The following is a 115343-nucleotide window of genomic DNA, read 5'->3' as shown; positions in this document are numbered from 1 at the left end:
GGATTTTTTGTTGAAGGGAGTTTATGAACTTGAGATTAGAAGAAAATTTAGCAGCAATCGATGACAAACTCTCACAACGGCACATCGACCTAGACCCAGCAGGTTATTTTATTATTTACCTTGACCGTGATGCTGGGCTAATTTGCGCTAAACATTACACAAACGTTATTGATGAACGTGGTTTAGCTGTAGACCCTGAAACCGGAAAGGTAATTCCCGCACGTGGCAAAGTCGAACGGACTCACACAGTTCTTTACACTGGCAGAACCGCTAAAGAACTTTGTGTCAAGCTTTTAGAAGAAACAAAACCTTGTCCGGTAACTATGTTCGACCATGCTGCATACCTCGGTCGCGAATTTGTACGCGCAGAAAGTGCTTTAATTACAGGCGCCGAGTATGTGCAAGACTAAAAGCAGTGGAAAGTGCTGAGTGCTGAGTTCTGAGTGACTAATTTTACTCAGAACTCAGCACTCAGCACTTTTAACTATCTGATGATGGTTGGTTGACTAAGTAGATGTAATACGTTGCCATCGGGATGACTGTGGCAGCTATTAATAGTCCAATTACCCATGCTGTTGAATTGCTTCTTTCTTTTTCGGTTTCTTCAGCATCTTTAAAAGTGCCTTCAACTTGGACATCCTCTACTATTGCTGGAGGTCCTGGGTCAGGTTGACCAGAAAGTACAGCAACTAAGCGGTTACTTGCGTCAAGGAATGCTTGATTGTATTTGTTTCCATCACGCAATGGCGCCAAGAAAGTCTCGAAGGCGACACTTTTGGCGGTATCATCTGACATTAATGGTTTAACTTTATCGCCAGTAATAATCGCGATACCGTTACTAACGGTGTCTATCATCATTATCGTTTGATTTGCTTGCGCTTCCTTATCGGGAAACCATTTATCCAAAAGTTCTTTAGCAAAAGTTTCTGGAGTTTCACCATAATCTAAACGGTGAACTGTAACAAATCTAACTTCGTTACCAGTTTGCTTGGCAAGGTCAGCAAACGCAGTACTAATTTTACCTTCACTAGTGCGGCTAATAACTTCACCTTCATCAACAACCCAAGTATCGGGTGTTAAGTTAGGTAGTTCAAACACACTTGTAGCGAAAGCAGGGGTAGCAAATAGGGAAACCGCAAAGAATAAAATAAGCGGCAGAATAATTGCGTGGACTTGCTTCCGTAAGTTTTTGACAACGTTTAGGAGCTTTTGCATCTGAGATAACCAAAACACAGACTTCAACCAAAAATACTACATAATTACGTGTTCTGTCTCTAAATAAGTAATATCATTTTCCTGAAAGTAACAGGAGCAGTGCGAAAACTAGTATGGCTATCAAAACTCCATTTTCAACAAAAGGGTCACAGATAATAGATGCCAACGGTAATGCTGTATGCTTGCGAGGAGTTAATTGGTTTGGGATGGAAACCGATGTGCATGTACCGCATGGTCTGTGGAAGCGAGACTATAAAGACATGCTACGTCAAATTAAAAGCTTAGGTTACAATATCATTCGTTTACCTTATTCTGTTCAAGCATTACGCTCTGATAATATTAGCTCTATAGACTTTAGTATCGGCGCCAATCGTGACTTACAGGGTAAAACACCATTACAGATAATGGATATCATTATCCAGGAAGCTGCGAATTCAGAGCTATTAATAATGCTTGACAGTCATAGACTCAATGATGTAACAATTCCTGAACTATGGTATGGTGACGGATTCACCGAAGCTGACTGGATAGATACTTGGAAGATGTTAGCTAACCGCTATAGAAATCAAGGAAATGTCGTTGCTGCGGATTTAAAAAACGAACCACATGGACGGGCAAGTTGGGGAACAGGAGATTTAACGACCGACTGGAGATTAGCAGCAGAACGTTGCGGTAATGCAATTTTAGCAATAAACCCTAATTGGTTAATTGTAGTCGAAGGTGTTGCAAAGAATGTACTAAATCAAGAGTTATCAGGACACTGGTGGGGAGGTAATTTAGAAGGTGTTGGGGATAACCCTATACGTTTAAATATTGCCAACAAAGTTGTTTATTCTCCCCATGAATATGGGCCAGGAGTCGCAGACCAACCCTGGTTTAGCGAAGCAACATTTCCTCAAAACCTTTATACTCGTTGGGAAAAAGGTTTTTACTATATAGCAGCAAAAGGAATTGCACCAATTTTAATCGGAGAATTTGGAGGCAAACAAATAGATACCACTTCCAAAGAAGGAATTTGGCAACGTCAACTAATTGATTATATTAAACAAAATAACCTATCCTTTACTTATTGGTGTTGGAATCCAAATAGTAGTGATACAGCAGGTATATTATTAGACGATTGGGTAAATATTAACACTGCAAAACAAGAACTTCTCGCAACCTTACTAACACCGCAACCTTCAACACCCACTCCTACACCCACTCCAACTCCTACACCTACTCCCATTCCAACCCCATCGGCGCCTATACTAGCAGTAGAAGTAGTAATACAAGCAGATTGGAATGCAGGATTTTGTATAAACTTCCGCGTTACTAACAAAGGCACAATTGCAACTAAAAATTGGAAGTTAAACTTTATAATTAATCAAGCCAAAATACTACAAACTTGGAATGCAAGCTACACAATCAAAGATTTAATATACGAAGCAACCCCTGTAGACTGGGCAAAAGTTATTCAACCAGGAAAAACGATAGAAATAGGATACTGTGCCGACAAATTAGGAGCAAACTATAAACCCTCACAAATTAGCGTATCTATACTCACGTGATGCACCACTATATAAAATTGATAATCTTTATCATATTTGTATAGAAAGATGTATAAATTAAAATGAGAGCTACATATAATTTAGACATCTCAAAATATAGTAATTACCTAGTATAAATACTAGGTTTTTTTGTGCAAAAAAGTAAAAATTACATCTTCCCTCACACACTTTAGAAATATAAGGATAATTAACTCAAATTAGAAGGATAAATATATGTGGAGTCAAAATAACAATAATCTATCAGAATATTTTACTCGTAGTATAATTACTACGTTATTTTTAACCTTGATATTACTAGTAAATTTAGTATTTGCCCAAAAACACACAGTAGTCGAAAGAGGAAGCGGAAGAATTTTAGCGTCGAAAACACAGCAAAATTACATTTTATAGAAAAGTGAGCGTTTATGCTCACTTTCCTATAAACCGGATTTTTATAATTTTATCAAATGCATAACTTCAAAATTGCTAGAAATAGATAAATACAGAATACTCAAGTTCATACAAAATCTATGAAAGGCGCCCAAAACATCCTCAAAACCTTAATATCTATTTCTGCTATTAGCATTTTAAGTTTATCATCTATATCTAGTAGTTCTATAGCTATACAATCAAATAAATCACTTTATAAACAAGTCGCTCAACAACAAAATGCCACACTCGTCGAATATTCAATTATTACTAATAATTCTCAAGAAACAGCATTATATATTTGGGTAATTAAACCTACGGGTAAAGTAATATTTCGTCAAGTAGACTTAAATGCTTGGCGCCAGAAAGAAAATTCTTCATTAACAGACTTAATTACTAAAGCTAGACATGAAACTGACTCAACACAAACGCTTAAAAAATTATATCAGATATTAATACAACCAATTGCAAATACTTTACCGCAAAAAGCAGAAGAACGAGTTATTATTGTCCCACAAGGCGCCTTATTCCGTCTACCATTTGCTGCATTGCCAGACAGTAACGGTAAATATTTAATCGAAAAGCATACAATCTCCACTACCCCTTCGATTGAAGCGTTAGATTTATTATACAAGCGTAAAACACGTAAACAAAAAACGAGTGAATCTCTAATCGTCGGAAATGCAACTTTACCGAAAACATCATTCAAATCTTGTAACCCAACTAACTTATCACCATTACCAGGCGCCGAGCAAGAAGCGGAACACATTGCAGTAATACTGAAAACTCAAGCTTTGACAAGAGACAAAGCTACCGAAACAGCAGTATTAGCAAGAATATCCAAAGCAGGAATTATTCACTTAGCAACTTCTAGCTGTAAAAATGATGACTCAAGTATAATTTCTTTAGCAACATCAAACCAAGACGATGGTTGGCTAACAGCAGAAGAAATTCAAAAATTACAAATCCAAGCAGACCTAGTTGTTCTCAATTCTTATGACACCGCACTCGAAAAAATGACTGCTGATGGTATTGTCGGACTATCGCGTGCATTTTTAACCGCAGGAGCTAACAGTGTCATTACCTCACTGTGGGATGTGGATGATGCAACTACAGCATCACTCATGATAAGCTTTTATGAGAATTATAGCAAAAGTCATCGTGGAGCAGGCGCCTTGCGTCAAGCAATGTTAAAAACGATGAAAAAATATCCTAACCCCAGATATTGGGCTGCTTTTACATTGATTGGCACATAACCTATTATGAAGATTATGTAAAGACACTAGTAGCTATATAGTTAGTTTAAATTTTTGTTAGCCAATCTTTAAGGTTGATGTGGGATTTGTAGAAAAGGTGATTCTGTAAACATTAATACTCGTGGTGAGTTATATGGCTTTTCAACTACAAATTCTTCATGCTTCTGACTTTGAAGGTGGTATTCCAGCGCTGAATGATGCGGTCGGATTTTCGACGGTTGTGAATGCGCTTAAAGATGATTACGCTAATACACTAATATTATCTTCTGGTGATAATTATATTCCGGGGCCTTTCTTTTCTGCTTCTTCTGACCCTAGTGTAGCGTCTGCAATCGGCGCCGCAGGTGTAGGGAGGGGGGATATTGCAATTTTAAACGGTATTGGTGTTCAAGCTTCAGTTTTTGGGAATCACGAATTTGATTTAGGAACTTCGACGATTCAATCTTTGATTGTTCCTAGTGGTAACTATCAAGGTGCCGAGTTTCCTTATTTAAGTGCTAACTTAGACTTTAGCGGTGATGCTAGCTTGGCAAGTCGTGTAGTTGCACCAGCACAAGACTTTACAAATGTTGGTAGTACTCAATCGGTAGTGCTTGCAAACGGTGCTACTGCAACCGATAATCGAGGCAGAATTTCTAGTAGTGCTGTAATTACTGTCAATGGTGAAAGAATAGGTATTGTAGGCGCCACTACACCAACTTTACCAAGTATCTCATCACCTGGCCCAGGTGTAACGGTAACTCCTGATTCTTTCAATACAGACCCAACCGCAGTTCAACTCGATGCTTTAGCGGCAATTATCCAACCACAGGTAGATGCGCTCACCGCAACTGGTATTAATAAAGTAATTTTGCTGTCACACATGCAGCAGTTTCCTATCGAGCAAGCTTTAGCTACACGTTTAAATAATGTAGATGTAGTAATAGCAGGTGGTTCACACCAATTATTTGCAGATAATACAGACACTCGTCGTCCCGAAGACCTGGGAAGTACGGTACCTAACTATCCTTCAGTCATTACTAACCCCACTACTGGGGAACAAGTTTTAGTACTTAATACAGCAGCTAATTACCGCTATGTCGGGCGCCTTGTTGCAGATTTCGATTTGGACGGTAAGATTATTCCAAATAGCATTGACCCAAACATCTCTGGCGCCTATGCTACAGATGCAGCGAATGTAGCAGCTTTAATTGCCACAAATACAGCTGCTGGTGGTGTGACTGCAACACCTAGCGCTGAAGTAGTAGCTGCTACAAATGCACTACAAAACGTAATTGTTAGTAAAGACGGTAATATATTTGGTAGCACAAGTGTATTTCTAAACGGCACTCGTGACGATGTGCGAACTCAAGAAACCAATTTGGGTAATTTAACAGCAGATGCAAATTTAACCATCGCACGTGATTATGACCCAACCGTAACAATTTCAATCAAAAACGGTGGTGGTATTCGTGACAATATAGGTTTTATTCCTTCTGTCAGTGGTTCACAACAAGTAGAAAAACTTCCTCCAGCAGCGAACCCACTAGCAAACAAAGACGCAGGTGATATATCTCAGCTTGATATTGAAAACTCGCTGCGTTTTAATAACGATTTGAGTTTAGTAACAATAACAGCAGCTCAACTCGAACAAATTATGGAACACGCAGTAGCAGGAACAGGAACTGGGAGAACACCCGGTCAGTTTCCTCAAGTTGGGGGTATTGCTTTCAGCTTTGACGCAACTCGTACTGCACGCACTGCTACTACTGAAGGTGATAGAATTCGCTCATTAGCTATCAAAGACGAAAATGGTAAAACTATAGATATTGTAGTTAATGATGGGCAATTAGTAGGAGACCCGAACCGCACCTTCCGAATGGTTACATTGGGCTTTTTAGCAAGTGGTGGTGATGGTTATCCATTCCAAGGGTTTACTAGCACAATTAACCGTCGTGATTTAGTAATAGCAGGCGCCGCTCGTACTGGTCAAGCGACATTTGCAGCAGACGGAACAGAACAAGATGCGTTTGCTGAATATTTAACTCGCATTGACACTTATAACCAAGCAGATACAGCACCTGCACAAGATACACGCATTCAAAACCTAGCTGCACGTACCGACACAGTATTAAGCGACGTAGTTACTGGTAGTGGTACCTTATTTGGTACTAACACAGACGATATCTTCTTAGCAAATGGTGATAATAACACCATTTATGCGAACGAAGGCAATAACCAAATAACTGCCACTGGTTCAAATAATCAAGTCTTTGCTGGTAACGGTAACGATACAATTACCACAGGCAATGGAAATGACATAATCTATGCTAACAACGGTAATAACCGTATATTCACAGGTGCAGGCAGTGACACAATATATACTGGTTCAGGTGATGACTTTATCAATGCAGGAACGGGTATTGATACTATTTGGTTAAATAGTGGAAAAGATACCGTTGTTCTAAATAGAGATGGCGCCGATATTATCAACGGTTTCCAACTTGGTCAAACAAGTTTAGCATTATCTGAGAACTTAAAGTTTACTGACTTAACAATAACTCAAGGTGATGGCGCCGCATTAATTAGTGTAGGTAACGAATTACTTGCATCATTATCATGGGTACAAGCAACATCGTTAAATAGTGACTCCTTTGTAATGGTGTAAATCGTATAATGTAGAGACGCTCCTGTTCAGGAGCATCTCTACACCATAATTAATTACATTTAGAGCAGGATTTTGGTTTTATCCAAGATACCCCTATCCACAACCAATGTATTTGTACACCACAACCTTTGTCAAAAGCATTTAAAATTGCGATAAAGAAAATAATCGCAGCTTTAATAGGCCCAGGAGCAGCAAGTGCGGCAATGTTACCACCTGCGGTTGCCCACTGTACAGCACAATGATTGAGTCTTATTCTCACTCCCCACCATTTAAATTTCCAGCAAACTCTGCCGTTACTACACGCTTGTTTTGTTTGTAATGGAAATTCTACAGTTTGTTCATCTTGTTTTAAGTCTAATTCAGTAAATTCTCCTGCTTTTAGTTTTTCTTGAAAAGCTGTCACAAGATTATTGGCTGCTTGTTTTTCTTGTGATGTTAAAGATTCTACAGCATTTACTTCTATTGTTGATGCAACTGCACTATCTGACGATGGTGCTTTAATACGAACGAGTTTATTTTCTAACGCATCGAGCGCTGCATCTATTTCATCAGCTGTGGCATTTAACTCTTGTGAACGTCTTCCTACCTCCTGAATATCAATTCGTCTTGTTGCTTCTGCTATTTGAGGAATTAATTTTGCTTGCAATCCTGATGTTTTAACTGGAATTTGAGCAAAGCTTTTTTTTGTAATGCTATTGAGTAATACAAAAAAGGCACCTGTTATTGAAGACAGCACAAATTGTCTACGTTTGAACTTTGACATAGTAAAATTAACTTGAAATCAACTAATTACATACACGCGACAATCTTTATGGTTATGCACTATAAAATTTAATTTTTTAAATTTAATTTTTACTAAGTTCTAGAGTCAGTAGTCACAATATAGGATAAAAAGAAAAAGATGCATTCACGAAATTACAACTCAGCTTGTTGTATATTGATATATGAACAAGACTAAGCTAACTATATTATTAACTTTTGCAACGCTCCTAACTATTGTTGGGCTACACGCAAAGTTTTCTAAGGAACCTAGTAATGCTGTTCCACTCCCTTCTGTTGAGGCGCCAAAAAAGACTAAACTACCTGTGTCACCTCTCAAACCAGAAGTTCTGCAAAAAATTCTTGATACGCAAAATGTCAACTCCGGTATTGAATATGTCGAAAAGTCATGGCAACAGCAATACCAAGACTACCTTCAAGCTAAGTTACCTTCTAATCAAATATTCGATGCTCAACAAATGAGTCGAATATTAGATAAACTTCATCAACAATCAGGTAAAAAAAGTGCTTTAATATACGCTATACCTACGGCAAAACACTTGGAATTAATGTTGGTAGCACCTGGTATAACTCCCATTCATAAACGAATTCCAGCAGGAAAGCGAGACGAGTTAATAAAACTTGTTAGTAAATTTCGCACAGCTATCGTAAATCCAAATTTACCACGCGATGAGTACTTAAGTTCTGGTAAGCAAATATATGAATTAGTTATAGCTCCTTTGGAAGAAACACTACAAAGGCAAAAAATCAATAATTTAATATTTTGTTTAGGTGGTGGTTTACGAACCGTTCCTTTAGCTGCGATTAATGATGGTAAAAGATTTTTAATCGAAAAATACAGCCTGGGCATTATCCCAGCTTTCAACTTACTCGATTTTAACAGAGGTAATATTGCCCAAACTCAAATTTTAGCAATGGGCGCCTCGCAATTTCAAACTCAAGAACCTTTACCCGCCGTACCCCTAGAATTATCGAGTATAGTTAATAACGAGTGGAAAGGCAAATCTTTATTAAATCAAGCTTTTACACCAGCAAACTTAAAGCTACAACGTGCTATCTATCCATTTGGTATTGTACATTTAGCTACTCATGCGGAATTATCACCCGATTCTGTAGAACATTCGTACATCCAATTTTGGGACAAAAAGGTTCGTTTAGATGAACTCAAAACCCTAAATTTAAATAAACCCCCCGTACAGCTATTAGTACTAAGTGCTTGTCGTACAGCTTTAGGCAACCCGCAAGCTGAATTAGGTTTTGCTGGGTTAGCAGTACAGTCAGGTGCGTCTTCGACAATAGCAAGTTTGTGGTCGGTTGATGATGCGGGTACTTTAGCTTTAATGTCTCAATTTTACCAACAACTGAAAGATACCTCAATCAAATCAGAAGCACTGCGACAAACCCAAATTGCTATGATTAAACAGCAAGTTAGCTTAAAAAATAATCCAGCTATTCGTGGTAGCAGTAATTTGCCCACAAATATTCCTAACTTGAACAGTCGAGAGTTATCACATCCTTATTATTGGGCAGGTTTTACCTTAATTGGTAATCCTTGGTAGATAAAAGTTAGGAGTTAGGAGTTAGGAGGAGCGGAAGTTTAATATTATGCGTGTACGTCAAAATATCACTGACATATTTTCTACTTTTTTGCTATTTTCCGATGACAGAGCTAGCGGTTGGGCAACTGATGCTAGACTACATCGCAGTATCAAAGCTTTTTTAGATAATTCCGATAAATATAAAGAAGACTTTTTAGCTGTATATTGGCACAAACAATCACAAACTTCAAAAAATCCTCAACTTGCACTAGGACATATGTCCGCTTACTTGCAAGAGTCTTGTTACTGGAGTGTACATAAATTACTCCCCAGGTTGCAAGAGTCTCAAGAAAAAATGTCAGACTTTTTCCAAATTGCAATTGCTGGAGTTCCAAAAATTCTCCACACTTGTAATCCTGATGTTAGTGGTAGTCTCAAAGCATACGCTAGTACGACTTTTGCAAATATTATCCGTAATTATTTACGTCAAAATCGAGAAGTTAATTTTTGTACTGATTGGGGTTTACTACTCAAAATCAGTCGCAAAATTTTGATAGAGTCATTACAAAATTCTGGTTATGACACCCCAACGATTGAACGTTATGTACTAGCTTGGAGTTGTTATACCCATATTTACCTACCCCAAAAATCCCCACAAATTAGACAACGAAAGGCGCCTGACCCTGAGATATGGCAACAAATCGCTGTATACTACAATCAAATGCGGCGCCAACTTTCTTCTAATAGTGCTGAATGTACTAAAGAAACTATAGAACGTTGGATAAGCGAATGCGGCGCCCAAGTTCGTAAATATTTGTATCCTTCAATAAAATCTCTCAACTCTCCGAAACCAGGATATGAAGAAGGAGAAATTCAAGATGACCTAGTAGATACATCTTCCTCTTTACTCACAGAACTTATTGAACAAGAAGAACAAACCACACGTCTTGACCAAAAAAATCAAATCAATACTCTTTTACAAGAAGCTGTTACAAAACTTGACGAATCCGCTCAACAACTACTCCAGCTATACTACCAACAAAATCTTACCCAACAACAAATAGCGAAACAATTAGCAGTACAACAGTACACAGTATCGCGTAAATTATCCAAAACCCGTGAGTCTTTACTACTAACTCTAACTCGTTGGAGTCAAGAGACGCTGCATATTACCGTAACCTCAGACGTGGTTAAATATATCAGCACAACCCTTGAAGAATGGTTACAGACATACTACACGCAAAAATTATGACTATCCTATTCGATAACCCCAACCAAATAGAATTAGAAATTTCCCCAGACTTAGTAGAACAATTATGGCGCCATAGCGGTACTTCTTGGAATATATTTCTCAACCAAGTTTGTTTACAGACCTTTTTACCAACTTTAGAAGAGGATGTAACGATAGATGAGGTCTCAGTTCCTAGCTTTTGGACACATGTTAACGGCGCCGCCTTTACTTGGAGAAATAAACGTATAATCTTAATACCAGAAATATCTATAGATACAACAGAATGCACAATACCCCAAGAATGGGTAGATATTCCTAAATTAGCAGGAGATTACTATTTAGCGGTTCAAATTAATCCAGATGAACTATCACTGCGAGTTTGGGGATATACCACGCACAAAGATATAAAATTATCAGCTACTTACAATTTTGATAGAACATACAGTCTAGATGCTCAATATTTTATTCCCGATTTAAACGTGTTATGGGTAGTTAGTCAATTAAACGCAAATGAACCTACTCGTGTTACGGTTCCTGCTTTATCTTCGGGAAGCGCAACCCAAGCGGAGAATTTACTATTAAGATTGGGAAATTCTAATATCATTCAACCTCGATTAGAAATACCTTTTTCGTTATGGGCAGGGTTAATAACTGATGATAACTGGCGCCAACGTTTATATCAACTGCGTCAAGGAATATCTACTAAAACTAACCTTGGTCTGTGGTTACAAAATACTTTTGCTGATGCTTGGCAATCGTTGGATACTATATTATCACCTAACTTAGGCGCCAGTTTTGGGTTGAGAACAACGGAAAATGACACATCTATCAAAAGGGTGAAATGTTTAAATTTGCCTGATGGTGAAGCTTTTTTGGTGTTGGGTTTGGAAACTGAGCCAGATGGTAGAATGGGTATTCGTATTCAATTGCGTTCTGGTAGTCAAGATGAGTATTTGGCATCTGGGACTTGTTTGAAGTTGGTTTCTGCTTCGGGTGATGTTATTCAGTCTGTTCAATCGCGTAATCTAGATAATATTATTCAGTTGAAGCGGTTTAAGAGTCCTGTGGGTGTTGAGTTTAGTGTTCAAGTTGAAGTTGGGGAGTTTGTGGTGATGGAAAATTTTGTGTTGTAATTTGAAGTGTTATTTATTTTACCACAAAGGACACAAAGGACACAAAGAAAGAAAGAAAGAAAAGATGTATCGACTTGTTGTTTTAAATTTAGGACAAGGTGATTTGTTACAAGGGTTTCCAACTGTGACTGTGCAATTTTGGGACTCGGAGAGAACTAGTATGCAGTTTACTGGGAGTTTACCTCCTATGCCAAATCTTGATACACTTTATCAGCGTTGGCAGTTGCTATATAAGTCGTTTTACGCGAATTTTCGCATTTCCCATGTAAATGCTTATAATCAAAATCAATCTTTGGATTTTGAGATTGATGACGATGATGAGGATATTGGGCAGATTTCTCACGCTGAGTTTCAAGAACTATGTCGAGATGTACAAGTTCAATTCAACCGCTGGTTATGTGCTGGTTCGTTTTTAAGTATCGAGCGCAAGTTACGAACTCACTTAACGCCTTTTGATGAAATTTGTTTCGTAATTGTGGCGCCATCGACTATTTTAACATTACCTTGGTCTTTGTGGGATTTTTTATCTGATTATCCGCTCGCTGAAATTGCCCTTAGTCCTCCTGAATATGCACGTCCCTTTAAAACTAATACACCAAATGGCGCCAAAAAAAAGGTAAAAATTCTCAGTATTTTGGGTGATAGTACTGGTATTAATGTGACTCAAGACCAAAAGATACTCGTAGAAAAACTTTCAGAAGCAGAAATTACCTTTTTGACAGAACCAACCTCACAAGAACTAAACGAACAGCTTTGGCAGTTGGAATGGGATATTTTATTTTTTGCTGGACATAGTTCGAGTCAAGCAAAAGGTAACACAGGATGTATTCAAATTAACTCAACGGAAACTCTCACAGTTGAGCAATTGAAGTATGGTTTGAGAAAAGCTATATCCAACGGTTTAAAATTAGCTATCTTTAACTCTTGTGATGGTTTGGGGTTAGCTGTTGATTTGGCAGATTTACATTTACCCCAAGTCATTGTAATGCGGGAACCTGTTCCTGATAAAGTTGCCCAGGAATTTTTGAAGCATTTTCTCACTGCTTTCAAACAAGGAAAGTCTCTTTATATTGCGGTTCGGGAAGCAAGGGAGAAGTTACAAGGACTAGAAGCGCAATTTCCATGTGCAACTTGGTTACCTGTAATTTGCCAAAATCCTGCGGAAGTACCTTTTACTTGGTCAGAATTGTGTGGAAAGCACCCATCCATTCAATTATTCCCATCACATCGTGCGTTACAGAAGATTTTGGCATCTAGTCTGGCAAGTACGCTATTAGTCACAGGAATCAGATTTTTTGGATTATTATCTGCTGTAGATTTGTGGGCATTTGATTTATTAATGCGGTCACGAACTCCTGAACCGCCTGATGATAGAATATTAGTTGTTACAGTTACACCCGAAGATATTCAAGCGCAACCGAAAGAGCCTCGTTATGGTTCTTTATCTGATAGTACACTAAATCGACTACTAACTTACTTAAATAAACATCAACCTACACTGATTGGTTTGGATATCTACCGAGATTATCCAAGCTTGAAACCAGAATTAGCATCCACATTAAAAAATTCAAACTTAATAGGTGTTTGTAAACGTCCTGATACTAAAGACAACCCTACAGGTACTTTACCATCACCGGAAATTTCTGCCTCACAGTTAGGATTTAGCAATTTTATCCAAGATAATGACGGTGCAATTAGGCGCCATTTATTATTCATGACACCAAATACAACTTCTCGTTGTACGGCAGCATATGCATTTAATACAAAGCTTGCAATTCAATATTTATACGCTCAACATAATATTAAAACAGAATTTACAGCCAATGGGAATTTAAAATTAGGCAAAAGTATATTTCCATCCATAAGCACACGTACAGGAGGATATCAAGGTATAAATTCGTCAGGAAGTCAGATATTATTAAACTATCGGGCAATGACTGACGCAAATATGATAGCACAAAGAGTCACACTTAAAGATATTTTCAGCGATAAAGTAAATCCGCAAGCTATCAAAAATCGTATCATTTTAATTGGTATAGTAGACCGCAGTGCAGGTGATTATTGGTCAACTCCCTATGGTGCGAGTTCAAATAAAATACCCGGTGTATTAGTTCATGCACATATGTTGAGTCAAATACTCAGCACCGTTTTAGATAACAGACCCTTACTATGGGTTTGGTCAATCTGGCAAGAAACTATTTGGATTGCTTGCTGGTCAACACTTGGTGGATTTATTGCTTGGAGATTTCGTAAAATATTATTTATGGGTATTGCTGTTTCTATCACAGTAATAATACTATTTACTACGTGTTGGATAATACTAAATTATAGTGGTTGGGTGCCTTTAGTGGCGCCGTTATTAAGTTTTATGATAACTAATGGCGCCGTTGTTTTTATATTATTAAAGAATCAAGACATTTAATGATGGCACCATTTAGTTAAAATTTTAGACTCTTCCCTTTCCCCCACAGCTTGCATATTGTTCTTTTTCTGACCGTGATAAGTAGACAAACGGGTTTGAAGGTGTAAGCATATGGCAAGAATAATAGAAATCAATCCGAAGCGGGTAATGTGGTTACAAGTCGGCGCCTTGGCTGGAATGCAATTTGCAATTACTTTGTGCTGGGTGGTTTATAATCTCTATATACCGCAGCTTTTGGTAACGATTGGTTTTGATAAGGACTTTGCTGTTGGACTGTTAATTGTTGAGAATTTACTGGCTGTGGTATTAGAACCTTTGATGGGTAGTCTTTCAGATAATGCCAAGCGCTGGTTTGTTAGTCGTTTTTATTTTGTTTCTGCTGGTGTAATTGTTTCATCCGCTTTATTTATTGTTATACCTGCTGTTATTGCGCTTTTACCTTTGTCTGATGCTACTCGCTGGATTTTTTTGTTTGTCATTGTCGGTTGGTCATTCACGATGGCTGTTTTTCGTAGTCCTGCAACTGCATTATTAGGAAAATATGCTTCAAAAAATGATTTGCCGTTGGCAGGAAGTTTGTTAACTTTAGCTTCTGGCATTATTACTGCTTTTAAACCTATTAGTACTAATTTTATTCTTAGTTTAGGCGCCGTTTTTAGTTTTGCGACTGGTTCGTTTGTTTTACTTGGTGCTGCTTTATTATTGCGATATGTTAATCCACCTGAAGAACCTGTTGCTGAACCTGTACAAAGTAGAATATCAGAACCATCATCAATACTATTTTTACTTTTGGGAACTGGTTTTGGAGTTGCTTGGGGTTCACGGTTATTAATGGATGTTTTGGGAAAACTACTCAAAATTGAGTTGGGTATAAAGAATGTTGATGGAATGATGTTTATTATTGCTCTGGCACTGGCGTTTGCATCTTTACCTGCTGGTGCGTTTGCAAGTAAAATTGGTAATCGTCAAGCAATGATTTGGGGGAGTCGTATTATTTCAGCGTTAATGTTGCTGATGCTGTTTTTCGGCGCCAATTTTGTTTTACTTTTACTGACTGTTGGTACATTTAGTCTAATTATAAATGGTGCGGTTCCTTTGGCACTATCGCTTTTTACACCGCAACGAGCAGGTTTAGCTGTAGGAACATATTTTGCTGGTGCTGCTTTAGGAGCAACTTTGCTGTCGATTATATTTCCTGAGTTAGGTAATGTTGGTATTATACCTGAAGCATTTATTGGTGCTGTAGCTTTTCTAGTGACAGGCGCCTGTGTTAAAGCAAATCGTCCAATTTCTGCATAATCGCTTTAACTAAACCGTATTAAGATATATAACGAAAATCTATAAATTATGACTACATTGAAATTTTACACCCAAACAGTGAAAATTCTTTTACTTACAGCAATATCTACAAGTTGCGGAAACTTTCCTAACGCTGAGTCAAAAGAACCACTAAATACTAAAAACCCCAATTTAATATTAGCATCGATAAAGTACGAACCACCCCCACCACCAACAACTAGCGGTGAACCAACAGGAACGGGAGGACAAGGAGGCGCCGGAAGGGGTTGTGAACCAACAGCTTTGGTACCTACAATGTTGGGTAAAAATAGTAATTATTTATGGGGACAAACGGTTTCTTCTAGACCTCAATTTTGGTTTGCATTACCTAGAAAATTAACTAAAAAAGATGCTGTAGAGTTTGTTTTGAAAGAGAATCAGGGTAAAGAAATTTATAAAACCACGTTAAAATCAGAAGTCCCACAGGGAATTGTCAGTTTTAGCGTTCCGAATACAATACCACCCTTACAAACGAATAAAATTTACAGATGGTCGTTGTCAGTTTACTGTGATGTTGAAACTGTAGAAGACAAACCAGGCAGTGTGGAGGGTAGTATTCAAAGGGTAAGTATATCAACAAAACTTAAAAATCAGCTTGCAGGCGCCAAAACTCCTATTGAACAAGCAGGTATATACGCTCAAAACGGTATATGGTTCGATGCGTTGACTAGTATAGCAGTAAATATGCGCGCCACTAAGTCACAAGATGCCTCGTTGGCTTGGAATGAGTTATTAACACAGGTAAAGTTAGAAAAAATCGCCAAGCTTCCTGTAACGAACTGTTGTACAAAGTAGAGACGTTACATGTAACGTCTCCACATTTCATCCTGATTCACCCTAAGTTAAGCTGGATAAAGTATTTTAGATGCACCCTGATTAAACCATTGACCCCGAACATTTGTTGTTTGGGGTTTTTTTGATTAACTTCAAAAAAAGTAGTTAATTACACGTATCAATTAAAACTACCTAATTCCGAATTGACTCTAAGCTTACGTTGAAGAAACTACCCTGTATTTTGATGTGTATACAATAATGCAAGAGTACTTCAATAATTCGTAAAATCTTCCGGATGCACCAATGGTTAGAATGGAACAATAAAATAGATGCACCCTAATTCATCGAACTCTCAGTCTTGAAGGCTGAGGGTTTTTCTCTTGCAAGATGGCATTCCATGATTATTTGAGCTAATTCAAATCTTGGCAGATGTAATGCACGTAGTAGAAGTACCTGCGTTTTAGTGCGCTTTGTTGGCGCCAGACTCCTATATAGCCTGAATTTCAATATAGAAGATTTGATGAAAATGTTGCTACTGCCAAAAGGAATATTTCTTAATTTACTCAATTCATATATTCTTTGTTGTTACTTAGGTACAAATACTTCGAGTGCTTTGGGAATAACGCGAAAACGTGCGGGTGTATAAGTAGTAATTTCACCATCAGTATTTATGGGACGTGGTTTACGAGTTATTACTTCTATTTCTTGTCCAGATATTGCCCGAACTTGGCGCCAGTTGACATGGTGTCCGCTACGCATTGCTGGTAATATTAAAATGATTTCCCACCAATGTTTAACTTCTAAGCTATACATATCAAGTTTTTGGTCGTCGATAGTAGCATCATGAGCGACTGCCATTCCACCACCGTAATAACGACCGTTACCAACTGCTATTTGAACAGTTTTGCCTTGATATGATTTGTTATTGACACGAATTTCAGCGGTGAATGGTCGAGATTTTAAAATTACTTTGATTGCTGCGACTGCATAAGCAAATACTCCCCAGCGACGCTTTGCTTGTTTTGTGAGATTTTGCGTGATTTTGACGCTTAACCCTAAAGAAGCAACATTGAAAAAGTATTTATCGTTAACCCACCCTAAATCTATCCGACGAGTATTACCTGCTGCTATGACTTTACACGCTTCGGGCAGCGAGGTGGGAATACCCAAAGTCCTAGCTAAATCATTTGCAGTACCCAGTGGTAAAATACCTAACCGTAACTGCGTCTCTACTAACCCATCTACAGCAGTATTAAGAGTCCCATCTCCTCCACCTACTATTACCAAATCTACTTTATGCTTATATTGGTGGATAACATCTACCATTTGATGCGGTCGTTCCCATGACTCTTTGATTAATTCAAAGCCCAATTTCTCTAGGTAACCTATAGCTTCTGGTAGACCCTGACTTCCTTGCCGTGAGTGATGATTTACTAACAGCAGCGCGCGCTGATTCATAACTTGCTTTGGTAGTAGTAGTTAATAATCATAAACTTAAATTAACCTCACGAGTTGCTTAATTTAACCAGAAATTATTCTTCACCCCTGCTTATAGAAATTATCTTAATTCACTTAATCAAAAAAAACCGGGTTGATAAGCAAAATCGTTATTTTTATTACAATATCTTAAGGTATAAATCCGGTTTCTATAAGTAATAAAATTTGGCACCGTAAATCTTTTATGTGTTAAATATTTTACCGTATACTTTTATTATTTAATAGTATTTTTGAACTATCAGAAACGAGGTACCGATGCTAGGAAGAATGAAAAATTGATTTAATCGATGGAACATATAAGAGTAATTTAGCGTCAGCCTATGGGATGATTGTGGAAAAATTGAATTATTGAGTTTTTTGGGGAATACGATAGTTTTTTTTTAAGCTTCAGGCTATTTTTATGAAAAATCTTCAACCAAAAATGGCTCTTCTGTGGCAATCTGAAAAGCAGAACGTTTAACATCTGATATTTTCGCTACAGATAATTACCGATTCATGTTATGCAAACACTGCCTACGCTGACTACAAACAACACGGTACCTACCCAACCGACTTTTGACACTACAATCAAAAGGCGCAAAACTCGTCCGGTGAAAGTGGGTAATATCACTATTGGTGGCGGATACCCCGTGGTGGTACAGTCGATGATTAATGAAGATACCCTTGATATTGAGGGTTCTGTTGCTGCTATTCGGCGCCTGCATGAAGTTGGTTGCGAAATAGTTCGCGTCACTGTGCCAAGTATGGCACATGCCAAAGCCTTGGCAGAAATCAAACAAAAACTCAAACAAACCTATAAAGATGTACCTATCGTAGCCGACGTTCATCATAACGGGATGAAAATCGCTTTGGAAGTAGCCAAGCATATCGAGAAGGTTAGAATTAATCCGGGTTTGTACGTATTTGAAAAGCCAAACGCAACCCGTACAGAGTATACACCACAAGAATTTAAAGAAATTGGTGAAAAAATTCGTGAAACTCTCGAACCGTTAGTTATATCACTTCGTGACCAAAATAAAGCGTTGCGTATTGGTGTAAATCATGGTTCGTTAGCAGAAAGAATGCTATTTACTTACGGTGATACACCCGAAGGAATGGTAGAATCCGCGCTGGAATTTATTCGTATTTGTGAATCGCTCGATTTTCATAACATCGTTATTTCAATGAAAGCTTCACGTGTTCCTGTAATGGTAGCTGCCTATCGTCTCATGGCAAAGCGCATGGATGATTTAGGAATGGACTATCCTTTACACTTGGGAGTTACTGAAGCTGGAGATGGAGAATACGGTCGTATAAAATCAACAGCGGGAATTGCGGCACTACTTACCGATGGTATTGGTGATACTATTCGTGTGAGCTTGACTGAGGCGCCGGAAAAAGAAATACCAGTATGCTACAGTATCCTGCAAGCATTGGGTTTACGTAAAACAATGGTGGAATACGTTGCATGTCCATCTTGTGGACGCACATTATTTAACCTTGAAGAAGTTTTACACAAAGTCAGGGAAGCAACAAAACACCTAACAGGACTCGACATCGCAGTAATGGGTTGTATTGTCAACGGGCCAGGAGAAATGGCAGATGCAGACTATGGATATGTAGGAAAAACACCCGGTTACATTTCCCTATATCGAGGTCGTGAAGAAATCAAAAAAGTCCCCGAAGACAAAGGAGTCGAAGAACTAATTAACCTAATCAAAACCGACGGTCGCTGGGTAGAACCAGAATAAATGTAGAGACGTGACATGTCACGTCTCCCAACCTGATTTGTAAAGTTTGTATTATCGACCACACAAATCACCGGATATAAGCGACAATTTTGAGAAATAGCAAGATATGCTCACTCAGTACAGCAGTAGCGTGTGTTAGATTGAGCATACCGACTTATAAAATCTCCCATTCCGCGCAACTGTGTATTATGGTAATTACTAAAAATGGACTTGTTTTGGGTGCTACGGCAGTAACGCTAACTACAATCGCATTTACTGGCCTAGGCATTCACTCACGAGGACAAGCACTGTTTAAAGAAAGTCCAAAAGAGTTAGTGGACGAAGTATGGCAAATTATTAATCGCCAGTACGTAGATGGTACATTCAACCAAGTAGACTGGCAAGCTACTCGTAAACAGTATTTAAACAAGTCCTACAGTAGCAAGCAGGAAGCTTATAAGTCAATTCGGGAAATGCTCAAAAAGCTCGATGACCCATACACCCGGTTTATGGATCCCGAAGAGTTTAAAAACATGCAAGTCGATACCTCTGGAGAACTCACGGGTATTGGTATTCAAATAGGTCTTGATGAAAAAACGAAAAAACTTACTGTAATCGCACCAATAGAAGACACACCAGCATTTAAAGCTGGTGTTTTAGCGAAGGATATTATAACAAATATCAACGGTAAAAGCACAGAAGGAATGGATACCAACCAAGCGGTATCATTAATTAGAGGTGAAGCTGGTACCAAAGTCAAATTAACCATTTTGCGAAACGGTCAGCGAAAAGATTTTGAAATTGCCCGTGCAAAAATCGAAATTCACCCAGTTAAATTCTCACAGCAAAAAACACCTATTGGTAATATCGGTTATATACGCCTCAACCAGTTTAGCGCCAATGCAGGAAAAGAAATGCAAGCCGCTATTAAAGCTTTAGAGCAAAAGCAAGTTCCTGGCTATATTCTTGACTTACGTGGCAACCCAGGTGGTTTACTCTTCTCAAGCGTTGAAATTGCTCGTATGTGGTTAAATAGTGGTACTATAGTATCAACAAAAGACCGTCAAGGAGAGCAAGAGCGCGAAGTTGCCAGTGGTAGAGCATTAACTAACAAACCTTTGGTAATATTAGTTAATAAAGGTTCTGCGAGTGCAAGTGAAATCCTTTCTGGCGCCTTGCAAGACAACAAGCGTGCAGTTTTAGTAGGTTCGCAAACCTTCGGTAAAGGGTTAGTACAGTCAGTGCGTCCGTTAGATGATGGTTCAGGTGTTGCAGTGACTATCGCGAAATACTTTACTCCTAACGGTAGAGATATTAATAAGCATGGTATTGACCCTGATATCAAAGTCGAGTTAACACAGAAACAAGAACAAGACTTGTGGTTACGCGAACGTGATAAACTTGGCACCCTCAAAGACCCACAATTTGCAAAAGCTGTAGAAGTCTTAGGTAACAAAATTGCAGGTAGAAGCATTACCAATACTGCCGCAGGAAAGTAAAAGCACTTAAGAGTGGAATGATGACACTTAAGAGTGGAATGGGCATCCTTGCCCGTTCCAAATAGTATTTATTTTTACCACAGAGACACAGAGAAGAGGCACGAAGCAAGGGCCCTACTCCCCAAAATTAGTGACAAAAAGCACTATTGCGGTTGACATTTTCCAGCACGAATTAATCCAATGCGACGAGCAATAGCGTCTCCCTGCGAATCAAACGGACCCCACTTCTCAATAACTTCGCTATTGCTTTCTACATTATCATTAACTATCTCACAGTGCCCAACTGGGCGCCTGACTATATACCACTTTTGTGAATTATCTGGTGTATCGCTCATGAATATCCACTCTTTGAGACGCTGGTGTTTAATATATTAATGTACATCTGAGACTTTGTACCACATGTTACGGCATAAGGTCTAGATTATATCAATCATTTACAAAAACAATACTTAGTATAATTTGTACCATTTGCAAAAATATATTTTATTATTAACTTAATAAATATTTACAATGTGGGTATACTTGCATTGGTAGGAACGTTGAGACGGCACCTTCGTCTTAAATGACAGCTCAATTAAGGGCACAGGTATAAGCATCTACTAAGAATAAAAGGCATAACTATAATATTTATAAAATGCTAGGTGGGCAATGATTAATAAGAATATTGTAACTTTACCTATGACCCCACAGCAGCGTGTGTGGTTACGAAGAAAAGCGTTTGCACCACTGATTGTATTCATTATTGGGGCAATTGGATTTAGTTTTCTGTTTGGATTTGTGCCAGTACATATTCTAGCAAAACCAAATGTCAGTTTTGAAACGCAAATGTTTGCTAGAACTTTGATTTTCTTGCTACTTGTATATACAGTATTATCGTTTGTTACTTGTTGGCGCCATATTCGTAACCATCTTGCTGATGCACAACAAGGTATTTTACACGTGGAAGCTGTACGTTTGAAGAGTAAACGTCGAAGATTTCGCTCTGGTGTACGTTATGATGGAGAGTTTGAAAAAGTTGGTTCACTAAGATTGATACGAGATATCCGTGAAACTTACGACCAACTTGCTGAGAAAGATTGGTATCGTGTTATTTATAGTCCGTATACGAAGTACGCCTGGGTGATTCAACATTGTCCAACCTGGTTAGAATCGATATACAGACGCATGTAATATCACGTCTCTAAGAAAATCTGTTACCCTAGGTTGGTGTTGTTCATCAACTCAAATCTAAAATATGGGAATTGGTAATATATTTGCTGCGGGTGGGGTTGTAATGTACCCCCTGCTAGGGTTTTCGATTTTGGCTGTGTCGCTAATTATTGAGCGTATGTTATTTTGGATGCAAATTAACGGGCGCCAAGAGCGTGTTGTCAAGGAAGTTTTAAGCCTTTATAAACATAATAATGTAGTTAGTACCCTCGATAAGCTAAAGCAAAATACTGATTTACCAATTGCTCGTATATTTTTGGCAGCACTTGAACTTGAAGAAAGTACCCCCGAAGAGTTTCGACTTGCGCTTGAAAGTTCTGCTTGCGCTGAAATTCCTATTTTAAAACGCTTTCAAACTGTTTTTGATACAATTATTTCCCTGGCGCCTTTACTCGGCCTCTTGGGAACCGTACTAGGATTAATTGCTTCCTTCGCTTCTTTAGGTAGTAATGGTATCGGTGGTGCCAGAACTCTTGGTGTGACTGGTGGCATAAGCGAAGCGCTTGTTTCAACGGCATCAGGTTTAGTTGTAGCAATTTTTACTTTATTATTTGCTAACATGTTTCGAGGTTTGCATCAACGTCAGATGGCTTTTATTCAAGAACATGGTGGACAATTAGAATTGCTTTATCGGCGCCGTTACGAAAGAGGAGAAAAATCTTATGCGTCTTCCCGATGACCAAGATATTCCAGCACAGATTAACATCGTGCCAATGATTGATGTAGTGTTTGCGATTTTGACATTTTTTATATTCTCTAGCTTATCATTAACAAGTACCGGAGGATTACCCGTTGATTTACCAAAAGCCGGAACCCAGCAAGAGCAAACTTTAGGTGAAGCAGATATTATTCTTACTATTGACTCGCAAGGACAAATTACTGTTAACGACAAACAAGTTGATATACAAAATTTAACCCAGGAAGTCCAAGGTATAGTTGGAAATAGCCAAGGTCAGTTAGTTGCTGTTAGCGCAGATCAAAACAGTAACTACGGTAATTTTGTCGCAGTTATGGATAGTCTACGTCAGATACCTGGTTTACGTATTGCGGTAGAAACCCAAAGACAATAATTTGTCATCAGCGGTTATATTTGGAACAGCAGGTCAACATCTAGCTAATATCCAATTCATAAACATGACTGACATGACAAGTAACCGTGATTACACACTAATTATCGACAAAAGCGGCAGTATGTCCACCCCCGACCAAGTGGGAGGTAAAAGTCGCTGGGATATCGCGCAGGAATCTACGCTTGCCTTGGCACGTAAATGTGAGCAATTTGACCCCGATGGAATTACTGTATACGTATTCTCAGGGAAGTTTAAACGTTATGATGATGTAACTTCACAGAAAGTCGCACAAATATTTATGGAAAATGACCCAGCAGGAACTACAAACTTAGCGGGTGTGTTACAAAATGCGACAGATAATTATTTCCAGCGTAAAGCTTCGGGTCAAACAAAACCAAATGGTGAGACTATAATAGTAGTAACAGACGGCGAGCCAGACGATAGAAAAGCCGTATTCGAGGTAATAATTAACGCATCTCGACAAATGGAGCGAGACGAAGAATTAGCAATTACTTTAATTCAAGTTGGTTCAGACCCCTCAGCTACAAAATTCCTGAAAGCGTTAGACGACCAGTTGACTGGAGTCGGCGCCAAGTTCGATATTTGTGATACTGTGACGTTAGATGACATGGAAGACATGAGTCTTGCAGAAATTTTAATGAACGCAATAAACGATTAATATTTACAAAGGAATGTGAATAATTAATATAGGAGAATATAACGATGTTAGAAAATCGTGATTACACATTAATCATTGATAAGAGTGGTAGTATGGCAACTCCTGACCAAAAAGGAGGCAAAAACCGCTGGTTCACAGCACAAGAATCTACTTTTGCATTAGCGAGTAAGTGTGAACAATTTGACCCAGATGGCATTACTGTTTACGTCTTTTCAGGTAAATTCAAACGCTACGAAAACGTAACTTCCAACAAAGTTTCCCAAATCTTTGTAGAAAATGACCCTTCGGGAACCACGGACTTAGCAGGTGTATTAAAACACGCCACAGATAATTACTTTGAACGTAAAAACGTCGGTCAAACCAAACCAAACGGAGAAACCATTTTAGTCATAACCGACGGAGAACCCGACGACCGTAAAGCTGTAATGCGAGTCATTATCGAAGCATCTCGACGTATGGAACGTGATGAGGAATTAGCACTTTCTTTTATTCAAGTTGGAACCGACCAGCAAGCAACACGCTTTTTAAAAGTATTAGATGACGAACTGCAAAGCGCAGGCGCCAAGTTTGATATTTGTGACACAATTACAATGGAAGATATGGAAGATATGAGCTTATCTGAAGTGTTGTTAAATGCAATCAACGATTAAATTCTATTATATAGGGATAGGCCATAATGCCTGTCCCACAAAAAAAATTTATGGGATACACAACTACATTTACTGGTAACTTTGAACTTGACCGTCCTTTATATGACTTTCAAGTACTTTACCTATTGGAATTTGCTCGTACCCGAAGAGTTAAGCGCAACGAAGCAATGCTGACTACAATTCCTGATTCGCTTCGCGACGCTGTTAGTTTACCATTAGGTAACGAAGGATGTTACTTTATTAACGAGTCTCACCCAGAAGCAGACGCATCAATTATTGACGATAACCGTCCTCCTAAAGGACAACCAGGACTATACTGTCAGTGGCAACCAATTTTTAATGGACGTGGCATAGAATGGAACGGTCATGAAAAATTTTATAAATATATTGAGTGGCTACAATACATAATAGTTAACTTTATCGCTCAATGGGATTACGAATTAAATGGCACTGTCACTTGGCAAGGTGAAACAGCATCAGATATTGGCAAAATTATAGTAGTAAAAAACCAAATTATAGAGCCATACGGCGCCGAAGCTAAATTAAAAACTATTACCAGTCCAGTTACAGTACCTGGAAATATTTGGCAAGGACTTTACGCTGTACATCTACATGATTCACATGTATTAGCAAGTTGGATAGCTGCTCTACACTCGTGTAACGAATTAGGGCATCCTGAAACTGCTAAATGGATAGAAGACAATCTAATTGGATTATACGGCGCCGGAATCAATAGAGGGTTTCAAAATCAAGAAACAGGAGAAGCATTTATTCCCAACTGTTATCCAATGGGTGCCAGTTAGTTGTAATATAAATAGTGCATCTACGCTTCGCCTCCATTATGGGAAATCCATTTGCATCAACAATCAAGGTTTACACAAAATAATTGAAGAATTAGATGAAGAGTTAGACTCTGATGATGAGAATGGAACAAAATTTGGAATATTAAAGTCTTATTTTCAAACATATTTTCCAGAGTGGGAAAATAATTTACTTTTATCAGAACTTGAATTTGCTGATGGTATTTATATCTTTAAGGTATCTCTTGGCAATATTTGGCGCCGTATTTCAGTACCAGCGAATTTACAACTATGCGATTTGGCTGATATAATACTTGATGCGTATAATTTTGATTATGAACATTTGTATGAGTTTACATATAAAGACCGTTATGGCAGCATTATAAAACTCGGTCATCCTTATATGAGACAACTTGAAAGTAGTGAAGACTATTTGATTGGTGAATTGTGTTTACAAACTGGCGTAAATATAACTTTTATTTATGATTTTGGCGATAGTTGGAAATTCAATATCATATTAGAAAAAATTAATCCAATGGATATAGCTCTCGCAGAACCAAAAATTTTAGAGAGTCACGGAGAGATGCCTGTACAGTATTATCAAGATGATGAAGATTGGGAAGAAGAATAATTAACACTATGGAATGATTAGATTCTACTACAATTTGCCCTTTGGGTAGAAGACTTTTATAGATAAATAAACTTAATATGCATCCAAGTAGGGAGTAGTTGAGTATAAAGTTGAGAAAACTATGCGTTGGCAACTGGGTCGTCGAAGTGATAATGTTGAAGATCGTCGTGGCGCCTCGATAAGTGGGCCTGTAGTGGGTGGTGGTATTGGGGCATTAGTATTATCGCTAATTGTGGCGCTGTTAGGTGGCGACCCTAGTGTAATATTACAGCAAGGAGGTTCAAGAACTAATAATCCTCCTGTAAATTCTCCTCGTTCCCCTCGTTCTGCATCAGAAGACCAAGCTGCTGAGTTTGTATCTGTGGTTTTAGCTGATACAGAAGATGTTTGGAATCAAGTATTCAGAGAAAATGGACGAAATTATGTTGAACCAAAGTTAGTTTTATTTTCAGGTAGAGTTGAATCTGCTTGTGGTTTGGCGAGTTCTGCGGTTGGGCCTTTTTATTGCCCTGCTGATGAAAAAGTTTATATTGACTTGAGTTTTTACCGAGATTTGAAAAATAAATTTCAGGCGCCTGGAGATTTTGCTCAAGCGTATGTTATAGCTCATGAAGTGGGACATCACGTCCAAAACCAACTTGGTATTTCTGATAAAGTTCGCAGTTTACAAAGTCGAGCTAGTAAAACCCAAGCAAATCAGCTTTCGGTACGATTAGAATTACAAGCTGACTGTTTTGCAGGAGTTTGGGCAAATCGCGCACAAAGGTCACGCCAAATTTTAGAACAAGGTGATATCGAAGAAGCAATTAATGCTGCTAGCAGTATTGGAGACGACCGTTTACAAGAACGTTCACAGGGTTATGTAGTACCCGACTCGTTTACTCACGGTAGTTCTGCACAGCGAGTAACTTGGTTTAAACGTGGTATTCAATCGGGTAATATTGACCAGTGCGATACTTTTCAACAAAATATTTAATCAAAAATTTAACTAAAATGGGATAAAAGTAGATTCATCTTTATCCCAGTCACGACCTTGGCAAAATTCATCAATCCAATTTGCTAACTTACGACGGTTGACGGTTGATAGTTGATTTACTTTTTCGCGTATTTCTGGCGCCAGCTTATAATTACTAGTTATTGGTGGTGCAATTGCTACTGCTGATACTGGTATATCACGTATAGAACTTTGAGTTACAAGCGTTACTGATTGTAATGATTTAATTTCATTTCGACACGAAGTCCCGACTGCTACCATCTGATGTTGTAATGAATTATTCGGTGTAATATGGATAATTTGTACTGGGTTATTTTCAGGATGTTTATAGCTACTTTCTTCTGGTGCTTGTGTACGTTTATTTAGATTATCATTATCATTATTAAGTTTTTTAAGTTCGTTTTCAGGATTAAAATTAAGACCTAATGCTGCTATCATATCGTCTGGATTTGTATTTAAATCTACAAGCAGTGGTAAAATGTCAACTAAGTTTGGTTCTAATACCGTAACTGTAGCTAATATAAAACTAGATAATGGGCGCCGTTCTCCATCAAACACTGCCCAAATTTGCATTTTTTCTAACCAGTGGCAATTTTCTTGGTAATAGTATAGCCACTTTTGTTTTAACGATTGACGCAACTCCTGGATATTCATTGATTTAAAGTCTTAATTATTTTCACCCTTTGGATGGAAGCGAGCATAAAGCATTTTTTCGACTCTTTGATTTTTTTGTAAATGCTGCTCAACAACCAACGGTACTTCCTCTACTCGTACACCACAGTACCATACCATATCAGGTACAACTAATACCATCGGGCCATTACCGCATTGTCCTAAACAACTACTTGCTGTAATATTGACATTATCAACAGGATGTGATTGAAAAGCTTCTAACACAGATTTGGCGCCAGCTTTACGACAAGCACGGTTTTGACAGACTCGTACACACCGAGAATACTCAGACTCTGGTGTAGGCAAAGAATTGGAAGAAGATACTGCGCTCATTTTTAATTTTAGAATAAATGAACAGGCTTTTGATGCCTGTTCCACTTTAATTATCTGGTGAAAGTCCTTTTGATTTCAGCCACTCAGGGTTGAAAATTCTAGACTGATAACGGGCGCCGCTATCACAAAGTATAGTTACAATGGTAGACCCAGGTGGCAATTGTTTCGCCAAAGCTACGGCGCCTGCTACATTAATACCTGTGGAACCACCCATTAATAAACCTTCTTTGCGTAATAATTGGTAAACAACCTTAATCGCGTCTTCGTCGTGAACTTGAATCGCATCGTCAGCTTTCAAATCCTGCATATTTGCCGTAACGCGACTATTACCAATACCCTCAGTAATAGAACTACCCTCCATATGTAACTCACCAGTCTTAACATAACTATATAGGGCACTGCCCATTGGGTCAGCGAGTACACATTTAATGTCAGGATTTTTTTCTTTTAAAAACATCGAAACCCCAGCAAACGTTCCACCCGTACCAGTCGCACAAATCCATCCATCAACCTTGCCATCCGTTTGTTCCCAAATTTCTCGTGCTGTAGTCTCATAATGTGCGCGACGGTTTGCTAAATTATCAAATTGGTTTGCCCAAATAGCGTTTTCCATCTCCGACGCAACTCTACCCGAAAGTCGAACATAATTATTTGGGTCTTTATATGGTACCGCTGGAACTGGTCGCACTTCCGCACCTAACGCGCGTAATGCATCCATTTTTTCCTGCGATTGTGTATCGGGAATAATAATCAAACACTTATAACCCTTGGCGTTACATATATGAGCTAATCCAATACCAGTATTACCCGCAGTACCTTCAACTACAGTTCCACCAGGTTTAAGCAAACCTTTCTCTTCGGCATCTTTAATAATATACAGCGCAGCACGGTCTTTAACAGAACCTCCAGGATTCAGAAATTCTGCCTTCGCTAAAATATTACACCCCGTTTCCTCACTAAAACTCTTGAGTCGAATTAGGGGTGTATTGCCAACTGTACCAACAAATCCGTCTTTAATATCCATTTTACTTACCTTGTATCTTCACATATAAAAATTTTCACTCATTCAGGTAAGTTTCTGGCATTATTCAAAGGCGCCGATATTGCGTCTTCCGATTTACGGGAATCCATATCCAACCATACAAAGGGATAAAAATCAACATCAAACTGCTAAAAACAATCGCTGTAGCAATTTTACTTTGTTTACTACCCAATTTATTCGATTCATTTAAAACAATTTTTCTTTGTTGAGTAGCTCTTTTCAACTTGTCTAACAACTCTTCCTGCTCAACAGTCAGGTTTTGAGGAATTTCGACTTTAGATAAACTATCGGGTGGTGGGTCTTGATATCCAACCACATACTTAGCAAAACCCCAAATACCTCTTGACTTTTTAGCAGGAAAGCTCTTTAACGCTTCTGAATACACCTGATTATATGTAGTATTCACTTGCCCCAACTGTTGCTCAATTATTGAGCGCTGTTTACTAACTCCGATATTATCGTAAATATTAAAACCCATCCATGCTGTACATACTACAGATAAGGCGCCTAACCCTATACGTATACGACGTATCTTTTTATCATGCTGGGCAATTCGTGCCAACATAATATTAACCTTGGCTTTTAACACTTCTGGCGTTAACTCATAATGATGAGCAGTAGTTTCAACCCATTGCTCAACCAGCTTTACATATGGTTCGTACAATTCACCCGCATCGCTAAAATGCGCTATCGACTTTGCCAAATGATAATCGTTCGCATATGACTTGATATGTTGTATCAAATGAGCAGTGGGTGTTTGTATGTTGATTAATTGGTTAGAATTATCCAGGCGCCATTTATTTTTAAGTTTCACAGACTGCTGCCATAACTCATCATCCACCAACTCAATCGCTTCGACGACTCTATTCGGGTTGCTATCGTATATTGAGACCATAAGCATACGAACAAGATAAGCTTAAATTATTATCCCGCTTTCCTACGCTTAATTTAACTTTATGAGTCATATGTTTATATAACTATACATAGAGAAGAATTATCGCACCCGTATATTTGTATTACGATTTTTGTGCGCCATTGGCGCACAAAATAATAGCGACAAGTATTCCCACTGTGCTATTTGCTACCTAACCTTGTATACCAGTTAAAAATCTGGCATATATAACTAACTAGTAAATATATTGTACGTAGTATCTTACTACCTAACGATGCGGTGGAAAATTCTGGATCTACCATCTAAACTAAGGATAACTACCTCGTGGAGTTGGAGGTGCTGCAATATGGTACGACAAGTTACATATGGTTCGACCGCTGATGAAGGATTTATTTACCCAGAAAGCGACGGTCAACCAATGGCAGATAATACATTACAGTATGAATGGATAGTAAAAATTAAAGAAAATTTAGAAATGCTGTTTGCAGCAATTCAAGATATATTCATTGCTGGAGACCTATTATGGTATCCGATTAAAGGAAGTCAGAAATGCTGCGCGCCAGATGTCATGGTAGTATTTGGTAGACCGAAGGGTTATCGCGGTTCATATTTACAGCATTTAGAAGGAAATATTGCGCCACAGGTGGTCTTTGAAATATTGTCACCAAGCAACAATAAACCAGAAATGGATTTGAAGCGTGACTTTTATGAAAAATACGGTGTAGAAGAGTATTATCTTTATGACCCAGAAACAAATAACTTACAAGGTTGGACGCGCGCGAATAACAGGTTAGTACCGATTGCTAATATAAATGGTTGGACAAGTCCACGTTTAAAAATTAGGTTTGTATTAACAATAACATTAGAAATTTATCGTCCAGATGGGCGCCTTTTTTTAACACCCGTTGAAATTGACCTTGAGCGTCAACTAGAAAAACAAAAGCGTGAAGAAGCAGAACAACGCGCTCAATCCGCAGAACAACAAGCTGAACTTGAACGTCAACGTTACCAAGATCTGTTAAGGCAATTACAAGAAAGAGGCATTGAACTATAATGTCCGGTTAATTACCTATAATGTAGAGACGTTACATGTAACGTCTCTACGAGGTTTTTAAATGAATAATATTATTCCTTTTGTTTCAAAATTATTTATTTATCCGATTAAGGCTTTAGATGGAGTTGAAGTTGAGAGTGTAAGGATTTTGAATAGTGGCGCCTTACAATTTGACCGTGAGTTTGCTATTGTTGATGAATCGGGTAATTTTGTCAATGGTAAGTCTAATCAACGTGTTCATGCAATACGTTCTCGATTTGATTTAAATAATAACACTGTTACTGTGTCGGCGCCTAAATTCGCTGAAGTAACGTTTCATATTAAAGATGAACGTAAAGCTTTTGAAGGATGGTTGAGTGAGTACTTTGGTTTCCCTGTCCAGATAAAGCAAAATTTAGATATGGGGTTTCCTGATGATACTGTTTCTCCTGGCCCGACGATTATTAGTACTGCGACACTTGAAGCTGTTGCATCATGGTATCCTCAACTCGATGTAGAAGAGGTGCGTTTACGGTTTCGTAGCAATATCGAAATTAGTAGTGTCCCTGCTTTTTGGGAAGATTGTTTATTTACAGAAGCAAACCAAACTGTTGACTTTCAAATTGGAGACGTAAAATTTATTGGTGTTAACCCTTGTCAACGTTGTGTTGTTGTCACTCGGAACACCCAAACAGGTACACAGCTACCTAATTTCCAAAAAACTTTTGTTGTACAAAGGCGCCAAACATTGCCAAAATGGTCAAATAAGTCACGCTTTAACCATTTTTTCCGTTTAGCAGTCAATACTCGTATACCAACCTCTGAAGAAGCAAAATTAATTTCAATTGACGATAAAATTCATATTTTGCCATAAGAAACCGGGTTTCTAAACAAAATCTTTATTTTTATTACAAGTTTTTAATAAAGAAACCCGGTTTCTAAGTCTTGCTAAATTATTAAGTTTTTTTAAGTTTTGATTCATATGTACACCAGCTATACAAAACTTAGTACAATGCGATGTATAGATAGAAAGAAAAGTAAAGGGCTTTTCGGATAGATAAAGGTTTATATTCAAGTAATTATCAAACGCTAGGAGCATCTATGCAGACAGTTGCATACATTAAAGAAGAAGAATTTGACTCAATTATAACTGCTGATAGTGGAGTAGTTGTATTTGATTTTACAGCTAGTTGGTGTGGACCATGTAAAATGGTCGCTCCAATGATGGATAAGTTAGCTCAAGAATTTGAAGGTACCGTCAAAGTAGCGAAAGTAGACTTAGACCAAAGTAAAACTCTTGCCAAAAGGTTAGGTATCCGCAGTATTCCAGCAGTAATGATTTACAAAGATGGAAACTTAATGGAAACCATTGTTGGAGTATCACCTTATGAAAAATTCAGCGATGCTGTAAAAACTCTACTCTAACAATGTAGGTTGGGTAAAGCGACAGCGTAACCCAACATAAAACCATTTTTTTAAATTTAATAAAAAATACCACACAATCCTGAAAACAAATTATATTATAAACTATGTGAACCAGGAATTTTACAATGCAATACTGGACTTTTCAAGCAGTATTAAAGACGCAATACATAAGCTAGATATTATCTATTGGCTAGTCACTCGATACACAAAAGAAATTAAACCATCAGATAATGTATTAATTTGGATTGCCGGAAAAGATGCAGGAATTTACGCAACCGCTGAAGTTATTGATATTCTCAGCTTTATGGATGAACATCCAGATATTGATATTTGGACAATGCCAATACGTGCAAAAGCTAGATTTTATGCTCCGGTAAAATTTACTCAAAAACTCCTTAATAACCCGCTATTAAAAAAAAATTACAATTTGATTCTGTTTTACATAAATTACAAGTTATACAAACACCATTTGGAACAAACTTTTCTGTCACTCATTCCGAATGGTAGCGAGTTCAAGAATTGATAACGAGCGTTTGAGTAGGGTGGCGCCAATTTCACTATTTCCTGAAAACTTTTTAAGTACTAATGAACTTGTGATGAAGGCGCGGAATGTGGTTTATTGCAACAACAAAAAAATTCACAAGTTAATCAAAAGATTGTTAATAGCAAACGAACTTAGGATTTGATATTTATTAATAAGTTGAGTAAAAAAAGCTATTTAATCATTAACTCGTATACGTTAAGATAGCCTTTTTATGAAAATTAATATTTTTTCAATATTGGAGGCTTGCAAATGATACTCCGACAACATGGTGTGTGGTTTTTTCCACTAGTCCTGACTTTACTTAATTTTGTTTCGGGTGCAGCTAGAACAAACGCGCAAACTATTTACCCATTTAGCGGTAATTACGAAACAACAATTAAGATTAAGCCTATAGTTGACGACCTTGCAGAGGTAATTGAGAGTGCTGTAAGTACTGACGCGCCTTATGGCTTAGATACATACGGCGGGCTGGTATACTCTAAAACTAACGTAGCTACCGGAGAAGTCCGCTTTAACGTAGACCCAACAATATATGGTTTGCAAGGCTATCCACAAGGCTTTATTACCTTTGGAGACGGGGCAAACAAGTTATTTGGAACCGCTGATGCTGGGGCAAAAATTGACTTTGAAAAACTAACTGCTAAAGGCTCTGGTATTTTAAATATCACTGGCGGCGAGGGCATATTTCAAGGTGCTACTGGTATACTTGATTTTTCTGAAGAAGACAAAGTTACTTTGGGAGAAACTATTCTCTTAAGAGGGCAAGCTCTAGTGAGCGGTTCTATTCAAGTTCCACAAAAAGTACCAGAACCAACAATTGGTTTGACTTTGGTTGCTGTGGGTATAACTTACGCTGGTTTGATGCGGCGCCGACGGCTAATGATTGGCACCAGTAGATAAACAGCTTAATTAGAATCTCCGTTTTTTTAAAGCGGAGAGATTTCAAGATATTGTAATAGATTAGCTGCGATTTAAATAAGGGTGGTTAGGTCTGGAACGTATACCCATTGAGATTTTTCGTTAGATTCGTGTGCTAAGTCCATTAGAAGTTGTGAATATACTCCTTCACGCAATAAAGGTGTGATTGGTTGTTTTTGGTCGATAGCTTTTACCCAGTTATCAATAACACGAATAAATGCTGATATTCTACCGTCTGCGTAATTTTTGGGAAACAAGTAATGGTTGGGTATTTCTATTTCTGCTTGCGGTTTCCCTACTTTATTTCCTAGAACATGAAATCCATTTACATAATCTTTCTGGTTTTCGCTGCCTAATACTAATGTTCCCTCATCTCCATATACTTCTACCCAATGGGGACGATGTGCGTGTACAACTGCGCTAATTGTGAGTTGACACGGTGTTCCATCTGCTAGTTCCAGCATCAACATACATGTGTCATCGCTATCTACTGCTTTTAGTTCCCCAGTACTGGGGTCTACACGATTTGGAATAGCAGTAGTTAAATTTGCACTAAGTTTATTTACTGGGCCAAATAACCAATGTATATAGTCAAATGCATGGGAACCTAATGAACCTAATGCTCCTCCTCCCTGGTCTTTACGTGAGTACCAGTTCCAAGGACGACTTGCGTCTGCACGTGAGGCGCCTAACCAGTCTATTCTAATTAAACGCTTATTTCCTACATATTTTTGTTCTAACAGTTCTGCGAAGAATTGCCACCCAGGTATAAACCGGAATTCAAAGTCTACTGTGGCAGTTGCTCCTTTTTGATTTGCCAAATGATATAATTCTATAGCTTCATTGACATTTAAAGTGACAGGCTTTTCTAGCAGTAGATGTTTACCTGCTTCTAAAACAGTTTTTGCCATTTCGTAGTGGAGGAATGGCGGCGTTGATATACTAACTGCATCAACTTCAGGTAAACTTACAATATGAGTTATATTATTGCTGGCATAGGGTATATTGTTTGCAGTCGCAATCTGCTTGGCTTTTTCTAAATCGCGATGATAAACTGCTGCTACTTGGGTACGGTGGTGTGCTTGAAATCCAGGAATATGAACTTTATTCCCAAACCCCGTTCCAATTACTGCTACACCAATCGCATTTTGATTTGATTCTGAAGCTGGCGCCATAAATAAACTTATTTTATAAACGAAATTCTTAATTCTCCTACTTTATATAACTCTACCTGAATAGGGCATATTAAAATAGCCATAAGTAATAGCTCCATATTTATAAAGCTTATGGCAGATGTAAATGGCACTTGGTTGGGTACGTACTGGCAACTAGGGACACCAACTCGCTTTGAAATAGCACTTATTCAAAGTGGTAATACTTTAAGCGGTAATGTTTTAGATGACTGCTATTTGGGGGAAGCACGTCTTCAAGGTAAAGTAGTTGGACGAAGTATTAGTTTTATCAAACGTTACATTACGACTTCTTCCGCAGCAATAACATATACTGGCACAATTTCAGAAGATGAGAATTATATGCATGGAGAGTGGAATATAGGAAGGTGGAACTTCGGCGCCTGGGAAGCTCGACGTGATAGTGACAATTTGGTGATAGACTTACAAAAAAGCAAAGCCCTTGAAACTTTAAAATCTTAAAATCTCTTGGTCATAATTTTCTGGAACTGGTTCAATCTCCCAAACTATTCCTTCCCCTGGTTCTAAAGCTACTTCTACGAACAATTGTTCTGTCGCTGTCGTAGCAATATCTTCGTTATCAGGGAAAGGTTGTAAATCTTCTGTTAGTAGTCTCAACTTAAAACCTCCGGGAATAATACCCACTCCACCTGAGCGCAGTTCAAATCGCCATGTTGTATATTCTTCGTTAACTTGAGGAATTATCCGCAATTCATATATTTGCCCTGCTATTGTTAATTGTCGTGCCAAAATACTGTTAGGCGCCATTTGCTCAATACTTCGTGCGGCGCCAAGATGTTGTAAATTAAGATTGCCCCAACCTAACTGTTGTGCAGCTTGCGTCACACCGTTTCGTAGCCACTCAATTATAGATTGTTCTGGTTGCCCAATTCGATGCTGATATAAACTTCGGCGCCAACCCCCATTTTCAATTAAGGCGCCCCATGTTTGAAAAGGAATTTCAAGACGAGGTGATACAATACCAGAATTCCCAAGACGTGTAATTAAATTTTGAGCAACCGTAGTAGATAAAGCTGGTAAAGATGACACTTCTGCACGAGTTGGTTCAATAAATTCAGAAGATATGGCAAAAGTAAATATATTTATGTCGTTAACATCACTCGCATCAACCGCATAAGTTCGAGTGTAAGAATCATATATCCCTGACATTTTAAGTTGTAAATGTGTACAGTAACCCCAAACACGAATACATCTATCTTCGGGTATAACTTGCACTCCTAAATAATAATCTCCAACTAAACCGGGTATATCTACCCATTCTTGAGGAACTCGTAACTCGCTCAAATCAATAGTTTCTTGTGGAACTAAAACAATTCTCATCGAGTCTACATTTATAACGGTCCCATTAACCAGTTCCCAAAAGCTGGGTGATGCAGTGGTATTATAAAATACCTTTGCCTGAGTTCGATTATCTTGTTGTAACCAGGGCAAGATACTACTTAGGCAAAGTTCATTTATATACGCTTGATAACGGGCAGTAGAATTAGAATAAACTTGACTATCCCAAGCTTCGTCAAAAGCTTGCTGTGGTATTTCTAAAATTAAATCGTTAATTACTAACATAGGCGCCACTACTATAATAAACCTGTAACCATTGTTCAATAACCGAGTTCATACTCTTAAGTATGTCCGACGTAATAGTTATATGCAGTTTTTCTTTACTCCAAGTAAAAACTGCTTTGAGTAAACCTTCGCGTATTTTATTCAGGCGCCGCGATACCGTATACTGTGGAATATCGAGCTTCTTAGCAATTTGCTGCTGCGTCAGTCCTTGAATATAATAAAGCTTTAAAATTTGTTGCGCTTCTAGTTCAAGCTTATTAACTGCCTCAACTAATACTTGACCAATCTCAGAAAGTTGAGAATTACGAGCTTGCTGTTCTTCTTCGGCTATTATCTCTACTAATGGAGAATTTTCATTACTAGGTATATTATCGATAATTTCATAAGTATCTTCACTTCCTGTAGATGTATTTATAGAAGTTACTGGTGGATACAAAAAATTACGTATCGATGAAGCACAGGTTTGCATCCAGCTTTCTAACGTTTGGGCGCTGACATTAGAAGGCGCCTGCATATTGTATGCTTTTGTTATAGCATCCCACGTTTTATCATCGGGACGTGCAAGCTTACGGCTGGTGTTGGTTTGAGATGGAACGTATATCAATTGATAACAGTTAAAAGCATTAGTATAGTTAGTTATCGTTTCTTTAGATAACCCTGCTCCTTCTAAAGACTCTATCAAACGTTTTTGGCTGGTTTTCCGCAACATTCCCCAAGTCGAACAAATATCAACTTCGTGACGTTGACGTAGTGTTTCGCGAATAATCGAACTAAAAATAGTACTAGCATAATTTTTAAGGACAAAACCCTGACTAGGATTAAACCCTTTGAGTATACGCTCAACTTGTATAATACCAATTTGGAAAAAGTCAGCTAAAGAATATTGAGTAGCACTAAAACTTTGTGCTAGCTTCTGCGAACTCCAATAACAAGGTTCTTGGAGATACGCATTCAAATGTTGCTGGGCAATACTTAACTGTTCTTTCTGCCAACGTTTATACCAATATATAGCCCAAACATTATCTGAAGTCTCTTCTGGATTTTTATTTATACAGCTTTGAATACTCCGACGCAACCTACCATCTTTTATCCAAGTTTGGAAACGTTCCGCATCGAATTGAATAAAAGTTGAAAATTTGTCAATAATGCTTTGCCGGGAATACATACACTCACATTTAATATTAAATTATTTATTTAGGCAGGCGCCTGCCCGTTAGTTTACTACAAGAATTCAATTATACATTCCGTCCTGATAGCATGTAGGTTGGGTGGAGGCTTTGCGTAACCCAACATAATCGTATTCAATTATGATATATAGTATTGTATGACCCAAGAAAAGCAAGTAGCCGTTGAGTTCCGTAATGTTACACTGCGTCGTAATAATCGTGCTTTAGTATCTAATTTAAACTTTAGTATATATAAAGGTGAGGCATTGGTGTTACTTGGGCGTAGTGGTAGCGGTAAGACTACGACGATGAAATTGATTAATCGACTTTTGGCGCCTACTGAGGGTGAGGTATTATTCGATGATATACCAACAACGCAATGGGATGAAATTAAACTTCGGCGCCGAATAGGATATGTTATTCAAGAAACAGGCTTATTTCCGCACTTTACAGTTGAACGTAATATTGGTTTAGTACCGTCATTAGAAAAATGGAAACCAAAGCAAATAAAAACACGCGCACATGAGTTATTAAATTTGGTAGGTTTGGAACCTTCGACTTTTGCCCAACGTTATCCACATGAACTTTCGGGAGGACAAAGACAACGAGTTGGTGTTGCCAGAGCGCTTGCTGCTGACCCTCCTATGCTGTTAATGGATGAACCGTTTGGAGCATTAGATCCAATAACGAGGTTAGAAATTCAACGAGAATTTAAGCGTTTACAGCAAAATTTGGGAAAAACGGTTGTTTTTGTAACTCACGATATCCAAGAAGCATTTGTTTTATCTTCGCGTATTGGGTTGATGCACCAAGGTGAATTAATTGTACTAGAGGCGCCGCAACAGTTCCGCAATTCTCAACATCCTGAAGCCAAAGCGTTTTTACAATGCCTGGAATATTCATCGTAGAGACGTTACATGTAACGTCTTTACATATAATTATATTTTAATGAACCAGCGTTGACGATACATTATCCAAGCGGCACCGAACCATAATAATAAAGTAGCGAAGGCAAATAGAAATGAACCGTTTACTGCTCCTGCCCAAGATGCAAAGTAGTTTTTATAGATAAAATTATATGCGCTAGGCGCCTCTGAACCTGTGCCTATAATAGTTCTGACTAACACTTTAATTAATAATACTGAGGCGACAAAAATAGCGATAGCGTTCATACCTAATATTTTAAAACTCTCTCCCCATTTTTTTATACCCTGTACTTCAATTAGTTCATAGCAAGCTGAAAGTAATAGTAAAGCGGTTCCTGTTGTATATACTACGTATGAACTTGTCCAAAGTTTTTTGTTTATCGGGAATACAAAGCTCCAAGCTAAACCAACTATTAAACAAGCTATTCCAAATAATGCTAATCCTATACTTGTACGTGTTTTAACAGGCTGTGTACGTATCCATTGACCTGTAAAGAAACCAAGTAAAACACTAACAATAGCAGGAATGGTACTAAATAACCCTTCGGGGTCGCCTAAATTTTTAAAGCTCGCATGTAAATGCGCTGCAGGTATAATAGAGCGGTCAATAAATGCTGCAAAATTTGCACCTGGGTTAGTTTCATCTAAAATACCCGCTCCAAAACCTGGAACAGGTACATACATCATTGCTAACCAATAACCAACAAGTAGTAAACCAGCAACTACCCATGTTGCTTTTTTAGGTAATGTCAAAACAATGAGTGACGCAAACAGATACGATAAACTAATGCGTTGCAACACTCCCATATAGCGAAGACTATCAAAATTGAAAGTCCACGGGCCTTTGTTCCAAAACCCGTTCAAAAATAATCCCAAGGCAAATAATATTAACGCACGACGAAATATTTTTCCATAAGGCGGAGTTAAAGACTTTTGTTGTGCTGGTGCTTTAGATGACACTGATACACTGGCGCCGGAACCTTGATATGCTACATTCGCTTCACGTTCTCTTGCCACTTGGATTTTCGTATCAGTATACTTAGCGAACGAAAAAGCCATTGCTACACCAACTATGAATAAAAAGAAGGGAAACACCAAGTCAGCAAGTGTACACCCATTCCAACTAGCATGAACCAAGGGAGCATATACATCCGGTTCAGCAATACTAGCCATATTAACAAGAATCATCCCAGCTATCGTAATGCCACGAAAGACATCAAGTGAAGTAAGTCGCATAATAATCAAATTTCAAATTAAGTACGTTATTAGGTAGGTTATTTTATGGGGAGGTAATTTATTACTCAACTGTAAAATACTACAACCATTCACCTAGACTCGCCCATATTACTTACAGCAGCCCAAACTAAGTTAAAATTTTGTAAAGAAATATATCCAATCGTTAACGAACTTTAAATAACCTATGGCTATCAAAGTTGGAGATACAGCTCCCGATTTTACCCTGACCGACCAAAACGGCACCTCTGTAAGCCTTAGCAGCTATCGCGGTAAACCCGTCGTCTTATACTTCTACCCCAAAGATGACACACCCGGATGTACAAAAGAATCATGTGCTTTCCGTGACCAATACGAAGTCTTTAAATCAGCAGGCGCCGAAGTTATCGGTGTTAGCGCAGACTCTAATGAGTCACACCATAAGTTTGCCGCTAAATACCAGTTACCTTTTTTGTTACTGAGTGATAAGGGTGACAAAGTACGTAGTTTGTATGGCGCCAAAGCTTTGTTTGGACTATTTCCTGGTCGTATTACTTATATAATTGATGCTTCGGGTAAGGTTCAACTTGTATTTGACTCAATGCTTAACTTTGAAGGACACGTACAAGAAGCTTTGAAAACAATTCAAACACTTCAAACAGCCTAGGCAACGGATGTAACGGATAATTGATTTATTTATCTGTTATATCCTTCATCTTTATAGGGTAAGGTCGCATCAACTACTAAAACTTTGCCTTCGTAATAAGCAGTTGTTGGACGTATGTTTTAATGTCAATGTTCCCATTTGTGAGTAATTCACTAGATAGAATATTAGCTGTGTATCAAATTTTGTAACCATTGCTATCTGTGTAAAATTCATCGTTTATATTCAAGATGTAGAAAATTTGGAAATTAAATATATTATGCTATTACCTAAATCTGCTCTTTTTGCTACGCTATTAACAGCAATTATTGGTAGTCAAATATTTATGAATACTAGCGCTAAAAGCCAAGCTTCAGAAGCTAGTATAACTAATGAAAATTTTGTAATAAATACTAATAAATCTAATAAATCTAACGGGCAAAAACTACCGCAAAGTACTTTCCGTTTAATTCAAAATGATATTCAAAAGCGTTTTGGTGTTTCACCAAATACTTTAAAGCTCCATGCATCAACTTCTGAAACTTGGGATGGATGTATGGGTATACCAAAACCTAATGGACCCTGTACCGCAATTGCTATTTCAGGTTTCAGAGTAGTAGTTTCTAACCAAGCTCAAAACCGCTTCTGGGTTTATCATACGAGTAACGATGGTGAAAGGCTGGCATACAATTCAACGGCAAGTTTACCTCGCAATGCTAAAATTAGCGCTCCTAAAATTATCAACAGAAATAAAATTATTCCTACATCTGGCGATTCGGTTATTTTTCAAGCTGCCCAAACTACAGGATTTTCAAGTGAATATTATGCCTGGGAATTAACGAGGGATGGTTTATTAACCCGACGCGCAATTGCTAGAAAACCAGGTAAACCAGAAACCATTCGCCAACTCAGTAAACAGGAACTAGATAAATTTACTGATGTTTTAACTAAAAACTCATTTAACCACTTTCATCGCTTAAGTTATTTAAACATGAGTGCCATAGCTGCTGATGCGGGCAGTTATCAATTTAATTACTACGGCGCCGTTGTTGAATATACCCAAGACGATTTACAGAAATATCCTGCTAATCTCAGACGAATTATTTCCGAGTGGGAAAAATTGCGGGTAGCAAGTAATAAATAAACATTACCCCAGCGACTTTCAACATCCGGTTGCGATAATAATAATTAATAACGAATAGTAATAGTAGGGTGGGCATTGCCCACCATACGATTATATTATTACAAATCATCCGTTACATCCGTTGTATCCGTTGCTAACCATATTTTATAAAAATCAATATAATTCATTTTTTCCGCACAGTACCAAATTAATTTATAGCAGTGACGATATTGTTCCATATGTAGAGACGTTACATGTAACGTCTTTACGTCTTGGTTACAAAAACAATCTTTTATTGCCGCTATTAATTTGGGAATTTGCTCATCACGCAAGACTTTCTTAAAGCTTTCTACTGCATGTTTACGAATATCATCGCTTTTCCCATGTTTGACCAACTCAATTAGCGTATCAAAAGCTATCTTATTATCGGGGTCAAGAAGTATTAGTTTCGACGCTTTATGTATTTTGATATCTTCATCATTACCAAGGTTAATCCCATTCTCTAATGCAGCAACCAACCGAGTTATATCAACTGGTTTGCGAGGTTTTCTTGATTTGCTTGATTTTACTAACTGTTTTTTGCTCTTAGTTAAATCAAGATTTACTAAATTAGCTAAAACTGGAATAGAGTTGATATGAAATAGTATACTTGAATTTTCGGCAACCAGCGCGCGCATATTTTCGGCAACATGGCGCCGTATTTCTAAATTCTCACTAGTAGCAAATGCTTCAAATGTGGAAAACGCAGTTTGATTTCCTGGGTCTATTTTCGCAAGTAAATAGGCGCCTTTACGACGCACAGAGTCTTTTTTGCTAGACTCGATAATTTCAGTTAGTGCATTAATAGCTGTCTTATTTCCTGGGTCAACTTTTCCTAAACTATCGGCAGATTGTAAGCGTAACGGTTCTTGACGAATTAATCTTACTAATTTTTCTAAGGCTGCAATTGCTATTGTATTTCCTAGGTCAAATGTTCTACCTAAACTATATGCAGCGCTCCAAGTTTCAAACTCGTTTGGACAGTTTTGAATAAATTCTGATAATAATGTAATTGCACATTTGCGGTCGGTTTTGAGTAATGCGACTCTTGCGCCTTCTTGTACTGGCGCCGGAAAACGACACCATTTATTTTGTGCTACTGGATAACCAAACCGCCATTTAATTAAAGAATTTATTATCTCTGATGATAATGTACTAGGGAACTCAGCGACTCCCGCAGCAGCTAAGAAGTATGCTTGATAGCTGTAGTATTTACCAACACCATCGTCAAATTTAATTAAAGCTTTAATAAATTCGTCTTTGCTCTGCCCAGATATATCTTCCCTTCCTAACCATAGTAGTATAACCTCGCGCCATTGCGGTTCAAATATTCGATATGAAACTGGGGATACAGTATTAAAGAAAAATTGCCAGTCGTTAATTGCTAGGGCAGCAAAATACTCTTGGAATGTTGGATGATAGAAGGCGTAAACTTTTTCTCCTTGAGTTTCAGAAATACCTACTTGGTTCAGCCAACCTAATAGTAATGCTAGTTGAAATAATCCTTCGTCCGGCGCCCCTAATAGTTTACATACAAAACTATGACTGAGACGAAATTTTGTATCAGCAGTAGATATTGCTTGTAGTGCCAACTCTCCCAAAGCTTGGTTTAACTGCTGTCGCTGTGTGGATGTTGTGAAAAATCTGTCTTGCTTCCATTCGTAAATTGCTTCTACGAACTGTTTATATAACGTAGCCTTTGTGGAAGGAAACTCACCTTGATTAAGTGCCCAAGTTCGACACATTAACGCTAAACGCAAAGGATTTTTTACTGCATCTTTAATGCGCTGGCGCCCAGGTTGCTCTAATTCGGTTTGTAGTCTTTCTGCTAATATAGGATTATCTTGAAACCAACGCTGAATAAATTGCCCTACTAAATTGGGAGATTGATTAGATTTATAAGTAAAATTCAGGTTTCTATATGTTTGAAAAGTTGAGAGTGCATTTTTACCTGCATCCCAAACATTCAAACGGCAAGTTAATATAACGTTGGCAGTACCCACCCAACCAGTTAAAAAACTAGCAATTTTACTCAAAGCATAGCTTGATTCCATTGCCATTTCATCAACAGCATCAAGCAATAACCATACACGTCCTTGATAAAACTGTTCACAAAACTCTTCTTCAATTTCTACAGGAACATGACGCTTACGAATAGCTGCACGTAACCAATCTTGTATCAAATAATCTTCTAAGCATTTCGCTTGTAAATCTGCTAACGTTACCCAAATAGGTAAATCTTCGCTGTTTTCAAGTATCCAACAAGCAACTTTCTGTAACAGCGTTGTTTTACCCGCACCTGGTTCTCCAACTACCGCTATTCGATGTAACTCTTGACTATTGTTTGAAGCTAGTTGTTTCAAAAACGAATCAAGCGTAAAATGCATGATTTCCGTTTCTTCAGACTCATACAAACGCGAACCTTGTGTAGGTAGTATATCTTCCCGGCGCCTATCTCGTTGTTTACGTTCAACCAAACCCAACGGTACGTATACAGCATCTAACTCAAAATTCATCCCATCTACACTAGTCAACGGGTTAGTCGTTAACCGTAGTTGATTATGTAACATTCCTTTACATATATCTTTCCAAGGGTTTTTTTCTTCTACTGCACTCGAAACTTCTAATACTTTCCCTGAACGGCGCCGTTCCCATTCAAGGTCAAAGCGTTGTAAATTAGCTTCAGTATCGTGACGATGGTGCCATAGATTTAGAGTAAAATGCCAATTTTCGGAACCACCACGAGTAGAGCGGTTATCTTCTAATATTTCAACAAAATCAGCCAAACGTCTGAGACTTTCTTTGATTTGCTCAGAATTTAGGGGTTTTTCACCTTGTTGCAGTCCAGTTAATGCTTGTAAAAACCTAACTTTGGTACGTATAACCAAACGAGTCTCAGACAACCAGCGAATTTGAATATTTGGTTGCAGCGCATCAAGTGCCAACTCATCGCAGTCCAACGCATCGTTCGCATAAGCCAACAATGCTTCAAATAAACGGCATGTGCGTTTTTTCGCTTCTGGTCCTAAGCTAACTCTTGCCATCGCAGCGCTTTCTAAGGAATTTAACCAAGTTTAACAAGTTTTTTGGGAACAATATAGTTAAGGGATTCCCTTGGGTTGTTGACTTCCCCCAGGTTTAAAGTCTTGAGGAAAGCTGAGGTTTTAATACTGGCGCCTCATTTTTAGCTAAGGGGAAGAGGGTGCGTTTATATTCAGTTTATATTCAAAACAATATAAAGAGTGATAATTATGTTAAAACTTACCTACGCAGAAAACAGCTTTGACCTTGAATATATTGACCAACTTTGGGAAAATTGGATAAATACTAGAGTAGTTTTAGCTTTGCAAAGCGGTTGTAATATTCACGTAAAAAATATTACAGCTTCTTTTACAATCAAACTAGACTCGTTTGAATTTGATGAGTTGAGCAAAGCTGTTAAAAACGATAATAAAATTGAAATTTGTTATTGTGATGTTGATGTCGTTGAGATTTCGCTTAAAGGTGTGTGGTTAAGCTCAAATGTTGACAGCGAAGAAGGTGTGTTTGTTACTGCACTTAATACTTTAACAGAGTTTTACTTAGTTGCCGTAGAACAAAAGCAACATTCTTGTTATTCTGCATTGTAAGGTTAGTGTTATATGTTGCCTATTATCCCTATAACACCTGCTGCCACCAACGGTACGCTAAAGTTATCTGTACCGTGTGGTGATATTGCTTCAATAACCGTTGCCACTCCTGCGCTTAATAACGATGCAATAATTATCTTCCACATTTCCCACTGTAATGAATTCTGACTTAATAATGAACCTGGTAATAGTTTCAACACTATAAAAACTACTATCGTGCTAACTACAAACATTACTGCTGAACCTTCAAACGATTTAATACTTTGCCCAAATTGATACTTATTTTTACCGTAATATTTCCCAATTAATGCAGCTAGTGCATCACCCCAAGTCATTACCATTATCCCAGCAACTGCAATTGGTACTTCGTCATTATGAAGCGGGCGCCAAAATACCGCAAATAATAATGTCACAGAAATTGCAAAATACACAGTTCCAGGTGAGGAGTTAGAAGAATCTAGCGCACGCACCACTTTATAACGATATAGTATAAAATTAATAAGTATAAATGAAGCAAAAGGTATTATACCGATTTGCCATGTATTAAATAGTGCTAGTATTCCGAAAACCCACATTCCGGCGCCAATGTGTACAAATTTTCGTGTAAAATCAGCTTTTATACCTACAATTCGTTGCAGTACTTCGCCAATTAACAGTAATGTTACCGCATAGGCATAAGAAATTCCAAGACCAACAAAATCACTGGCTGTCATTGCTTTGATATTATGTAACGATTGATGTATTAATTCTATATTTTTATGACTACAATTACGCGGCGCCTTATAAAGCGAGTTACATTATATTTATCTCTCTTATAGTTGTGGGGGATTTAGTATGCATAGCAAAATATTGGTTGCGGTTGAAAATAATCAAATTGGTGAAGCTGTTTTTAACGAAGCGTTATCAATGGCAAAAACAAACGGCGCCTGTTTAATGTTATTACACGTAACATCACCGTTTGAAGAACGTTATGTAAATCCAATTTCAATGGATCCGTATAGCTTTTATCCTACGATGCATTCAGAAGCTATACTGCAAACCCTCAAAAAGTGGGACGCATTGAAACAAGAATACACAGACTTTTTAATAGGACTATCACAACGTGCTGCTTCATATGGCATTAGCGCCGAATTTACACAAAATATTGGCGACCCAGGACGTATAATTTGCGATATAGCTCGAAACTGGCAAGCTGATTTAATTATTGTCGGGCGCCGTGGACGTGTTGGACTTAGCGAATTTTTCCTAGGTAGCGTCAGTAATTATGTATTACATCATGCCCACTGTTCGGTTTTAACTGTTCAGGGAGCATTAAAAAATACAAATGAAACCTTGGCACAATCTTGTCAAACAGTAGAAGCATCTCTTTGACTTAGGTTAATATCAAGTGTTTAAGAACCAGGAAACTTTATTATTGGCATCAACTCCTTGTTCCACTGGTTCGCGGTTAAGTCGTAGTTCAACTAGTGTTGTTGTTAGTGGTTGTAAGATTTGCTGGTCTGAGTTGTATAAAATGTCGGTTAAATTAATTTCTCCTTGCCATGTACCTGTATTGTTTTGATTATTTTTATTTTCATTAGAAGTGTATCCTTTATATATAACTAGCCGCGAACCTGATGATACGCTGATTTGCAGCCATACATTTTCTATTTTTTTGGTTTGCATTGGTTTGATATTAATTTGAAAACATCGTAAGCTGGTGTCGCGTGTATATAAATGCTCGTTTAATTCTATTCCTTCAATGGGTTTATATTCTTTATTCATTTTTGTTACGAGTTTGAGTTCATAATCTGGTATTGCGTCTCCGTTTTCATCGACCGCACGCACTATAAATTGCTGCCAATGAGCTATTTTTTCATATTCTAATTTAACGGCGCCTTTATAAAAGTTACTATACCAATCTTCTTGCGATACTTGTAATGCTGCATCAACCATTTCTACAAGTTCGTTTGTTGGCTGTTTTAATATTGTTGCATGATTTAACCCTGAAGCAGGCGCCATTGGAATAATGGTAGCGTTGCGCCATGCACCAATACTAATTTGATTTAATGATTCGGGTGGTTTGGTTAAATCTATTGTAATTTTGCGCGTGTTTAAACTGCACCCTGCCCAGCGAACTGTACCATCCGTTGCTAGACCCGGTTGTCGCATCATTTTCTTTAACCCTGTATACTCGCTTGTCCCGCAAAAAATAAATACATACGGGGGTTCACCATTATTTACATATACGGATTTATCACCTAACAAATCTTGGTGCGCCAAGTCCCATATATATTTACTTGCTAATTCCAATCCATCTAAAATTCGATAACCATTCTCAAAAAAGTCTTCTCCCCATTCGCGGTTGCTTCGCATTAACCTACCCATCCAACTGCGAGCTTTGTGCGCTACAGGTGAACCAAAACTAGCAGGCGCCAGTCCTATTAAACGTTTAAGTCGATGACGCTGTTCTGGATATGCTGTTAACCAAGTTCGGATGACAAGCATTCCCGTAGAGTGAACTATCACATCAAACGGTTCATCGTTTTTTAATCCACCAGGAAGATGCAACGCGCGTTCAAAACATAAAGCAATATCTTTTAGCGTTACTTCGTCACTTAGTGATGTATACCCAAGAACTTTGACATTGTAGCCGCGCGCTTCTAAGTTCGATTTCCACACTTGAAACGATTCGCCCTTCTCAGCATAACCATGTATTAAAACAACTGTCTTTTTTTGCATAAAGCTTTTAGTTAACTTTTAATTTAAGCACAAACGTTATCATATCTGTCGCGTTCAAAGTATTCAAGTATACTTACACCATTGATTCACAGCTTAAATTTACTGACTTTTCCAATTGACCTGCTAAATGATGTTTAATAGTTAATGAAGAATTATTGAGTTTTGTTAAGTTAATATGACTAGGTTCTGGCAAGTCTTAGCTTCTATCGTTTTGGTATTTGTATTGCTGTTTCCTATGGAAGCAAACGCTGCGAGTTCATCGGGTGTTACTAGTACAAAAGTTGGGGGAAGTTTTATCGGTAAAGATTTCTCTGGGCAGAGTTTAATTGCAGAGGAGTTTACCAGCGTTAATTTAGAGAAAGCTAATTTTAACAATGCTGACTTACGGGGTGGAGTATTCAATGGTGCTTCAGTTCACAATGCTAATTTACACGGTGTAGATTTTAGCGAAGGTATTGCCTATTTGTCTGACTTTAAAGGCGCCGATTTTAGCGATGGTATATTTACTAATGCAATGATGCTACGTTCGGTTTTCGATGGTGTGAATGTTACTAATGCTGATTTTACCAATGCTGTACTCGATAAACCTGAGATTATCAAGCTTTGTGTAAATGCAACTGGCACCAATCCTAAAACAGGTGTATCAACACGCGAGTCACTCGGATGTAAATAAAGAGTGCTGAGTGCTGAGTGCTGAGTGCTGAATAATACTTCCTACTCAACTTAGCACTCAGCACTCAGCACTTTCTACTCACTTAGCACTCAGAACTTTCTACTCTTTAAATGTTATTATTGGTCGATATCTGGGTAACTTGTAATTGGAATGGTATAGTTGTGTGGCAAAAGGCACAATCCCAAAATACGATGAAGTCTGTTGCAGATGCTCCCCAGTTTGAATTAGATAGTCAAGAGAACCCACCTGTTGTTCTTACGTCTGAGCTACGAAAAGTCTATACTACTGGCTTTTTTCTCAATCAAAAGGTTGAGTCGCTTAAAAGTTGCTCGCTGGCTGTTTACAAAGGTGAAACTTTTGGTTTGCTTGGCCCTAATGGCGCCGGCAAGACTACGCTGTTAAAGTTATTACTCGGAATTATTCGTCCTACGTCAGGACGAGGTTTGTTGCTGGGTAAACCTTTGGGCGACCATACTGTTAAGCAACGCATTGGGTATTTACCCGAAAATGCATATCTATATGATTTTTTAACTGGTTGGGAATTTTTAGAGTTTGCTGCCGGTATATTCCAAATTCCTAAGAAAATACAGCGAGAACGTATTCCTCAGTTGTTTGAGTTAGTTGGTTTATCGCTCAAAGATGCACGTAAAAAACAAATGCGTCGCTACTCTAAAGGGATGTTACAGCGTGTGGGAATGGCACATGCTTTGATTAATGACCCGGAACTGGTATTTTTGGATGAACCAATGTCTGGTCTTGACCCCTTGGGACGCTATCAAATGCGCGAAACTATTTTAACTCTTAAAGCTTCTGGTAAAACTATTTTCTTTAACAGTCATATTCTTAGCGAGGTTGAAAAAATTTGTAACCGTGTCGCTATTCTTGCTAAAGGTCAGTTAGTTTGCTCTGGTTCACTTGATGAATTACTGGGCAGTACAAATACTTATCGTGTCAAAGGTACTGGTGGTGACTGGGAAGTTCTCAAAAAGTGGGCACCTAATATTCAGTTCGGCGCCGATGGTTTATGGGAAGGTGAGTTAGAGGGAGATTACTATGATTTTCTCGCTAGTCTCCGTTTAATGGGTGGTACTATTGTTTCTATAAATTTATCTCGTCCCTCATTAGAAGAATTTTTTATACACAATATCCAAGGGTAATCTGGCAACGGATGTAACGGATGATACTAAAAGTTTATCCGTTACATCCGTTCATAATCCGTTGCCAATTTGGCACCAAGTTTAATTTGAAAGTAGGTATTGTTAAAATAGTGTTCAATTAAATATATTTATATAAATGTTCTATAAAGCAGTGACTATTGATAAGGAATTAAGCTATAAGTACTTAATCCATAATTTTATCTGCCAGTCTGTATGTAAAACACATGCACCTGATTGGTGTCAACTAAACTTACTTAAATAAATGAACTTGACAAATAGGCAATTTTAGTATTTAGAAATATGAAATTATTAAAAATTTTAAGGTAGCTTCATTAATATTTTAAGGAAGCTGAATGTTCTACCTCCTGATTATTAAGTATTTCCAAGAATACAAAAATGATAGGGAACTTGGATACTTACGTATAGTCATTTATTACAATGTTTGGAGCAGAATTATTTATCTATGATGTTGGGAAATTATGATTAATACAAAAACGTTGAAATTATTGTCTAAGCCTGTTTCTGGGCTGATGGTGTTAACGGCAATTACTGCGGCATTTCCTAACCCTAGCTTCGCTCAAAGACCACGAACGCAGCAGCGTCTCCCTGCCCGCACAGTGCCTTTTTCTACTGGTGCAGCTTCCGGTGTACTAAACACAAACTATACACTAGGTGGGGGCGACTTAATACGAGTCAATGTTTTTGAAGTCGAAAATTACAATGGTGACTATCAAGTTCCACCTGGTGGCTCTATCAACTTACCTTTAATAGGTAGTGTTGACGTACTAGGTTTGACCATTGAACAAGCTTCGGATGAAATAACTCGTCGATATTCGAGATTTCTCAAACGTCCGATTATTTCTATAAATTTACTTTCGCCACGTCCAATCAACGTAGTAGTATCAGGCGAAGTTACACGTCCTGGTTCTTATAGTTTGAGTTTACAAGGTGGTGCAGGTAATAATCCTGGTGTCCAGTATCCAACTATTTTGGCGGCAATTCAAACTGCACAAGGTTATACACTCAGTGCTGATATTACGAGTGTACAAGTGCGGCGTCGTTTGGGACGCAGTGGTGAGCAATCAGTTAATCTTAATTTAAGACAGCTCATTGAAACAGGTCGTTCTCCCCAGGATATTACTTTACGTGATGGCGATACTATTTTTATACCTAGAGCTACAAATTTTGATTTAGCAACCTCACGTAATTTGGCAGCATCTAGCTTTGCTGCTGACCCAACTCGTCCACGTTCAGTTGCGGTTATTGGCGAAGTTTTGCGTCCAGGTTCTTATTTAGTTACCCCAGGTGCAACTGAAGCAGGTGCTGGAACTACACAAACTAATTTGCCTAGTGTGACTGGTCAACCAACTGTAATGCGTGCGCTACAGCTTGCAGGAGGTATTGGTGCTAGAGCAGATGTACGTAACGTAGTTATTCGTCGTCAAACACGAACCGGGGCGCCGCAAGATATTAATATCAACTTGTGGCAACTACTCCAAGGTGATATCGACCAAGATGCCATACTTCAAGATGGTGATACTATCTTTGTTGCCACAGCTACCGAAGTCAACCGCTCCGAAGCAACCCAGTTAGCAACAACAACTTTATCACCAACCAGAATTCAAGTTGGTGTAGTGGGAGAAGTTAAACGTCCTGGTCCTGTAGATATTCAACCTAATAGTTCTTTAAACCAAGCTCTACTGGCAGCAGGAGGGTTTAATGACGCGCGTGCTTCACGACAAACTGTTGACCTAGTGCGTCTCAACCCTGATGGTTCAGTAACTAAGCGTGAAGTCAAAGTTGACTTAGCAGCAGGTATTAACGAACAAACTAATCCTATTCTCAGCAATAACGACGTTGTAATCGTTAGCCGTAACGGTATCACCAAAACAGGTGACACTCTTGGTACGGTTCTTAACCCATTGGGAGGTCTTCTCGGTATTTTCCGCGCTCTCTTCGCATTCTAATTTCAACGATATATTACGTAGAGACGTTACATGTAACGTCTCTACAACGCCCATTTTTTGCTGCTATAAGGAACAAAATTACCATAATTCTGTCTGACAAACACGTGTGTCAACGCGCGCTCTTTATAATGGATGTATTTATGGGTTCTATTCTGCGGCAGAAAAAGGTCTCTTTTTTAAATTCTCTTTTGTGCAGCTTGGGTGTTGTTTGTGGTTGGGGTATAGTGGCGCCAACTGCTCAAGCTGCAGAATCTATTACTATACAGTTGGGACCTTTTGAGCAAAAAATTCAAGTTGATGATTTAGAAGATTTTGCAAAGAACGGAAAATTACCTAAAGAATTACAGGTGTTCTCATCGTTTTTAACACCACAAGTCAAGGAAGTACTGAATCAAAGGCTACAATTAAATCCAGAGTTTGCTGATAATTTTATTGATGGACTTGCCAAAACTCCTCAAGGTCAGCGATTAATTTCTTCTTTAGGTGGAATCATACCTGGTAGTACTGCTCAAAGTCTTAAAGATACCCTGAATTTAACTGCTCGTCGTTTTAATGGTTTGACGGTTTTAGGATTTGTACGTTCCTATCCAGGTGAGAATATTACCGTTGATGCGACAAAAGCGATTGGCTTATCACTCGAACTGAATGCGAATAATTTACAGAGTCAAGCGTTTGCTGCCTTACTCGAACGTGAGTTACCCAAAAATGATATAATATCATTACCTAGAAACATCAATCCAGGTAGAAGAGGAAACGAACAAGTACAATTAACTAGTTTTACATTCCAAGACCGTCAAAGAAATCGCACGATTCCGGTTGATATTTATTCTACTACGGGTACAACACAGCAACCATTAGTTGTAATATCTCATGGTTTTGGTGCAAACAGGCGCCATTTACAGTATTTAGCGCAGCATTTAGCTTCGTATGGTTTTACTGTAGCAGCTTTAGAGCATCCCGGTAGTAATGCAGTCGCAGTTAACCGTGTCACAAACAGTAGTTCTGACTTATCAAAACTTATTAGCGCAAAAGAATTTATCGACCGTCCCCAAGATGTCAGCTTTTTACTCAACGAATTCTCAAAGCTCAATTTACAACCTGGTCAACTCCAAAATAAACTCAATACCGATAATGTCACCGTTGTTGGTCACTCTTTAGGAGGTTATACTGCGTTAGCTTTAGCTGGAGGTAAATTAGACTTAGATAGTCTACGTAAATTCTGTAAAAATTCACTTTTATTTGGTGAGGCGCCTGGAGACTGGTTACAATGTGCAGCAGTCGAACTTAAAGATAGTGATATCCGAACCCTACTTCAAGATAAACGTATTAAAGGTGCCATTGTTTTAAACCCACTAGTCGGTAACTTATTTGGTAGAAAAGGTTTAGAGAATATTAATACTCCAGTATTAATGTTAGCAAGCAGTGATGATGCTTTAACACCAGCATTAAAACATCAATTTGCTCCATTCACAGAATTAAGAGGCAATAAATATTTAATTACAGCAATTGGAGGAACACACCTAAGCGTCAGTGACCCCACATACCAAACAGCCGATATTACCAATATAGTAAAAGAACGACGCGGCGCCGAAACAAACAACCTGCGTCAATTAGTATCTGGAGTCAGTTTAGCGTTTATTAAACAGCAAACCGATGAAGCAAAAACCTATCAACCATTTCTAACCCCAGCATACGCGAAATCACTATCCACAACACAGCTACCACTACGTTTAGTATCAGAACTACCAGGTAACTTGAAAAAATGGGCAGAGTTCGCGGCAAATTGAGCCATATTGTGATATGAACTTTACAATATCAACTTATTAGACTTAAAGTAGGGCACAATCTACGTGTTGTCCCATAAACGATATAATTCCTCAAACACCATTCTAAGGAGTATACATGGAAGCATTTGCAGCTATAGTGTTAGTGCTTATCGGCTATGCATTAGGTTCGGCTAAACTAATTAATGAAGGAAACGAAGCACTTGTAGAGCGGTTAGGTCGATACCACCGTAAGCTTCGACCTGGAATGAACTTTATTGTTCCCCTCATCGATTCCATTGTGATGGAAGATACAACAAGGGAGCAGGTTCTCGATATCAAACCCCAAAACGTAATTACCGCTGATAACGTCTACATCCTAGTTGATGGTGTGATATTTTGGCGTATTAACGATATGGAAAAAAGCTTCTACCGAATTGATGATATTCAGGTAGCGTTAGCAAATTTGATTCAAGTTGAACTGCGTGCAAATCTTGCAGAGCGTACATTTGAACAAGCAATTGCATCACGTACCGAAGTCAACCAAGCTTTACTAAAAACAGTAAATGAAACTGCTGCTGACTGGGGAGTACAAGTTATTCGGGTAGACATTCAAAGCATTACACCTCCTGAGAGCGTTCAAAAATCGATGGCAGACCAAAATGCTGCTGTAATTAGAAAACGTGCGGCAATAACAGCAGCAGAAGGTGAGCAAGAAGCAGCTATTAAACGCGCACAAGCAACTAGAACATCCGTTCAAATTCTTTCCGAAGCATTGCGTACCAACCCTGAAAGCAAAGAGATTTTAAAATACTTAGTAGCTCAAGAACAGGTAGAAGCAAGTCACAGGTTAGGTACAAGCAACAACGCAAAAGTTGTCTTCCTCAACCCTGGTGTCAACTCAGAAGCTTATGCTCAAATGGTTGGTGATATTGGTACTGATGAATTAGTACAAAATAATAACCCCCCCGAAAATGGTTCTGCAACAGCATAATTATTTAGTGCTGAGTAGAAAGTGCTGAGTGCTGAGTGAAGGAACGGAGGAACGGAGGAACGGAGTTATAGATTAAAAGTTGTTACTCAGCACTCAGCACTCAGCACTTTTAACTTCTTACTAATGCATCTGTAACTAGGCAAACATCGCGTATTTCTTTGACATCGTGAACTCTAACGATATCAGCACCTTGAGAAATAGCAGCACTACATGCTGCTGCTGTTCCCATCAGGCGCCCTTTAGGGTCAGGTTGGTTTAGAATACGACCAATGAAACTTTTACGCGATGGACCTATTAATATCGGACAATCCAGTTGATGCAATTCTTTTAAACGATGAAATATTTCTAGGTTTTGCTCGTAGTTTTTCGCAAATCCTATTCCTGGGTCTATTATTATTTGATTACGTTTTATACCTGTATTTACAGCTCTTTCTATTTGCCCCTTCAAAAAGCTGATTATTTCCCCCACTACATCATCATAATTTGTTAACTTTTGCATCGTTGCTGGTGTGCCTCTGATATGCATTAAAATAATAGGCGCCTGCATAGAAAAAGCAACTTTAAATATTTCAGGGTCATATGTACCGCCCGAAATATCGTTTATAATATCTCCACCCGCTTCGATTGCTAATTTCGCTACTTCTGACCTAGTTGTATCTACTGAAATTATTTTATCTGTAGCCGCACGAATTGCAGTGATTACAGGTATAACTCGATTTAATTCTTCTTGTAAAGAAATTTGTTCGGCGCCAGGTCTTGTGGACTGTCCACCTACATCAATTATATCGGCGCCTGATGATGCCATTTCTTGCGCTTGAATTACAGCAGCATCAACGCGGTTAAATTCACCACCATCACTAAAACTATCGGGCGTAATATTTAATACACCCATAATATAAGTTTTAGCTCCCCAATCAAAAGTATGGTTACGTATATGTAGTTGACTGGACATAAGAATAAATTTTGCCTAGGGTTGGAACCCTAGGTTATGTATTATTGATAATTGACAATTCTGGCAAAGCTGTCTGCTTCGAGACTTGCACCTCCTACCAAAACCCCGTCTATTTCGGGTTGTGCCATAATTTCGTCGATGTTATTTGGTTTGACTGAACCACCGTATTGAATGGGAACGTTTTGGTTTGTTAGTTGGTTACGAATCATTCCAATGATATAGTTTGCTTCTTTTGTTTCGCAGGTGTCACCAGTTCCAATAGCCCAAATTGGTTCGTAAGCAATAATTAAATTACTTTGGTCAACATCTACTAGGTCTTTTTTGAGTTGCATCGATATCAACGCTTCTGCTTCTCCTGCATCACGCTGCTGTTTGGTTTCACCCACACACAAAATTGGTGTTAACCCGTATTTTTGCGCTGCTCTCAAACGTAAATTAACTGTTTCGTCGGTTTCTCCGAAAAATTGGCGCCTTTCGCTATGCCCGATAATAACGTAGCGTACACCAATTTCTGTGAGCATTTCGCCCGAAATCTCACCTGTGTAGGCGCCGTTTTCTGCCCAGTGGACATTTTGGGCACCAAGTTGGACTCGACTACCATGTAGATTTCTCGATAATACGTTCAAATCTGTGAAGGGGACGCACAAAATTATTTCGCGCGCTTCGGGTGTTTCCTCCAACGTAGGCAGAAATCCTTTTAAAAACATTTCGGACTCTGCCTGGGTTTTGAACATTTTCCAGTTACCAGCAAGAACTTTCTTTCGCACAGGCGCCTTCGTCAAGATTAAATTAATATTAAATGCATCTTTTACTTTAAACCATGACGTTACACGTGCGCTAGCTTTCACCCAATGCGGTTATAATTAGCTCCTATAAATACAAATTGACGAATAAATTTTGATTATGAAGTTACCTAATCATCAGCAGCTACGCGAATTCGTCAACATGAGTTGTTTACTCACTTCTCATAAATTCACGCTGAATATGATTACCACTGACGAGCTGACTATGAATGTCTTAATTCTCGCAGGTGATGAGTTGGAGACACTTATACCTCCAGATGGTCAAGTTTATTACAACACGACTCTCAGTGATGATAATACAGGTAAGTTGGAACTAAAAAATTATGTTTTGCAACACCGAGAGGATATAAATGAGATACATAAGCTGTGCGAAGCAATAAAGATGGACGCTAAACCTTTAGACGCACATAATTTTATAGAGATTTTGCATTGTCAAAGTCAATCTTAATTTACCTGAATAGAAACCGGGCTTCTTGCCAAATATATTGCTATCAGTTTATTTTATGTGAAGAAGCCCGGTTTCTTAGGACTTAATTAACTTTCCAATTTTACAATCAAACGACGCAAGCGCCAAATAAACGCTCCTGCTGATGTACCTACACCAATAGCTTGTCCTATCCATAAACCTACACCATTTAAACCCAAGTGGAATCCTAGAAAATAACCGCTTGCTAACCCAACTAGCCAAAATGCAGCGAAACTTAATAACATTGGTACTTGTGTGTCTTTAAGTCCACGCAAGGCGCCTTGTGCTGTGGTCTGTACTCCATCTAAAATTTGTGATACTGCTGCCACAACTAACATTGACGTAACTAATGGTATCAATTTTGCGTTCTCTGGTTTGTTAATATCTAAGTAAAGACTAATAATCGGGCGTGGAAATGCTAGTAATAACACTGCCATCAAAGTCATAAATATTGCACCCAAACACATACTAATATTCGCTGTACGTCGCACTCCATCAGAATTATTTTGTCCACTCCACCATCCAACTCTAATTGTTGTGGCAAAAGAAATTCCCAAAGGAACCATGAATATTACAGCAATAGTTTGAAATACAATTTGATGGGCAGCAAGTATATCGGTACCCAGTAATCCCATTAAATATGTTGTAACGCTGAATAATCCCACCTCAAAACCAAATGATATACCAATCGGCGCCCCAATCCATATCATTTCGCGTAATATCTTAGGTTCAATTTGATGTAACTTTTTAAATAGCCGAAAACTTCTCAGTTCCCTGTGCTTGAGCGTATAAACAATCAAAGACACTAGCATTACCCACTGTGATAATACACTTGCTATGGCAATTCCCGATAACCCCAGCGCTGGAAATCCTAACTTGCCAAACCCTAGTATATAATTACCAACTGCATTTAACAGAGTTCCAAGAACAACAATGGTAGTGATGGGTCGAACCTGAGAAAGTGAAGATAAAACGCTTTTGAGCATTGAAAAAGTTAAAGCTGGCAGAAAACCCCAAACGATAAAATCAAGGTACTTTTTTGCTAAACTTACTACAGATGGCGCCTGACCAAATCGCAACATCAGCGAATCAGCATGTGCAAGTAGTATCATTAAAGGTATCGATAAAAGTAAACATAACCAAAATCCTTGTCGTGTAACTTGTTGAATTTTGGCATTATTACCACTCCCAAACGCTTCTGCAACGAGGGGACTAATACCCACAACCACACCTGTTGCCATAACCAACAACGTCGTAAACGTAGTAGTTGCCAAACCTCCTGCTGCAAGAGTTTCTTGTCCTAACCAACCCATCATCACAGTATCAACAAAACCAGTAGCAGCTTGAGCTATTTGTGCAGATGCCAGAGGAATAGACAAATGTAACAGTGAACTAATTTCTGTACGAGTATTAGGTTTTATAGGTTTAACATGCAAATGCACCATATATATCAAGATAATAAAATTGCGATATGACTCTCAATATAGAGAATAAACCGTTGTAAAAAGCGCATCATCTATCCTAGCGCTAAATATAATCACAAAGAATAGGTAAAAAAATTGATGAAGATTGCTTAAAGAACCAAGTGTAATCACTTAGATTGAGACATCAATGATATATTTGAGTGAAATTATTGGTATAAAAGCTTAAAGGGTTCATCCACCACTTAAATATCAAGCTTACGCAATTGGCAGATAAAAACTAAAAAATAGATGTGGAGTGGAGGATATAGAAGTGTCAAAGTCAAAATTGAGATTACCATTATTAGAATTAACATTAACCAGTTTAGCATCAACATCATTAACTAATCGCGTCATTGCTAACGAAATCAACTTTGAAACTGTGCAATCACCTAATAATACTTTAAATCAAACCATAGAAACTGCACAAACTCAAAAAATTACAACTAACTCAACGGTGCCAGAATTATTAGACAATACATTTAGTTCAGATGCGGCGCCTATACCTACAGAAATATCTTATCAAGCTGCTGATTTACAAGTAAGTTCCAATTTAAAATCAACAAGTGACACTACCAATAATACCAGTGGATGGGCAATAACACCAGAAATTGGTACACTAGGTGTTGGCGCCTCAGTAACAAAATCATTAACACCGAATTTAAACGCACGAGTCGGTGTAAATGCAGCATCGATAAGTGTCGGTGGTTATCAGAAGCGTCGAAATGAAGTTACCTACGATGCCAACTTAGATTTACTAAACGTCTCGACGTTGGTTGATTACCATCCATTTAAAAATTCTGGATTTAGAGTCAGTGGTGGTTTGGTATTCAACGATAATAAAGTTGAAGGTAGAGGCAGAATTAGAGATAACGTAGAATTTGAGTACAACAACAACCGCTATACCACCAAAGATATTTCTTCTGTAAAAGGCAAAGTTTCATTCCCCAATAACATTGCACCATATTTAGGTATTGGTTGGGGTAATGCAGTAAAAGCAGGAAACCGTTGGGGATTCTCTGCTAACCTAGGAGTTATTTTTGCAGGGGCGCCGCAAGTTAATTTAGATGCTGATATAGTTAACGAAAGCTTACGCGAACAAATTAACCGTGACTTGAGAGTTGAAGAAAGAGAGCTTGAAGACGATATTAAAGGATTTAAATTTTATCCAGTTATTTCAGTTGGTGTTTCGTATCAGTTTTAGGCAACGGATAAAACGGATATATTTTAACTCATCCGTTACATCCGTTGTAATCCGTTGCCAATGTTATAAGTTTGTAGAAATTGCTTGTACTGGACAAGTAGGTATACATTGTTCGCAAACGATGCAACGTGAGCGTGTAAATACTAGTTTATAAGTTTCTGGGTTGAGGGTCAGCGCTTCTGTTGGACATACCCCAGTGCATAACCCGCAGTCTACACAAATGTCTTCATCTACATATATTTCACCAAGTGTCAACGATACAGCAATATTTTGAGCGCGCATCCAGTCTATTGCTGCATCTAACTGGTCAATATCTCCCGAAAGCTCTACTACTAGTTTACCAACTTGATTTGGCGCCACTTGTGCGCGGATGATATTTGCCGCGACGTTAAAGTCTTTTGCTAGTCGGTATGTAACTGGCATTTGCACTGTGCGTTTGGGAAAGGTGAGAGTAACTCGTTTTTTCATATATATATGTATATTTCGTTAAACTAAATGATGATAGTACCTTAATATGTTTTAATAATTCTGCTATGGCTGGTGAAGAGCAAATTAATACGCAGCAAAGCGCTGTGTCAGGAACACGGGTTAGAAATTTCCTAATTGCAATCGTAGCAATTGTTTTGAGTGTTGCGCTAATTTTGGGTTTACGTACTGAAACAACTACTGCAACATTGACAACTTTAGGTGAAGAGTCTACACCGCTGGATGTGGCTTTGAGTAACGGTAAACCTTCTATAGTAGAGTTTTATGCTAACTGGTGTACTGTTTGTCAAAAAATGGCGCCGGATATTGCAGCGCTAGAGAAAGAGTACGCAGGCAAACTTAATTTTGTGATGCTGAATGTAGATAATACTAAGTGGTTGCCCGAAATGCTGCGCTACCGAGTAGACGGTATACCTCATTTCGTGTTTCTTGATAAAAATGGAGAAGCACTTGCTCAAGCAATTGGGGACCAACCCCGCGTTATCATGGCTAATAATCTTAGCGCATTAGTTAATAATTTTCCTTTACCTTACGCTACTGCTAGTGGAGAAGTTTCTAAATTTTCTGCTCCTGTGGCGCCCACTGGTAGCGAAGAAGACCCCCGCAGTCACGGTAGTCAAGTTATAAATTAGTAAACGAATAACTAATTAAGAGACGTGATAAAGGAGACGTGATAAATCACGTCTCTACGATGATTGATTTTATTGATTTTGACATTTTTTTAAGGTGTCGCGGTCAATTCTGCTCATTTGCTCAATTTGATGAAAATCGCGTAATGCTATTGAGTAAGCATAGCTTGTTGGTTCGTCTGTGTTGAGTTTAGGTTCGTCTTTATTTGTAGCAACTTGAGTTTGACCACTTTCACCTCCATAAGGGTTGACGGTCATTGCTAACTCACCCGTTTCGTCAACGGTACCGTTAAAACAGCTATATTCTGAGTCTGGCATATATAAGGCGCCAACTACGCGACCTTGTTTTTTCTCAAACACTACATAACCTTGTCCCAATTGTCCTGGTTGAGGTGATTGTCCGTAAAGATATATCCCGTCTTGCTGAGGATAATTACTACTAGTTCTAACTGTTGACTTGCTTCTGGGTGTTTCAACTTCGGGAACAATTGCTGTTACCATTGACTGTTCAGGGTTAGGCACATTTTGAGCTAGACTTGACGGTTGCTCTTTCCACGTTTCAAAGTATGCTCCTGAGTCAGGTAGTTGTACCCTGTAAGAATATGGGTCGTTATCGAATTGATTACTAAATACTGGTTTTGAGCGGTCTGTTACCATGCCCAATACCAATGATAACCCTACTAAAGGAAGTCCCCAACGACGAAATAATTTTGTGTTTTTTGTAAATTTACGCACCCTCGCCACCTCCTCACAAATCTATATCTAAACTTTTAAGCCTTTATATTCGACTTTATATGTTCTTGTTTTAACTTACATAAATATACCTAAGTTATTGTACGTAGACACTCGGTCTAAGGTTTGATATTTTATTCTCTCAGCAAAACAATTTTAGTAGGTAAATTTTTGGTAATATTTTAACAATAATGATTAAATTACCATGTTTTTAGGTCTTTTTTGCTGTTCCCACACGATTATTTACACAAAAACCAGTTTTACTTAAAAAATGATTGGTTATCTAAATATTTCAACCAACTACGTAATTATTCTTAATGAACAATATTTATATTTTCTTTAGATTTTTTTGAAATAAATATCTTCAAAAATCTATTAAAAGACAGTTTTTACAAAAAAACCATAGGCTTTACTTAGCCTATGGGTAAATTAATTAAGCTTAGTGGGGCTTTGCCCACAAATCTAGCTAGCTACATACTCTTTGACGTTAGCTCGGCGCCGACGTAAGTGAGCAAGAGCTTGATGCTCTAATTGACGGACGCGCTCACGACTTAAATTTAAACGTTCGCCAACTTTGGCAAGCGATAATTCGTGACCGTCTTCTAAACCAAAACGTAAAGCAAGAACTTCGCGCTGCTGAGGAGTTAGCTCAGAAAGCAAGTTGTTTAAATCTTGGCGTAAGAACTCTTGAGTGGTGTAATACTCAGGTGATGGACCATCATCCTCAAGCATTTCTTGCAACTCAGTATCTTGGTTGTCACCAACTCGCACATCTAAAGAAACTGGCTGACGAGCCATATTCATGTACTCACGGATTTGCGCTGGCTCTAATTCGAGTTCCTTGGCAATTTCCCCAGGTGTTGGGGAGCGACCTAGCTGTTGCGCTAACTCTCGTTGTACTTTTTTGATTTTGTTGAGTTTTTCGGTGATGTGAATTGGCAAGCGAATAGTGCGTCCTTGCTGGGCAATAGCACGGGTAATAGCTTGACGAATCCACCAGTAAGCGTAGGTAGAGAATTTATAACCGCGAGTTGGGTCAAATTTCTCAACTCCTCGCTCTAAACCAAGCGTTCCTTCCTGAATTAAGTCCAGAAATTCCATATTCCGCTTTTGGTATTTTTTAGCAATCGCTACTACCAAGCGCAAATTGGCTTCTATCATCTTCTGCTTGGCTCGCTTACCTTGATGCACAGTCTGCTTTACATCAGCTTCTGGCTGTTTGACATGTTCTGCCCATTCTTTCAGACTAGCTTCGCGACGCAGTTTTTTCTCTAAAGCCTCTTTGGCTTCAACAAGCGTCATCATTTGCTGGACTTGCTTCCCGAAAACAATTTCTTGTTCGCGGGTTAATAACGGTACACGACCAATCTCGCGCAGATAGGTTCGCACCATATCAGCCGTGAATTTGGCGTTCGTATTTTCTTCGGTTGAAATGTTTACTATAGGCATTGGTGCGCTTTTCCTCTACTCGCATTAAAGAATAAATCTTGAATTATTAAGGCTGGTTGGGAAAGGCAGTTTTAATCTTACGCAGCTGTTGGGTAACACGGGTGTCACAAGAGCGTCTATACAGGTTTTGTCAAGACGAGCGGTTATCCAAATTTGTTCCCCTACTTTCCCATTAGTTGAAAATTATTTAGAAGCACGCTGTTTTTCGCTTAAGAGTATCTATAGCTCTTGGTCGCTGGCGGCGACGGTAAAAATACGAAGTCAGTATGAGTTTTGCTTTAATCTAATAGTACGACAAATTTTAGCGTTAGTAAAGTAGCATAGCCAAAACTTATTATTATAGTTTAAAAAAATGCACTTACTAAAAAATCTGAGTGAAAAAATACAGTTCCTCACAACTCACTATATATATACTGACGTGAAAACTCCTAGTTCCATGCCTACTCTCTATCCGGATAACCGTAATGATAAAGCTTGGATATGGGGGGGATGTTACTAAACATACGAATTCTGGAATTGCTTATGGTGGTGTTGTAGTTTATAGACTTTTACACTAAACATTTTTACTAAGATTTATAAAGAAACTTCTCTGCCTTCAGAGTGGTTTATTCTCTAAACTGTTCCCGCTTTTGTCTGTAATCGCTCTCACGCGAGGTTTTAAGCGTAGGGTATATGACTTTTGGCGTAGAATGTACGGCGCCATTACAAAATTTTAATTAGATGGTGCGTGAAAGCACTTTAATTTCGTTTCGCTTTTTGATTGTAATGGCTTTCACGCACCCTACTTTATGTACCAATTGCGCGAGCAAGTTCAACTTCAAAGCGTTTACCTGGCGCCACTTCTATTACTTTTGTAGAAAGATTTTTCTGTGCGAGAAGATTACGCAGTTCTGCGGCGCCTCCCTTTGCTCGTAATGCTGATGCTAGCAACCCGTCAAATTTGACATCCCCACCGGCTGCGGTATTAATTATTACTTGTGGTTTTAACCATTCGATTAATTCTAAAGCACTGCTTACACCTTTGATAAATGACCCAAATAAGACTATTTCTATATCTATTATTGGGGTTATGACTACATCGATTGGTGTTAATTCTTTGAGGGTGGGTGAGTGATAACCATGAGGTTCGTAGTATAAACTAGTTTGATTAATTGTATCTACCAACACATACCCGTTTTCTGTAAGCATTGGGCCAATTGGTGAACCTGGAGTCGCTATGATAGTGACTTTATCTGCAAAAGTAAATGATTCTCCATGCGCTAAGGTTGTAATTTTGGTGTAACCCAATTTTGATACTACTTTGGCTGCATTTACAGAAGCAATAACTGGTATACCACGGTCAAGCTTTTCTAATGTTGGTGGATGAGCATGGTCTTCTAACCCTTGTGATAATAAAATTAAGTCTATTTTTTCTGGTATTGAACGTTGTTGGGTTCGTTCTCCCTTGAAAAACCAAGGTGCATTTCCAAAAACTAATGGACCAACTAGCCAAGGGTCAACCAAAATTTTTAAATCGGCTATTTCAATTAGCCATGAATTGCTATCAAGCCAAGTTAAATACATATTTTTGTACTTTTTGGTAGTGGTTGCTAAAAGTAATAAATAAACAATTAACACAAATTGTGTAGTTTTGTAACTTGTACGGTAATTAGTATACAAACGGTTGTGAAATCCAGACGCGCGCTGTCTGGGCTATAAGTGTTACGCTAGGAATAATAGAGCAATGACTATATACGCCACTTTATATATTAATTTGGAATTTTAGTACTATGGCGCCTTCAGATAACAAACCTATACGCTCTTATACCCAAGAAGACATACAGCAAATTCTTCACCTGGCAATTACACGTCAAGCTTCAGACCAGGAAAAAGAGTTTAGTTACGAACAATTACGAGAAATTGCAAGAGAATTAGAAATTTCTCCAGAATTGCTAAACCTTGCTGAAGGTGAGTGGATAGTTCAACAAGGTGATGTACAGCAACGACTCGCATTTTCTAAGTACCGTCAAAAACAGTTTCATAAACGTATAGGTAATTATACTATAGTAAATGCGTTCTTGTTAATGGTGGATTTTGTCGGTGGTTGGAGTATTTCTTGGGCACTATATCCTTTGCTGATATCAGTATTGGCAGTTGGACTAGATGGATGGAACAACTTTAACAAAAATACCGAAGAGTATGAGTTGGAGTTTCAGAAGTGGAATCGTAGACACCAACTCAAAAAGTCGTTTAATACTTTGCTGTCGAAGTTTATCCGAATCGTGAATGGATAATATTAAACAATTAATGGATAATAGTTAGACGGCTAATTGTCGATAGCTAATTGGCGATAAAGAATTAACACGTTGATTCTCGATTTGTCCAGTCGCCTATTACATCCAAGCCATTCTTTAATGTACTGTTTAGATATAATCAAGCCTGTGACCACAATCGATGGAAAAAAATCTGTAGAAGTTGCCGCGTCTGAAACGTTTTACCCCACTTTAAGCGCGCTAGTTTCTGCATATCATGCATACCGCAGTTATTCTGATGCTCACGTTCGTCAGCTTGGTTTAACTTCGTCCCAATTCGATGTGATTTGCACTCTGGGCAATACTTCAGGTATGACTTTTAATAAGTTAGCGAAGAAAACCCTAACCACTAAGGGTGAGTTAACTGGTATTATCGACCGTCTGGAAAAAAAAGGTTTGGTGCGTCGCGAGGTTCCCCCAAATGACCGTCGTAGCTTTTTAGCTGTTTTGACTCCAGAGGGTGAGCAAATATTTGAAGAAGTTTTCCCTGCACACACCGAATATCTTAAGGAGTGCTTCGCGACTCTCGAAATTCAAGAACTTGAAGAAATTCGTCTGGCCATAGAAAAACTCAGAAGCTTTTTCCCTAACTAACTCCAGCTTATATCCTCCCTTCCCTCTCTGTTAATGCTTGTATTATTTATGTCCAATGCACTTAGGTAATTTTACTTGATATGTCTAGCTGTATTGATTGTAAATACTAGAAATTTCCGAGTTGCGGAATTATTCCGCTTCTCATAAGATTACTTGTAAGAACAATAATTATTGTTTGAGCTATTATGTGGAAATTTTTTAAGCATTTGGTGTTGGGGGGATAATGACACGTCAAAGGGTTGTGATTATAGGAGCTGGGTTTGCTGGACTATCAGCAGCACGCGCTTTAGGAAATTCCCCTTGTGAGGTGCTGCTAGTCAACCGCGAAAACTATCATACTTTTGTACCTTTACTGCATCAAGTGGCAACCTGTGGACTGGCGCCAGAACACATTGTTTACTCGATTCGGAATTTAATCAAAAAATATAGCAATATCAAATTTGTCACTAGCGAAGTTGACAAAATAGATTTAGGAAACAAAATTATTGAAGTCAATGGTGTCTTAATTACCTATGATTACTTGATTTTAGCCTGTGGCAGTACTTCGCGTTTTTTTGGAGTACCTGGTGCTTACGAGCATTCATTAACGCTGAAATCTTTGTCAAATTCAGTAAATATACGTAATCATCTATTACATTGTTTTGAGGTAGCGCAAGAGGAAGTACGGGTATCTCGACAACAACAGCAATTGACATTTACAATTGTAGGAGGAGGCGCCACTGGGGTTGAGATGGCAGGAGAGTTAGCGACCTTAGTTTACGGAACGCTGAGTAAAGATTATCCAAATTTAGATTTTCGTCGAGTTAGAGTTTTATTACTGCACTCAGGAGAAAGACTACTTCCAGATATGCCAACTCGTTTGAGTAATTATACTGCGCGTCAATTGTGGCAATTAGGAGTAGAAGTACAATTAAATTCTCGCGTGACTGGGGTGACAGAAAACGCTGTTCATTTAGAAGACTCGCGCGTTATTCCTTGCCACACAGTAATATGGACTGCGGGAGTTGAGGGAGATAATAAACTTAATAAATGGGGACTGTTAACAAATCGCAACAATCAAGTGAAGGTTTTCTCGACATTACAGGTTCCCGAACATCCCCAAGTATATGCCGTTGGAGATTTAGCAGCACTTCACGATAAACAATTACCAATGGTGGCGCCAGTAGCAATACAGCAAGGAATAACTGCCGCAAATAATATTTTACGGCAAATCAAAGGTAAAAATCCGCAACCACTACATTATCAACACCAAGGTTCAATGGTCATTATTGGGCGCCATGCAGCAGTAGCTCATATTGGTAAAGTTAAATTAACAGGGTTTCCTGCTTGGTTGTTGTGGCTAGTAATTCACCTCGCTTGTTTACCAGGAAATCTAAATCGTTTACACGTTTTAATTAGCTGGGGATGGATATACTTTTTGCGCGAACATCCTATACGGTTAATCTTTAGGCAAGATAGTTTGGCTAAATATCAGGATGTCCCACTTCCTAACCTCGACCGTGTACAGGGGAAGGATTGATTTTTTTGGCAGTATCAAATTCAATGGCATCATGACTACAAAACAATCGTACCTCATTACTATGTGCTACAGATAACGCACGTAATCGTTCTTGATTCAAAAGTCTAGTTTTGCGGTCAACTTCCATAAACCATTGGTAAGCACGTAAACCGGGGGTACAGTTTGGTTTATCTGTTCCGACTTCATCTCGGTAAAAATAAGCATCACCTGCGTGTAAAAGCCAACCTTCAGATGTTTCAATAGCAATACCAGCATGACCACGTGTATGACCTGCCAAAGGAATCATTAAAATAGATTCGGGTAATCCATCGAGGTCGCGAACTGCTTCAAAACCATACCAAGATTCACCCAATGCACTATATAACTTCCACTGTTTAACTTCATCCCATTGATTTGGACGGTAGCGCTGTGTAGATATAAAACCTTTTCGTTCCTGTGCTGCATCAAGCTCTGCTTGCATAACGTGTATAGTCGCTTCCGGAAAATCTTCCAATCCTCCAGCATGGTCAAAATCTAAATGCGTAAGCACAATATGACGTACATCACTTGTTTTAAATCCTAACTGCTCTATTTGAGCGCGCGCGGTATATTTTTCTTCAAACTGAATTCTATTTAGATTCATGAAAAATGGGCTGAGTCGTGATAACGGCGCCTTAACGTCACGTACCCCAAACCCAGTATCAATCAGAACCAATCCCTGATTAGTCTCAATTAGCAAACAGTGACAAACAAGACTCGCAGTAAGTCCACGACTAAAACCGTCAAAAAGGGCGCCTCCTATAGGGCACATGCAACCGCAGTTTAAATGGTGAATACGCATGAAGCAATCCTTCTATAATTCACAACTACTACATTGCATTGCTCCCAAAGGCAATTACATCTAACTATTGGGAGAAACAAGAGTAGAATACTTAATGATTACAGCCAACATGTAAAAGAGGGAAATTATATGCAGTTGACCTCAACCGCAACTGACAAAGTGAAGTTATATAGGACTTACGCTGCATAAACCTGGTTTCTACGCATTCATTGTCGCAGGTGGGAAAAGGAACAGGTTTAGGTTTAGCAGTCAGTCATGAAATTATAGTCGAAAAATACAAGGGTGAAATTACATGCATCTCGACACCAGGAGAAGGAACAGAATTTATCATCGAAATACCCCTCGGTTAAGAATTTAAATCCCTTACTTCCACTCTTCTAATCTCATCTAAAAACTTTAGCTGCTGGTATATGCAACTAATCTGTGGTAAATTTACACCTAATAAATGGGCTTTTCGTAATGGGTTTCCAAAAATTGCTTCTACTTCTAAAGGGCGCCTTTCGTCATAATCAATTTTCATACTAGTACGATAAGGCTTCATATTTATGGTGTAATTTAACATTGTTTGAATAAAGCTATCAGGAATTATGCGTCCACAACTTAATGACCCTAATGCAACTTCATGCATCAACTGTTCAACTAATTGGCGAGTGTGGACATAAGACATTAATTCATCTGTTCTAGCGTCGAGAATTACAGACAACCCATTATAGGGAATATTCCACACTAATTTTTTCCATCGAGCTAGTAATAAATCTTTAGCTAATTCCATTGAGATTCCAGCACTAGCAAAATCATTGGCAATTTGCTGCATATAATGTGTAACTCCAGTTGACTCATAGTCATTTGCATATCCCCCTAGAGTAATTTGTCCATAGTCGAGGTGACGGATATGTCCTGCTGCGACTTTATTGGAACAGAGAAAACACAACCCACCAATAATATTGACATTACCAACTATTTTGGCAACTTCTTCTTCCACTGCTAGTCCATTTTGCAAGACCAACACTACGCCATCATCTCTGACGACAGACGGTAACATTTGCGGCAATAAATGGTTTTGTGTCGTCTTCAGTGCTATCACCACGACATCGCATTGTGGCATTTTTTCTACATCATTGTAGGCATTGACTTGAGGAAGGGTGAAATCACCATCTTTTGACTCAATAACCAAACCATGTTTACTAACATAGTCGTAATCACTGTTCAGCAAAAAGTGGACATCTTTACCAGCTTTTTGCAGTTTGGCGCCGTAAAAGCCACCTAATGCACCAGTTCCCAGAATGGCGAAACTACGGTTGGACATGCTTGGTTAATATAAGGATTACAACACATCTATTTTCTCTAATATCTCACATTTTGTACACTAGACACAAATGTTGTAAGGTGGCTGGATTTGCGAGTATTAATTGTTGGATTTTCACTTCGGTTTCTGATAATTTAGTTTGATTGTTACTATTATCATATGTTTCCCAGTCTGTGTTTTTTACTCCTAGGAGATGTGCTAATGTGTTTGTTACTATCCTTTGACTATGTAATAATTTATGGATTTGAAGTTGTTGTTCGTTAAGTACTGACGCCGATTTTTGTGTATTAATTATATCTGGTTGTTTATTTGTCCATGTAGGTTGTCAGTTATTAATTAAATACAGTATTTCAATAAACCACAAAGGTCACAAAGAACACAAAGAAAAATATTAAACCATGTTTTTATGCAGTTACAATTCATTCCAAGCTGCTATAGTGTTCCTATATTCACTGAAACTTTTCTCTTCTTCCTTCGTGCCCTTTGTATGCTTTGTGGTTTAAAATATCTTTAACTCTATGTATCTACTTGTATATGTTTACACAAATATTGATTTGTACGGACTTTTCCGACGGTTTACATCGTCTAGCGCATTTTGTCCCTAGCTTAGAGAAAGCAGGAGTAAAGCAAATAGTGTTTCTCCATACTGTCGCATTATCTGATAAAGGAGTTATAGTACGAGTCGATAGCGACAAAATCGAGCAAGCTCAAACTCGATTAGCGGAAGCTATCGGTGAAAGTCCTGCTGGTGTAGAAGTAAAAATAGAAGTTCAATCAGGAAAACCAGTAGAAACAATTCTGAAAGTAGCTCGAACATATCAATCCCAATTAATTATAGTGGGTTCACAAAGCCGTAGTTCCATAACGGAGAAATTAGTAGGTAGTACAATGGCTGATTTATCACGTCAAACCAAGATTCCTTTATTAGTACTACGTCCTCAATTAATCGCTGCATATACAAACGAAGAACTGGCGCTTCGCTGTCAGCATCTTTTTCGTTCCTTGCTAATTCCCTATAATCAAAGTCAAGTAGCAGATAATTTAATCGAACAAATCAAGCAATTAGCTCAAAAACCTGGGGAATATCTCCAAAAATGTAAGCTTTGTTGGGTTTTAGAATCAAGTGGTCGTCGAGACGTACCAGTAAAAGTCTCACCGCAGCAAGCACAAGAAACTCTATCTATAATTAAAGCCGATTTAGAGAAGCTTAATTTACAGGTGGACACAGAAGTGCGGGAAGGAAGCTCTGTTACTACCATTTTAGATATCGCTGTAATGGAAGATATTACTGCTATTGCAATCTCATCAGGAACAATAGGTAAACTCCAAGAATGGCTCGTTTCCAGTTTTGCTGCTGAAATTTTACGACAAAGTTGGTACCCTGTTTTATTTTTTCCATCTTAAATTGCATAAGTTATGAGGCGCCGGATATAGAGATATTACAGACAGTTGGTACTAAACAAAATGGTACGTCGTTTAAATCTCGCGTCTCAATTTACACTCATATTATCAATAATCTTCGTTATTGGGATTTTTATTGGTGGTTTGTCGTTATCGAAAGCCCTGGAGAACAAGGCTCAAATCGAAATGACCTACCGCGCACAGTTGGCGATGCAATTAGTCAACGCCGTTAAAAGTTATACCAGTAATGACATTGCACCGTTGCTAGCTTCGGTGACGAATCCAGAATCGCGTTTTTTTCCCGAAACTGTCCCAAGTTTGAGTGGGAGAAGAGTTTTTGAGCGGTTTAAGCAAGATTGGAAATATAAAGACTTAATATATAAGGATGCAGCGTTAAACCCTACAAACCCTCATGATAAAGCTGATCTATTTGAAGCTAATTTAGTCGAAAAGTTTGAACAAAACAGAGATACTAAAAACTTCTCTGGGTTTAGGTCTGTAAAGGGTGAACAATTATTTTACAGCGCACAACCACTAACCGTTAATAGCCCCACCTGCTTAAAATGTCATTCTACACCAGAAATGGCGCCGAAAAGTCACGTTCATCTGTACGGTACTAAAAATGGATATGGATGGAAACTCAATCAAATTATTGGCACACAGATAATTTATGTACCTGCCAGCGAATTATTTGAAAACGCGCACAAAGCACTTTTAATGTTCGTTGGTATATTTATCATCATTTTTGCATTAGTTATAGTCTGTATTAATTATTTACTTAAATGGAGAGTAATTCAACCTTTAAAACCAATGGCTCAACTTGCTTCACAAATGACTCAAGATGCAGCAATGAAAAGCGAAATTTGGGCACAAGAGCGTTCAGCACTGACTAAAATAGCCAAACGCACTGATGAGTTTGGATACTTAGGAAGAGTATTTCAAAAAATGATGCATGAAATTTACCTGCGTGAACAACAATTAACACAACAGCTGCAACAATTACAAGTTGAAATAAACCATAGCAAACGCCAACGTGAAGTAGCAGAGATTGAAGAAAGCGATTATTTTAAAAATCTTCAGAAAACAGCAAAAGAAATTCGTAATCAGTGGGATAAATAACAGGAGACTCAGGACAATGACTAAAATTATATCAATTCATTCTTTCCGTGGTGGTACAGGAAAATCAAACATTACCGCGAACTTAGCAACAATGATTGCGCGGGCTGGCTACCGTGTTGGTATAGTAGATACAGACATTCAATCTCCAGGTATTCATATTCCCTTTGGTTTAGATGACACCCAAATTAAATACACTCTCAATGATTACTTGTGGGGAAAATGTAAACTCGAAGCAGCTACCTACGACGTTAGCTCAGTTTTTACGACTCGACAAAAAACTAGCTGGTTCAGCAATAATAAAGGCAAAATATATTTAATCCCATCAAGCATAAAAACCAACGAAATATCCAAAATTTTACGTGAAGGATACGACGCACGTTTACTTAACGATGGGTTTCGTCATCTTACCCAACAACTCAAACTAGATTACTTATTTATAGACACCCACCCAGGAATAAACGAAGAAACTCTGCTCTCAGTAATTATCTCCGATATACTAATAGTCATCCTGCGTCCCGACAAACAAGACTATCAAGGAACCGCAGTAACTATAGATGTCGCACGCAAACTAGAAGTCCCAAAAATGCTTTTAGTCGTCAATAAAGTATTACCAAGCATCAATCAAGAAGCACTGCGAAATCAAGTACAAAAAAACTATAATGCTACTGTCGCCGGAATTTTACCAGTATGTGATGAAATGTTCCAACTAGCAAGCAGCGATATCTTCTCGCTACGTTATCCAGAACATGCTTGGACACAAACCGTAAGTACAATAGCCAAACAATTAACTGATAAACAACTTGCTACAAAACTTTATAAAGAAGCGCGCTAAAATTGAGTGCAAAAATCTCTAAACTCTTGTGGAACGGGCATCCTTGCCCGTAATTAATATCAAGGACAAAGCTTACTAGTCCAAACTTGGCTTACTTTTCCTCTTGCACACTTATTTTGCTCCCCAACCCAAACAACCCGCCATTTGTTTTGACTGCGTTGCATCTCAACCCTTCGTCGTATAGCAGCAACAGAATCATCTGCCAAACCTTCTTTAGTCATCACAATTACTGCTGTATCGCGCATTGGGTACTTAACTTCAACATTTTCTGATTTTCTTCCCTCTGCTTCTTCAGCATCAGCAAATAACTTAACCGCAACTTGATTCGGATTTGAGTTTAAAATCTGATTTTGAGCAACAAAGTTTTTTACATCCACCACTCTATAACCAGAACGACCAGAACTTTGAGCAGTTGCAACAGCAGAAATAAAAATAGTAGCCAGTATAGTAAATACAACAGATTGCTTTAACATAATACACATAATTTTTTTGATTTATATTCAGTACATTTATAAGCTACTCATAAATTAAAGTTATACAATATACCAGTACTGTATAAACCTCTAATATATCTGAGTTCCAAACATATCTTGACAATATTACCCAAAAGGCAAATCTATACGCTGTGATTGGCGCCAAAGGTAAAATGTTTGATGTAGGGTTGATGCTATGAAAACTGCAACTCAAGCAATCCAAAGAGTCATCAAACAATAACAAGCAAGAAGACACTGAACTTTTGCCCGTATTATATAGTATCCGAGTGTCTTTGGTATAATAATCCTTGTATTGAAAGCATTCTAGCGATTTACACGAATATTTACGTCCAAATAGCAGTAACTTAATGCACAAATATTAAATTTTGGCAACTGTAATTTTAACAGTATTTTGTAAAGTTAATTAAACTTTAATTTATTTTGTGGCGGCAAATAATTGTCAAAATACAGTTAGATATCTATTTTTATGGTTTGTTTGATAAATAAGAATTCGTAGCATAGAGTTATTACTATACTACATAAAGAAAAATAATAAGCTCACATCATTAAAGCTAATCACTTATCCGTTGTATCCGTTGCAAACCAATAACTGACTTTAGATTCATCAAGAGTGCTGGGTCAGCATTGTAAAATCTTGTAGAACAGACTCATTAAAACAATCCCCTAATCAAAACTAGGGGAATGTTCGAGAATAAAAAGCAATCCCCCGTACTATTATGGACATTCGTACTGTAGCGACAACACCATTTACTGACCAAAAACCCGGTACATCTGGGTTACGCAAAGCTGTAACAGCTTTTCAAAAGCCACATTATTTAGAAAACTTTGTCCAATCAATTTTTGACTCACTAGAATGTGTCGGGCAAACCTTAGTACTTGGAGGTGATGGTCGGTATTATAACCGTCAAGCCATCCAAGTCATCTTAAAAATGGCTGCTGCCAATGGTTTTGTGCGTGTAAAAGTTGGACATCGTGGTATTTTATCCACACCCGCAGCTTCATGCGTTATCCGTAAATATAAAACATTAGGTGGAATAATTCTTTCAGCCAGCCATAACCCAGGTGGCCCAAACGGTGACTTTGGCATCAAATACAATATCGGCAACGGTGGACCAGCACCAGAAAAAGTCACAGAAGCAATTTACGCGCGCAGTAAAGTTATCGATAGTTATAAAATAGTAGACGCTAACGACATTAATCTGGATACGCTTGGCGAATCGAAAATAGGTAACATGATAGTCGAGGTTATCGACTCAGTACATGATTACCAAGAATTAATGGAATCACTTTTCGATTTCGACCGTATCCACCAGATGTTGACAAGTTCCAACTTTAAAATGTCCTTCGACGCAATGCACGCAGTAACGGGACCCTACGCACGTAGCATTATCGAGCAGCGTTTAGGCGCCGGCGTTGGATGCGTTCAAAACGGAGTACCATTAGAAGACTTTGGCAGTGGACACCCAGACCCCAATTTAGTGTATGCTCATGATTTAGTAGAGATATTATTTGGTGAATACGCTCCTGATTTCGGCGCCGCATCAGATGGAGACGGTGACAGAAACATGATATTAGGTCGTAAATTCTTCGTCACTCCCAGCGATAGTTTAGCAATAATTGCCGCCAACGCAAAACTTGTACCCGCATATTCTCAAGGAATTAAAGGAATAGCGCGTTCCATGCCAACTAGCCAAGCTGCTGACCGTGTTGCTGCTGCAATGGGTATAGATTGTTACGAAACACCAACAGGCTGGAAATTCTTCGGTAACTTACTCGATGCAGACAAAGCGACACTTTGCGGAGAAGAGAGCTTTGGTACTGGTTCAAATCATATTCGTGAAAAAGACGGATTGTGGGCAGTATTATTCTGGTTAAATATATTAGCCGCGCGTCAAAAATCAGTCGAAGAAATAGTTCGCGAACACTGGCAAACTTATGGGCGTAATTATTACTCACGTCATGATTACGAAGAAGTAGATTCCGACCGAGCAAACACACTTGTAAACAAAATACAAGCAATATTACCTAATTTAAAAGGTAAAAAATACGGCGCCTACGAAGTAGACTACAGCGACAACTTTAGTTACAAAGACCCAATAGACAATAGTGTTAGCACCAACCAAGGAATTCGTATTGGTTTTACCGATGGTTCACGTATTATCTTCCGTCTATCAGGAACAGGAACACAAGGCGCCACACTAAGAGTTTACCTAGAAAGTTACGAAGCAGACAAAGCCAAGCAAAACATCGAAACACAACAAGCATTAGGAGACCTAATAAACATCGCCGATGAAATAGCCCAAATTAAAGAAAACACAGGCATGGATAAACCCACCGTCATAACCTAATACCTTAACCCATGTAGAGACGCGACATGTCACGTCTCTACACATAGGCAATCAACCGAATATAAAATATAATGTCATGCTGAGGAACGAAATATAATGTCATGCTGAGGAACGAAGCATAATGTCATGCTGAGGAACGAAATATAATGTCATGCTGAGGAACGAAATATAATGTCATGCTGAGGAACGAAGCATCTTAAAGATTTTGATACTTATTACAAGTAAAATTTTAATTATATTTACGTAATCATTTACACCGACTAGCTCACAAAAGCTTGAAATATGAAAATTGATGAATTAGACTTATTTATGTTGATGGATGCTTCAGATATAGAGTATACTAACTTACCAGAGGATATGTTGGTAAAACTTGCTTTATGCGATGAATTATATATTACCAATTATGCCTTGGCAGAACTATCTGCACGTGATAGTAATCAAGCTTCTGTTGTGGGTTGGGAAATTTTGTCTACTTTAAAAGGCGATTATTACTTACAAACTGCCGCATTAAATGTATTATTTTAAACAGATAAAGAAAAAGCATTAGATTATATAAACAAGCAAGTACAGCACTTTGATTTATTTATGTTGAACGAGGTTATGCAGCTAATGATAGAAAAATTATCCAACTTTGCAACTCAAGATACCTCTAAAATAGTTAGTATTATATTGAATAAATTAAAAAATTTACACGATAAACAAAAATTGATAGATAAAGAGGTAAAAGATGATTTTTTATCACTCTATAGCGTTGCTAAAATGAGAGTAGGAGACATATGACAGAACTAACTAATGCTCTTAAAAAAATGGCGGTTTGGGCATTGGGTGAGGTTGGAGATATTAAAGCAATAGAGCCACTTTCACAACTTCTAAAAGATGAAGATAATAATGTCCGTGAAGCTGTGAAAGAAGCATTATCAAAATTGAAAAATATTGATGCTAAATAAAAGGTGTACTGAAAACGGGTTATAACTTTACTTTTAAATACAATTAAAACCTTTTAGATGCTTCGTACCTCAGCATGACCAGAGAGATGCTTCTACCTGGGCATGACATTAAAACCTTTTAGATGCTTCGTACCTCAGCATGACCAGAGAGATGCTTCTACCTGGGCACGACAAAAGTCTAGATTTTACCCTTTTACAGTATAATTAAGCTCCTTTAAACAACATCTCTGTTTGATATTCGTCTTTTGGCTGACGATGCATAGCTAAGAAGGCGCCACCAATTTTATCAGGGTCAAATGGAGTATCAGGAGCAACTTGACCCATAATACTAACTAAAGCTACACGAACATTAGTATTAGCAAGTTCTTGTGATAGTGTAAATGCTAAACTACGCAGTCCAGCTTTACCAATACTAATAGAAGCAGCTTCATCCCAAGGGTAATGTGCCCAACCGCCACCTGTAAATAAAATGCTGCCATGTTCTTGAGAAAGCATATTTGGTATAACAGCTTTCGCAGCAACCAAGGCGCCTACAACATTAATACGAAAATCTTGCACTACTTGTTCAGCATCTAAACTAGTAGGCTTACCATATCTTGGAGATACAACATTGTAAATTAATACTTCTACTTTTTGAGATTGCTGAAATTTAGTGATAGCATCTGTAAGCGACTTTTCATTACTCACATCAGCAGCTTCAAAAGTTGCGTTAATACCTGCTTCTTCTAAAGATTGTAAGGCGCCAGTATATTTAGAAGGATTCCGAGCAATTAATCCTAATTGAAAACCCGCTTGACCAAATGCGCGCGCAACACCTAAACCAACACCTGTCCCAAATCCAACAATAATGCAAAGTGGCTTCATTTGATTTTTACCTATTTTACAAAAGCAATGGAAGTTTGATTGTAATGCTGCATTTCTTCTATCTGTGGAATATAAGGCTGAACAAGAGCAAAGAAACCTTTAAATTCTTCACTATTACGAAATACAGTAAGGTGTTCTTCTGTAGAAGTCCAAAGAATTCGCAGAATATAACGTTGAGGTTCTTCTTCACAATGCGTCAAATCATAGCCTAAACAAACCGAAGATGCTTTCAAAAATTCAGCAGCTTCAGCATAATCAGATTCAAATTGCGTGTTTAATCCAGATGGTAAATTGTAGCGAATATATTCAACAATCATAGATAGCTCCTAATTTAAGATAGTTTGAGTATAATATTGAGCAAACTCCTCATAGGAAGTTGCTTTTTTGTTAGTAATTTGAGCAATAGTATCGTTTACAGCACTGCCTGCACCTTGTTTCCAACAGGCACATAATTCTAATTCAGCATCCAAATACCATTCTGGTTCGCCATTAGCAAGTCGTGCTGCTTTCAAATCTACGGGTGGAAGGTCAACGTAGTTCACAGACCAACCTAACGCTTTACCCAAAATATCAGCAACTTCGTTAAATGTAATTGCTTTATCGCCAGTCAAAACATAGCTAATGTTTTCATGTCCTGCTTCAGTTAAGCAAACCGCAGCAACTGCCGCAACATCGCGTGCGTCAACGTGAGAAATTTTAGCATCACCAACACAATTATAAAAGGCGCCGTTTTGGGCAATAGTCTCTGCAAACCATCGCATGTTTTGCATTAACATATTCGGTTGAAGATGTGTCCATGCAATACCTGACTGTTCTAACTGCACTTCGATCTCACGATGCCATTTTTGAAACGTGCTAGGCAACTCTCCGGCGCCCATAACAGAAAGCTTGACAATGTGCTTTACTCCTGCATACTTTGCCGCTTCAATAAAATTGCATTCGAGTTCAACTTGATTTGGTAAATTAGAAGATACAAGAAATGCTTTTTCAATACCTTGTAGCGCAACATTAAGACTTTCAGGTTGTGAAAAATCTCCTTGAGCAAGCTCTACATCCTGTTCTGATAATTTGGCGCCTTTCTTCAAGTCCCGAACTAATCCACGAATAGGAACATTTTTACGAAGCAAATGTTGAATAAGCTCACCACCAATATTCCCAGTGGCGCCAGTAATAAGAATCGTCATAATTTTCCTTTAGATGTTGGATATAACCATCCTGCAAATAATTTAGTCATGCGTGGCATAACCACATAAGTCATTAAAGATAACAACACAACCGTTGCAATCAAACTGCGAAGTAGTGGAGAAAGAATAACTAACAATGGTTGTAAAATAAAATTAATTATATTGAGCGTTGGAAATGCTGCTATACAGGTGATAACTAACATCTTATAACGGGGTGGTGGAACAATCGCGCTTCGGTTAGGTAAAGTAAACCAAGTTTCCAAACCAGTTAAAACTTGCATCTTGCGCGAACCAACCGTTAATTTTTCTGCTCGCTGTAACCAAGTTTTACGAATTGCAGAATTTTCCCAGCGTTGTAAACTACTTAAATGGTCAAACTTAAAAACAATTCGATATTCAGGGTGTGTAGAATCTGTGGGACGAAAGACATTCACTCCTAAATGTCCATCAAACGTTTTGGCAGCTTCCGTTAATCCTAACAAAACATCTTCAAAAGCTTCTTCACAACCAGGTTTTACCTCCTGAATTATATCAACAGTTGTTGGTGGGTCGTTAGGATTTGAAATCATGGCGCCACCTACGGTTGCAATTTCAAAGGTAAACCAACGGAAGAAACATCAAGACATACAACTTTTCCACTTTCAATTCCGGTAGCAGGTGGCAGCGACATACCACCATTAGTGACAACATATACCTTAGTTTGCTCACCTTCAATTCGACCAAAAGCTAAAGCAGTAGTACCAATCATGCCTTGTTCTGCTTGAGCGATAGTAGTAATACTGCCACTTGGCGTAATTTTCACAACGCTATTGTAAACATGAGTAGTACTGTATATATTACCATCAACATCAAAAGCAAAATCATCAAGATTGATATTTTGCAGAAATATCTCTGGTGTACCAGGTTGACCATTAGATAGCAATGGAATCTTGACTAATTGCATCTTTTCAGTAACCGAAGCGTATAAAACATTATCATAAATCTTCAATCCATTTACTCCTGGAAAAACACTCCCAGAAGAACTTCGTGCCAACATCGGATGTTCCAACCAAATCTCTACTGTTTTAGAAACTACATTCAATTTCCAAATGGCGCCGCGATAAGAGTCAGCAATTAAGTAAATATCATCTTTAATATAAGTGAGTCCATTTAAAAAAATCGCATCAGGCAGAGTCACTAACACCTCCGCTTTTCCTTGCGGAGAAACTATAAACACAGTGGGAACATCTTGGTTATCCCAAGCACTAAGTAATAAACTACCATCTTCTTTAACAGCTAGCCCAGTTGCTTTTCCAGCAATTGCTGTGTGTAAAACAGGTACACCATCTGCACTAATCCGAAACACTTTGCCATCATAATGACTACTAACAAACAGAGTGTTATCTTTTCCAACAGCAATGCTTTCCAAAAAAGTACTGACAGGAAACTCAGCAACTCGACGTGCTGGAACCTCCATAACTGGCGTTTCTGCAAATATTGGTGGTAATTCTGGTGAGGTAGACATTGAAACTCCTACGATTTTGACTAGCTCCCTTCATGGCTAACCATAAACTTACCAAGATGTGGCACATTAATCAAATCGATTGTAAAGATAGTTATCATCAATGAGATTAATTACTGAGGCGCCTGTTAAGATGACTGTAGCTTAGTAAAATAAAAGCAAAATAGATATTAAAATACATATAAACTACTAAAACTGTAGGAGGTTGCTAATGAGTCCAGAGCAAAATTTATTGACAAAATGGCGTTCTCTTCCAAAAGATAAACAAGAACAAGTGGAAGACTTTGTAGAATTTCTGTATTTAAAAACTTCTTCGAGTAAACCCCCTTTAGGAGAACGTTTGCGAAAATTACGTGCCAAAATAGTTGCTTCTGGAGAACCGTTATTAACTCCAGAAGAGATTGAAAAAGAAGTAGCTAGTCGTCGTGGTGGGTTTCAAGACAACGAATGAAGATAACTTTTATTGATTCCGGGGTGTTAATTACTGCGGCACGTGCTATAAAAGAATCATCAGAAAAAGCTCTTGCTATTTTAGAAGATGATGAAAGAGAATTTGCTTCGAGTGCGTTTTTGAAGTTGGAGGTCATACCGAAAGCAACTTATAATCAGAAGATAACAGAAGTTGAAGTATATGAAACTTTCTTTGATGATGTTGTCTACTGGGCTAGCAATTTAGAACAAGTTATGCGAGATGCTTATAGCATTGGATGTCAATATAGTTTAGCCGCAATGGATGCGTTACATATTGCTGCTGCATTATCAGTAAATGCCTCAGAATTTGTCACAACAGAGAAGCCAACGAAACCTATGTTTCGGGTGTCAAGTATTAAAATAGTTTCTATTTATACCTGATTTTTTACTGTTTACTAAACCGTATATAAAATCACAACTCGCGCATTAATTAAATTGATTGTATAGACGAGACTTATCAATGAAATCAATTGACTTAGCGTCTATCGATTTAAATTTACTTGTTGCTTTTGAAGCGTTGCTCGAGGAAAGAAGCGTTACGGCAGCAGCCAAACGGCTTTATCTTGGACAACCAGCAATGAGTGCTGCATTAGGGCGCCTAAGAATATTATTCAACGATGAGTTATTTATTCGCATCGGTCGAGAAATGCAGCCAACGAGTAAAGCAGCAGCAATAGCACCAGATATTTTTGCTGCACTTAGACAAATTCGCCATACTATAGAATCTAGCCAAACTTTTAACCCTAGTTCAGCACAACGAAATTTTTCAATTGGTAGTGCTGATTATACTAGCTTTGTAATTCTGCCAAAATTATTAGAGCATTGTCGTAAAAAGGCGCCTTCTATAAATTTCCGAATGATTGGATTTGAGAAAGATAATATAGGGGAAATGTTAGAACAAGGTACAATTCAAGTAGGATTAGGCGTGTTTCCAAATCCACCTCGGCAAACAATTTGTGTACCACTATTTCAAGAACGTTTTGTTGGAATCGCACGTCAAAAGCATCCTGCCATCAAGAATAAACTAATTTCTCTAGAAACATTTGCCAATTTATCCCACGTACTAGTTACTCTTCGCCAAGATGCAACAGGTGAAATTGATAAAATTCTAGCAACTCATAATCTCCAACGTCGTGTTCAACTAACCACGCCACATTTATTAATATTACCAGCAATTATTTCATCCAGCGATATGATTGCCGCAGTACCATATCGAATTGGCGCCTATTTCTCTAATTTAGCTAATATAGAGATTTTTGAACTACCACTAGAAATACAACCTTGGACTGTTTCAATGATATGGAGTCAATTAACAGACAAAGATGATGCTAATAGCTGGTTGCGGCAAACACTTAAAACTGTATGCAAACAAATCTGATGTTTCAGTCCCGCGAGCGGGTATCGCTACGTTTCAAGTAATAAAGTACAAGCCAAATAAATAATCAATTAAGTGTTTCAGTCCCGCGAGCGGGTATCGCTACGTTTCAAGGCTTCCTGTATTCCCATCTCTCCCATGCACCAGTTTGGTTTCAGTCCCGCGAGCGGGTATCGCTACGTTTCAAGCCGACCGAGGAGAAACGGCGCCTTAAAGTAATCAAGGTTTCAGTCCCGCGAGCGGGTATCGCTACGTTTCAAGATTGAATTTAGTTAATTTCTCGGCAATAACGGCGCGTTTCAGTCCCGCGAGCGGGTATCGCTACGTTTCAAGGAAAGCTAGCCCAATTTCGGCGCCATCAATACTATGTTTCAGTCCCGCGAGCGGGTATCGCTACGTTTCAAGGACCACGGGCAACTTTTTTCTTTTCAGTCTTTTTAATTTGTTTCAGTCCCGCGAGCGGGTATCGCTACGTTTCAAGGAACTCGACCCAAATAGAGCTAGCGAATATGCAGTGTTTCAGTCCCGCGAGCGGGTATCGCTACGTTTCAAGACTATAATCCATTTAATATAGAAGAAGGTGGTAGACGTTTCAGTCCCGCGAGCGGGTATCGCTACGTTTCAAGACTTAATATACGAGGCACAAAAGAAAGAATTTAGCGTTTCAGTCCCGCGAGCGGGTATCGCTACGTTTCAAGTCCGCCATCTGAAACCTTTATAGAGCAAGGACTCTACAAGCGGTTTTGGCAGATCTCAAAAATGACTTCATTTCAGGCACTCTTATTGAGATAATATCTCATTTAGTTTGATTTTCTAAACGCTGTAACTATTAATTTGTCTAGGTTCTGGCGTTTTTGGCAGAACCCCCTAGGTTTTAGACCTCGCTTCGGTCTGCCAAACATCAAGCTATCAACCAACTATATAATAATAGCTTGTTCTTGTCGAGGTTTTTCTGAGCCGTAGGTTATGGTTCGTTTGACGGCGCCAGCATCAAGTACGTAAACACGCACCGAATCTTCCTCTGGTTTGATCAGCTTTTCAATTTTAATTTGCATTTGAGTAAATTTTACCACAGTTAAAAAACATTCAAACACACTATATTGCGTCCAGGCGCCATAACCACTTAGCATTTTGTGTAAACGATTGCGACGTTTGTTTGCGGCTTTGTTATCTGGCAGGTCGTAAATAATCAAGTAAAATAGTGTAGTCATTAGAGCTATTGAATTTACAAAAAGAAACGATTTATAAGCATGGACAAGTTCTTCATCGTAAAGCCAAAGGTTTGTAGGGAACTCCTTCTTGTAAGTAGCGACTCAATAATCTTGCTTGTAGCTCTATTGCCCGTCGATAAGTGCAACGGTAATTAAACACGGGATGAGTAAATTCATCGTTCATTTTCCGCTCAAATGCTGTCAAAAAAGTTTTTCTTCCTGCTTCGGAAAGACGATAGGCGCCTAAACTTTCGGTAAAATCTTGAGGTTGAATTTCCCGTTTGCTTAATACTCCCAAAACGATGTTATCGGAAATCAGCGCGCGGAATTCTTCCATTAAATCCAGTACCATTGCAGGTTGCCCGTGATGAACTTCATGCAAATAACCAATATAAGGGTCAAGACCAGCAAGATGAACCGCAGCAGTAACTTGGGTTTTGAGCAGAGCATAAGAGAAGCTCAATAAAGCGTTAACTGGGTCAGTGGGTGGATTACGATTTCGTCCGTTAAATACCCACTGTTTACCTACCATATTCTGCCAGCACGCAAAATATTCTCGTGCTGCTAAACCTTCTACTCCCCGCACTTGGTCGATGGTTTGTTGGGTTTTTACTAAGTTTTTCCGCTCTTTAAGGGGATTATCTCTTTGGTTGTGACGATAAAGTACGTTGTATTGGTTGTGAATTTTGGTAGTAACTATAGCTTTGACAAGTTCCAATCTTTTAGGAACATCATTATAAACTTGATATTGCGCCAGTCTTAACTGACCGTTACGTGAGTATCCGGGAAGCGCTGAACCTAAGTATTTACCGAAGAAAGATAGATAGTGAACAGGCATTCCCAATTCAAGAGCGTATACCAGAGCATCTCCGGTAACTTGAGGGTTCCCCATGAGAATTACTTGTTCCGCTGTTTGAGCGGGTATAGTTTTCTTCTTCCAAGTACCGTCTTCTTGTTTGAGTGAGACGGTAAATGCTTCGTAAACTTTACTTAAAACTGCTTCTGGTTGAGTAACGTAAATAACAGTCATTCGATTTTACTTCGTATATGAATGGATTTTAGATTATGGATTATGGATTTGTGGAAATTGTGCGAAGAACTTTGACTTCAAAGGGTAAACAAATCCTTTGTAAACTACACGATTGACATTTTTTAGTATTGTCAATTGGGGCTGGCATTGCTCTAGTAGCAGCAATTTGGGCAAGGGCTATTGCGTTTTCTGTGGCTTTTCGTAGTTCTTGTGTAAATGCTACGGTTTGCCTTCTGCGATTACTGTGGTAAAAAATTTCTCCATAAGTAATACTGCGTCCAGTACGTTCTTCTAAACACAATGCGGCGCCGCAAAGTTGAAAATGGTCGTTAAGATGTTGTGCCATTTTGCCTTTTTTATATTCCACTGGCACAAGTTGTCCGTCAGTTTCTTCAACTGCATCAATAATTCCAGCAATTTTTAATCGCTCGCTCCATACCCATTGTTGCTGGTGAATTATTGTGGCGCCTTCGGTAATTACTATTTCTTCATCTATATTACGGTGTAAATGGCGCCCTAAAATAATATGCTCGTTGTCTTCCATTTCGCCTAGCACATATTCTAGATAAAATCGGCGTGGGCAATATTCCCAAGCATTAAGATATGCTAGAGGCAAATAATCTTCCATTTATTTCTAACTCCCGTAGAGACGCGAAATTTCGCGTCTCTACATTTAATTAATTGCTGTCTGTCCCATTCCCATTGCAGTTTTTCTACCAATTCCGGCGAAGGTGGCAAAGTGGGCTAATATAGTGGCGATTCGAGCTTGTTCGCTGTCTGTAAATTTATATCTCGCCAATCCTTCGGCGCCAATTTCCGCTCCACCTTCCATTTTCATGGCATAAGTTTTAAGTTCATAGGCTGAAACTATACCATTCCACTCAATTGTGGGGAATTTTAAGGCTTCTGGTGCAAATATATTCCAGCGTCGCAGTAGTCCACCAAAAACTAATTCAGGTAGGGGGAACGGTTGGACGTTTTTACCCTGTTTGAAACTGGTGGGGGTTAGAAATTTCAAGTCGATGGTGCTTTGGGTTGGTTGTTGAACAATTTTCTCGAAGTTACTTGTTTGGGTAATATCAATCCAACCATCGAGACGGCAGGGTATTCCTGTTACAGTTATTTCTTGACCTAAATCTGCACTCATTCCCCATAATAATGGCGCCAGTAATTCTTTTCGTAAAAGGCTTATTTTAAGAAGGATTTTTTTCGGAGAGCAGTATTCCCATCCCGTTGTCAAGGGTAAGGTTTCCTGTTTATGTAGGGTTTCGGCTAATTCTGGATTAGTGTTGGCAAACCAGCGAAAACACAATGCATGAATCGCACGTGCTAACGTTGGGGGAAAAGGTTGAACTGCGGAAATCGCAACTTGAAATTTGTGCAAAGAACTGGAATTAACTTCCACACCACTTAGTTCATAGGGTTTTTGGCGCCATTCTACAAAGTTTCCACCTGCTATTTGCCCTAAGAGTGATTGCATTAAATTGGTGTATAAATTTGCCTCTGGTAGTACAGGCATAATTTTGGTGGCGCCATCAATTTTACGTAGAGGTATCCAAATGGGTTTAGGAACGATGGATGTTAACCATTCGTTTAAGTTAACAAGGGTAGAAGTTGTTTGGGTCGGACGTAAAACCACACTTAGTCCAGCAAAAGTTGGTACTCCTTTCAAGGCATTTTCCCAATTTGCAGTTGTGTTGGTATTAGTCTCTTTGGTAGAAGTCATAACGTGTACTGGTAGAGTGAAGTTTTAACGGTAAAAATCCCGGTGTGATAATTCTGTCTTTATCAATCTGGGCTTTATCATTAGAAAAGGGATTAATACGGTTAAAGGTGGTTTTTTCGCCTAAGTCATCCATCGGTTGGATGGTAAAACTAGCGTTGGGGTTAGGTATAAAGGTTGGCTCGTTTGTGACTTGAGTGCAGTCAGGTAAGTATTGGAAGAAGCAACCTTTTTTACCAAAATAGTTGATTTGGGCAAATAAGTTGGTTAATTCTTGTAACTTATTTAACCCATCTCCACAACAAATTTGTAATTCCCCTTGCAAATGTATCCATTCCCGAAACACAAACCCATCTTGCATGGGTATAGTCGAGCGACTTTTATCTGCTTTATCTGCGGTTTGGTCGTAATATCGGAGTTTATAACCGTTGCGATTGACTACTAATTGCTCTGGTGGGAGAATATATATGAGTAAATCTCTAATCCAAGCAAATTCCTCTTTTATCCAGGCGCCGAAGTCGTCTTGATGATATTTCCCTTGGCTTTCGAGTAAGGCTTTAAGCAGTGCCATCTTGATAGCATAGGGTGTAGGAACTAGGTTAGAGCGTGCAGCCATGCTGGTAGCATCAGAGCGTTTGAGCGTAAATAAACTCACGGGTTGGTAGCTGACTGTAAGCCATTTTTTCTCTAGGGAATTATTCGAGTGCTTCGGCATCTTCACTCTCCCAAGGTTGTGCTTGTTCTATAATGGTTTGGATTTGTTCAGCAAATTTTGCCATAGAATCGAATTCAAAGCAGCGAATTGTACCTTCACCGTTAAGATTATTTAACGTGTTTGCCAAACTAAGAATTTGACGATTATAGCTTTCTTCCAGTTGGCCCGTCTTTGATGAAGAAACTATTAAAGTTTCAGTCCCGCGAACGGGTATCGCTACGCTTCAAGTTGGGGGCGCGTTTTGCAAGGTAATTTTATGAACAGTTTCAGTCCCGCGAACGGGTATCGCTACGCTTCAAGCAAAGTACGTAGAGTAACATAGCCTTTATACTTTTCAGTTTCAGTCCCGCGAACGGGTATCGCTACGCTTCAAGCCCGCCATCTGAAACCCTTACAGAGTAAGGATTCTACAAGCGGTTTTGGCAGACCTCAAAAATGACCTCATTTCAGCCACCGTTATTGAGATAATTTCTTATTTATCTCAAATATCTAAACGCTGTAACTATTAACTTGTCTAGGTTCTGGCGATTTTGGCAGAACTCCCTAGGTTTTAGACCTCGCTTCGGTTTGCCAAACATCAATGTAGTAACATCATAAACTTATTGTTGCCCAATGTCCAGAATAGGCTAACGTTTCTTTACACTCAAACAAAATTTACATCAATTGTACCGCGCGCTGGTCACACAAGCGCAAAGCCCGAACGACTAAAGAATAAAGCTGCAAAAACTCTACCTCATTTGGGTCGGAAAATTGTTCCAAATCCAATTCGCTAAGTTTATAGATATTCTTACTTAGGTTCGGCGCCGATAGGGGTAAAGTATTTGGTAAAAAACGTATCATATGGCGCCAACTATCTGTGATTGCTTTTTCATATCCGCTACATAGCTCAATTTGCTGTAACTTAGCTACATCAGAACTTTTAAACCCACTAGCCCAAGCCGAATGATGACGACCAGCAGCCATCATTACTGTATAGCATAAGTATTTTATCTGCTCTTGATTGGAAGTATGTTGTCGCAAGAATGGAACTAAAGATTTTGCAAGAATTTCTTTGGCTAAAAAAGCGCTCTCTACAGCATGGTTAGGGCGCCTATTTTTATTTTCATAAGCTTTTAAATCATCTTTTTGCTCTTTTTTTTCTGGATTATAATCAGTATGCGCTAGCAAATAATCTCGCGGATTTTGACCTTCATGTTTCTGATGAGCAATATTTTGCCATCCTCTCATCACTTGCTGCCATTTCAACTGTAGCTTTCCTAAATCATGGGTAAAAATTGCTAAAAATACTAAAATTTCAAATAATGTTTCAGCTTCATTAGCTTGGAGCTTAGGTAACACTTTAGTGTGAATAAATTTACCACCAATGGGTAATATTTCATCTTGAACAGCAGAATATATTACATTGATAGATTCACCATTCTTCAATGTACTTGTCCTAAAATCTCTTCGCCAACAAGTCCACATACTGCCCAAATGAGCTACATATGTATCCATCCGATAACAATATTGACTGCTAATTTTTCTATCTTGCTTTGGTGGCGAATTAAAAGCATTACCTCTGATGTCAACACCAATTTTTAAACCTATATGCTCGTCATAGTAAATAAAACGAGGATTGACAAAAATTCGATAGCAACTAATTAAAAAGTCACGAGATGTAATTGGACTCAAAATAGGCTGACTGTAAGTTTGAGCTTTCTTTTTTGGTGTTTCAATTCGCTTAAAAATCCAATCATCGCCAAAGCCTAAACTTTCTTGAAAATCTCGCCAAGCTTTACATAGTGTAGAAATGGGTACTGAGAATGGTAATAATTTTTGAATATCAATAATTTCTTCATCATCGAAATCTAAAATACTCGATTCTGTCCAAGTAAAAATATTGCGATTATCTACTTTTCTAATCAAGTCAAGTGCTTTTGATTCATCCCCTCGGAATATGGCAGTATGAAAATTATTCTCAAATTCCATTTGGTTATTTTCGCGACGTTCCAGTGTGAGTAAGTCTTCGGTATAATGGACGCAATTAATCCATTCTTCTTCAATCCTAAAATTAACATGCTCGTTGACGCAATCAGAGTTAGTATGTGCTTCTAAAACTTGCCAAGTTAATTCGCAAATTTCTTTTCCATAAGGTAAAAAACTTTCTTTCTTTTTTTCTTCAACTGCAACAATACTTTCGGTCTCTTTACTTATTGGATTATTTTCTTCCCAATCGAATAAATCAGTTTCTGCTAAATCTTGATTCTCTGGATTTACTTCTACCTTCCTATAAACAAAAACCTCTCCAACTTCCCCCGGAAATCTCGCACAACGTCCCGCGCGCTGCAACAAGGAGTTCATTGGACTCAGTTGAGTATGCAACACTTGGCAAGTAATATTAATTCCCGCTTCTATTACTTGAGTGGAAATTAAAACTTGGCAAACATTGTAATAATCATTATCTTGCCAATTTTGAGCAAATATATCCTTCAAATAATTTTCTTTAACAGCACGATGCTCTGGTAAAAATCTCGAATGTAAAAGAGTAATTTCTATACTACAATCTCGATTTAATTCCTCTAAGTCGCGGTAAAGTCCTTGCGCTTGGGAAACCGTATTACAAATAACAATAACTCGGTGCCGTTGCTGTTTATGAATGTCCTCCCAAATAGCTTGTGCTGTCAGAGGTTGATGAACTGCACGAAAAGTTCGACAACGATTAGCTTCTATTATTTTTAAATCAGCATCTTCAACTCGTATAACTTCCATTGTTAACTCTCAACTATCTCTTTAATTTTCATTGCCAAATCATCAGTTAAAGTTGCTGTCATCAATAAAAATGGTGAAATTCCTTTAACTTGTTGCAACACCTTTAAAACAGTAATAAAAGACCTATCAGGGTCGAGCAAGTGCAACTCATCAAACACCAGATAAGATGCAAAAATAGCTCCTGAATTCACATTTGCCGAACCACGACCAACCGAATAAGGAATATTTAAAAAACTACTCAACATCTGGTCAATTGTACAAAAGACAATATCACCCTCAAAACGTGGGTCTTCCGGGTTTTCACCAGTTTGCAAAGTTACTACCAACCGACGATGAGAGAGTGGATATACATTTTCCCAGTTTGTAACCAACATCTCCACCCGTTGACGCAAACTATTTGCCAGAGTGCGGAGAGGTACAACATAGATAAGTTTATTGGGAAAATCGATGTTGAGAGATTTCGCAAACAAAAAAGGCGCCACTGCTGTTTCTGTTTTCCCCGAACCTGTAGGCGCGCGTAAAATGGTATCTTGACGGTTAAGAATACGTGTAATCGTTTGAGCCTGAAAGTTATAGGGTTGATGGTTAGTAAGTGTATGGAAAAGCTGAGGAACATTAAGTTGATTTGTGTTACTCATAATATTTAATATTTTTGATGCTACCGTCTTCTCTTGAAGGAGTAAAATTAGCCTTGTTTGTCTTTGCTTTATAAGCGAGAAAGGAGCTATTACTAAGCACGCGGAAAACTTGTATCTACCTGTTTCGTAAATTCACCACGCTCAAATTTAATCAAGTTCTCTCTGGCACCTGCAATAGTAAGATAAAGAGGAATACCACAATCAACTGCCGCTAAAACTAACGCTGCTGACATGGTTTTAGTTCCCCCCGTATAGTCGGCAAGAATTTCTGCGTCTGGGTTTTGCTGTAACTCACGAATACATTTAGTGGCGCCGAGATAGCATTCTCGTAGATTATCAGGGTTTTTAATTAAAATCAGGTCGCGCGACTGTTGAAATTTATCTCTTAATTCTACTTGGGTAGGAATGTTAGGTAATCTCTCAATTACTTCGGCGCCACGTCTTACTTCACATGGAGTATCGGCGCCGATAACTTGAGACTTACTACCCTTATCACCATCCGAAGCGATAAATATTACGCGGTCTGGCTGTAAGCTGCGTATTGCAGTAACTATAGGTTGGAAAGAACCACCAATGGTAACAATGAGGATTTTAGACATGAGAAATGATATTACATGTTGATATAAAGTACAAGCTTTACAGTCGCATTAATCATTTTAAAATAAAGAGTAGATGCTATGTTAGGTACGTTCTAGCTTCGTGGTTTTTTAGGTCTGGCTGTAGCTGAATTAAATTTAGTTCCATTTCCAGAATGATATCCATGCTTATTTGACTTAGAATCTTTAGCAATCTGCTTATTTTTCAAAATTGGCTTTTCAACTGGACTTGTTGATGGTGTTAAATTAGTAGGTAATTTACGATTATCTGTGATATCCATTATTTGTAATGGAGTAGGTAAAACAAAGCGCTCTTTGTATTCATTTACAGTAGGGTCACTTGCTTTAGTTGGTTTTCCAATAGGAAATTTATTCACATCTCGTTCAATTTCCATATATCTAGTTTCTCTTTCAACGTCAGATGGCGCATCCCACCTTAACATTGCTAAAAGCATTTTAATACGTCGTAAATCCTTCAAATTATTTACTTTCCCGTCATTTGGCTTATCATCGTCACTGACAAATTCAGCTATATAATTTTCAAATGCTTGTATAAAATTAATCTGTTGCTCATCAGTTACTAACTGCTCGGCTTCATTCCATTTATTACCATCGAATAAGGTTTGGTAACGTGAAGTACGATTGCTTAGATAAAGCTGATGCTCAATTTTTATGCTACCCATTCCTAAAGGCTTACCCATCCCTAGCGATAGACAGTATTCTTTATCTTTATCGCCAATACCAAATACTTGTGCTTTATTGCTAGAAATACTTACTACCCATAATAACGCGCCTAGCTCCACATCACTTAGATTTTCAAAGTCAATATTAACATCAAAATTTACGCCTTTATTTATTGGCTTAATTTTAGTGAGTTGAGTTTCTGGAGCATTATTAGGATTAGGATGATTAATCACAGGATTACTGCCTTTGTGCCAGTATAACTTATGACCCCTTATAACTGTTTTCTCAATTGGTGTGCTAGCGTAATGTTCAAGTTTAGATTTATCAGCTTCTGTTTCATTTGGTTGAACTAAATAATGTTGAAAGCAGGTTACTTTTGGCTCGCTCATAATTTGAGGAGTTAAGGTATCATTTGGGTTGCCCTTATACCAAATACCATTTTCAGCAGATTGATAGTTAGCATCAGAAATAAATACTCTACTTCCGCGTTGCCGCATATCTTCAGGTAGATTTTTGTCTTCTTTAACCCAACCAAAAATTGCATCGGCTAAATCAATAACTAAAGGGTTTTTTAAATCTGATGGTATAAAATCTACTACTGTTTTAGCGTGTCCATTACCTTGAGGAGAGTAAGCAATACGAAAATTAGGACTCTGACCAAAAAAGCCAACTGTGCTTTCATCTTCATTAAGAGAGTAAAAAACAGGTCGCTCTTCTTCTAATATCCCAAAATTTTTATCAAAAGGTGCTTTTTTTTGAAAATCAGTAAGAGCATTACGGTAATGTTCAATAGCTTTATCATCTATTCTTAATTTGGTAGAATTAGAGTCAGCCTCAAAAACAACACAGTGATTTCTACGTGGTGAGTCTTTACTACCTTGTTTCATATTTCCGCTAGTAACTAGCACACCTTTTTTTAGATGCGTATTGGGTAAGTCAACATTATGGGCAAATAAACGTTTAGCTTTATCAGTATTATCAATTTTTACGCTTGTATAACTTACATTCAAATACTGAGGACAATAATTATCATCATCAAATATTTTTAAGTCTGGTAATTCTAAATTAGCTTGTCTAACCCAAGCGAAAGAACTGCCATTACAACTTATAGTAGGTTGAACGTACCATCCTTGACTATCTTTTTTTAAGTAACCAGCTTGAACTTTTTTCGGGTAAATATGACGTTTATATGCTCGACCTAAAGAATCCTTTTCCCGGTTAGCTGCTACTGCACGAAAAAATAACCTCTGGCTTTCAGATACTCTGTCAATTTTGCTAAAGCTAATAATTTCAACTATACTTCGTAGCATTCCTCGCAAGCTACTAGCTGGAAGAACAGGTTTTTTCCCTTTATGTTCTAGCTGCGTATAAAAAAAGTCTGGTAAATCTTTAGATTCTGTTCCACATTCAAATTCTTCTTTAGTTAACCCGCAACGAATATATAAAGGGGATTTCGTTGTTAGCTTACATTCGACTCTACCAGTGTATCTATTTTCTGATTGAAAAGAATAACTATTTTCTTGTGGCAGCGATTCTGATTTAACCTCAATTATATTATTTGGTAATTCAACAAAGTTATAAGGAGCTATTGCTTTTTTATCTTCAGGTACATTAATAATATGTCTTGGTAACATTTGATAACTCCTTGTAACTAGTAAAGTTTAACTAAGCGACTGAGATAAATACGAGCAATACCTGTTTGTTCATCAGTAGTAACATAATGACGAACGCTTAATCGAAGCGGGCGGTGTAGTTTTTGACTTTTGTCAAAATTAATGTTAGTTAAAGGTACAGCATGACGCAAACCTTGCGAACCATCAGAAACTAGAGTGAAGCCATTACTAACTTCATCAGCTTGCGTTCCCCAAAGAATTTGATTTTCGGGAATGTAATCTTCTTTGGTTATATGTTTATCTTCGATAAAGCGACCGTTTAAACCTTCATCGCTTTGCCAAAGCATTACTTCGGCATTAGTTCCAAAAGCTCGACATTGTTGTAATGTTAAAAGACGCAATTTAGGTAAATAAGAAAATGCACTATCTGAAGTTACTAACTTGCCATCTCGAAATTCTCCCCAGATAACTCCATCTTCTGCGTGTGCTAACAAAAATCTTAAGTTGTGTGTTTCAGCTAGTTCTTCGAGCCATTGCTTTATTTCTAATTTATCAGGAATATCTAGAGATTTAAGTATTAGTTTATTCAAGCAACTACCTCCTTACGTAAAGCAGCAACATATTTTTCTAAAGCGTTAGCGTCAGTTACCATAACAGGTTCATTTTTTGATGATTGGGAAATAGTCAAAGTTGGTTCTGGTTTTCCGGCTTTGTAATGAGTGATATTAGCTTGAATACCCTGTAATCTTCCTCGTCCAATACTACTGGTTCCACCTACAGGTAAGTCTCCTGTCCATAAATCTTTGAGTAATAACAGCAACAATCCAATCTCAGCATCATTATTATTATTTAGTTGGCGCAGTTCTAATTTTATCACTAATTTTGTATTGTCATTACCAAAAATTGGTTGTTCATCAAATAATGCTCCATGTAAGGCACCACCTGTAAATCTATCTATTGCAATACGGTTTTGGATTAAATCTGTTGTATCTATAATTTCAACTTCATCAACTATTAAACGACTAGCTTTTGTTTCCTTAGTTTTATTAGCAGTAAAATCGGCACCAAAGATTTCATCGATTATACTTTTTTTTGTGTGTAAAGTGTTTACAATTCGTTCGGCACGATGACGCAGTACTCCTGCTAAACTTGTACCTGATAAGATTGGTACTAGTTGATTATGGCGCCGAGATTTAAGATGCACAACGTCAGGTGCTTTATCAACAGATGCTTGACCGGAGCGTATCAATAGGGGACTTGCAAGAGTAAATATAGCTTCGATTGTTAAACGTGTACGTTTATCATCGATTACGGGTAATATATCAAAAGCTTGCTGTATACTACTATAGATATTATTGGGGTACTCGGTAAGTAAACCAGTAGTCCAGTGAGGAAAGTTTAACCACTCTTGACGTTGTTTAGAGTCTTGCAAACCGAATTTCCATACTTGCCATTGTTTTACACAACACTTCCCAAAACCGCGTCGCTTTTTCATTCCAATAGGAATTTCAGCTTTTTCTAAACCTTGTAATACAATTATTAATTCTTGAAGCAGTTGCTCTCGTTTACTAGTTGAATCTATTAATAACTCGAAGCACAGTTCAAATGTCGTACCTGCTTCTAATACCTCAAAGTCATATTTTTTACCTTCTTCCGCTGTTCTCCTAACGCTATTAATTTTAACTAAATCGCGCAGTTCAACCTTTATTACTTCGCTACTTAATGCATCGCTAATAATTAGAGGACTTTGTTCGCCATCGTCATTGCTACGTTCGGCGCCGAATAATAAAGATGTTTCTTTTCCATCATACAATTCATGCAAATAGTTACGCAAGGCGCCTGCAACAGAAGAACCCATGAGCAAAGCTTTGTCTTCTATGCTGTCTCGCAAGATAGCTAAGTCAACATCACTATAGGTATCACCACTACCTAAACACGCGGGAGTTTCTAAGACTAAAGAGCCTCTAACTATTATTCGCTCAATTATACAGCGTTGGTTGCGATGTTTGAGACGTTCATAATTCATTTATTTTTCTCCTTTGTTGCTTTTTTGGCAAGCGCCATAATTAAACGTAAGGTATATTTTTCTGCTAGTTTGCTTTCAATTGCAAACTCATCATTAAAACTTCGTTCTGCATCGGCAACTTGAGCTTTCAATTTATCTTTATTGCTAACCCATGTCCAATCTGTAGGTTTTTTTAACCATTCATCCAGTATAAAGTTTAATGAAGTGTTATTTACTTCCGCTTTTTCAAATTGCCTTTTTGCATTTGCTGGAATATTATTTATCAAAGATAAAACTAAATCGCAATCGCCATTTGACAAGGCTTTTCTTGCAAAAATTTGTAAGCGAGAAAGTTGACTGTTACTAATATCACCTTTAATTTCTGTACGTGCAATGAATTTTTGTAGTGCTTGTTCAATTTTTTGAACTAGAAGCCGTTCCGCCATTTGTGCAGCTAAACTACGTGCTTCATCTGTTTTTAATTGAGGAGAGTTAAGTGCTACATCTTTTTTTGCTTTGCGAACTTTAACCTCTGGCTGACTTAGCCAATTAACTGCTATTCTACCAAATCCTTCTACTCTTCTTTCTCCTATTCCTTGAGTTTCTAATTGCTGGATTTGTTCTGGCGTAATTGAAAATTCATCAAATACAAATACACTACCTGCTGCTAATGCTGGAACTTGAGGTAAAGGTAATCCCCACTTTCGATTAAATCCACCAATCACAACACTGCTCGTGAAGCTTATATATGGGTTCATCTCTATATTTAAGCCCAAAATCGTCTTTATTTCTTTTATCAGTGGTGCGGGTACTTGGTTTGTTGTAGACGGAGAAATAATAGCATATTGTCCATACTCATCCCGTAAAATTAAATCACTAAGAAGTGTAATTGTGAAAAAATCTCTTTCAGTACTTGTGTCAGCATAAATATTAACTTCCTTCCAATTACTATGATAATTTATTTTAGTAATTTTCGTATATCCATATCCTGCACTTTGCGAACCACCAAGCCAAATATCTGGTGATAAATTCAGCAAATTAGTCAATAATTTGGCATCAGCATCGCTACTGCATAAAATAACAGCTTGAAGAGTTTGCCCGCTATCTATTGCTTCATAACGAAAAATTTCTCCTTCACCTTGCAACTGCTTGGTCTCTTCTTCTAGCTTTGTTTGCGTAGAACGTCCTTTTTTGCGGTCACGCCAGTTGTGAATATTAATACGTCGCTTTTCTTTATAAAATTTGACAGTGCCACGTTCTTTTGACCAAAAACCTTCACCAAAAAACTTGGGACTTTCTAGTGGAGTTTCTTTATTGACACTAAAATCATAAACATCTACATGTAATTCATCCGTTAGTTCTGCATCTTTTTCTTTGAACCAAGAACGTGGAATAGGTAGCGTGCGCTTACCATCAAAACTCTGCAAATAAGCATTTAAATAACATGTGCTATTAGCATCAAAAAACAAACGTTTAACTTCTTCGCTAGCTAAATCTAGTTCAGCTAACCTATTTTGCTTCATATAACGTCCAATTATTGCACCTCGAAGCATACTACCTGGAATGTAGGAATAGGAAACATCACTATTAGGGTCTCCTTGAAACGAGGTAGCAAGTAGTGGTTGTTGAGTATGTAATGAAAAAGTAATTGCTTTCATAATTTCTCCTCCTGCTAACCAAATTGCTTTGCGTATTTATGTGTAATATCTTCCCCAGCACCATCATGAAGCGTACACTGAACATGACCTCGACCTCTATTACGTCCGCTCCCCACTCTTTGCAAAGCTAATGCACTTACCGCTAACAGTGAAAGTAACTCTTCGTTTGGTTGATTTTCAAAAAGTAAATCAGCCTTAAATTCAAGCGCGCGAATGACAACTCGAAACGAGCGTAAACTACCTTTATCAGCAACACAAGTTTGATAATTAATCGCTGTTTGGCGCCTAATAGTAGTTAAAGAATCAAGAACATCTTTATCAGTTAATTCTTCATTTTTAATTTGCCAAGCAACAACTTCGCGTAAATCATCTGGCAAACAAGCATCACCAACATGCATTTCTCCTATAGTTGCTAAAGTGCTGCCAGGTGTACCAAATAACCGACAAGCAACGTTTTCCCAGCTAGAACGAATATCTCCTGGTAAAACAGATACCAAATTATCACACTCTTCACTCAATAAACCTTTTAGGGTGCGTCCACGTAAATAAGGAAACCCAGATGAATCATGCTCAACTTCCTGGTCAATTAAACCAGCTACACCATCACCCCTACCAAAGGTTGTATCACTCAAAAGCTTGATTAATAGTTGATATGTACTCACTTAGTTCCCCAATCCAAGATAAAATTCCATAGCTTCAATAGCATCAAAATATCCACACCGATTGTTGAGCCAACCTTTTTGTGCCAACTGCCCACTGTTACCACTTAACTCAGGGAATAAAGGTAGATTTGGCAATTTATACGTAGCTAAAAAATCTTGAATTGCCTCACTAGAAGCTTTACGTAAAACCTCACGCAAAGCCATAATCTTATTTTGCCGTTCTTTCCAGTCAGAACCTTGTTTAAACTGTGTAACAACTTGAGTAAAACCATCCCAAGTTCTACAATCACTAGCATTTTCTTGTAACCTAACAGGACGCATCGTCAAATCGAAAGAATTCTTTTCGACAAGTATTTTATATTCGCGGTCACGAATTTCCGAAATAGACCCAACTAAACCGCTAGCTGCCAAATGCCAATCAATAGCAGAAAAATAATCTTCAGTATTGTATTTTTTACGCTCCTCTCTCATAAATCCCTTTGCTTTTTTACACAAATCTTCACTAGTTTCATAAGCGCGCGCAAAAGGGTAATGAGTTTTGACAACACAAACACCAGCGCAAGCGGTCAGTGGGTCATTATCAGCAACTTTTTTTTTCTCAAATTGCTTAATAAATAACGCAGCTAAATCTAAACCCAGTCTTCCTTCGCAAATAAAAGTGATATCATCACCACCGTAAACTAAGGGACGAAAAGGTAGATAATTTTTACTATTTAATTCAAACTCTCCAAGTTTACCAACAACTTTACCTTCTTGAATTGACTGAGTAAGAATTTTCACAACATCCTTGAGCGCGTTTCTACCTGCCTCATCAACACTTTTAGAAAACTCTCGCATGGCAAGAACATAATCTCTATTGTTTTTATCCTTACCATACTTTTTAAATCTTTTACCCATGCCATTACCGTCAGCATGGACAATTGCAGCATAGCTAGATTCACCTCTAGAACGACCTAAATGGTCAGTTCGATAAGGAAACGGAAAAATATTCTTGTCAACAATACCTTTAAAAAAGTCTTGAAGTTCTGCGTTTGCTTTACTAACAGCTTTTAATTTTTGTTTAGTTTCAGTTGAAATTAAATAGCCATCAGCTTCTTCGTCTTCTTCATAGTTTATAAGTCCATTATCATTACTTCTACCAATAGCAGGAAGCTGAGTTGAGTTACAGCTAGCAGTTACACCTAACCCTAATAACGGCGCCGAGTGAGCGCGTTCATATTTCTGACGTTCTATATGATTGCTCTTTAACTCTTCAACAAGTGAAGATAATCTTTTTTCGTCATCCCAATCAAACTCAGCATGAGCAACTAATAAATTGACTCCAGACGCCTCTTTTAAAACTCGCTTACTCAAAATTTCAGTAAACTCAACAGCAATAGCGCGCGATTGAAATAATATAAGCGCGTTACCACCACCCGCATATATCATTTCTGCTTTCAAACCGCTACTCTCAATCGGTTCTTCTTGGCGATTTTTTGGAACTTCCATTTTTTCTAATGTTTCTTCAACCCACCCTTTTGTCGCTTGTGATAAAAGATAAGAGGCGCCGATATTTTCACGAAGACGGTTGCTACTGAATATATAGTTCTGCTTACCTGTTGTATCAACTACAGTAATCGTGAATTTTGTCATTTTTGCTTTACCTCATTGTTCCGAATCCATTGTCCAATCCTTGTTGAAAGTTCTGCTAAATCTTCTCTGCCAAATACGGCTAGCTTATAATTCTTATTTATCTCATCAGGTGTAGGATTTAACACGTTAATTATTTCAGTCTCCAATGCATTAACACCATCTGAATTAGCGCAGCAAACTAAAGCCACTCGTGCTTCAATTCCACCTAATTGTTGCGCTCTGATATAAGCCTCAAATAACTTTGACTTACAATCAGATTTACGTTCAATAGTTGTACAAGATATAGCAAATAATTGATATCCTCTCATAAAGGCTACATCAAATTGAAATTTAGTCGTATTATTATTAGGATTTTTTATCCAAAAAGATGTTGCAGCATCATTAATATATAGATTTTTAGGAATATTTAGTACTTGCTGTAAAACATAATGCTCTAGCCATTCTCCATCCAACCAGTCACAAACTTTCTCTAAGCTTTTTAAACCTTGCTTTTGAATTGCTGATAATGATAAACTATCTCCTGTGATGCCCAAAGAATTTAAAGCTTCATTTATTGCTTCATTTTTATTAAGTTCAATTACTTTATTATCTAATTGAATTTGCAAAGGCAACTTAGATAGTTCTTCTTTTTGTTTTAGTTGATTTTCTGACAACCAATAAATTTTGTTATTAGGATTTTTGGCATGTTTACGCAAAACCTCATTACACCATGTACGCCAAATCTTAATTAATTTTTCGTTATTATGAAAATTAGCAAAGGCTGTTGCGGCATCAGGTAATTGAGGAGCATATATAGGAGGCGATTTTTCTTGCCAAACCCATCCATGTATTTGAAAAACTTTTCCTAGTTCTACGGGCAATTGTTTTGCTGTAACAGGAATATGGACACGCTCATTATACTCTCTATCAATACACATTTCTAGTCTACGAGGATCGAGATAGCTAAAAAATATGCCTTCCCGTTGTATATGCGTTTTGCTGTTTAATTCTTCATAAAACAATGTGCGGTAAGAATGAACAGACATTGCTTTCGTACCACCTGTATAGTTCAAACCTATTATTTGATTTTTTAAAGATGTAATTATAGGACGTATTATTTCTCGTATATGATAAGCATCTGATTCATATTCACCAATTGGAACAAGTTGAGCATGTTTAAAACCTTTCAAGTCACTATCCAGTATCCTTTTTAGACGTTCTGCTGATATTTTTGTACTTGTTGAATAAACTAAGTACGGGGTTCCACCCTTATTAAGTAAAAGATTTGCTGCAACATAGTTAGGCAGAGGGTTCTCACCAATTAGCAAAAACAGGTGGTCAACCTTATAATTGTCAAACTCAGATGTACTCATAGGGTAGATGTATTCCTTTTTAACTTTTATATTCCCAAGATTACACCCTACCGGAATACCCCTCTTCCGATACCTGCTAACTTGGTAATTGCACTTAAAATAGCCTAACTCATATGAATCTCAACTGCCATAGTCTTCCTCATCCCCAACATTTACAAAACTTAGCGAAAGGCTCTTTAGACCAAATCCAGAACCTTACCCGTGCGCTGAGGCTATGGGTACTGTTACGTTGGCTCTACAGTGATAATGGATACGCGATAGGAGACAACTTTACTTATCATGAATGGCGCCAAGCATTTTTTAGTACAACACACAAAGACGAGAAACAAGAAGATATACAAAATCATCAAGACATACACTGCGCTTGCAATAAAACAACCAAACAGTGCTTAACTGATTTGGAAGTTAACCTGGATGAATGGCGAAATGCTTTGCAGAAACAAATACCCATAGCTGACTCTGATATAGACAAACTTTTAGAAGAACGCTTGTTTGCCCAGGTTCGGAAATCGCTGCAAAGTGACTTTGATTTATTAGTAAGTCGAAAATGCTTGAAGCAACTAGAGAATGTAACAGGGAGAAGTAAACATTTCTGCCGTGTTGAAGAATTAAAAATATTTGCAACATCAGAGAATACAGCCAGTAATTTAACACAAACAAAACAAGCATATATTGCTGGAGCATTGGGTATGTTTAGCTTCCTCGACCCAAGATATCCACTTTTAGCAGAAGAATTCTCTGAAGATATAGACGAAAACAATCACCGTGTTTTCTTGTACGTAGATTATGTTGTACCCGAATCTAGCCCTATACAAGATGCCGTAGACGACATTCAAAGCCAACTACAAGAGATTTGGGATTCTGGTAAAATACAACCTGTACTATTATCTTACTACAGCGCACATCAAAATAAAATTAAAGAGTGTGCCGCCTATCCAGTATGTATATACTTCATGGAACATGCTAAATATCTTTGTGCTTATGGTCTAACTCCAAAAGATGATATTAACTGGTACAAATATCGACTTGATAGAATTAAATCCCCAGGAATAGAAACATTAGAATGGGAAGACCCCCGTGTTCCACAGCTATTAAGAGACCAACATCGGCAAAATAAATTATATACTCCAAAAACTGTAAACGATAAACTAAAAGAAGCTTGGGGATGCGACTTTTACAAACCTAAATCACTAATGATATTAAGGTTTGAGCAGAATTTTCATGACAACTATATGAGAGGAATAAACGTTCACGAAACCTTTACACCAATAGAACATCAAACAGTATTTGAATTAATCCAACAAAATACACAAGACCCAGAACAGCAAAAAAACTTACTAAAAACCTTTAAATCACGTCCAAGCACAGATACTTACTACCGAGTAGATTATCGAGTCACAGATTATTACGTACTCCGATGGCTACGAGCTTTAGGCTCAAAAGTCGAAGTATTATTACCTTGGGACTTACGCCAACAAATAGCTGACGAGATTCAAAAGACTTACAATTTATACAATAACTGACCCTAAGTATCAAGCTTAAACTTAGGGTCAATCTCTTGAGTTGAGACTGGTTTCAGTCCCGCAAGCAGGTATCGCTAAGTATCAAGTTTTTGGGATAGTTTTGGGGATTTGCGACAAGGTAAGTTTCAGTCCCGCAAGCGGGTATCGCTACGTATCAAGTTGATAAAAATAGTCGAGAAGTTTTATCGAGTGAGGTTTCAGTCCCGCAAGCGGGTATCGCTACGTATCAAGGTAACTTCATCTTGATTGCCTAACGGTATAAGTTGTTTCAGTCCCGCAAGCGGGTATCGCTACGTATCAAGACTCTTCCATTCAGTAATAAAACCTGACTTTTTCTGGTTTCAGTCCCGCAAGCGGGTATCGCTACGTATCAAGCTGGATGGTGCGGTAATTTGACCATTGAAATATCAAACGTTTCAGTCCCGCAAGCGGGTATCGCTACGTATCAAGACTGGCAGCACGCAAACTATTCTCGAAAGCATTCGGTGTTTCAGTCCCGCAAGCGGGTATCGCTACGTATCAAGTCAGTCTACAATATGATTTAGAGATGCAACAGAAAGGGTTTCAGTCCCGCAAGCGGGTATCGCTACGTATCAAGCCCTGTTGGCATTTGACAAATCAAACGTAAATTTGGGTTTCAGTCCCGCAAGCGGGTATCGCTACGTATCAAGTTAGAGCCGTCTGTATTGCGCCATGAGTAAAACGACAAGTTTCAGTCCCGCAAGCGGGTATCGCTACGTATCAAGGAGGAGTTGTTGTTAATAGTCCCCAAGTTAGAAAATGGTTTCAGTCCCGCAAGCGGGTATCGCTACGTATCAAGCTCCATCTGCTGCAACCAAGAAGTCTAATGCTTGTCCGGTTTCAGTCCCGCAAGCGGGTATCGCTACGTATCAAGTTGGAAGTGATAATGAATTTCTACTCTCGCCATTAACTAAGTTTCAGTCCCGCAAGCGGGTATCGCTACGTATCAAGTCTGTTTCTCTTTAATAACACCTACATCTATTAAAGGTTTCAGTCCCGCAAGCGGGTATCGCTACGTATCAAGTTCGATAGCGTGTTCGACTGTCCGCGTTGTAGTGGGGTTTCAGTCCCGCAAGCGGGTATCGCTACGTATCAAGTCGCATAAAAGCGAATCATGGGGCTAGTGCGTTTAGATTGTTTCAGTCCCGCAAGCGGGTATCGCTACGTATCAAGGCACGAACATAGTCATCTATCTCTTGTGGCATTTTGTTTCAGTCCCGCAAGCGGGTATCGCTACGTATCAAGCTAACTCTTCTTCGTAAATTGTTTCTTCCATATTAGTTTCAGTCCCGCAAGCGGGTATCGCTACGTATCAAGAGGTGAAAGTTTTAAAAGACAGTTGTTCAACAAACTTGTTTCAGTCCCGCAAGCGGGTATCGCTACGTATCAAGCTAGAAAAAGAGTATTTAACCTAAAAGAAAATAGTCGTTTCAGTCCCGCAAGCGGGTATCGCTACGTATCAAGGAAGTAATACCTTAGTTTTAGACAATCCTGTTTTATGTTTCAGTCCCGCAAGCGGGTATCGCTACGTATCAAGTCCGCCATTGGAAACCCTTATAGAGCAAGGATTCTACAATCTGTTTTGTCAGGTCTGAAAAATGACCTCATTTCAAGCGCTCCTATTGAGACAATTTCTTATTTATCTCAAGTAACCAAACTCTGTAACTATTAACTTGTCTAGGTTCTGGCGATTTTGGCAGAACCCCCCAGGTTTTAGCCCCCGCTTCGGTTTGCCAAACATCAATCTACTAACATCATAAACTAATTGTTAGTTAAATGTCCAACTCTTTAAGTTTATAGATATTTTTACCAAGGTTCGGCGCCAACAAAGGTAAAGTACGGTAAATTTTATAGCAAATGGCAGGGTTATCTAATTATATTGAAATTTGGAGCATCAACACTAAACTAGAAACTTCGGCGCCTATAGCTATGAAATAAGAGTAACAATACGGTCGTATTCTTGCTGCACAATTGAAACAGGCAAACGATTTAATCTACTTTCTAACACAATGGGAACCACCTTTGGGAACTGAGCAACCTCCGATATCCACCATGTATTTTGTGTAATACGTGTGTGTGTGTCATGCAACCCATCATTATCAGAAATATGAATTTCCAAAATTCGTTCTGGAGGAAGTTTGAGCCATTGTAATTTTTCTTTATCACTATAATGGCGCCAGATATTCAGATGTGCCATATCAACAACTATTTTAATTTGAGGAGCATCTTTACAAAACTGCTCTACTTCCTCATTATTATCTAGAAGATTTTCAAATCCGCTACCAGGTACAGTTGGATACATCGTTTCCACACCCAAAACAATTCCGCGCGCTTGGCATAGCTGGTTCAGATAATTGATGTTTTCAATGAAAATAGCATAAGCTGCCGCACGCTCTGTTCTCTCCGAAAAATTACCACCATGCACTGAGTAAGCTGTAATGCTATTATCTGCTAACCAATCTACTAATCGTTGAAAATAATCCCATTTTTGCGGTTGTGCCAAGCTAAAAGGATAATGTCGATTATCCCAGACAAAAGCATGATGTGCGCGGTAAATCATTCCTTGTTGTTTAAAATCCTGAATTGCCTGTACTGTATCTATATCTGGTTTTGGTCCAATTGCTAATTCAATATGTCGAACTCCTGCTTCCCAAAACACGCTCAATGCTTTACGGGTTGAGACTCCACCATAAGCAGATAAACTTAGATATAACTCCATTATTCCTCCTGTTATTGTAATGATTTAAAATTGGTGCGTGGCGCTACAAGCATGTAACTACGTTCAAATTGTTTCAAAGGCGCCACACACCCTACGCTTATTATCTTTCGGTTGCTCCTATATATTCAAAACTCACAACTCTTGGTTTAAGAGTAAGAATGTTTTCCGCATATCCAATTAAAACGCTTAATTCTTTAACGAGTTGGTCTCTTGATGTTTTTGGATACTCTATCTCATCAAGGAAATCTTCCACCTCACCTGCAATATAACAGTCGATTTGGTCATCTAATGAATAATATCTATCTTCATTAATATTGTAGGTTCGCTTGTAAGGTACCTCAATCAGACGCTCTACACCATTTATAGTTAGGCAAAGTGAATAACTATATAAGATGTGGTGACGCTCGTCATCATAACCATCAGGGTCTTCCTGGGTTTGATAGTTACTCAATCCTATAGGTAATTCAACCGTTGCTAATAACCAAGTGGTTGGGTCATCTGCAATGCTAGAGTCAGATTTTTGACTATACCAAGCACGCGAATCTTTTTTATACTCTTCTACAAATGCGCGCAATTCTGGTGTTGATAGCAAACATCGCACATCAGTAGCCAAAGCATCGGTAATACGTTTTAGTTCTGCCGTTTGCGCTTCCACTAAAGTCTGCTCAGAACGACGCAGTTCTTGCATTCGTGCTTGTACCAACTCTTGTATAGCTGTAACCTCTGGGTCAAATTGGCTAGCATGGTTCGCCACCAATGTTTGATAATTGGAAAGGATAGAATCAGAACTTGTCATAGACATTCCTCCTTTGCTAGATTTAGCAGCTTGTAATTTCTGTAGACATTATATAGTATTTAAGTACCAAAAATATATTTACTGAGAATTGCCAATTGCAGCCATTATTTAGAATTTGTGCGCCATTGGCGCACAAACTATATGATAGATAACTTAGTGGTAGCTAAAATAACAGTTATTACTTAGTCCTCTAAAAGAGGACTTTCGCTATTAGCATAGCGGTTTTCAACCCTATGCGGGTAGGAACAAACCCAATAATATATAAATACTCACCCCCCCTGGCGCCTTCAAAAAAATAGAGCGAAAATAGAATTTGGTACAGTTGAATGGTGGGGGCAGTATGAAATTAATCAAGCGGACGACGCTGCATTATCGCGAAGGTACATCTGACAAGATTTATGAAGTAGATATTTGCCAGACTGGTGAAGCGCAGTATGTTGTTAACTTTCGTTACGGAAAACGTGGCGCCAATTTAAAAGAGGGTGTAAAAACGACTCAAGCTGTACCCTTACTAGAAGCAGAGCGAGTATTCGACAAGCTTGTTCAAGAAAAAACTAAAAAAGGATATCAAGATGTATCCACTCCCGCACCTACAACTCAAACACAACCAGTAGCAATAAACAAAACTCGTGAAGAAGCCATATTAACTCGTCTTGCCAACAACCAACCAAGTAAATGGAAGTTAGAAAGAGCAATATGGCGTGCTGGTGAAGCTCAAATTAAAGAAGCGGCGCCTTTACTCATCAACCTTATCGGAACAGGTGAGCCTTTACGCGATTATTGCATAGCTTGGTCATTAGGATACTGTGGAAATCAAGAAGCTATCCCCATACTTATTCAACTTTATCAAAATGCATCTTCACCTGAATTTGTAAGTCGAATTGCATTTGAAGCGCTATTGCAACTTAGTGATACTCGCACCAAAGCTGAGTTACAAGCAGAAATGATAGAGTTTTTGCCCAAAAATTTACAAAAGTTAGCGCGTAATGGTTCGGCAGAAAGCTTTGCCTCAGAACTCGACCATTATTTTAAGCACGGAGATTATAAGAGTTTTGCTGTTCTTGATAAGCTCTATCAAATAGATAATAATCATGTTCGTCCAGTATTACTAGAAATATTACGTACAGCCCCATACAAACCTAATTATTTCAAGCATCTTCGACATATATTCAAAATGGCAGAGTATCGTTATGATGCTGAAGTATTCAGTATTTTTGCTTATCGATTTGAGAAAGAACAAGGGACATTTGACAACGATAATAACTATTGGGAATGGAACCCTACTACTCAAAGATATAGCAAGGTTGAGAAACGGCGCCACGAAGACGAGTTAAAAAGTCCGACATCAACAAAAGCATATAGTAATCAAACTCAAGCGTACTTGCAGCGAAGAATTTGGCGTACACTCAAACAATTGGGAGAAGAAGGCGCCGTAGAATATGTAAATATGGCAGCTAGCGTCTTGCTTGAATATTCTGATGCAGACGCAGAACCAATTAGAGAAACAAAATTTTATCGTTGGAACCGTTCTAATTGGAGTCGAGTAGAATTTTGCAATACTTGGGATGCATACGCTGGTTACATAACTTTTAATCATATCTTGTATGAGAATAGTGCGCGCTACGAATTAAAAACAAACTCGAAAGCATGGAAATGTAAACCAGGATATAAACCAGGTACACCAGAACCGAAACGTGAAGAAGCATTTCCACAATTATGGGAACAACACCCACAACTATTACTCAGACTATTACTACAAAGTCAATGCTCTCCAGTTCACGAGTTTGCCGTCAAAGCACTGCAAACATGTACAAGCTTTCATACATCTATAAATATAGATAATATTATTCAACTACTCCAAAAGCCCTATGAAGTCACTGCACAATTTGCGTGTGAATTAGGGCAGTCTAAATATAACCCGCAAGAACCTAATATTGAACTCGTCTTAGCTGTAATTAACAGTGTATCTCAAACAGCAAGAAGTATAGCGTATCACTGGATAGAAAGCAACCGCAAGTTTTTCTTACAAAATACTAATTTTATTACAGCTATAATCGTCAGTACACACGATGATACTCGTAACTTCGCAAAAAAACTCCTAAGTGCAACAGTAATTAATGACACAACCGCACGAGTTTTATTAGGTAGAATAATTATTGAATTGTTAGCATTTACACCTGAAGCACCAACTGAAATTATCAAAGAAATCAACGAAATATTACTTATAAGCTTTGCTCCCCAACTGCGTACATTAGGGATGAGTGTAATTAATGATTTACTAGCACATCCAGTATTAGAAATTCAAGAATTAGGCGCCCGTATTTTACTCAACCACCAAACCAGTCCCGAAAACCTACCCAGCAATATTATAGAATCATTACTAGCATCATCATACGAAACACTGCGAGTTATAGGAATTCGATTATTTGGACAACTACCCGATGCCAAACTGCTAGAAGACAGTACCTTAATTATCGCAATGGCGGTAAGTGCTAATTCAGAAATACGCAACGCCATCAAACCAATTATCCATAGATTAGGCGCCGCTTATCCAGATTTTCAAATAGACGTAGCACATGAACTTATCGAAATATTACTCACTCCAGAACAACACGAAGGAGTGCATAGTTACCTACTCCACCTCCTCCAAGAACAACAAGGATGGATGACAAGTATTTCTAAAGACACAGCATTATCCTTACTTCAAACCAAATCATCCGCAGCACAAGAACTTGGAGGACTACTACTCCAAGCCAACCTAAACACATGGGTATCTCAATTTACAACCAGCGAAATAGTCAAACTCAGTAACCATGAAATAATCGCAGTTCGACAAGCAGCGCAACAAATGCTATTGCAAAACATAGAACAACTTCGCAACAATACCCAAGAACTAACTATCGCAGTTAAAACACTAGAAGCAAAATGGCAAGACACGCGCGATTTCGCATTTAATATATTTACCACCCAATTCGGCGCCCAACAATTCACCCCCCAAGTCTTAATCTCCATCTGCGACAGCGTGCGAGAAGAAACCAGAAAATTTGGCAGAGACTTACTAACGCAAAACTTCCAAACCCAAGACGCAGAACAATACCTCCTCAAATTTAGTGAACACCCTTCCTCCGACATGCAAACCCTAGTCACCAACTACCTAGAAAACTATGCCAAAGACAACCTCGAACGCCTACAGCAACTAACACCATACTTCACCACAGTACTATCAAACATCAACCGTAGCCGAACAGCCAAACAACGCATCTTCCAATTTCTTCACAACGAATCACAAAAAAGCGAACAAGCAGCACAAATAGTAGCAGAAATAATGACCCGTCAATCACTCACCATAGCCAAACAAGACAAAGCCACCACCCTACAAATAATGCTATCAATCCGTAAAAAATACCCTCACCTAACCCTCCCCCTCAACATCCTTACACTGACCGAAACCAGAATATAAAATTAACCTAAAACAAAACCAATGCAATTTAACTACACCTACAAAAACAGCACAACCGTCCAAGAAAATGGCGCCAACACCCAAATGTCATTTTCACCCGACACCACCCGTCCCCCAACATACTTCATTGGCGAACTGCGACAAAACATAGCATTTCGCGAAGCAATAAGCGCTCTACATGATGTCGTAATCTCCGACCTACGCTTCAAACCCAAAGACAAAACAGCATACAAAGAATGGCGTCAACAACAAGAAGACCTTAACTGGGACTTAATAGCGGCAATGCGTCAAGACCTAACAGCAAAAATTCAAACCTTACAACAAGAATACAACCAACTAACCAAACAAAGTTACGAAAGATTGGTGCCATTTTACGCAGCCAGACAAAAATACTTTAATTATATTTACGAAAAAGACCGAGACGCATGGTTTGTCCTCGACCCAGTAATTACAGTACACCCAGACGAAGTATTCTTTGAATGTTTTAGCATAGACGAATCAAGCTACGGGCGCCTGAGTGCTAGCTACGAAGTCTTCAAAAACATCAACGAATTTGCGTGTGGAACAACAAACGTAGACTACTCAGCAGCACTATACGAAGAATTTCAAAAAATCCGCACCTACAAAACCACCGAACTAAAAGTAGACCCATCCGGATTTGAAGTAGAAACCACCAACGAAGAAGCATACAAAGAAGTAAAAATAGACCTACCCGACACCTGGGTACGAGGGTTTCTACAAGTAAGTTCAGCAATGTCCTTACCAACAATTCAATTCGACTTACACCCAACCGACATCTATAATATGTGCTTCATACTACGGCGCCACAAAGAAAAACAAGGCCCCCGCAGTATGCGTTACCATCTCGAGCCAGGAAAACCCATCCGTATCGTATTTGAACCGTGGAACATCGAAGTAACCTGTCCTCGTTCACCATATCTTGGTGCCGAACCACAAACAATAAGAGTATGGGGACGTAGGCGCCTTTTAATCCTCGAACGTCTTATACCCATAGCCAAAAAATTCACCGTTCATCTACTAGGAACAGGAATGCCATCATTTTACATTGCCGACCTAGGCGACATGTCATTTACCCTAGGGTTATCAGGATGGACAGCAAACGACTGGTCAACATCAGGAAACTTCGACTTAATGGCGCCACGCGCTTCGGTTGATGAATGGACACAAAAGCAAATATTTGATGCACTGCGTGAAAACTGGGTAGAAACAGCAGACGATCTAGTAAAACGACTAAAACTAAGCCGCGCAGCCATTACAGGAGCATTAAGTGTTTACACACAAGCAGGGCGTGTAATATACGACTTAAATAAAAAAGTTTACCGCATTCGAGAACTGAGTCGTGACCCCTTACCAATGGACAGACTACGCTTTGCTAATGAACGTGAAGAAGGCGCCACAAGCTTTTTAACTAAAAACGCCGTCCAAATAACATCAACAAACGACAGCAACAACAGACTAACAATACAAGGCAACGTCAAAGACAAACAAAAAACTTACACACCATCTTTGACGATTGATAATGACGAGCGTATAATTGGAGCAGAGTGTACTTGTAACTGGCACCAGCAAAACAAACTGTTCAAAGGGCCATGCGAGCATATTCTGGCACTACGAATGCAACATAGTCGTGGGCGCCAATAAATGAAATAATCGTGTAAGCGCGCTGGTAAAGATTCCTTGCAAATTGGGCGGTGTATCGCCGTCCGTGCATTCAGTCTATACACACATCACTAGTCTACTCTTGACTGTGCGGTCTTACGACTAGTAGGCGCATTCCTGTTTGACTTATATAAAGTGAATGGGCGCCTACTAGTCGTGACCGCTTGAGTTGAGTAACCTAGTCCCCAGAGATTTACGAAGGGAAACCAGCGCGCAAACACGACATTTTCGTCGTAATAAGCACTTCAGTGCTTACACTAACACCCACCATAATACATAGCAAAACAGCTATCAACATGAGAATCAAGCTTAATTAAAGCATCCCAAGACTTGGCGCCTAAAACACCATCAGCAACCAAACCAACATAAGCTTGAAACTCCTTCACAGCTTGAACAGTCTTAGCACCAAACGCACCATCAACAGAACCATTATAAAAACCAGCAGCAGACAAAGCTTCCTGAAGAGACTTCACAACACTTCCAGAACTATTTAACTTTAAAACAGGTAAACTAGCGGCGCCATCGCAAATAAAATTCCAAGTAGCAGCATCAGTAACACCACTTGCATTAATAAAACCAAGACATTGTAAATACCTAACAGCAGTTTCAGTCCCAGCGCCAAAATCACCATCAACATCAATTTCCAAAGCAGGACTATAAATAGCAGCCAAACGTTGATTCAAACGCTTTTGCATCTCCTTAACATCTTGACCATTATTACCAAGTTTTAAAGTAGGCTTAAAAGTAGGGCATTGAATAGCAGTCATGTTTTAAATCTCTCGACAAGTTTTTAATTTACATAACCAAACTACAAGCACCCTCAAGACAATTCCAGAAAAATAATGGTACCCTCAAGGGTACCTTATTATTTAAGAAAAATTAAGACATTTCATCCAAATCAATCCATTCGTCGTAAGATGAATCGTAACCGACATACTGCACAAAATATTGCTGACTCTGGGTTTTCCCAATAATTGCTGAATACCAATCTTCATTATCTTCATCCCAAACTTTGACTTTATCACCGACCGCGTACCCATTTTCATCAGAGGAACTTTGGTTACGAATACGGATATCTTCCTCATCAACCCATTCATCAGCAGATGAACCTTGACCAACGTAATGTACAAAGAACCGCTTCTCTTCCATTTTCTCAATCGTTGCTCGGTACCAATCCTCTTCTTCTGAATCCCAAACCTCTATTGTTTGACCTAACGCATACTTATTGCTTGTATCTGAGCTTGCAGCAGATAAAACATCTTGTGGAGCTTTTGGAACTGCTTGAATTTCTGCCTTGGCTAAAGCATGAGCTTGCAAAATCAACTTACGAGCTACTGTTTGAATTCCTGTATGTTCGTAATAATTAGTAGTTTGGTCTAAGAATGCAGCTACAAAATCTAAGTTATCATCTGCAATTTGAATAAAATTACCCAAATTGCTAAAAATAGATTGGGGTGTTACACCTGTCTTAGAAACTAAATTACCCATCCAACCCTGTACCGAGTTAAAACCCTGAGTCACAAAACCCAGTTTATCAGAAGGGCTGCCACCTGGAAGAGAACTACTTATAGTTGAGAAAAGAGGATTTTGAGTTATTATGCTTGTATCGGCGCCTTGTATAATTTCTTGGATTTTGGTAAGAAAATCAGGACCTAAAGGTAAAATTCCATCAAGACAAACCAAAGCAACCATCCGCATTAAAGACGCATCTTGGTAGTGATTGCCAAGAGAATTAGCAAATTCTTGTGGATTTGGTTGTGGAATACCGTTGAGTTTGGAAAAAGCAATGATTTCAATTGCAATTTTTAAGACTAAATCAATTGTTTGAGTTACATCTGCCTTGGGAGTAATGTTGCTCAAAAAAGAGAGAAAGCCAATTTTTTCGCCAACTTTATTTGCTAAGGCAGCCGTTGCCATCGCCGTATCAGCTTTATCAATCGTTTGATACAATCTTACCGCTGTTTGGTAGCCTTGTTGTGGGTCTTCATACAAACTAACAGCCTTCTGGCGAATTTTTTGAATTACATTAGCATCGGTTTCTCCCGTAATAGTACGGATACTATTGTCAAATCCCAGCAAATTACTCCACTGACCTGGCGCCACAAAATCAAGAGCCTTTAATACCTTGACAGTAATATTATCATTGGGTAACTCATCAATCAATTGAATTATCGATTTATCCATAGCTAATTATTAAATCCTCACATCGTGTTTACTATCACAATCAGATTCAGGCGTGCCCAGGAAGTAACACAATTAACTGAACCTATTACTAGGGTTCCCATATATGGAAGCAAAATAACTTTTTATAACTAATTTTAAGATTCATTACAAACATCCTGTAATATAATAATACATCTGTAAAATAATGCTATTTTATATTGGGCATGTGCTGCCATAAATTCAAAGGCGCCAATAATCTAACAATCTTCACTTATAAAATCATTGAAACCTAGAAGCATATTTATAGATGTGAAAAAATATTTTTCCTCCACACCTACCCAAAATAGGGAGACTGCGAATACACTGGATAAAGCTCACGCGGATTATCAGCAAGTAACAACTTGCAACTCATTTTGCACTACCGCTATGTCTGACCAACCTCGCACCCGTCAGGAACTCTACGACCGCATTCGCCAAACAGGAAAAGACGAATTTATCCTGGAAGAAATGATACGTTTCGGATTTTGGGCGCCCCAAGGTACAATACCCGAAGACCCAGCAGACGAAATTCGGCGCCAAGGAGAAATACGACGCGAGTTAGAAACACTACGTCAGCAAAGTAGTCAGCTTCGCAATGAAAAAGAATTGCGAAAGCAAATGTTAAAGCAGCGTTTAGAAGAGTCACGACGCAAGCAGAAAGAAACCAAAGAGCGACGCGAACAAGAGCGGCTTGAACGCGCAGCAGCATGGCAAGAGAAAAGACAGAAAGATATCATCTACCTTGGGGAAGATGTATCAGGCGGGTTAAATAATACTGAAGCAAACATCGAAAGATTGCAAAGTCATAACTTACCACTTTGCAACACAGCCCTAGAAATTGCAGAAGCAATGGGAGTCACTATTGGTAAACTCCGTTTTTTAGCCTTCAACCGTAAAACTTCCACAATATCTCATTATATTCGCTTCAAAGTTCCCAAAAAAACAGGTGGAGAAAGACTAATATCGGCGCCAATGCCCAACCTCAAGCAAGCACAATACTGGATACTAGAAAATATACTCAACAAACTCGAAGTACACGACGCTGCACATGGCTTTCGTGAAAATCGTTCTATCATCACCAACGCAACCCCCCACGTCGGCGCCGATGTTATTATAAACTTCGACCTCAAAGACTTTTTCCCGTCAATATCTTACAAACGTGTTAAAGGACTATTTCAAAGCTTTGGTTACTCAGAAGCAGCAGCAACAATTTTTGGCTTAATTTGTACCGCTGCCGACATCGAACAAGTTGAACTCGACGGTAAAACATATTACGTAGCTTTAGATGACAGACACCTTCCCCAAGGTTCACCCGCAAGTCCAGCCATCACTAATTTACTCTGTCGTCGTTTAGACCGACGTTTACAAGGTATGGCAGAAAATATTGGATTTACCTATAGTCGTTACGCAGATGATTTAACCTTCTCAGCTAAAACCGAAAATCGGCGCCATATATGTAATATCATGAGACGCACCGAATCAATAGTAACCCACGAAGGTTTCAACATAAATCATGACAAAACCCGCGTTTTACGTAACACAAACCAACAGGAAGTTACAGGCATTATCGTCAACAACAAACTAAATATATCCAAAAAAGTCCTCAAGAAATTTCGTGCCACCTTACACCAAATCGAACAAGAAGGACTTCAAGGAAAACATTGGGGCAACTCTCATGATACACTTGCAGCAATCACCGGATTTGCCAACTTCGTCGCAATGGTTAACCCCGAAAAAGGCGCCGAATTTCAACAGCAAGTGCAACGCATCAAAAAGAAACGTAAATAGAACATATAAACTCAAATTTGTCAATAAATTATATTTTAGCTTAATTAAGATATACCTTTTCTAATTTTTTTTACTCCTGATAAAGTGATAAGTGTGATGACAACTGCTGCTATAAGTACAAAAGGATGATGTAAAAGTTGAGAAACAAGTATTGTGACGGTTGCGAGAACAAAGGCAACAAAGAAACTTAGACTTACTGTTATGTTTTCTATCAATTCACCGAAAAATGGTATTAAGTTGAGTAAAGTATTTATTGGTTGTAATGCAAATACCATTCCAAATGACATTGCCAAAAACCCTAAAACCCTTATTATCCATGTCCAGATTGTGTACTCTGAGTTTAAAGTTTTTATTGCTTCACTGCGGTTAGTGGCAAATAATTGGTAAAATTTAGTATCTTTGGGAGCATTATAAACAGTTATTTGATTTGATGGCGCCAGTTTTCCAAAAACTGTTACTGTTGAGTTGGTTGGTATTACATTATAGCAAATACGTACATCTCCAATATTAGGATTTTCAGGCGCCCCTTCTCCTTTGAAAAGATAATTATTCTTTAATTTAACGTCGTCACCACTTGATTTAATTAACTGTGCAGATAATTGTAATCTACTGTTACTATTTAAATAAATACCTTGTGCTGTTGGATATGACAACGCAGTCGAGTTACTATCGCATGAGGTTTTACGTTGCATTACCTCTTTGAAACTAGTCATGTTAATATCGTATAACCCAACTTTGGCGCCGGATGCAGTATAATGTTGGTCTGAATAAGCTTTTTTAGGATTATGATGTGTTTGCGAATAGTTAAAATTACTTGAATCGCTAGGCTCGTTTGTCCATCCTTTGGTATATCTATAAGTAGTCGTCTTAGTAACTTTACCATCTAACCCACATTCCGCACTTCAATTTGAAGTACAAAAGATTACAACCAAGAAAAAAGCAAAAATTCAGGATGACGAAGAAA

108 protein-coding genes, 1 pseudogene and 2 CRISPR repeat arrays are annotated in these 115343 nt (G+C 38.3%); of the genes and pseudogenes, 58 read left to right on the top strand and 51 right to left on the bottom strand.

Going from position 1 to position 115343, the window contains the following annotated elements:
- Window positions 1-23 precede the first annotated feature (23 nt).
- Window positions 24-410 carry a DUF4346 domain-containing protein gene (locus DSM106972_RS41085; protein ID WP_127086114.1) on the top strand — a complete coding sequence of 129 codons (387 nt, stop codon included), beginning with the start codon at window positions 24-26 and terminating at the stop codon, window positions 408-410.
- A 70-nt stretch (window positions 411-480) separates the two neighbouring features.
- Here DSM106972_RS41085 and psb32 read toward each other — a convergent pair whose 3' ends face one another.
- The gene (psb32, locus tag DSM106972_RS41080) at window positions 481-1215 is read right to left on the bottom strand and encodes a photosystem II repair protein Psb32 (protein WP_127086127.1); all 735 of its coding nucleotides are present in this window, start codon (window positions 1213-1215) and stop codon (window positions 481-483) included.
- Between the two features lie 113 nt (window positions 1216-1328).
- Here psb32 and DSM106972_RS41075 point away from each other — a divergent pair, with 113 nt between their 5' ends.
- The 4 genes from DSM106972_RS41075 (at window position 1329) to DSM106972_RS41065 (ending at window position 7076) form a co-directional block, all read left to right on the top strand.
- Window positions 1329-2765: a cellulase family glycosylhydrolase gene (locus DSM106972_RS41075; protein ID WP_127086113.1), complete on the top strand. Its 1437-nt coding sequence runs from the start codon at window positions 1329-1331 to the stop codon at window positions 2763-2765.
- Between the two features lie 213 nt (window positions 2766-2978).
- On the top strand, window positions 2979-3155 hold the full coding sequence (locus DSM106972_RS51800; protein ID WP_158632961.1) for a hypothetical protein: 177 nt from the start codon (window positions 2979-2981) through the stop codon (window positions 3153-3155).
- 119 nt (window positions 3156-3274) lie between these two features.
- A complete protein-coding gene (locus DSM106972_RS41070) occupies window positions 3275-4429 on the top strand; it encodes a CHAT domain-containing protein (RefSeq protein WP_127086112.1) in 1155 nt (384 codons plus the stop codon).
- A 133-nt stretch (window positions 4430-4562) separates the two neighbouring features.
- Entirely contained in the window at window positions 4563-7076 is a 2514-nt protein-coding gene (locus tag DSM106972_RS41065) for a 5'-nucleotidase C-terminal domain-containing protein (protein ID WP_127086111.1), read from the top strand.
- A 49-nt stretch (window positions 7077-7125) separates the two neighbouring features.
- On the opposite strand, the gene DSM106972_RS41060 is transcribed toward DSM106972_RS41065, so the two are convergent.
- Entirely contained in the window at window positions 7126-7839 is a 714-nt protein-coding gene (locus DSM106972_RS41060; protein ID WP_127086110.1) for a hypothetical protein, read from the bottom strand.
- A gap of 181 nt (window positions 7840-8020) precedes the next feature.
- Here DSM106972_RS41060 and DSM106972_RS41055 point away from each other — a divergent pair, with 181 nt between their 5' ends.
- From DSM106972_RS41055 to DSM106972_RS41030, 6 genes are all read left to right on the top strand, one after another.
- On the top strand, window positions 8021-9415 hold the full coding sequence (locus tag DSM106972_RS41055; RefSeq protein WP_127086109.1) for a CHAT domain-containing protein: 1395 nt from the start codon (window positions 8021-8023) through the stop codon (window positions 9413-9415).
- A gap of 46 nt (window positions 9416-9461) precedes the next feature.
- Window positions 9462-10646, top strand: coding sequence for a sigma-70 family RNA polymerase sigma factor (locus DSM106972_RS41050; RefSeq protein WP_127086108.1), 1185 nt, complete (start codon window positions 9462-9464; stop codon window positions 10644-10646).
- Window positions 10643-11758, top strand: a complete 1116-nt coding sequence (locus DSM106972_RS41045) for a DUF1822 family protein (protein WP_127086107.1) — start codon at window positions 10643-10645, stop codon at window positions 11756-11758. Before DSM106972_RS41050 ends, DSM106972_RS41045 begins: the two co-directional genes overlap by 4 nt.
- 64 nt (window positions 11759-11822) lie before the next feature.
- Window positions 11823-14180 carry a CHASE2 domain-containing protein gene (locus DSM106972_RS41040; RefSeq protein ID WP_127086106.1) on the top strand — a complete coding sequence of 786 codons (2358 nt, stop codon included), beginning with the start codon at window positions 11823-11825 and terminating at the stop codon, window positions 14178-14180.
- 111 nt (window positions 14181-14291) lie between these two features.
- Window positions 14292-15479 (top strand): MFS transporter, encoded by a 1188-nt coding sequence (locus tag DSM106972_RS41035; protein WP_127086105.1) that lies wholly within the window; start codon window positions 14292-14294, stop codon window positions 15477-15479.
- Window positions 15480-15527: 48 nt separating this feature from the next.
- Window positions 15528-16313: a DUF928 domain-containing protein gene (locus tag DSM106972_RS41030; protein WP_127086104.1), complete on the top strand. Its 786-nt coding sequence runs from the start codon at window positions 15528-15530 to the stop codon at window positions 16311-16313.
- A 564-nt stretch (window positions 16314-16877) separates the two neighbouring features.
- Here the strand turns inward: DSM106972_RS41030 and DSM106972_RS41025 are convergent.
- Window positions 16878-17750: a lipid kinase gene (locus tag DSM106972_RS41025; RefSeq protein WP_127086103.1), complete on the bottom strand. Its 873-nt coding sequence runs from the start codon at window positions 17748-17750 to the stop codon at window positions 16878-16880.
- Window positions 17751-18289: 539 nt separating this feature from the next.
- Between DSM106972_RS41025 and ispG the strand changes: the two genes are divergently transcribed.
- On the top strand, window positions 18290-19519 hold the full coding sequence (gene ispG / locus DSM106972_RS41020) for a (E)-4-hydroxy-3-methylbut-2-enyl-diphosphate synthase (RefSeq protein ID WP_127086102.1): 1230 nt from the start codon (window positions 18290-18292) through the stop codon (window positions 19517-19519).
- A gap of 188 nt (window positions 19520-19707) precedes the next feature.
- A complete protein-coding gene (ctpC, locus tag DSM106972_RS41015; RefSeq protein WP_127086101.1) occupies window positions 19708-20997 on the top strand; it encodes a carboxyl-terminal processing protease CtpC in 1290 nt (429 codons plus the stop codon).
- Between the two features lie 143 nt (window positions 20998-21140).
- Here ctpC and DSM106972_RS41010 read toward each other — a convergent pair whose 3' ends face one another.
- Entirely contained in the window at window positions 21141-21332 is a 192-nt protein-coding gene (locus tag DSM106972_RS41010; protein WP_127086100.1) for a DDE transposase family protein, read from the bottom strand.
- A 313-nt stretch (window positions 21333-21645) separates the two neighbouring features.
- Here DSM106972_RS41010 and DSM106972_RS41005 point away from each other — a divergent pair, with 313 nt between their 5' ends.
- From DSM106972_RS41005 to ypfJ, 8 genes are all read left to right on the top strand, one after another.
- Complete coding sequence (locus DSM106972_RS41005; RefSeq protein WP_127086099.1) at window positions 21646-22167, top strand: hypothetical protein; 522 nt, start codon at window positions 21646-21648, stop codon at window positions 22165-22167.
- A gap of 64 nt (window positions 22168-22231) precedes the next feature.
- Window positions 22232-22885 (top strand): MotA/TolQ/ExbB proton channel family protein, encoded by a 654-nt coding sequence (locus DSM106972_RS41000; protein WP_127086098.1) that lies wholly within the window; start codon window positions 22232-22234, stop codon window positions 22883-22885.
- Complete coding sequence (locus DSM106972_RS40995) at window positions 22869-23276, top strand: ExbD/TolR family protein (RefSeq protein ID WP_073617952.1); 408 nt, start codon at window positions 22869-22871, stop codon at window positions 23274-23276. Before DSM106972_RS41000 ends, DSM106972_RS40995 begins: the two co-directional genes overlap by 17 nt.
- 73 nt (window positions 23277-23349) lie before the next feature.
- A complete protein-coding gene (locus tag DSM106972_RS40990) occupies window positions 23350-23955 on the top strand; it encodes a vWA domain-containing protein (protein WP_127086126.1) in 606 nt (201 codons plus the stop codon).
- A 44-nt stretch (window positions 23956-23999) separates the two neighbouring features.
- Window positions 24000-24605, top strand: coding sequence for a vWA domain-containing protein (locus DSM106972_RS40985; RefSeq protein ID WP_019488911.1), 606 nt, complete (start codon window positions 24000-24002; stop codon window positions 24603-24605).
- 26 nt (window positions 24606-24631) lie between these two features.
- Complete coding sequence (locus DSM106972_RS40980; RefSeq protein ID WP_233787425.1) at window positions 24632-25408, top strand: hypothetical protein; 777 nt, start codon at window positions 24632-24634, stop codon at window positions 25406-25408.
- Window positions 25398-26036 carry a plasmid pRiA4b ORF-3 family protein gene (locus DSM106972_RS40975; RefSeq protein ID WP_233787424.1) on the top strand — a complete coding sequence of 213 codons (639 nt, stop codon included), beginning with the start codon at window positions 25398-25400 and terminating at the stop codon, window positions 26034-26036. Before DSM106972_RS40980 ends, DSM106972_RS40975 begins: the two co-directional genes overlap by 11 nt.
- Before the next feature lie 121 nt (window positions 26037-26157).
- Complete coding sequence (gene ypfJ, locus DSM106972_RS40970) at window positions 26158-27012, top strand: KPN_02809 family neutral zinc metallopeptidase (RefSeq protein WP_127086097.1); 855 nt, start codon at window positions 26158-26160, stop codon at window positions 27010-27012.
- A gap of 12 nt (window positions 27013-27024) precedes the next feature.
- On the opposite strand, the gene DSM106972_RS40965 is transcribed toward ypfJ, so the two are convergent.
- The 4 genes from DSM106972_RS40965 to DSM106972_RS40950 form a co-directional block, all read right to left on the bottom strand.
- Window positions 27025-27684, bottom strand: coding sequence for a DUF5331 domain-containing protein (locus DSM106972_RS40965; protein ID WP_127086096.1), 660 nt, complete (start codon window positions 27682-27684; stop codon window positions 27025-27027).
- 12 nt (window positions 27685-27696) lie between these two features.
- A complete protein-coding gene (locus DSM106972_RS40960; RefSeq protein WP_127086095.1) occupies window positions 27697-28035 on the bottom strand; it encodes a (2Fe-2S) ferredoxin domain-containing protein in 339 nt (112 codons plus the stop codon).
- A 46-nt stretch (window positions 28036-28081) separates the two neighbouring features.
- Window positions 28082-29059, bottom strand: coding sequence for a cysteine synthase A (locus DSM106972_RS40955; protein ID WP_127086094.1), 978 nt, complete (start codon window positions 29057-29059; stop codon window positions 28082-28084).
- Between the two features lie 64 nt (window positions 29060-29123).
- Window positions 29124-29972, bottom strand: coding sequence for a hypothetical protein (locus DSM106972_RS40950; RefSeq protein WP_145837666.1), 849 nt, complete (start codon window positions 29970-29972; stop codon window positions 29124-29126).
- Between the two features lie 343 nt (window positions 29973-30315).
- On the opposite strand from DSM106972_RS40950, the gene DSM106972_RS40945 reads away from it, so the two are divergent.
- The 5 genes from DSM106972_RS40945 to DSM106972_RS40925 all read left to right on the top strand — a co-directional run bounded on the left by DSM106972_RS40945 (window position 30316) and on the right by DSM106972_RS40925 (window position 33871).
- Complete coding sequence (locus DSM106972_RS40945) at window positions 30316-31023, top strand: Uma2 family endonuclease (RefSeq protein WP_127086092.1); 708 nt, start codon at window positions 30316-30318, stop codon at window positions 31021-31023.
- A 61-nt stretch (window positions 31024-31084) separates the two neighbouring features.
- Complete coding sequence (locus DSM106972_RS40940; protein ID WP_127086091.1) at window positions 31085-31876, top strand: MOSC domain-containing protein; 792 nt, start codon at window positions 31085-31087, stop codon at window positions 31874-31876.
- 227 nt (window positions 31877-32103) lie between these two features.
- Window positions 32104-32427, top strand: coding sequence for a thioredoxin (trxA, locus tag DSM106972_RS40935; protein WP_073617960.1), 324 nt, complete (start codon window positions 32104-32106; stop codon window positions 32425-32427).
- A 106-nt stretch (window positions 32428-32533) separates the two neighbouring features.
- Entirely contained in the window at window positions 32534-32950 is a 417-nt protein-coding gene (locus DSM106972_RS40930; RefSeq protein ID WP_127086090.1) for a hypothetical protein, read from the top strand.
- A 270-nt stretch (window positions 32951-33220) separates the two neighbouring features.
- Window positions 33221-33871, top strand: coding sequence for a hypothetical protein (locus DSM106972_RS40925; protein WP_127086089.1), 651 nt, complete (start codon window positions 33221-33223; stop codon window positions 33869-33871).
- Between the two features lie 71 nt (window positions 33872-33942).
- On the opposite strand, the gene DSM106972_RS40920 is transcribed toward DSM106972_RS40925, so the two are convergent.
- Window positions 33943-35064 carry a Gfo/Idh/MocA family protein gene (locus DSM106972_RS40920; protein WP_127086088.1) on the bottom strand — a complete coding sequence of 374 codons (1122 nt, stop codon included), beginning with the start codon at window positions 35062-35064 and terminating at the stop codon, window positions 33943-33945.
- Window positions 35065-35175: 111 nt separating this feature from the next.
- On the opposite strand from DSM106972_RS40920, the gene DSM106972_RS40915 reads away from it, so the two are divergent.
- Window positions 35176-35541, top strand: coding sequence for a hypothetical protein (locus tag DSM106972_RS40915; RefSeq protein ID WP_127086087.1), 366 nt, complete (start codon window positions 35176-35178; stop codon window positions 35539-35541).
- On the opposite strand, the gene DSM106972_RS40910 is transcribed toward DSM106972_RS40915, so the two are convergent.
- Together DSM106972_RS40910 and DSM106972_RS40905 are read right to left on the bottom strand one after the other, a co-directional pair.
- Complete coding sequence (locus tag DSM106972_RS40910; RefSeq protein WP_127086086.1) at window positions 35530-36663, bottom strand: DUF1822 family protein; 1134 nt, start codon at window positions 36661-36663, stop codon at window positions 35530-35532. The genes DSM106972_RS40915 and DSM106972_RS40910 overlap by 12 nt on opposite strands.
- Window positions 36650-37828 (bottom strand): sigma-70 family RNA polymerase sigma factor, encoded by a 1179-nt coding sequence (locus DSM106972_RS40905; RefSeq protein WP_127086085.1) that lies wholly within the window; start codon window positions 37826-37828, stop codon window positions 36650-36652. Before DSM106972_RS40905 ends, DSM106972_RS40910 begins: the two co-directional genes overlap by 14 nt.
- Window positions 37829-37987: 159 nt before the next feature.
- Here DSM106972_RS40905 and DSM106972_RS40900 point away from each other — a divergent pair, with 159 nt between their 5' ends.
- Entirely contained in the window at window positions 37988-38737 is a 750-nt protein-coding gene (locus tag DSM106972_RS40900) for an ATP-binding cassette domain-containing protein (protein WP_127086084.1), read from the top strand.
- Window positions 38738-38767: 30 nt separating this feature from the next.
- On the opposite strand, the gene DSM106972_RS40895 is transcribed toward DSM106972_RS40900, so the two are convergent.
- Window positions 38768-39991 (bottom strand): acyltransferase family protein, encoded by a 1224-nt coding sequence (locus DSM106972_RS40895; protein WP_127086083.1) that lies wholly within the window; start codon window positions 39989-39991, stop codon window positions 38768-38770.
- A gap of 184 nt (window positions 39992-40175) precedes the next feature.
- On the opposite strand from DSM106972_RS40895, the gene DSM106972_RS40890 reads away from it, so the two are divergent.
- A complete protein-coding gene (locus DSM106972_RS40890; protein ID WP_127086082.1) occupies window positions 40176-40634 on the top strand; it encodes a peroxiredoxin in 459 nt (152 codons plus the stop codon).
- 256 nt (window positions 40635-40890) lie between these two features.
- Window positions 40891-41754, top strand: a complete 864-nt coding sequence (locus tag DSM106972_RS40885) for a DUF8738 domain-containing protein (protein WP_127086081.1) — start codon at window positions 40891-40893, stop codon at window positions 41752-41754.
- A 98-nt stretch (window positions 41755-41852) separates the two neighbouring features.
- Here DSM106972_RS40885 and DSM106972_RS40880 read toward each other — a convergent pair whose 3' ends face one another.
- On the bottom strand, window positions 41853-44816 hold the full coding sequence (locus tag DSM106972_RS40880) for an NACHT domain-containing protein (protein WP_127086080.1): 2964 nt from the start codon (window positions 44814-44816) through the stop codon (window positions 41853-41855).
- A 207-nt stretch (window positions 44817-45023) separates the two neighbouring features.
- Here DSM106972_RS40880 and DSM106972_RS40875 point away from each other — a divergent pair, with 207 nt between their 5' ends.
- Complete coding sequence (locus tag DSM106972_RS40875; protein WP_186538712.1) at window positions 45024-45401, top strand: alr0857 family protein; 378 nt, start codon at window positions 45024-45026, stop codon at window positions 45399-45401.
- 8 nt (window positions 45402-45409) lie between these two features.
- Here DSM106972_RS40875 and DSM106972_RS40870 read toward each other — a convergent pair whose 3' ends face one another.
- A complete protein-coding gene (locus tag DSM106972_RS40870; RefSeq protein WP_127086079.1) occupies window positions 45410-46114 on the bottom strand; it encodes a diacylglycerol/polyprenol kinase family protein in 705 nt (234 codons plus the stop codon).
- Window positions 46115-46235: 121 nt separating this feature from the next.
- Between DSM106972_RS40870 and DSM106972_RS40865 the strand changes: the two genes are divergently transcribed.
- Window positions 46236-46772, top strand: a complete 537-nt coding sequence (locus DSM106972_RS40865; protein WP_127086078.1) for a universal stress protein — start codon at window positions 46236-46238, stop codon at window positions 46770-46772.
- A 12-nt stretch (window positions 46773-46784) separates the two neighbouring features.
- On the opposite strand, the gene DSM106972_RS40860 is transcribed toward DSM106972_RS40865, so the two are convergent.
- Window positions 46785-48122 (bottom strand): esterase/lipase family protein, encoded by a 1338-nt coding sequence (locus tag DSM106972_RS40860; RefSeq protein ID WP_127086077.1) that lies wholly within the window; start codon window positions 48120-48122, stop codon window positions 46785-46787.
- 175 nt (window positions 48123-48297) lie between these two features.
- On the opposite strand from DSM106972_RS40860, the gene DSM106972_RS40855 reads away from it, so the two are divergent.
- From DSM106972_RS40855 to DSM106972_RS40835, 5 genes are all read left to right on the top strand, one after another.
- Window positions 48298-48795: a pentapeptide repeat-containing protein gene (locus tag DSM106972_RS40855; protein ID WP_127086076.1), complete on the top strand. Its 498-nt coding sequence runs from the start codon at window positions 48298-48300 to the stop codon at window positions 48793-48795.
- A 191-nt stretch (window positions 48796-48986) separates the two neighbouring features.
- Entirely contained in the window at window positions 48987-49952 is a 966-nt protein-coding gene (locus DSM106972_RS40850; RefSeq protein ID WP_127086124.1) for an ABC transporter ATP-binding protein, read from the top strand.
- Window positions 49953-50431: 479 nt separating this feature from the next.
- Window positions 50432-51919, top strand: coding sequence for an SLBB domain-containing protein (locus DSM106972_RS40845; protein WP_127086075.1), 1488 nt, complete (start codon window positions 50432-50434; stop codon window positions 51917-51919).
- A gap of 140 nt (window positions 51920-52059) precedes the next feature.
- Window positions 52060-53706 (top strand): alpha/beta hydrolase, encoded by a 1647-nt coding sequence (locus tag DSM106972_RS40840; RefSeq protein ID WP_170213643.1) that lies wholly within the window; start codon window positions 52060-52062, stop codon window positions 53704-53706.
- Window positions 53707-53821: 115 nt separating this feature from the next.
- Window positions 53822-54676 carry an SPFH domain-containing protein gene (locus tag DSM106972_RS40835; RefSeq protein ID WP_127086073.1) on the top strand — a complete coding sequence of 285 codons (855 nt, stop codon included), beginning with the start codon at window positions 53822-53824 and terminating at the stop codon, window positions 54674-54676.
- Between the two features lie 109 nt (window positions 54677-54785).
- Here the strand turns inward: DSM106972_RS40835 and folP are convergent, their stop codons facing one another.
- Window positions 54786-55628, bottom strand: coding sequence for a dihydropteroate synthase (folP, locus tag DSM106972_RS40830; protein ID WP_127086072.1), 843 nt, complete (start codon window positions 55626-55628; stop codon window positions 54786-54788).
- Between the two features lie 41 nt (window positions 55629-55669).
- Window positions 55670-56395 carry a triose-phosphate isomerase gene (gene tpiA, locus DSM106972_RS40825; RefSeq protein WP_127086123.1) on the bottom strand — a complete coding sequence of 242 codons (726 nt, stop codon included), beginning with the start codon at window positions 56393-56395 and terminating at the stop codon, window positions 55670-55672.
- 136 nt (window positions 56396-56531) lie between these two features.
- On the opposite strand from tpiA, the gene DSM106972_RS40820 reads away from it, so the two are divergent.
- Window positions 56532-56879: a DUF6888 family protein gene (locus DSM106972_RS40820; RefSeq protein ID WP_233787958.1), complete on the top strand. Its 348-nt coding sequence runs from the start codon at window positions 56532-56534 to the stop codon at window positions 56877-56879.
- An 86-nt stretch (window positions 56880-56965) separates the two neighbouring features.
- Here the strand turns inward: DSM106972_RS40820 and DSM106972_RS40815 are convergent, their stop codons facing one another.
- Complete coding sequence (locus DSM106972_RS40815) at window positions 56966-58342, bottom strand: MATE family efflux transporter (protein WP_127086070.1); 1377 nt, start codon at window positions 58340-58342, stop codon at window positions 56966-56968.
- Window positions 58343-58631: 289 nt separating this feature from the next.
- Between DSM106972_RS40815 and DSM106972_RS40810 the strand changes: the two genes are divergently transcribed.
- A complete protein-coding gene (locus tag DSM106972_RS40810; protein ID WP_127086069.1) occupies window positions 58632-59561 on the top strand; it encodes a hypothetical protein in 930 nt (309 codons plus the stop codon).
- 63 nt (window positions 59562-59624) lie between these two features.
- On the opposite strand, the gene DSM106972_RS40805 is transcribed toward DSM106972_RS40810, so the two are convergent.
- Window positions 59625-60029, bottom strand: coding sequence for an NIL domain-containing protein (locus DSM106972_RS40805; protein ID WP_127086068.1), 405 nt, complete (start codon window positions 60027-60029; stop codon window positions 59625-59627).
- A 65-nt stretch (window positions 60030-60094) separates the two neighbouring features.
- Between DSM106972_RS40805 and DSM106972_RS40800 the strand changes: the two genes are divergently transcribed.
- Window positions 60095-60679, top strand: a complete 585-nt coding sequence (locus DSM106972_RS40800) for a thioredoxin family protein (RefSeq protein ID WP_127086067.1) — start codon at window positions 60095-60097, stop codon at window positions 60677-60679.
- 69 nt (window positions 60680-60748) lie between these two features.
- On the opposite strand, the gene DSM106972_RS40795 is transcribed toward DSM106972_RS40800, so the two are convergent.
- The 3 genes from DSM106972_RS40795 to DSM106972_RS40785 form a co-directional block, all read right to left on the bottom strand.
- A complete protein-coding gene (locus DSM106972_RS40795; RefSeq protein WP_127086066.1) occupies window positions 60749-61411 on the bottom strand; it encodes a hypothetical protein in 663 nt (220 codons plus the stop codon).
- 459 nt (window positions 61412-61870) lie between these two features.
- Complete coding sequence (locus tag DSM106972_RS40790; protein WP_127086065.1) at window positions 61871-62857, bottom strand: RNA polymerase sigma factor, RpoD/SigA family; 987 nt, start codon at window positions 62855-62857, stop codon at window positions 61871-61873.
- Window positions 62858-63643: 786 nt separating this feature from the next.
- Entirely contained in the window at window positions 63644-64420 is a 777-nt protein-coding gene (locus DSM106972_RS40785; RefSeq protein ID WP_127086064.1) for an MBL fold metallo-hydrolase, read from the bottom strand.
- Between the two features lie 206 nt (window positions 64421-64626).
- Here DSM106972_RS40785 and DSM106972_RS40780 point away from each other — a divergent pair, with 206 nt between their 5' ends.
- From DSM106972_RS40780 to DSM106972_RS40770, 3 genes are all read left to right on the top strand, one after another.
- Window positions 64627-65130 (top strand): 2TM domain-containing protein, encoded by a 504-nt coding sequence (locus tag DSM106972_RS40780; protein WP_127086063.1) that lies wholly within the window; start codon window positions 64627-64629, stop codon window positions 65128-65130.
- 147 nt (window positions 65131-65277) lie between these two features.
- Window positions 65278-65742 (top strand): MarR family winged helix-turn-helix transcriptional regulator, encoded by a 465-nt coding sequence (locus DSM106972_RS40775; protein WP_223978085.1) that lies wholly within the window; start codon window positions 65278-65280, stop codon window positions 65740-65742.
- Between the two features lie 223 nt (window positions 65743-65965).
- The gene (locus DSM106972_RS40770; RefSeq protein ID WP_127086062.1) at window positions 65966-67261 is read left to right on the top strand and encodes an NAD(P)/FAD-dependent oxidoreductase; all 1296 of its coding nucleotides are present in this window, start codon (window positions 65966-65968) and stop codon (window positions 67259-67261) included.
- Here the strand turns inward: DSM106972_RS40770 and DSM106972_RS40765 are convergent.
- Window positions 67230-68081: an MBL fold metallo-hydrolase gene (locus DSM106972_RS40765; protein ID WP_127086061.1), complete on the bottom strand. Its 852-nt coding sequence runs from the start codon at window positions 68079-68081 to the stop codon at window positions 67230-67232. The two genes, DSM106972_RS40770 and DSM106972_RS40765, sit on opposite strands and share 32 nt — an antisense overlap.
- Before the next feature lie 218 nt (window positions 68082-68299).
- Here DSM106972_RS40765 and DSM106972_RS40760 point away from each other — a divergent pair, with 218 nt between their 5' ends.
- Entirely contained in the window at window positions 68300-68431 is a 132-nt protein-coding gene (locus DSM106972_RS40760; RefSeq protein ID WP_325052266.1) for an ATP-binding protein, read from the top strand.
- On the opposite strand, the gene DSM106972_RS40755 is transcribed toward DSM106972_RS40760, so the two are convergent.
- Window positions 68428-69387, bottom strand: a complete 960-nt coding sequence (locus DSM106972_RS40755) for a putative 2-dehydropantoate 2-reductase (protein WP_127086059.1) — start codon at window positions 69385-69387, stop codon at window positions 68428-68430. The genes DSM106972_RS40760 and DSM106972_RS40755 overlap by 4 nt on opposite strands.
- Before the next feature lie 534 nt (window positions 69388-69921).
- Between DSM106972_RS40755 and DSM106972_RS40750 the strand changes: the two genes are divergently transcribed.
- From DSM106972_RS40750 to DSM106972_RS40740, 3 genes are read left to right on the top strand one after another with little or no spacing between them, the layout of a single operon-like run.
- Window positions 69922-70791 carry a universal stress protein gene (locus DSM106972_RS40750; RefSeq protein WP_127086058.1) on the top strand — a complete coding sequence of 290 codons (870 nt, stop codon included), beginning with the start codon at window positions 69922-69924 and terminating at the stop codon, window positions 70789-70791.
- 60 nt (window positions 70792-70851) lie between these two features.
- Window positions 70852-71907 (top strand): Tll0287-like domain-containing protein, encoded by a 1056-nt coding sequence (locus DSM106972_RS40745; RefSeq protein ID WP_127086057.1) that lies wholly within the window; start codon window positions 70852-70854, stop codon window positions 71905-71907.
- 16 nt (window positions 71908-71923) lie between these two features.
- Window positions 71924-72739: a MinD/ParA family ATP-binding protein gene (locus DSM106972_RS40740; protein ID WP_127086056.1), complete on the top strand. Its 816-nt coding sequence runs from the start codon at window positions 71924-71926 to the stop codon at window positions 72737-72739.
- Window positions 72740-72798: 59 nt separating this feature from the next.
- Here DSM106972_RS40740 and DSM106972_RS40735 read toward each other — a convergent pair whose 3' ends face one another.
- The gene (locus DSM106972_RS40735; RefSeq protein WP_127086055.1) at window positions 72799-73212 is read right to left on the bottom strand and encodes a hypothetical protein; all 414 of its coding nucleotides are present in this window, start codon (window positions 73210-73212) and stop codon (window positions 72799-72801) included.
- A 737-nt stretch (window positions 73213-73949) separates the two neighbouring features.
- Between DSM106972_RS40735 and DSM106972_RS40730 the strand changes: the two genes are divergently transcribed.
- The 4 genes from DSM106972_RS40730 to DSM106972_RS40720 all read left to right on the top strand — a co-directional run bounded on the left by DSM106972_RS40730 (window position 73950) and on the right by DSM106972_RS40720 (window position 76528).
- The gene (locus tag DSM106972_RS40730; RefSeq protein WP_127086054.1) at window positions 73950-75581 is read left to right on the top strand and encodes an alpha-D-glucose phosphate-specific phosphoglucomutase; all 1632 of its coding nucleotides are present in this window, start codon (window positions 73950-73952) and stop codon (window positions 75579-75581) included.
- Between the two features lie 282 nt (window positions 75582-75863).
- Window positions 75864-76106, top strand: coding sequence for a hypothetical protein (locus DSM106972_RS40725; protein ID WP_127086053.1), 243 nt, complete (start codon window positions 75864-75866; stop codon window positions 76104-76106).
- Window positions 76107-76190: 84 nt separating this feature from the next.
- The gene (locus DSM106972_RS54240; RefSeq protein WP_186538710.1) at window positions 76191-76361 is read left to right on the top strand and encodes a hypothetical protein; all 171 of its coding nucleotides are present in this window, start codon (window positions 76191-76193) and stop codon (window positions 76359-76361) included.
- Window positions 76358-76528, top strand: a complete 171-nt coding sequence (locus tag DSM106972_RS40720) for a HEAT repeat domain-containing protein (protein WP_127086052.1) — start codon at window positions 76358-76360, stop codon at window positions 76526-76528. The genes DSM106972_RS54240 and DSM106972_RS40720 overlap by 4 nt, the downstream gene beginning before the upstream one ends.
- A 204-nt stretch (window positions 76529-76732) precedes the next feature.
- Here DSM106972_RS40720 and DSM106972_RS40715 read toward each other — a convergent pair whose 3' ends face one another.
- From DSM106972_RS40715 to DSM106972_RS40695, 5 genes are read right to left on the bottom strand one after another with little or no spacing between them, the layout of a single operon-like run.
- Window positions 76733-77392, bottom strand: coding sequence for an SDR family oxidoreductase (locus tag DSM106972_RS40715; protein WP_127086051.1), 660 nt, complete (start codon window positions 77390-77392; stop codon window positions 76733-76735).
- 11 nt (window positions 77393-77403) lie between these two features.
- Window positions 77404-77709: an antibiotic biosynthesis monooxygenase family protein gene (locus DSM106972_RS40710; protein ID WP_127086050.1), complete on the bottom strand. Its 306-nt coding sequence runs from the start codon at window positions 77707-77709 to the stop codon at window positions 77404-77406.
- A gap of 9 nt (window positions 77710-77718) precedes the next feature.
- Complete coding sequence (locus DSM106972_RS40705; RefSeq protein ID WP_127086049.1) at window positions 77719-78576, bottom strand: SDR family oxidoreductase; 858 nt, start codon at window positions 78574-78576, stop codon at window positions 77719-77721.
- Window positions 78573-79145, bottom strand: a complete 573-nt coding sequence (locus DSM106972_RS40700) for an antibiotic biosynthesis monooxygenase (RefSeq protein ID WP_127086048.1) — start codon at window positions 79143-79145, stop codon at window positions 78573-78575. Before DSM106972_RS40700 ends, DSM106972_RS40705 begins: the two co-directional genes overlap by 4 nt.
- Window positions 79146-79153: 8 nt before the next feature.
- Window positions 79154-80080: an SMP-30/gluconolactonase/LRE family protein gene (locus DSM106972_RS40695; RefSeq protein ID WP_127086047.1), complete on the bottom strand. Its 927-nt coding sequence runs from the start codon at window positions 80078-80080 to the stop codon at window positions 79154-79156.
- Window positions 80081-80288: 208 nt separating this feature from the next.
- On the opposite strand from DSM106972_RS40695, the gene DSM106972_RS40690 reads away from it, so the two are divergent.
- The 3 genes from DSM106972_RS40690 to DSM106972_RS40680 all read left to right on the top strand — a co-directional run bounded on the left by DSM106972_RS40690 (window position 80289) and on the right by DSM106972_RS40680 (window position 81926).
- Window positions 80289-80528: a hypothetical protein gene (locus DSM106972_RS40690; RefSeq protein WP_127086046.1), complete on the top strand. Its 240-nt coding sequence runs from the start codon at window positions 80289-80291 to the stop codon at window positions 80526-80528.
- Window positions 80525-80929: a type II toxin-antitoxin system VapC family toxin gene (locus tag DSM106972_RS40685; protein WP_127086045.1), complete on the top strand. Its 405-nt coding sequence runs from the start codon at window positions 80525-80527 to the stop codon at window positions 80927-80929. Before DSM106972_RS40690 ends, DSM106972_RS40685 begins: the two co-directional genes overlap by 4 nt.
- A 79-nt stretch (window positions 80930-81008) precedes the next feature.
- The gene (locus DSM106972_RS40680) at window positions 81009-81926 is read left to right on the top strand and encodes a LysR family transcriptional regulator (RefSeq protein WP_127086044.1); all 918 of its coding nucleotides are present in this window, start codon (window positions 81009-81011) and stop codon (window positions 81924-81926) included.
- A gap of 1 nt (window position 81927) precedes the next feature.
- Window positions 81928-82621: direct repeats of the CRISPR family, unit length 37 nt; unit sequence GTTTCAGTCCCGCGAGCGGGTATCGCTACGTTTCAAG.
- A gap of 219 nt (window positions 82622-82840) precedes the next feature.
- On the opposite strand, the gene cas2 is transcribed toward DSM106972_RS40680, so the two are convergent.
- The 16 genes from cas2 to DSM106972_RS40600 all read right to left on the bottom strand — a co-directional run bounded on the left by cas2 (window position 82841) and on the right by DSM106972_RS40600 (window position 100007).
- On the bottom strand, window positions 82841-83134 hold the full coding sequence (gene cas2 / locus DSM106972_RS40675) for a CRISPR-associated endonuclease Cas2 (protein ID WP_127086043.1): 294 nt from the start codon (window positions 83132-83134) through the stop codon (window positions 82841-82843).
- Window positions 83135-83186: 52 nt separating this feature from the next.
- Window positions 83187-84164: a type I-D CRISPR-associated endonuclease Cas1d gene (cas1d, locus tag DSM106972_RS40670; RefSeq protein WP_127086042.1), complete on the bottom strand. Its 978-nt coding sequence runs from the start codon at window positions 84162-84164 to the stop codon at window positions 83187-83189.
- A 40-nt stretch (window positions 84165-84204) separates the two neighbouring features.
- Window positions 84205-84792: a CRISPR-associated protein Cas4 gene (gene cas4 / locus DSM106972_RS40665; protein ID WP_127086041.1), complete on the bottom strand. Its 588-nt coding sequence runs from the start codon at window positions 84790-84792 to the stop codon at window positions 84205-84207.
- A gap of 45 nt (window positions 84793-84837) precedes the next feature.
- On the bottom strand, window positions 84838-85890 hold the full coding sequence (gene cas6, locus DSM106972_RS40660) for a CRISPR system precrRNA processing endoribonuclease RAMP protein Cas6 (RefSeq protein WP_127086040.1): 1053 nt from the start codon (window positions 85888-85890) through the stop codon (window positions 84838-84840).
- On the bottom strand, window positions 85868-86602 hold the full coding sequence (locus DSM106972_RS40655; protein WP_170213642.1) for a hypothetical protein: 735 nt from the start codon (window positions 86600-86602) through the stop codon (window positions 85868-85870). Before DSM106972_RS40655 ends, cas6 begins: the two co-directional genes overlap by 23 nt.
- On the bottom strand, window positions 86583-86729 hold the full coding sequence (locus DSM106972_RS40650) for a hypothetical protein (protein ID WP_186538708.1): 147 nt from the start codon (window positions 86727-86729) through the stop codon (window positions 86583-86585). The genes DSM106972_RS40655 and DSM106972_RS40650 overlap by 20 nt, the downstream gene beginning before the upstream one ends.
- 527 nt (window positions 86730-87256) lie before the next feature.
- Window positions 87257-89350 (bottom strand): CRISPR-associated helicase Cas3', encoded by a 2094-nt coding sequence (gene cas3 / locus DSM106972_RS40645; RefSeq protein WP_127086039.1) that lies wholly within the window; start codon window positions 89348-89350, stop codon window positions 87257-87259.
- 2 nt (window positions 89351-89352) lie between these two features.
- Window positions 89353-89988, bottom strand: coding sequence for a DEAD/DEAH box helicase (locus DSM106972_RS40640; RefSeq protein WP_127086038.1), 636 nt, complete (start codon window positions 89986-89988; stop codon window positions 89353-89355).
- A gap of 92 nt (window positions 89989-90080) precedes the next feature.
- Window positions 90081-90587, bottom strand: coding sequence for a hypothetical protein (locus DSM106972_RS40635; protein WP_127086037.1), 507 nt, complete (start codon window positions 90585-90587; stop codon window positions 90081-90083).
- Between the two features lie 92 nt (window positions 90588-90679).
- Window positions 90680-92902, bottom strand: coding sequence for a TIGR03986 family type III CRISPR-associated RAMP protein (locus tag DSM106972_RS40630; protein WP_127086036.1), 2223 nt, complete (start codon window positions 92900-92902; stop codon window positions 90680-90682).
- A gap of 17 nt (window positions 92903-92919) precedes the next feature.
- On the bottom strand, window positions 92920-93471 hold the full coding sequence (gene csx19 / locus DSM106972_RS40625) for a type III-D CRISPR-associated protein Csx19 (RefSeq protein ID WP_127086035.1): 552 nt from the start codon (window positions 93469-93471) through the stop codon (window positions 92920-92922).
- Window positions 93468-94907, bottom strand: coding sequence for an RAMP superfamily CRISPR-associated protein (locus DSM106972_RS40620; RefSeq protein WP_127086034.1), 1440 nt, complete (start codon window positions 94905-94907; stop codon window positions 93468-93470). The genes csx19 and DSM106972_RS40620 overlap by 4 nt, the downstream gene beginning before the upstream one ends.
- Window positions 94904-96544, bottom strand: coding sequence for an RAMP superfamily CRISPR-associated protein (locus DSM106972_RS40615; protein WP_127086033.1), 1641 nt, complete (start codon window positions 96542-96544; stop codon window positions 94904-94906). Before DSM106972_RS40615 ends, DSM106972_RS40620 begins: the two co-directional genes overlap by 4 nt.
- Window positions 96545-96558: 14 nt before the next feature.
- Window positions 96559-97206, bottom strand: coding sequence for an RAMP superfamily CRISPR-associated protein (locus DSM106972_RS40610; protein ID WP_127086032.1), 648 nt, complete (start codon window positions 97204-97206; stop codon window positions 96559-96561).
- Window positions 97207-98838: a Cas10/Cmr2 second palm domain-containing protein gene (locus DSM106972_RS40605; RefSeq protein ID WP_127086031.1), complete on the bottom strand. Its 1632-nt coding sequence runs from the start codon at window positions 98836-98838 to the stop codon at window positions 97207-97209.
- Window positions 98835-100007 (bottom strand): Card1-like endonuclease domain-containing protein, encoded by a 1173-nt coding sequence (locus tag DSM106972_RS40600; protein WP_233787423.1) that lies wholly within the window; start codon window positions 100005-100007, stop codon window positions 98835-98837. The genes DSM106972_RS40605 and DSM106972_RS40600 overlap by 4 nt, the downstream gene beginning before the upstream one ends.
- A 296-nt stretch (window positions 100008-100303) precedes the next feature.
- Between DSM106972_RS40600 and DSM106972_RS56025 the strand changes: the two genes are divergently transcribed.
- Window positions 100304-101713, top strand: a complete 1410-nt coding sequence (locus DSM106972_RS56025; RefSeq protein WP_145837665.1) for a TIGR03985 family CRISPR-associated protein — start codon at window positions 100304-100306, stop codon at window positions 101711-101713.
- A 49-nt stretch (window positions 101714-101762) separates the two neighbouring features.
- Window positions 101763-103271: a CRISPR direct-repeat array (repeat unit 37 nt; unit sequence GTTTCAGTCCCGCAAGCGGGTATCGCTACGTATCAAG).
- Window positions 103272-103661: 390 nt separating this feature from the next.
- Here DSM106972_RS56025 and DSM106972_RS40590 read toward each other — a convergent pair.
- Together DSM106972_RS40590 and DSM106972_RS40585 are read right to left on the bottom strand one after the other, a co-directional pair.
- Window positions 103662-104453 carry a sugar phosphate isomerase/epimerase family protein gene (locus tag DSM106972_RS40590; protein ID WP_127086029.1) on the bottom strand — a complete coding sequence of 264 codons (792 nt, stop codon included), beginning with the start codon at window positions 104451-104453 and terminating at the stop codon, window positions 103662-103664.
- A gap of 100 nt (window positions 104454-104553) precedes the next feature.
- Complete coding sequence (locus DSM106972_RS40585; RefSeq protein WP_127086028.1) at window positions 104554-105249, bottom strand: hypothetical protein; 696 nt, start codon at window positions 105247-105249, stop codon at window positions 104554-104556.
- A gap of 340 nt (window positions 105250-105589) precedes the next feature.
- Between DSM106972_RS40585 and DSM106972_RS40580 the strand changes: the two genes are divergently transcribed.
- The gene (locus DSM106972_RS40580) at window positions 105590-108709 is read left to right on the top strand and encodes a WGR domain-containing protein (protein WP_127086027.1); all 3120 of its coding nucleotides are present in this window, start codon (window positions 105590-105592) and stop codon (window positions 108707-108709) included.
- A 21-nt stretch (window positions 108710-108730) separates the two neighbouring features.
- Window positions 108731-110371, top strand: coding sequence for an SWIM zinc finger family protein (locus DSM106972_RS40575; RefSeq protein WP_127086026.1), 1641 nt, complete (start codon window positions 108731-108733; stop codon window positions 110369-110371).
- A 275-nt stretch (window positions 110372-110646) separates the two neighbouring features.
- On the opposite strand, the gene DSM106972_RS40570 is transcribed toward DSM106972_RS40575, so the two are convergent.
- Both DSM106972_RS40570 and DSM106972_RS40565 read right to left on the bottom strand, forming a co-directional pair.
- The gene (locus tag DSM106972_RS40570) at window positions 110647-111156 is read right to left on the bottom strand and encodes a peptidoglycan-binding domain-containing protein (RefSeq protein WP_127086025.1); all 510 of its coding nucleotides are present in this window, start codon (window positions 111154-111156) and stop codon (window positions 110647-110649) included.
- 112 nt (window positions 111157-111268) lie between these two features.
- Window positions 111269-112573, bottom strand: a complete 1305-nt coding sequence (locus tag DSM106972_RS40565) for a Tudor-knot domain-containing protein (RefSeq protein ID WP_127086024.1) — start codon at window positions 112571-112573, stop codon at window positions 111269-111271.
- 405 nt (window positions 112574-112978) lie between these two features.
- On the opposite strand from DSM106972_RS40565, the gene DSM106972_RS40560 reads away from it, so the two are divergent.
- Window positions 112979-114379 carry a reverse transcriptase family protein gene (locus DSM106972_RS40560; RefSeq protein ID WP_127086023.1) on the top strand — a complete coding sequence of 467 codons (1401 nt, stop codon included), beginning with the start codon at window positions 112979-112981 and terminating at the stop codon, window positions 114377-114379.
- Between the two features lie 44 nt (window positions 114380-114423).
- Here DSM106972_RS40560 and DSM106972_RS40555 read toward each other — a convergent pair.
- Window positions 114424-115251 (bottom strand): annotated as a pseudogene (locus DSM106972_RS40555) (TMEM43 family protein); the annotation flags it as partial.
- Between the last annotated feature and the right edge of the window lie 92 nt (window positions 115252-115343).

The sequence above is a fragment of the Dulcicalothrix desertica PCC 7102 genome (genome assembly GCF_003991905.1).
Lineage (GTDB): Bacteria > Cyanobacteriota > Cyanobacteriia > Cyanobacteriales > Nostocaceae > Dulcicalothrix > Dulcicalothrix desertica.
The sequence above is the reverse complement of the archived record's forward strand: the minus strand, read 5'-3'. Positions and strand labels throughout refer to the sequence as shown.

Bases quoted from the DNA above. Each gene is read 5' to 3' on its own strand.
- DSM106972_RS40875 (WP_186538712.1), top strand. From the start codon at position 45,024: ATGTTAAAACTTACCTACGCAGAAAACAGCTTTGACCTTGAATATATT.
- DSM106972_RS40690 (WP_127086046.1), top strand. From the start codon at position 80,289: ATGAGTCCAGAGCAAAATTTATTGACAAAATGGCGTTCTCTTCCAAAA.
- DSM106972_RS40840 (WP_170213643.1), top strand. From the start codon at position 52,060: ATGGGTTCTATTCTGCGGCAGAAAAAGGTCTCTTTTTTAAATTCTCTT.
- DSM106972_RS40855 (WP_127086076.1), top strand. From the start codon at position 48,298: ATGACTAGGTTCTGGCAAGTCTTAGCTTCTATCGTTTTGGTATTTGTA.
- trxA (WP_073617960.1), top strand. From the start codon at position 32,104: ATGCAGACAGTTGCATACATTAAAGAAGAAGAATTTGACTCAATTATA.
- DSM106972_RS40910 (WP_127086086.1), bottom strand. From the start codon at position 36,663: ATGTTAGTAATTAACGATTTAATTTTAGAAATACCACAGCAAGCTTTT.
- DSM106972_RS40640 (WP_127086038.1), bottom strand. From the start codon at position 89,988: ATGAGTAACACAAATCAACTTAATGTTCCTCAGCTTTTCCATACACTT.
- DSM106972_RS40870 (WP_127086079.1), bottom strand. From the start codon at position 46,114: ATGACAGCCAGTGATTTTGTTGGTCTTGGAATTTCTTATGCCTATGCG.
- DSM106972_RS40895 (WP_127086083.1), bottom strand. From the start codon at position 39,991: ATGCGACTTACTTCACTTGATGTCTTTCGTGGCATTACGATAGCTGGG.
- DSM106972_RS40710 (WP_127086050.1), bottom strand. From the start codon at position 77,709: ATGATTGTTGAATATATTCGCTACAATTTACCATCTGGATTAAACACG.
- DSM106972_RS40890 (WP_127086082.1), top strand. From the start codon at position 40,176: ATGGCTATCAAAGTTGGAGATACAGCTCCCGATTTTACCCTGACCGAC.
- DSM106972_RS41010 (WP_127086100.1), bottom strand. From the start codon at position 21,332: ATGAGCGATACACCAGATAATTCACAAAAGTGGTATATAGTCAGGCGC.
- DSM106972_RS54240 (WP_186538710.1), top strand. From the start codon at position 76,191: ATGATAGAAAAATTATCCAACTTTGCAACTCAAGATACCTCTAAAATA.
- DSM106972_RS41005 (WP_127086099.1), top strand. From the start codon at position 21,646: ATGATTAATAAGAATATTGTAACTTTACCTATGACCCCACAGCAGCGT.
- cas1d (WP_127086042.1), bottom strand. From the start codon at position 84,164: ATGACTGTTATTTACGTTACTCAACCAGAAGCAGTTTTAAGTAAAGTT.
- DSM106972_RS40740 (WP_127086056.1), top strand. From the start codon at position 71,924: ATGACTAAAATTATATCAATTCATTCTTTCCGTGGTGGTACAGGAAAA.
- DSM106972_RS40770 (WP_127086062.1), top strand. From the start codon at position 65,966: ATGACACGTCAAAGGGTTGTGATTATAGGAGCTGGGTTTGCTGGACTA.
- folP (WP_127086072.1), bottom strand. From the start codon at position 55,628: ATGTCCAGTCAACTACATATACGTAACCATACTTTTGATTGGGGAGCT.
- DSM106972_RS40985 (WP_019488911.1), top strand. From the start codon at position 24,000: ATGTTAGAAAATCGTGATTACACATTAATCATTGATAAGAGTGGTAGT.
- cas3 (WP_127086039.1), bottom strand. From the start codon at position 89,350: ATGGAAGTTATACGAGTTGAAGATGCTGATTTAAAAATAATAGAAGCT.
- DSM106972_RS40860 (WP_127086077.1), bottom strand. From the start codon at position 48,122: ATGCAAAAAAAGACAGTTGTTTTAATACATGGTTATGCTGAGAAGGGC.
- DSM106972_RS40785 (WP_127086064.1), bottom strand. From the start codon at position 64,420: ATGTATTTAACTTGGCTTGATAGCAATTCATGGCTAATTGAAATAGCC.
- DSM106972_RS40630 (WP_127086036.1), bottom strand. From the start codon at position 92,902: ATGTTACCAAGACATATTATTAATGTACCTGAAGATAAAAAAGCAATA.
- DSM106972_RS41070 (WP_127086112.1), top strand. From the start codon at position 3,275: ATGAAAGGCGCCCAAAACATCCTCAAAACCTTAATATCTATTTCTGCT.
- DSM106972_RS40615 (WP_127086033.1), bottom strand. From the start codon at position 96,544: ATGAAAGCAATTACTTTTTCATTACATACTCAACAACCACTACTTGCT.
- DSM106972_RS40955 (WP_127086094.1), bottom strand. From the start codon at position 29,059: ATGGATATTAAAGACGGATTTGTTGGTACAGTTGGCAATACACCCCTA.
- DSM106972_RS40960 (WP_127086095.1), bottom strand. From the start codon at position 28,035: ATGAGCGCAGTATCTTCTTCCAATTCTTTGCCTACACCAGAGTCTGAG.
- DSM106972_RS40990 (WP_127086126.1), top strand. From the start codon at position 23,350: ATGACAAGTAACCGTGATTACACACTAATTATCGACAAAAGCGGCAGT.
- DSM106972_RS40805 (WP_127086068.1), bottom strand. From the start codon at position 60,029: ATGAAAAAACGAGTTACTCTCACCTTTCCCAAACGCACAGTGCAAATG.
- DSM106972_RS40735 (WP_127086055.1), bottom strand. From the start codon at position 73,212: ATGTTAAAGCAATCTGTTGTATTTACTATACTGGCTACTATTTTTATT.
- DSM106972_RS41050 (WP_127086108.1), top strand. From the start codon at position 9,462: ATGCGTGTACGTCAAAATATCACTGACATATTTTCTACTTTTTTGCTA.
- ctpC (WP_127086101.1), top strand. From the start codon at position 19,708: ATGGTAATTACTAAAAATGGACTTGTTTTGGGTGCTACGGCAGTAACG.
- DSM106972_RS41045 (WP_127086107.1), top strand. From the start codon at position 10,643: ATGACTATCCTATTCGATAACCCCAACCAAATAGAATTAGAAATTTCC.
- DSM106972_RS40880 (WP_127086080.1), bottom strand. From the start codon at position 44,816: ATGGCAAGAGTTAGCTTAGGACCAGAAGCGAAAAAACGCACATGCCGT.
- DSM106972_RS40635 (WP_127086037.1), bottom strand. From the start codon at position 90,587: ATGTCTAAAATCCTCATTGTTACCATTGGTGGTTCTTTCCAACCTATA.
- DSM106972_RS40745 (WP_127086057.1), top strand. From the start codon at position 70,852: ATGGTACGTCGTTTAAATCTCGCGTCTCAATTTACACTCATATTATCA.
- DSM106972_RS40605 (WP_127086031.1), bottom strand. From the start codon at position 98,838: ATGACAAAATTCACGATTACTGTAGTTGATACAACAGGTAAGCAGAAC.
- DSM106972_RS41085 (WP_127086114.1), top strand. From the start codon at position 24: ATGAACTTGAGATTAGAAGAAAATTTAGCAGCAATCGATGACAAACTC.
- cas4 (WP_127086041.1), bottom strand. From the start codon at position 84,792: ATGGAAGATTATTTGCCTCTAGCATATCTTAATGCTTGGGAATATTGC.
- DSM106972_RS40900 (WP_127086084.1), top strand. From the start codon at position 37,988: ATGACCCAAGAAAAGCAAGTAGCCGTTGAGTTCCGTAATGTTACACTG.
- DSM106972_RS40995 (WP_073617952.1), top strand. From the start codon at position 22,869: ATGCGTCTTCCCGATGACCAAGATATTCCAGCACAGATTAACATCGTG.
- DSM106972_RS40695 (WP_127086047.1), bottom strand. From the start codon at position 80,080: ATGTCTACCTCACCAGAATTACCACCAATATTTGCAGAAACGCCAGTT.
- DSM106972_RS40585 (WP_127086028.1), bottom strand. From the start codon at position 105,249: ATGACAAGTTCTGATTCTATCCTTTCCAATTATCAAACATTGGTGGCG.
- DSM106972_RS40590 (WP_127086029.1), bottom strand. From the start codon at position 104,453: ATGGAGTTATATCTAAGTTTATCTGCTTATGGTGGAGTCTCAACCCGT.
- DSM106972_RS40680 (WP_127086044.1), top strand. From the start codon at position 81,009: ATGAAATCAATTGACTTAGCGTCTATCGATTTAAATTTACTTGTTGCT.
- DSM106972_RS40620 (WP_127086034.1), bottom strand. From the start codon at position 94,907: ATGAATTATGAACGTCTCAAACATCGCAACCAACGCTGTATAATTGAG.
- DSM106972_RS40845 (WP_127086075.1), top strand. From the start codon at position 50,432: ATGATTAATACAAAAACGTTGAAATTATTGTCTAAGCCTGTTTCTGGG.
- DSM106972_RS41035 (WP_127086105.1), top strand. From the start codon at position 14,292: ATGGCAAGAATAATAGAAATCAATCCGAAGCGGGTAATGTGGTTACAA.
- DSM106972_RS41060 (WP_127086110.1), bottom strand. From the start codon at position 7,839: ATGTCAAAGTTCAAACGTAGACAATTTGTGCTGTCTTCAATAACAGGT.
- DSM106972_RS41055 (WP_127086109.1), top strand. From the start codon at position 8,021: ATGAACAAGACTAAGCTAACTATATTATTAACTTTTGCAACGCTCCTA.
- DSM106972_RS40850 (WP_127086124.1), top strand. From the start codon at position 48,987: ATGAAGTCTGTTGCAGATGCTCCCCAGTTTGAATTAGATAGTCAAGAG.
- DSM106972_RS40575 (WP_127086026.1), top strand. From the start codon at position 108,731: ATGCAATTTAACTACACCTACAAAAACAGCACAACCGTCCAAGAAAAT.
- DSM106972_RS40725 (WP_127086053.1), top strand. From the start codon at position 75,864: ATGAAAATTGATGAATTAGACTTATTTATGTTGATGGATGCTTCAGAT.
- DSM106972_RS40965 (WP_127086096.1), bottom strand. From the start codon at position 27,684: ATGAATATCCAGGAGTTGCGTCAATCGTTAAAACAAAAGTGGCTATAC.
- DSM106972_RS40820 (WP_233787958.1), top strand. From the start codon at position 56,532: ATGAAGTTACCTAATCATCAGCAGCTACGCGAATTCGTCAACATGAGT.
- DSM106972_RS40730 (WP_127086054.1), top strand. From the start codon at position 73,950: ATGGACATTCGTACTGTAGCGACAACACCATTTACTGACCAAAAACCC.
- DSM106972_RS40580 (WP_127086027.1), top strand. From the start codon at position 105,590: ATGAAATTAATCAAGCGGACGACGCTGCATTATCGCGAAGGTACATCT.
- DSM106972_RS40980 (WP_233787425.1), top strand. From the start codon at position 24,632: ATGCCTGTCCCACAAAAAAAATTTATGGGATACACAACTACATTTACT.
- DSM106972_RS40905 (WP_127086085.1), bottom strand. From the start codon at position 37,828: ATGTATTCCCGGCAAAGCATTATTGACAAATTTTCAACTTTTATTCAA.
- DSM106972_RS41065 (WP_127086111.1), top strand. From the start codon at position 4,563: ATGGCTTTTCAACTACAAATTCTTCATGCTTCTGACTTTGAAGGTGGT.
- DSM106972_RS40720 (WP_127086052.1), top strand. From the start codon at position 76,358: ATGACAGAACTAACTAATGCTCTTAAAAAAATGGCGGTTTGGGCATTG.
- DSM106972_RS40950 (WP_145837666.1), bottom strand. From the start codon at position 29,972: ATGGTCTCAATATACGATAGCAACCCGAATAGAGTCGTCGAAGCGATT.
- DSM106972_RS41030 (WP_127086104.1), top strand. From the start codon at position 15,528: ATGACTACATTGAAATTTTACACCCAAACAGTGAAAATTCTTTTACTT.
- cas6 (WP_127086040.1), bottom strand. From the start codon at position 85,890: ATGACTTCTACCAAAGAGACTAATACCAACACAACTGCAAATTGGGAA.
- DSM106972_RS40790 (WP_127086065.1), bottom strand. From the start codon at position 62,857: ATGCCTATAGTAAACATTTCAACCGAAGAAAATACGAACGCCAAATTC.
- DSM106972_RS40835 (WP_127086073.1), top strand. From the start codon at position 53,822: ATGGAAGCATTTGCAGCTATAGTGTTAGTGCTTATCGGCTATGCATTA.
- ypfJ (WP_127086097.1), top strand. From the start codon at position 26,158: ATGCGTTGGCAACTGGGTCGTCGAAGTGATAATGTTGAAGATCGTCGT.
- DSM106972_RS40755 (WP_127086059.1), bottom strand. From the start codon at position 69,387: ATGTCCAACCGTAGTTTCGCCATTCTGGGAACTGGTGCATTAGGTGGC.
- DSM106972_RS40915 (WP_127086087.1), top strand. From the start codon at position 35,176: ATGGCAGATGTAAATGGCACTTGGTTGGGTACGTACTGGCAACTAGGG.
- DSM106972_RS40700 (WP_127086048.1), bottom strand. From the start codon at position 79,145: ATGATTTCAAATCCTAACGACCCACCAACAACTGTTGATATAATTCAG.
- DSM106972_RS40780 (WP_127086063.1), top strand. From the start codon at position 64,627: ATGGCGCCTTCAGATAACAAACCTATACGCTCTTATACCCAAGAAGAC.
- DSM106972_RS41075 (WP_127086113.1), top strand. From the start codon at position 1,329: ATGGCTATCAAAACTCCATTTTCAACAAAAGGGTCACAGATAATAGAT.
- cas2 (WP_127086043.1), bottom strand. From the start codon at position 83,134: ATGACTACACTATTTTACTTGATTATTTACGACCTGCCAGATAACAAA.
- DSM106972_RS40800 (WP_127086067.1), top strand. From the start codon at position 60,095: ATGGCTGGTGAAGAGCAAATTAATACGCAGCAAAGCGCTGTGTCAGGA.
- DSM106972_RS40945 (WP_127086092.1), top strand. From the start codon at position 30,316: ATGGTACGACAAGTTACATATGGTTCGACCGCTGATGAAGGATTTATT.
- DSM106972_RS56025 (WP_145837665.1), top strand. From the start codon at position 100,304: ATGAATCTCAACTGCCATAGTCTTCCTCATCCCCAACATTTACAAAAC.
- DSM106972_RS40765 (WP_127086061.1), bottom strand. From the start codon at position 68,081: ATGCGTATTCACCATTTAAACTGCGGTTGCATGTGCCCTATAGGAGGC.
- DSM106972_RS40940 (WP_127086091.1), top strand. From the start codon at position 31,085: ATGAATAATATTATTCCTTTTGTTTCAAAATTATTTATTTATCCGATT.
- psb32 (WP_127086127.1), bottom strand. From the start codon at position 1,215: ATGCAAAAGCTCCTAAACGTTGTCAAAAACTTACGGAAGCAAGTCCAC.
- DSM106972_RS40815 (WP_127086070.1), bottom strand. From the start codon at position 58,342: ATGGTGCATTTGCATGTTAAACCTATAAAACCTAATACTCGTACAGAA.
- DSM106972_RS41040 (WP_127086106.1), top strand. From the start codon at position 11,823: ATGTATCGACTTGTTGTTTTAAATTTAGGACAAGGTGATTTGTTACAA.
- DSM106972_RS40885 (WP_127086081.1), top strand. From the start codon at position 40,891: ATGCTATTACCTAAATCTGCTCTTTTTGCTACGCTATTAACAGCAATT.
- DSM106972_RS40925 (WP_127086089.1), top strand. From the start codon at position 33,221: ATGATACTCCGACAACATGGTGTGTGGTTTTTTCCACTAGTCCTGACT.
- DSM106972_RS40750 (WP_127086058.1), top strand. From the start codon at position 69,922: ATGTTTACACAAATATTGATTTGTACGGACTTTTCCGACGGTTTACAT.
- DSM106972_RS41025 (WP_127086103.1), bottom strand. From the start codon at position 17,750: ATGAATCAGCGCGCGCTGCTGTTAGTAAATCATCACTCACGGCAAGGA.
- DSM106972_RS40685 (WP_127086045.1), top strand. From the start codon at position 80,525: ATGAAGATAACTTTTATTGATTCCGGGGTGTTAATTACTGCGGCACGT.
- DSM106972_RS40865 (WP_127086078.1), top strand. From the start codon at position 46,236: ATGCATAGCAAAATATTGGTTGCGGTTGAAAATAATCAAATTGGTGAA.
- DSM106972_RS40920 (WP_127086088.1), bottom strand. From the start codon at position 35,064: ATGGCGCCAGCTTCAGAATCAAATCAAAATGCGATTGGTGTAGCAGTA.
- DSM106972_RS40565 (WP_127086024.1), bottom strand. From the start codon at position 112,573: ATGGATAAATCGATAATTCAATTGATTGATGAGTTACCCAATGATAAT.
- DSM106972_RS40560 (WP_127086023.1), top strand. From the start codon at position 112,979: ATGTCTGACCAACCTCGCACCCGTCAGGAACTCTACGACCGCATTCGC.
- DSM106972_RS40705 (WP_127086049.1), bottom strand. From the start codon at position 78,576: ATGACGATTCTTATTACTGGCGCCACTGGGAATATTGGTGGTGAGCTT.
- DSM106972_RS40655 (WP_170213642.1), bottom strand. From the start codon at position 86,602: ATGCCGAAGCACTCGAATAATTCCCTAGAGAAAAAATGGCTTACAGTC.
- DSM106972_RS40570 (WP_127086025.1), bottom strand. From the start codon at position 111,156: ATGACTGCTATTCAATGCCCTACTTTTAAGCCTACTTTAAAACTTGGT.
- DSM106972_RS51800 (WP_158632961.1), top strand. From the start codon at position 2,979: ATGTGGAGTCAAAATAACAATAATCTATCAGAATATTTTACTCGTAGT.
- DSM106972_RS40715 (WP_127086051.1), bottom strand. From the start codon at position 77,392: ATGAAGCCACTTTGCATTATTGTTGGATTTGGGACAGGTGTTGGTTTA.
- DSM106972_RS41000 (WP_127086098.1), top strand. From the start codon at position 22,232: ATGGGAATTGGTAATATATTTGCTGCGGGTGGGGTTGTAATGTACCCC.
- ispG (WP_127086102.1), top strand. From the start codon at position 18,290: ATGCAAACACTGCCTACGCTGACTACAAACAACACGGTACCTACCCAA.